The organism is Pleionea sediminis (assembly GCF_007570825.1).
GTDB lineage: Bacteria > Pseudomonadota > Gammaproteobacteria > Enterobacterales > Kangiellaceae > Pleionea > Pleionea sediminis.
The window spans coordinates 1-115343 of sequence record NZ_SUNB01000001.1 but is presented as its reverse complement, the minus strand read 5'-3'; the positions used below and the strand labels follow the sequence as shown (position 1 = coordinate 115343).

The 115343-nt window shown below is 41.9% G+C and carries 59 protein-coding genes (1 of these 59 running past the window's edge); 39 read left to right on the top strand and 20 right to left on the bottom strand.

Going from position 1 to position 115343, the window contains the following annotated elements; genetic code table 11:
- A protein-coding gene (locus FAX86_RS00295) for a DNA-3-methyladenine glycosylase I (protein ID WP_246128465.1) crosses the window boundary here: on the top strand, window positions 1-541 show its 3' portion. Its footprint begins 149 nt before the window's first position; the window shows 541 of its 690 coding nt (coding positions 150-690); the start codon falls outside the window, past its left edge; its stop codon occupies window positions 539-541.
- 10 nt (window positions 542-551) lie between these two features.
- On the opposite strand, the gene FAX86_RS00290 is transcribed toward FAX86_RS00295, so the two are convergent.
- Both FAX86_RS00290 and mltF read right to left on the bottom strand, forming a co-directional pair.
- Complete coding sequence (locus FAX86_RS00290; protein WP_144391344.1) at window positions 552-1109, bottom strand: cob(I)yrinic acid a,c-diamide adenosyltransferase; 558 nt, start codon at window positions 1107-1109, stop codon at window positions 552-554.
- A 125-nt stretch (window positions 1110-1234) separates the two neighbouring features.
- Window positions 1235-2752 (bottom strand): membrane-bound lytic murein transglycosylase MltF, encoded by a 1518-nt coding sequence (gene mltF / locus FAX86_RS00285; RefSeq protein WP_144391343.1) that lies wholly within the window; start codon window positions 2750-2752, stop codon window positions 1235-1237.
- A 251-nt stretch (window positions 2753-3003) separates the two neighbouring features.
- Between mltF and purL the strand changes: the two genes are divergently transcribed.
- Together purL and FAX86_RS00275 are read left to right on the top strand one after the other, a co-directional pair.
- A complete protein-coding gene (gene purL, locus FAX86_RS00280) occupies window positions 3004-6894 on the top strand; it encodes a phosphoribosylformylglycinamidine synthase (protein WP_144391342.1) in 3891 nt (1296 codons plus the stop codon).
- 115 nt (window positions 6895-7009) lie between these two features.
- Window positions 7010-7636 carry a hypothetical protein gene (locus FAX86_RS00275; RefSeq protein ID WP_144391341.1) on the top strand — a complete coding sequence of 209 codons (627 nt, stop codon included), beginning with the start codon at window positions 7010-7012 and terminating at the stop codon, window positions 7634-7636.
- A 6-nt stretch (window positions 7637-7642) separates the two neighbouring features.
- Here FAX86_RS00275 and FAX86_RS00270 read toward each other — a convergent pair whose 3' ends face one another.
- The gene (locus FAX86_RS00270) at window positions 7643-8299 is read right to left on the bottom strand and encodes a DUF2959 domain-containing protein (RefSeq protein WP_144391340.1); all 657 of its coding nucleotides are present in this window, start codon (window positions 8297-8299) and stop codon (window positions 7643-7645) included.
- 273 nt (window positions 8300-8572) lie between these two features.
- Between FAX86_RS00270 and FAX86_RS00265 the strand changes: the two genes are divergently transcribed.
- The 5 genes from FAX86_RS00265 to FAX86_RS00245 all read left to right on the top strand — a co-directional run bounded on the left by FAX86_RS00265 (window position 8573) and on the right by FAX86_RS00245 (window position 15357).
- On the top strand, window positions 8573-11002 hold the full coding sequence (locus tag FAX86_RS00265) for a bifunctional diguanylate cyclase/phosphodiesterase (protein WP_144391339.1): 2430 nt from the start codon (window positions 8573-8575) through the stop codon (window positions 11000-11002).
- Between the two features lie 99 nt (window positions 11003-11101).
- Window positions 11102-12670, top strand: a complete 1569-nt coding sequence (gshA, locus tag FAX86_RS00260) for a glutamate--cysteine ligase (protein WP_144391338.1) — start codon at window positions 11102-11104, stop codon at window positions 12668-12670.
- Window positions 12671-12690: 20 nt separating this feature from the next.
- A complete protein-coding gene (locus tag FAX86_RS00255; protein WP_144391337.1) occupies window positions 12691-13173 on the top strand; it encodes a GNAT family N-acetyltransferase in 483 nt (160 codons plus the stop codon).
- Window positions 13174-13247: 74 nt separating this feature from the next.
- Window positions 13248-14717, top strand: a complete 1470-nt coding sequence (locus FAX86_RS00250; RefSeq protein WP_144391336.1) for a hypothetical protein — start codon at window positions 13248-13250, stop codon at window positions 14715-14717.
- Between the two features lie 205 nt (window positions 14718-14922).
- Entirely contained in the window at window positions 14923-15357 is a 435-nt protein-coding gene (locus tag FAX86_RS00245; protein ID WP_144391335.1) for a PilZ domain-containing protein, read from the top strand.
- A 25-nt stretch (window positions 15358-15382) separates the two neighbouring features.
- Here the strand turns inward: FAX86_RS00245 and FAX86_RS00240 are convergent, their stop codons facing one another.
- The 4 genes from FAX86_RS00240 to FAX86_RS00225 are packed head-to-tail and all read right to left on the bottom strand — an operon-like array spanning window position 15383 to window position 22334.
- Window positions 15383-16882 carry a rhomboid family intramembrane serine protease gene (locus tag FAX86_RS00240; RefSeq protein WP_144391334.1) on the bottom strand — a complete coding sequence of 500 codons (1500 nt, stop codon included), beginning with the start codon at window positions 16880-16882 and terminating at the stop codon, window positions 15383-15385.
- 58 nt (window positions 16883-16940) lie between these two features.
- Window positions 16941-18542: a general secretion pathway protein GspF gene (locus tag FAX86_RS00235; protein WP_144391333.1), complete on the bottom strand. Its 1602-nt coding sequence runs from the start codon at window positions 18540-18542 to the stop codon at window positions 16941-16943.
- Between the two features lie 11 nt (window positions 18543-18553).
- Window positions 18554-21070 (bottom strand): LamG domain-containing protein, encoded by a 2517-nt coding sequence (locus FAX86_RS00230; RefSeq protein WP_246128464.1) that lies wholly within the window; start codon window positions 21068-21070, stop codon window positions 18554-18556.
- A 28-nt stretch (window positions 21071-21098) separates the two neighbouring features.
- Window positions 21099-22334, bottom strand: a complete 1236-nt coding sequence (locus tag FAX86_RS00225; RefSeq protein WP_246128463.1) for a hypothetical protein — start codon at window positions 22332-22334, stop codon at window positions 21099-21101.
- 236 nt (window positions 22335-22570) lie between these two features.
- On the opposite strand from FAX86_RS00225, the gene FAX86_RS00220 reads away from it, so the two are divergent.
- From FAX86_RS00220 to FAX86_RS00195, 6 genes are all read left to right on the top strand, one after another.
- Window positions 22571-25480, top strand: coding sequence for an HzsA-related protein (locus FAX86_RS00220; protein WP_144391332.1), 2910 nt, complete (start codon window positions 22571-22573; stop codon window positions 25478-25480).
- Between the two features lie 15 nt (window positions 25481-25495).
- Entirely contained in the window at window positions 25496-26359 is an 864-nt protein-coding gene (locus FAX86_RS00215; protein ID WP_144391331.1) for an SH3 domain-containing protein, read from the top strand.
- Window positions 26329-26991, top strand: coding sequence for an outer membrane beta-barrel domain-containing protein (locus tag FAX86_RS00210; RefSeq protein ID WP_144391330.1), 663 nt, complete (start codon window positions 26329-26331; stop codon window positions 26989-26991). Before FAX86_RS00215 ends, FAX86_RS00210 begins: the two co-directional genes overlap by 31 nt.
- A 16-nt stretch (window positions 26992-27007) precedes the next feature.
- On the top strand, window positions 27008-27502 hold the full coding sequence (locus FAX86_RS00205) for a TlpA family protein disulfide reductase (protein WP_144391329.1): 495 nt from the start codon (window positions 27008-27010) through the stop codon (window positions 27500-27502).
- 39 nt (window positions 27503-27541) lie between these two features.
- The gene (locus FAX86_RS22705; protein ID WP_144393150.1) at window positions 27542-27730 is read left to right on the top strand and encodes a DUF4266 domain-containing protein; all 189 of its coding nucleotides are present in this window, start codon (window positions 27542-27544) and stop codon (window positions 27728-27730) included.
- 79 nt (window positions 27731-27809) lie between these two features.
- A complete protein-coding gene (locus FAX86_RS00195) occupies window positions 27810-28913 on the top strand; it encodes a DUF3570 domain-containing protein (protein WP_246128461.1) in 1104 nt (367 codons plus the stop codon).
- Here the strand turns inward: FAX86_RS00195 and amrS are convergent.
- Window positions 28910-29998 (bottom strand): AmmeMemoRadiSam system radical SAM enzyme, encoded by a 1089-nt coding sequence (amrS, locus tag FAX86_RS00190; RefSeq protein ID WP_144391327.1) that lies wholly within the window; start codon window positions 29996-29998, stop codon window positions 28910-28912. The two genes, FAX86_RS00195 and amrS, sit on opposite strands and share 4 nt — an antisense overlap.
- 94 nt (window positions 29999-30092) lie before the next feature.
- Here amrS and amrB point away from each other — a divergent pair, with 94 nt between their 5' ends.
- From amrB to FAX86_RS00175, 3 genes are all read left to right on the top strand, one after another.
- The gene (gene amrB / locus FAX86_RS00185) at window positions 30093-30890 is read left to right on the top strand and encodes an AmmeMemoRadiSam system protein B (RefSeq protein ID WP_144391326.1); all 798 of its coding nucleotides are present in this window, start codon (window positions 30093-30095) and stop codon (window positions 30888-30890) included.
- Entirely contained in the window at window positions 30877-31449 is a 573-nt protein-coding gene (gene amrA / locus FAX86_RS00180; RefSeq protein WP_164503403.1) for an AmmeMemoRadiSam system protein A, read from the top strand. Before amrB ends, amrA begins: the two co-directional genes overlap by 14 nt.
- 137 nt (window positions 31450-31586) lie before the next feature.
- Window positions 31587-31877, top strand: coding sequence for an acylphosphatase (locus FAX86_RS00175; protein WP_144391324.1), 291 nt, complete (start codon window positions 31587-31589; stop codon window positions 31875-31877).
- Window positions 31878-31935: 58 nt separating this feature from the next.
- On the opposite strand, the gene FAX86_RS00170 is transcribed toward FAX86_RS00175, so the two are convergent.
- Both FAX86_RS00170 and gloB read right to left on the bottom strand, forming a co-directional pair.
- Window positions 31936-33573, bottom strand: a complete 1638-nt coding sequence (locus FAX86_RS00170; protein WP_144391323.1) for a LysM peptidoglycan-binding domain-containing protein — start codon at window positions 33571-33573, stop codon at window positions 31936-31938.
- 135 nt (window positions 33574-33708) lie between these two features.
- Window positions 33709-34491: a hydroxyacylglutathione hydrolase gene (gene gloB / locus FAX86_RS00165; protein ID WP_144391322.1), complete on the bottom strand. Its 783-nt coding sequence runs from the start codon at window positions 34489-34491 to the stop codon at window positions 33709-33711.
- A 39-nt stretch (window positions 34492-34530) separates the two neighbouring features.
- Between gloB and FAX86_RS00160 the strand changes: the two genes are divergently transcribed.
- From FAX86_RS00160 to dnaQ, 3 genes are all read left to right on the top strand, one after another.
- The gene (locus tag FAX86_RS00160) at window positions 34531-35277 is read left to right on the top strand and encodes a class I SAM-dependent methyltransferase (RefSeq protein ID WP_144391321.1); all 747 of its coding nucleotides are present in this window, start codon (window positions 34531-34533) and stop codon (window positions 35275-35277) included.
- Window positions 35278-35293: 16 nt separating this feature from the next.
- On the top strand, window positions 35294-35737 hold the full coding sequence (gene rnhA / locus FAX86_RS00155; RefSeq protein WP_205859072.1) for a ribonuclease HI: 444 nt from the start codon (window positions 35294-35296) through the stop codon (window positions 35735-35737).
- Between the two features lie 71 nt (window positions 35738-35808).
- On the top strand, window positions 35809-36537 hold the full coding sequence (dnaQ, locus tag FAX86_RS00150; protein ID WP_144391319.1) for a DNA polymerase III subunit epsilon: 729 nt from the start codon (window positions 35809-35811) through the stop codon (window positions 36535-36537).
- A gap of 68 nt (window positions 36538-36605) precedes the next feature.
- Here the strand turns inward: dnaQ and nhaB are convergent, their stop codons facing one another.
- The gene (gene nhaB / locus FAX86_RS00145) at window positions 36606-38252 is read right to left on the bottom strand and encodes a sodium/proton antiporter NhaB (protein WP_144391318.1); all 1647 of its coding nucleotides are present in this window, start codon (window positions 38250-38252) and stop codon (window positions 36606-36608) included.
- A 296-nt stretch (window positions 38253-38548) separates the two neighbouring features.
- On the opposite strand from nhaB, the gene fadR reads away from it, so the two are divergent.
- Window positions 38549-39310, top strand: coding sequence for a fatty acid metabolism transcriptional regulator FadR (gene fadR / locus FAX86_RS00140; RefSeq protein WP_246128460.1), 762 nt, complete (start codon window positions 38549-38551; stop codon window positions 39308-39310).
- A 19-nt stretch (window positions 39311-39329) separates the two neighbouring features.
- Here fadR and FAX86_RS00135 read toward each other — a convergent pair whose 3' ends face one another.
- The 3 genes from FAX86_RS00135 to FAX86_RS00125 are packed head-to-tail and all read right to left on the bottom strand — an operon-like array spanning window position 39330 to window position 44074.
- A complete protein-coding gene (locus FAX86_RS00135) occupies window positions 39330-40862 on the bottom strand; it encodes a SpoVR family protein (protein ID WP_144391317.1) in 1533 nt (510 codons plus the stop codon).
- Window positions 40859-42124 (bottom strand): YeaH/YhbH family protein, encoded by a 1266-nt coding sequence (locus tag FAX86_RS00130; protein ID WP_144391316.1) that lies wholly within the window; start codon window positions 42122-42124, stop codon window positions 40859-40861. Before FAX86_RS00130 ends, FAX86_RS00135 begins: the two co-directional genes overlap by 4 nt.
- Before the next feature lie 27 nt (window positions 42125-42151).
- A complete protein-coding gene (locus FAX86_RS00125; RefSeq protein ID WP_144391315.1) occupies window positions 42152-44074 on the bottom strand; it encodes a PrkA family serine protein kinase in 1923 nt (640 codons plus the stop codon).
- Between the two features lie 550 nt (window positions 44075-44624).
- On the opposite strand from FAX86_RS00125, the gene FAX86_RS00120 reads away from it, so the two are divergent.
- The 4 genes from FAX86_RS00120 to FAX86_RS00105 all read left to right on the top strand — a co-directional run bounded on the left by FAX86_RS00120 (window position 44625) and on the right by FAX86_RS00105 (window position 50665).
- Window positions 44625-46877, top strand: a complete 2253-nt coding sequence (locus FAX86_RS00120; protein ID WP_144391314.1) for a hypothetical protein — start codon at window positions 44625-44627, stop codon at window positions 46875-46877.
- Between the two features lie 82 nt (window positions 46878-46959).
- On the top strand, window positions 46960-48021 hold the full coding sequence (gene sohB, locus FAX86_RS00115) for a protease SohB (RefSeq protein WP_144391313.1): 1062 nt from the start codon (window positions 46960-46962) through the stop codon (window positions 48019-48021).
- Window positions 48022-48068: 47 nt separating this feature from the next.
- Complete coding sequence (gene tmpT, locus FAX86_RS00110) at window positions 48069-48722, top strand: thiopurine S-methyltransferase (protein ID WP_144391312.1); 654 nt, start codon at window positions 48069-48071, stop codon at window positions 48720-48722.
- A 5-nt stretch (window positions 48723-48727) separates the two neighbouring features.
- A complete protein-coding gene (locus tag FAX86_RS00105) occupies window positions 48728-50665 on the top strand; it encodes a S9 family peptidase (protein ID WP_144391311.1) in 1938 nt (645 codons plus the stop codon).
- Window positions 50666-50718: 53 nt separating this feature from the next.
- Here FAX86_RS00105 and FAX86_RS00100 read toward each other — a convergent pair whose 3' ends face one another.
- The 4 genes from FAX86_RS00100 to astB all read right to left on the bottom strand — a co-directional run bounded on the left by FAX86_RS00100 (window position 50719) and on the right by astB (window position 54836).
- Window positions 50719-51366, bottom strand: coding sequence for a TetR/AcrR family transcriptional regulator (locus FAX86_RS00100; protein ID WP_144391310.1), 648 nt, complete (start codon window positions 51364-51366; stop codon window positions 50719-50721).
- Window positions 51367-52668, bottom strand: coding sequence for a dicarboxylate/amino acid:cation symporter (locus FAX86_RS00095; RefSeq protein WP_205859071.1), 1302 nt, complete (start codon window positions 52666-52668; stop codon window positions 51367-51369). It lies immediately after the preceding gene.
- Between the two features lie 80 nt (window positions 52669-52748).
- Window positions 52749-53405: a UPF0149 family protein gene (locus FAX86_RS00090; RefSeq protein WP_144391309.1), complete on the bottom strand. Its 657-nt coding sequence runs from the start codon at window positions 53403-53405 to the stop codon at window positions 52749-52751.
- Between the two features lie 87 nt (window positions 53406-53492).
- The gene (gene astB / locus FAX86_RS00085) at window positions 53493-54836 is read right to left on the bottom strand and encodes an N-succinylarginine dihydrolase (RefSeq protein ID WP_144391308.1); all 1344 of its coding nucleotides are present in this window, start codon (window positions 54834-54836) and stop codon (window positions 53493-53495) included.
- Window positions 54837-55231: 395 nt separating this feature from the next.
- On the opposite strand from astB, the gene astE reads away from it, so the two are divergent.
- Genes astE through FAX86_RS00065 form a run of 4 tightly spaced genes read left to right on the top strand, consistent with a single transcriptional unit; the run spans window position 55232 to window position 58487 of the window.
- Complete coding sequence (astE, locus tag FAX86_RS00080) at window positions 55232-56251, top strand: succinylglutamate desuccinylase (RefSeq protein WP_144391307.1); 1020 nt, start codon at window positions 55232-55234, stop codon at window positions 56249-56251.
- Between the two features lie 37 nt (window positions 56252-56288).
- The gene (argC, locus tag FAX86_RS00075) at window positions 56289-57347 is read left to right on the top strand and encodes an N-acetyl-gamma-glutamyl-phosphate reductase (RefSeq protein WP_144391306.1); all 1059 of its coding nucleotides are present in this window, start codon (window positions 56289-56291) and stop codon (window positions 57345-57347) included.
- A gap of 18 nt (window positions 57348-57365) precedes the next feature.
- The gene (gene argB, locus FAX86_RS00070; protein ID WP_144391305.1) at window positions 57366-58205 is read left to right on the top strand and encodes an acetylglutamate kinase; all 840 of its coding nucleotides are present in this window, start codon (window positions 57366-57368) and stop codon (window positions 58203-58205) included.
- 15 nt (window positions 58206-58220) lie between these two features.
- On the top strand, window positions 58221-58487 hold the full coding sequence (locus FAX86_RS00065) for a GIY-YIG nuclease family protein (protein ID WP_144391304.1): 267 nt from the start codon (window positions 58221-58223) through the stop codon (window positions 58485-58487).
- Here FAX86_RS00065 and astA read toward each other — a convergent pair.
- Window positions 58484-59500 carry an arginine N-succinyltransferase gene (gene astA / locus FAX86_RS00060; protein ID WP_164503402.1) on the bottom strand — a complete coding sequence of 339 codons (1017 nt, stop codon included), beginning with the start codon at window positions 59498-59500 and terminating at the stop codon, window positions 58484-58486. The genes FAX86_RS00065 and astA overlap by 4 nt on opposite strands.
- A 422-nt stretch (window positions 59501-59922) precedes the next feature.
- Here astA and FAX86_RS00055 point away from each other — a divergent pair, with 422 nt between their 5' ends.
- Window positions 59923-61128, top strand: coding sequence for an aspartate aminotransferase family protein (locus FAX86_RS00055; RefSeq protein WP_144391302.1), 1206 nt, complete (start codon window positions 59923-59925; stop codon window positions 61126-61128).
- Window positions 61129-61184: 56 nt separating this feature from the next.
- On the opposite strand, the gene FAX86_RS00050 is transcribed toward FAX86_RS00055, so the two are convergent.
- Window positions 61185-61808, bottom strand: coding sequence for an arylesterase (locus FAX86_RS00050; RefSeq protein ID WP_144391301.1), 624 nt, complete (start codon window positions 61806-61808; stop codon window positions 61185-61187).
- A 45-nt stretch (window positions 61809-61853) separates the two neighbouring features.
- Between FAX86_RS00050 and FAX86_RS00045 the strand changes: the two genes are divergently transcribed.
- From FAX86_RS00045 to FAX86_RS22405, 9 genes are all read left to right on the top strand, one after another.
- Complete coding sequence (locus FAX86_RS00045; protein ID WP_144391300.1) at window positions 61854-62567, top strand: ABC transporter ATP-binding protein; 714 nt, start codon at window positions 61854-61856, stop codon at window positions 62565-62567.
- The gene (locus tag FAX86_RS00040) at window positions 62560-65043 is read left to right on the top strand and encodes an ABC transporter permease (RefSeq protein ID WP_144391299.1); all 2484 of its coding nucleotides are present in this window, start codon (window positions 62560-62562) and stop codon (window positions 65041-65043) included. Before FAX86_RS00045 ends, FAX86_RS00040 begins: the two co-directional genes overlap by 8 nt.
- Before the next feature lie 420 nt (window positions 65044-65463).
- Window positions 65464-68151: a type I DNA topoisomerase gene (topA, locus tag FAX86_RS00035; RefSeq protein WP_144391298.1), complete on the top strand. Its 2688-nt coding sequence runs from the start codon at window positions 65464-65466 to the stop codon at window positions 68149-68151.
- Between the two features lie 155 nt (window positions 68152-68306).
- The gene (locus tag FAX86_RS00030) at window positions 68307-68576 is read left to right on the top strand and encodes a TfoX/Sxy family DNA transformation protein (RefSeq protein WP_144391297.1); all 270 of its coding nucleotides are present in this window, start codon (window positions 68307-68309) and stop codon (window positions 68574-68576) included.
- A gap of 15 nt (window positions 68577-68591) precedes the next feature.
- Window positions 68592-69629, top strand: coding sequence for a quinone-dependent dihydroorotate dehydrogenase (gene pyrD, locus FAX86_RS00025; protein ID WP_144391296.1), 1038 nt, complete (start codon window positions 68592-68594; stop codon window positions 69627-69629).
- 348 nt (window positions 69630-69977) lie between these two features.
- Window positions 69978-111599 (top strand): Ig-like domain-containing protein, encoded by a 41622-nt coding sequence (locus tag FAX86_RS00020; protein WP_144391295.1) that lies wholly within the window; start codon window positions 69978-69980, stop codon window positions 111597-111599.
- A gap of 2 nt (window positions 111600-111601) precedes the next feature.
- Complete coding sequence (locus FAX86_RS00015) at window positions 111602-112474, top strand: peptidylprolyl isomerase (protein ID WP_144391294.1); 873 nt, start codon at window positions 111602-111604, stop codon at window positions 112472-112474.
- 7 nt (window positions 112475-112481) lie between these two features.
- Window positions 112482-113351 carry a peptidylprolyl isomerase gene (locus FAX86_RS00010; RefSeq protein WP_144391293.1) on the top strand — a complete coding sequence of 290 codons (870 nt, stop codon included), beginning with the start codon at window positions 112482-112484 and terminating at the stop codon, window positions 113349-113351.
- A 39-nt stretch (window positions 113352-113390) separates the two neighbouring features.
- The coding region (locus FAX86_RS22405) for a thrombospondin type 3 repeat-containing protein (protein ID WP_205859070.1) at window positions 113391-115343 on the top strand (1953 nt) is incomplete at its 3' end.

The following is a 115343-nucleotide window of genomic DNA, read 5'->3' as shown; positions in this document are numbered from 1 at the left end:
AAAAAAAGTATTCCAATCTGGTTTTGTGTGGCGTGTTGTAAGAAATAAGTGGCCGGAGTTTGAGGAGGTTTTCTTCGGTTTTGATATCGATAAGCTGTTAATGATGCCGCCTGACATGCTTGAAAGAAAAGCTTCTGATGAGCGTATTATTCGCAATTTGCGAAAAGTGAAGTCGATCCAAAATAACGCTCTAATGATAGATGACATTCGTCGAGAGCACGGTAGTATCGCGCAGTGGATTTCTGATTGGCCAGGCGAAAATATTGTTGGCTTATGGGAAGAACTTAAGAAGAAAGGTGATCGATTAGGTGGAAACACAGGACCCTACGCATTACGAGCGATAGGTAAAGATACCTTTTTATTATCCCGTGATGTTGAAGCTTACTTCAGGAATCATAAGTTGATTGATGGTGGACTTCGCACCAAAAAATCTTTAGCGACAATCCAATCGTGTTTCAATAATTGGCAAGATCAATCTGGCCGGTCTTTACAGGCAATTAGCCAGATTATCTCTTACGGAATAGGTGATAACTTTGTGTAACAAGGTTAGTTTAATCGCCTGTATTTCTCTTCGATGCCCACATCTCTTCTTTTACATTGGCGCTTTTTCCAAGTATGCGGCAGCAAACGAATAAGAAGTCAGATAAGCGATTTAAATATGTTTGTCCAAGGGTATTAATAGATTCTTCTCTTGCCAGGGTAACCAATCTTCGTTCAGCTCGACGGCAAATTGTCCTTGCTAGATGACAGCAAGCGGTTTGCATATCCCCTTTGGGAAGAATGAATTCTTTAAGCGGCGGTAATGTGTCGTTTAATTCCTCAAGCCAGGTTTCAAGAGTTGCCAAGTCATCTTCTTTGACGAGTTGATATTCAGGCATGGCTAATTCGCCACCGAGATTGAATAATATATGTTGTATAGGCTCTAATTTACTCGATATTTCGTTGGGAAGTTCGTGAGCTAAAATCATACCTATGGAAGAATTAAGTTCATCAACCGTGCCAATGGCTTCAATTCGAGCGGAATCTTTATCGACTCGTCGGTTCTGACCGATACCAGTCGTGCCATCATCGCCAGTTTTAGTCACAAGTTTAGAAAGTCGATTTCCCATGTGGTTTCCTGATAGTTACGTTTTGTAATTGGTATTCTAACGTTTTAGTTGGTCATAAAAAAAGAGAGCGGAGGCTCTCTTTCTTAACCGTTAATCAACGTTATTGAAAATGGTTTAATAAAAAATCAATCAACCGTAATGTTTTCATCTTCTGAAACAATAATTTGTCGACCTGCTTTGATTCTTTTCTGGCCAGGGTTTTCGTTGCTATCAGCCACCATTTCACCCTCATCCAGCAGATCAATATCTGTAGGTTTGTCTTCATCAAGCCAAACTAGAACGTCATAGTAGCGTCGGATGTTCGTAACATAGTCAACGGGTTCGTCTCCTCGAGCGTAACCGAAACGTGTCTTTTTATAGTATTTCTTCTGTTTTAGTAACGGGAGGCGCTCTTTGACGTCAACCCATTTATCGGGGTCGCCGCCTTGTTTATCGGTAATAACTCGAGCGTCTTCAAGATGTCCCCAGCCAATATTGTAGGCAGCAAGAGCAAGCCAGGTTCTATCGGGTTCCTGAATTCTTTCAGGTAATCGATCGCGCATTAGCTTAAAATATCTGGCTCCGCCTTCAATGCTTTGCTTGGGGTCGAGTCGGCTATCAATGCCGAGTTGTTTAGCGGTGTTTAATGTCAACATCATCAAACCTCGAACACCGGTATGAGACCGAGCTTTCGGATTCCAGTGAGATTCTTGATAGCCCATTGCAGCAAGGAGTCGCCAGTCAACACCCGATTCTGAGGCTTCTTCGAACATCGGACGGTATTTCTCAAGCTTGTTCTGAGCAGCTTTCATGAAGGTTCTGGCACCGACGTAATCGAAATCATCAACATGTCCATAATATTGGTCGACGAGCTGAGCGACTTTTCCCGTCTGTTGCATTTGTCCAAAGAATTTAACCATCTCGGAAAAAAGTGAGTGATCGCTATCTTTTGGCAAAGCCCAAGCGAGTTGCTGCGTGTCGCCTACAGTAAAGGCAATGGCAAGTTCGGTTTTAAAGCGGCGGTTTAAGTTGAGTTCAACAGAGTCGGTTATTGTATAATCGATTGTTTCGTCGAGAACCATATCCAGAAGCTCTTCAGCTGAGTGTTCTTGAGTTTCTCGCCAGCTGAGTCCTGGAAACTTATTTTTTACTTCCAGCAGCATTTGAGCGTGACTGGAGTTTGCAATAACTTTTAGGTCTCCATCGAGTTGACCAAAATGGCGTGGCCATTCTTTGCCCTGCTTGAATACCAGTTTCGCGGAGACTTCTTGGTAGGGTGGTCCGAAAAGGTAATTTTGCTTGCGCTCTGGAGTCGCTGAGAGTCCTGCTGCGGCAATGTCGGCGTCATGATTATCTAACGAGTGAAAAATGTCCGAGATAGTGTCTTCTGCAACAAAAACAGGTGTCACCCCTAAATACTCAGCAAATTGACTAGCCAGTTCGTACTCGATGCCAGCTGGACCATCTTTTTGGACATAGTAGGTGGTCGGGCTATTTCGCGTTGCAATACGCAAAATGCCTGACTTTTTCACCTGCTCCAACTTACTTAACTCAGGTTCTTTACAACCGTTTAAGACTAAAGTGGAGGCGAAAACAAAGAATAATAGTGCCAAATGTCTCAAATTTTCACCAAATAAGCTAAATTTCGCTCGATATCTCGTCATATTAAAATCCCTGTTTGAGATGTCTTCCAGATCGATTGTTAAATTATCGACTGGAATGTGACGTAGCGCAAGTTTTCTATGTGTGAAAAGTAAGCTAAATCGGATGAATGGAAGCTGAATATTGTGTGAGCATATGGATCTAATCCTTGTAAATGCTTATCAAACCAAGGGTTTTCAAGTAGAATTGGCCCAAAATTTGACCCTCAGATATATGATCGTTTTTAACCTACTGTCATAAGAGAATTCGTCGCATGCTAATCTTTCGTGGTGCCCCTGCTTTTTCCGAGTTTCGTATTAAGAAAATCAAACAGCAATGCCTGGAGAACGGGCTCAAGTTGGCTGATGTTTATGCCGAATACGTTCATTTTATTCAAGTCAAAGACGACTTATCGGAAAATGAAGAGCAGATCGTCAAGCGTTTATTGACTTACGGTCCGTCGATACCTGCACATGAACCGACAGGCAGTTTGCTTGTCGTTGTGCCTCGTCCCGGTACTATTTCGCCCTGGTCATCAAAAGCTACGGATATCGCCCACAATTGTGGCATCGAAAAAATCATGCGGATTGAACGAGGCATCGCTTTTTATTTGTTAGGCGAGAATGAATCGGAACTCGATGCCGATACCCAGAATTTAGCGATGTCGTTGATCCATGATCGAATGACTGAGTCAGTATTTACTCAGTTCGATAAAGCAGCAATCTTATTCAAAGAAGAATCCCCAAAACAGTTTACTCGAATTGATGTGATTTCTGGCGGTCGTCCTGCACTTGTTGACGCGAATCAGCAGTTAGGACTGGCTCTGGCTGATGATGAAATTGATTATTTGGTCGATCAATTTTCCGAGCTAAAACGCAATCCAACCGACGTTGAGTTAATGATGTTTGCCCAGGCAAACTCTGAGCATTGCCGCCACAAAATATTTAACGCCTCGTGGACTATTGATGGCGAAGAGCAATCGCATTCATTATTTAAAATGATCAAGAATACCTATGAGGTTGGTCATGAAGGCGTTTTATCGGCTTATCGAGATAATGCAGCTGTGATCGAGGGTTTTACTCAACCTCGGCTTTGGCCAGATGCGACTTCTCATGAGTATAAATACCACAATGAGCCGGTCCACATTTTGATGAAAGTCGAAACGCACAATCATCCGACTGCAATATCGCCTTATCCAGGTGCTGCTACAGGGTCTGGTGGGGAGATTAGAGATGAGGGTGCAACCGGTATTGGTGGTAAACCCAAAGTAGGGCTAACAGGTTTTTCTGTCTCTAATTTAAAAATCCCGCATTATGAGCAACCTTGGGAAATCGACTATGGCAAACCCGATAGAATAGTGTCTGCTCTCGATATTATGCTGGAGGGGCCGATTGGCGGCGCTGCTTTTAATAATGAATTTGGTCGTCCAAATGTTTGTGGTTATTTTCGAACGTATGAACAAGAGTCGACATTCAGCTATGGCAATGAAGTACGTGGTTATCATAAGCCCATTATGATCGCAGGCGGCTTAGGGAATATTCGAGAACAGCATGTAGAGAAAAAAGAAATTAAAGATGGCTACAAAGTCGTCGTACTCGGTGGCCCGGCAATGTTAATCGGGCTAGGTGGTGGTGCCGCATCTTCGATGGCTTCGGGTACCAGCCAGGAAGACTTGGACTTTGCATCGGTTCAGCGGGATAACCCAGAAATAGAAAGACGCTGTCAGGAAGTTATTGATACCTGCTGGTCGATGGATGAAAACCCGATAGCGTTTATTCATGACGTTGGTGCCGGTGGACTTTCAAACGCTATTCCTGAGTTGGTTCATGATGGTGAAAGGGGCGGTTCTTTTGAATTGAGACGTGTGCCGAATGATGAGCCTGGTATGAGTCCGGTGGAAATTTGGTGTAATGAAGCTCAAGAAAGATACGTTTTGGCAATCGCACCGGCAGACGTTGATAAATTTACTGCCATTTGTGAACGCGAACGATGTCCGTTTGCAATTGTTGGTGAAGCGACAGAAACGTTGCACTTAACGCTTCATGATGAACATTTTGAAAATAAACCAATTGATTTACCAATGGATGTGTTATTTGGAAAGGCTCCGAAAATGCATCGTGACGTAGCAAGTGCTACAACGAAAGCCAGTCCTGTCGAAATTAATGCAAGTATTGATGAAGCGTTAAATCGAGTTTTATCTCTTCCCGCCGTCGCGGACAAAACATTTTTAATTTCTATTGGTGACCGAACTGTTGGTGGCTTGGTTCATCGCGATCAAATGGTGGGTCCCTGGCAGGTACCCGTTGCAGACTGTGCGGTGACAGCTTCAACTTTGACATCTTACACCGGCGAAGCAATGGCGATGGGTGAACGTACTCCAGCAGCATTGCTTAATTACGGTGCGTCAGCTCGTATGGCGGTTGGAGAAGCACTGACGAATATAGCGGCATCAAGAATTGAGCGCTTATCAAATGTTCGTTTATCTGCGAACTGGATGTGTGCTGCGGGTTTTGAAGGAGAAGATGCCGGACTTTACGAAGCGGTTAAAGCCATTGGTATGGACTTGTGTCCTAAACTTGGAATTACGATTCCTGTTGGTAAAGACTCAATGTCAATGCGGACGCTCTGGGAAGATGATGGGCAGCAAAAGTCAGTTACCGCTCCGATGTCTTTAATTATTTCGGCTTTTGCGCCAGTGCTGGACATTCGAAAAAGTATGACTCCCCAGTTAAGAACAGACAAAGGCGAAACCCAATTATTATTGATTGATTTAGGTGAAGGCAAAAATCGCCTTGGCGCAACGGCATTGGCACAAGTTTATAATCAGCTTGGTGACGAGCCTGCAGATGTTGAAAGTGCGGAAAATTTAAAAAGTTTCTTTGAAGCAATACAAACACTAAATGAGCAAGATTTAATTCACTCGTATCACGATCGAAGTGATGGAGGATTGATAACGACACTTGTTGAAATGGCTTTCGCTGGAAACTGTGGCGTTCAATTAGATTTATCCAATCTTTCTGATGAACCGTTTTCTGTCCTGTTTAATGAAGAATTGGGGGCGGTTATACAGGTGAGTACCGAAGAGCTTGAACGAGTTAATAGTGTATTTAAAAATCATGGTCTTGAGTCATTAGTTTCTCCTTTGGGTATCGTAACTGAAGACAAAACAGTATTTGTTAAACACAGTGAAGCGATTTGGTTAAATCGGTTTGTTAAAGATTTGCGATCGATATGGTCTTCGACAACTCTTCATATGCAACAATTAAGAGATAACCCGGAATGCGCTGAGCAAGAATACGAAATAAAGTTGGATGAACTGAATCCAGGATTGCAGCCTAAATTAAGTTTCGATATCAATGATGACATTACTCGTCATCTAACTAATGATAATAAGCCGAAAGTCGCCATTTTAAGAGAGCAAGGTGTTAACAGTCATTTGGAAATGGCTGCGGCTTTTATGAAAGCAGGTTTCAATGCTGTTGATGTGCACATGAGCGATATACTTGAAGGACGAATTAGTCTTGAATCCTTTAAAGGTATCGTCGCCTGTGGTGGGTTTTCTTACGGTGACGTATTAGGTGCCGGTGAAGGTTGGGCTAAGTCAATTTTATTCAATCGCGTTGCGCGAGATCAGTTTGAGGCCTTTTTCAAACGCGATGATGCCTTTGCTTTAGGTATTTGTAACGGTTGCCAAATGCTGTCTAATTTAAAAGAACTCATTCCAGGAACCGAGCACTGGCCTCATTTCGTGCGTAACCAGTCTGAGCAATTCGAAGCCCGATTCTCGTTAGTTAAAGTTGAGCCTTCTCCGTCGATCTTTATGAAAGGTATGGAAGGTTCTTTAATTCCAATTGCGGTATCTCATGGTGAAGGTCGAGCTGAATATTCTTCTGAAGAGCAATTAGAGGTCGCTGATGACTCGGGCTTGGTTGTTGCTCGTTATGTTGATAACTACGGCAATGTAACTCAGAAATACCCTGCTAATCCGAATGGTTCGCCAAATGGGATTACGGCGCTGACTAATGCGGATGGTCGAGTGACAATTATGATGCCTCATCCAGAACGAGTTCAACGAAGTGTTCAAAACAGTTGGTGCCCAGATGATTGGAGTGAAGATGGCCCATGGGTAAGAATGTTTCGTAATGCCCGCGTATGGGTTGGGTAATTTACGACAAATACTATTCATAAAAAAGGCTCTAATGAGCCTTTTTTATTGGGTGTAAGAAATCTATCGAAATTGATACTAAAAGAATCGTGAGAGCCAGTTTAGGACGAGCCAAATGAAACAAATTAAACCCTTTGAAAGTTTACAAGAAGCTTTGGTTGAATTAGACAATGGAGGTCGGTTCTATAATATTTTTACACGTGCTAATGATGGCTCAATTACTGCCTCAGAATTAGCCAAAGTGGCGGGTGTGATAGGAGAGAAAAATAGAGCTTTTGTTTTCCTTAAGATGGTCTTGAGTTGTCTTGGTGATGATATTGAGCAAGTCTATTCTTCCTTAACTCCTGATTTGTATAATGATTTTCAGGAGCGGAAGCCCAAACATTACTCACCAACTGAAGCTTTAGAGCGAGGCGTAGCCGGTGAAAACGCCATCGTGCGTGGGGTACCCTATTTGGTTGACGATACAACAAAACTTCAAGGTTTCATTATGATTCCAATTATTGCTGGGAATGTGACGACGATGACAATGGTTCCTATTTTTCAGCAGTTTAACGTCTATGAGCTGCATGATGAATTGCTCAATAAAAAATTTATTATTGCTCATAGCATTAAAGATAATCCTTTACCTCAGAGATTATTAGACGTTGGTGGAATATTAAAAGAATTAAAGAAGAAAAAATCCGATAAGAAAGCGACAGAACTTTATTTGGATAGTTTTTATTACTCTCTGCTCGATTAGTAGACATTATTTCATTGATTGTATGAATTGATTTGCATCATCGATGGAAAGATTCATTTGTTGAATAAGACGAGAAACGTTATTTTCAATGGATGATATTTCACTTTTTAATGAGGCAATTGCTCGGGCATTCAAATTATGTTTTAAAAATAGGACCTGGTCTTTAAATACATTGAGCACCGGTTGCATTGATTTCTCGGCTCGATTCATACTTTTGATCATTTTGCGGTATTGAGACTTTGTTAAATTCAATTGTTCAGTGCTTTTTTGGCGCAGCGTCGGGCTCGTGTACTCTATGAGCTCCGCTTCCCACTCATTAAACAGAGCGTCAGACACGGACTGAACATCATCAATACGAGCGCGAATTTCTTCGGCAATAGAGACACTGGATTCATACTCGTCATTCAGTCGTTCGTAAATTTCTTCGAGTGCTTTTCCTTTGAAAAGCGTGACAGATTTAAACTCAGCCAGAGCAGATGCAAATTGTTTTTTTGCTTCTTGCTGGCTATTTCTTGTTTTTTCGACGCGACTGACGAGAACATCGCGTTTATGAATTCCCACCTTTTCCAAAGCGCCATAATAAGCGGATTGACAAGCTGTTACGAGCGTTAAGATTGTTACCGCAGAAAAAACTTTAAGCTGAAATAGATTCTGATGATGCATTTGTTTGGATATTGTGTGAAGTTTAAAATAGATTAAATGTCTCTTCTCAATTATTCAAGTAGTGCTTTGAAGATAGTTAAACTATAGAGTTCTATATTTAATTCAGGACAATTGTTCATGAAATATAATATAAGAAGATGTCAATATGAGGCTAATTATTGATGTATAAACTATAAATTGGTATGAATTAATAATTGAAAATTTAATTAAGTGTTTTGCTATGCTTAATTACAGGTTTGTAAGCTTAAATGTCTTTTTGGGTTGAGTAAGAATATGGGTAACAATGAGCAAGATGAACTCTCTAAGTTATTGAAAAGTGACACTTTTCAACCTAGCAAAGATTCTCTCGATGCACTTTCTCAATCTAATGCTTACCTAAAGGCTTTAATTCAATTCGTTACTTCTGTCATCCACTTTAATCGTCTAGACGATGTTTTATGGCACTTAACTGATGACATCATCGGAGAGCTTGGCTTCGAAGACTGCGTCGTTTATTTGTTGGATGAGCAAAGCGGGCATCTTATGCAAAGAGCTGCTTATGGCAATAAAAATCCTCAAGAAAAGCAGATATTGAATCCCATGTATTTGAAAGTTGGCGAAGGAATTGTTGGTCAATGTGCAGAGCAACAAACGCCAATAAAGGTCGATGATACACAACTCGATAAACGCTATGTTGTAGATGATTTGGCGCGTAGATCTGAGTTAGCGGTTCCTATTATATGCGACGGACAAACAATTGGTGTTATTGACTCTGAGCATTCACAACCGAATTTCTACAGTCAGCATCATTTAGATACATTAGTTGCATTGGCATCAGTTATTTCTACCAAGTATTCTAATTCAAAAGCGATCGGTGAATTGGAACACACGATAAGTGAACTAGAGCAAGTGAAGTCACTCCAGCTGGCTGTATTTAATATTGCTGAACTCGTTTTCACAACAGAATCACTTGATCAGTTTTATCGAGAACTGCATAAAGTATTATTTCGTTTGGTTGAAGCGGAATCCTTTTTTATTTGCCTTTATAACGAAGCACATGAGTGTTTAAATTTTCCTTACTGCTATGATGCCGAAATGGGGGGTGTTTTCGATTTTAAAATAACAAAAGAGCAATTTGAAAATAGTTTAACCGCGCAAGTTATTTTAACTGAGAAGCCAGCGAGGTTTTCAGAGCAAGAAATTTTAGAACTGGTTCAAAAAAAGCGTGTAATTGTCAAAGGTGTTATTCCTAAAAGTTGGTTAGGAGTACCGTTTGAAACCGCCGAAGGGAACCGAGGAGCTGTTGCTATTCAAAATATGAATTCGCATCGTAGTTTTGACAAGCGAGAGCAGGACCTACTCACTTATGTGTCTCATCAAATTAGTATCGCAATTAAAAGGAAAAGCGATGAAGCAATGCTTCATCATTTAGCATTACATGATGAACTGAGTGGTTTGCCAAATCGTACGTTATTTATTGATCGACTCTCTCATGCATTAAGCAGGGATCAACGTAACGGCAGATACGGCTCAGCCGTGATGTTTTTGGATCTTGATCGATTTAAATTAGTTAATGATTCTTATGGACACCATACCGGTGATGAGTTAATAAAGCAGGTCAGTCAAAGAATTTTATCCTGTTTGAGGAAATCGGATACTTTAGCTCGGCTTGGTGGCGATGAGTTTGGAATTTTGATCGAAGATATTTCTGAATCGCAATACTTAGAAGAGCTCGCGAAAAGAATATTGATGGTAGTCAGTCAGCCGGTTCATACTGAAGATGCTCGAATAATGACATCTGCTTCAATTGGAATTGTTCAGAGTAATGAGAGAACGCTAGAGCCCTCCGAAATGGTAAAAATGGCAGATAATGCGATGTATCAAGCTAAGTCACGAGGAAAGTCTTGCTATGTTTTTGCTGATTCAGACTTACAAAGTCAGGCATTAGATATACTGTCTATTGAACGAGAAATCGATAATGCGTTATTGAATAACGAGTTTGTGTTGTATTTGCAACCTGTTGTGGAGCTGAAGAACAAAGAGATCGTCGGTTTTGAAACATTGATTCGTTGGCAACATCCCGAAAAAGGTTTGATATTCCCTGATTATTTTTTAGAAATTGCCCAAAAATCAGGGCAGATTGCAAAAATTGACCAATATATTCTTGAGGTGTCAGCAGCGCTTTTACAACGTTGGCAAAATGAATTTTCTCTCTCCTACTATATTAACGTAAACATATCCGGAAGCTTTTTACCGACGGAGCTATTTTATCAATCAGTGAGTAAAGTAATGGAGCAATTCAAATTAAACGAAAACTCACTGAATATTGAAATAACTGAGCAAGCGCTTATTCATAATTTAAGTCACGCTCATAATATTTTGAAGCGAGTAAAACAGCTGGGGTTAAAAATTATACTTGATGATTTTGGTACAGGTTATTCTTCACTGAGTTATTTGCATCAATTACCTATCGATGTTGTTAAAATTGATCGTTCTTTCGTGATGTCTTTGGATGAATCCGATACAACGCAATCTGTTGTTAAAGCAATTATTTCGCTCTCACATTCATTAAATATGCAGGTCGTTGCAGAAGGTATTGAGCATGACACTCAATGTACGATTTTAAACCAGTTAAACGCTTGTTTCGGGCAAGGATATTTATTCAGCAAACCGCTACCTGTCAGTGAAATTGAGTCAAAACTTTTGTCGTTAGATAAAACTTAAACATGGCCCATGGTTCCCGTTGGCTTTACTGGGTTTAACTGGCAAGTCATTGGTCCTTGTGGCATAGTGACTGCACTTAATTGAAAAACTGATTTGCTTATGGCCATTAATTATTCGAGTAGCGACGAGAAGCGGTTTTGGGAGTCCTCGGCGTCTGAGTTTTTGCCTGGTATTATGCGTGGTATTGAGAAAGAAAGTTTAAGAATATCACCGGATGGATACATTTCTCAGCGGAGGCACCCTCCAGAACTTGGGTCAACTCTGACCAATCAATACATTACAACTGATTACTCTGAAGCGTTACTTGAGTTTATCACACCTGCATCTGATGGATTGACTGATGCCATTGATTGGTTGATGGACATCCACCAATTTGTTTACCAACATTTGGGTGATGAACTTCTTTGGGCAACGAGTATGCCTTGTGTAATGGGAAGAGAGTCAGATATCCCATTAGCCTATTACGGTGAATCTAATAGCGGTAAGATGAAAACGGTTTATCGAGAGGGGCTTGGTCATCGCTACGGTCGATTTATGCAAACAATTGCAGGGGTGCACTACAATCTGTCCTTTACCGATGCGATTTGGAAGCCTCTAAAAGATTTGGAGCCCGCTGAAAACTCAGATTTGCAAGATTATAAATCCTCTCGATACATGGGAGTAATAAGAAACTTCCAGCGTCATAGCTGGGTCATTCCCTACTTGTTTGGCGCTTCTCCTGCTATTTGTGAAAGTTTTTTACACGGTCGTCCATCTAATTTAGAAACATTGGTTCCTGGTACTCGGTACGGAAAGTTCGCAACTTCATTGAGAATGAGCGATCTGGGATACCAGAATAATGTGCAGTCGAGATTGAAGGTGTCGACGAACTATTTGAAACAGTACATCGCTGATCTTGAACACGCAATACGTACAGAAGATCCATATTATCGTTCGATAGGTGTTAAAGAGGACGGAAAATATCGACAGCTTAACGCAAACGTATTGCAAATTGAAAATGAATTTTACTCTAACATAAGACCGAAAAGAAATTCTCGTTCTGGTGAGCGTCCGACTAAAGCGTTAGCAAAGCGTGGCATTGAGTATATTGAAGTTCGTGCATTGGATATTAATCCATTTAGCCCCGTTGGAGTATCTCAAGAGCAATTGTACTTTCTTGATATTTTTATGTTGTATTGTTTGATGGAATCTTCAGGATTAATTACTGAGAGAGAAGAAGCTGAAACCAAGAAAAATTTTGCTCTAGTGGTTAAAAAAGGTCGAGATCCCGATTTACATTTATTAAGAAATAATCAGCAGGTAAGTATCAAAGTTTTGGCGCAAGAACTCTTTGATAACTTTAATACACCGGCCGAGTTATTGGATAAAGCCTACAGTACGACTGTTTTTTCCCAAACTCTGGCCAAGCTATCGAGTGTTATCGAAGATCCTGAGAGCTCTTTATCTGGAAAGATTATTGCAGAGGTGACAGCAAGTGGTCAGGGATTTTTCCCGTACGCGTTAGAGCTGTCAAATAAATACAAGTCTTACTTTAATCAACTGGACACAACATCTTCGAACGAGTCGCTACTGAAAGAGGAGGCGAAGCGTTCAATTCAAGCTCAAAAAGCCATAGAGCATGATGATGAGTTAACTTTTGAAGAATTTGTAGCTAAATACTTTGCCTAGCATAAGTGGGGAATGACTTTATGACTGTTGAAATCCGTAATGCAATGGAAAGTGATGTACCGTTGATTCTCTCTTTAATTCAGGGATTGGCGGAATATGAAAAGCTAAGTCATGAAGTCGTTGCCACAGAAAATTCATTGAAGAATTCATTATTTGGTACAGACCCAAAAGCGAAAGTTGTCATAGCGGAACTGGATGGAGTCGCCGCGGGATTCGCACTATACTTTTACAACTATTCAACGTTTTTAGCAAAACCGGGAATCTACCTTGAAGATTTGTTCGTTAAACCCGAGTTTCGTGGACAAAAAGTAGGTAAAACACTGTTAATTCATTTGGCAAAACTAGCGGTTAAAGAGGGATGCGGACGATTCGAATGGTCGGTATTGGACTGGAATGCGCCTGCCATCAAATTTTATCGTGCGATGGGAGCCGTGGGAATGGAAGAGTGGACGGTGCAGCGAGTTGAAGGAGATGCATTGGTTAGGTTAGCTCAAGAACACTGACAGACTCTCTAAACAATATTGGTTAATTAACAGATATAATATTGTGGCGAGCTATAGTTTAAGGCGAGTTTTCTATGGAATGTAAATACCATCCTGATACGAACGCATCCTGGTTTTGTGAACATTGTGATGTCGCTTTCTGTAATAGTTGCCTGTCTGATAAAACGGGAATGGGAACTCCAAAATGTATTTTGTGTCGTAGGCATGTTCATTCGCTAGGGATTAAGGACAGCATTACTCCATTTTGGTATAAGCTGGGGCACTTTTTTATTTTTCCAATGTCAACGTCGCTGTTTCTTTTAGCCATATTTTCCGCTTTACTATTTGGTTTTTTATTCGATCCATTTGCTCTTGTCAGCCGTTATGTGCGGAGTCCGATTAGTACACTGTTTTTCTTTGTTCCCATCTATTTTGTTTGGACTGCGTTTTTGACTAATATGTGTTTTTCAGTCATGGAATATACGTCTCACGGTAACTTAGATTCTCCGAGTTTTTCAAAATTAACATCACTCAGGAATGGAACTGCATTTTTAAAGTTAACTGGCGTATATATTTTTATGTTTCTCGCTCTTATGAAAGCGACAGCATTTCACCCCGTAATTTTCTTTGCATTACTCCTCTTTTTTATTGTTGCACTTCCTGCGATTAACATGATCTTATGCATGGACAAAAGTTTTTTTAGTGCTATTAACCCAGCAAGGATAGCGCGTGTAATGAGTGATATTGGTCCGGCATATATAATATTATTTGGGTTGCTTTTATTGTTTTATTTTAGTACTTGGTACGCAACGTCTTTCATGGTAGAGAATAGCTCGATACGTATCGGTTTTGCTTTGTCTCATTTTGTAAGTCTTTATATTCACTTTGCAATGTACCATATGTTTGGTTATGTGATTTATCAATATCATCATGAGCTGAATTACTCAGTGCATCGTCACACTTTGCAAAGCAATTTACAAAAACATGGTCGGGGAAATTCTCGTCAAAACACTTCTGCTAGTGGAAGTTCGGCACAAGGGTTAGTGGGGGAAGCGCAGGTTTTTATTCAGGAAGGAAGGTACGAGGAGGCTGAAGCTGCATTAATCGACGCGGTAAAACAGGATCCTTTTAATGAGCAGATTTATGAAATGCTTTATCGGTTGTATCAGATTCAGGGAAATAATGTTCGGTACATACAGTTATGCGAGAAGCATTTAAAGCATCTCTATGAACGTAAGTCTCACAATTTAATGCGTATGCACTATTTGAAAGCTCTAGAGATAAAACCTGACTTTGTTCCGAGTGAGCCAGAGATTATTCATTATTTAATTACTTCTCTGAATCGACAGTCGGATGTCAAACCAGCTTTGGTATTGTTGAATGCTCTACGCCGAAATTATATTGAGTATCCAGGGCTCGCAGAAGCTTGCTTTACGTTCGGCAAGACTTTAACTGAAAGATTAGGTAAGCGAGAAGATGCTGCAAAAATTATTCGCTGGGGATTGAATGTAGCGCATGGAGAGCTTAAAAATAGTATGCAAAGTTATTTAAATCATCTTGTTTAAAATCTATTTATCTAAAAAATTAATGCCATCACTTATGTTAGCGCTACACTATCAGTGTAGCGCTATATCATATTCGGAGTATTTTGAGACTCAGTTCATCAAATAGAAAGAAAGTTGATATTGATTAATCTCAAAACGAGACAGTTCGATTGATAAGCGCTATTAATTAAATATATAGAATAAGTTTGGTCAGAGGTTTTTTCAGATGACGATGAATTATGACATGGAGCGCTACGATAGAAGGGGATCTCCCCGTTACGATGTGGACCTTCCTGCAGAGGTAATTACTTCCGACGGACAGACGTTTGCTGTAAAAATCGTCAACTTGTCGATTTCTGGTTTACAGTTTGAAATTATCAATGAAAGCATTCCTCTATTAATGCCTAATGAAGATAGAGAGTTTAAAATAGATACCATTCCTTTACTCGTTAAGATCCTGTTACCCAAAGAAGCTTCGGAAGTCGTCATTAAGTTGGGTATCGTCTATTTTCGTCGTGTATCTATGTTTGATAGTGTGCTGGGGTGTCGCTTTGAAACATTTTATAGTCAAAGTGCGAGTGTGTTGGAACAATACATAAGAAAGCTCGATGGAAATAAGGAATTGATGGCCGATTCAATGAGTCCTATGTATTTGGTTTAAATTGATTTTGCTTGAAACAGATTACCTATTTGTTTTCGCTGCCCTTCCATTTTTCTAGATGAGTTTTGGCATTTTTCCCAAACTCTGTTTCTCCATAATAGTTAGCAAGGTAATTGAGTTCGATTGATGCAGCTCTAATTTGATTTCTTTTTGCTAGAGTGATGCTCCAGTGAAAGAGGAGTTCCGGTAATTTTGGATGTTGCGCAAAATCTTTTTTGGCGTTCTCTACTAAAGGTGTACTTTTTTGCAAACGATCATTACGAAGTAGCCCGTGTAACAATCCAAAAAAGGCATCGATATTAAGATCTTTAATGTTAATGTGTTTTCCGATAGAGCTCTCAACGATTTCTAAAACTAAAGAATCGATCTGTTGATTTATGAGATCGAAAGAAAGTACTTGATTAACAACCGATTTATAATGTTCCGATTTCGGGTTTACTTTTTCCAAATTATATAAGGATTTTATTGACTCTGCATGTTTCGGATTTAACTTAAGTGCCTGGTTTAAACATTTTCGAGCGTGTTCGATATTTAATTGACGAATGTGCTCTAAAGCTTCCTTGTAGTGCTTTTGGTAACCAAAGCTGTTTTGAAGCTTACTTTCTTGTTGAAGATTTTTTTTACCAGGTTTTAGCAGGAAACCTAAGAATCCACCAGTCATTAATCCACCTAAGTGGGCTAGATAAGCGACATTACTCTCAAGATCGGTAAGTTGATAAAAAAGCTCCTTTAAGATCCAATAACCTAAAATCGCTAGTGCCGGTAATTTAAAGTGATTGAAGTAGAATCCGAGCCACACTAAAAATTGAATACGTTGAGTCCCATAGTAAGCAATGTAAGCACCCATCAAACCAGAAATTGCTCCCGATGCGCCAACGAGTGGCATATAAGGTTTGCCTTCGAGAAGGGTAAATAGGACTGCTCCAAGTGCGCCGGAGACACAATAAATAATTAGCCACTTGGTTCGACCAAAAAGACGTTCTACACCCAGTCCAAAGAGCACCAGAAAAACCAGATTAAAAAATAAGTGTTCCACTCCACTATGCAGAAACATATGAGTGAATATACTGATATTGAAGCTTTCACTTACATAGGCGCCAAAGCGATAAGAAGGGATATCGTTTATTTTAGTCTTTAAATTCTGAGAGGAATAAAACCACTTTTGAATTTTTTCCTGAGCTTCAGAAGAGGATGGTTGCTCTGATTCGAGTTGTCGGCTTACAAACTTACGAAAGTTTTTATCAAAAATGCGGTAATAAATTTCAAGTGATTTGGCGTCTTCTTGAAGCGGACGTTCATTGTAATACTGCTTGGCAGTTGGTGTTTCCAAATAACGTTGGAATAAGTCACTCTCGTTTTCTTGGAGACCAGAAGAGTGATAGAAGTCGACTACCTTGTTAATTTTATCAGATTCATGTATTTGGAATGAAAAATAAATAAGGGCAATGATTAAGGCAACACCAATGGTTAACCAAGGCAAGTGTTTCTTATCAATTCCAATTTCTGTGGGAAATAAAAGCAGCATAAAAAAAGGGCATCGTTGTTGATGCCCTGTATTTTAGTGAATTGATAGGAAATAACAATCAGCGACTGATAGTTCCATTCACAATTGGCTCGAATGCCGTAAGGCTATCCAACATGGTTGAATTGCCTAAGCCGTGAGTTGGGAATAAGCCGGCAAATTGATTTTGCTCGCCGTGAAGAGCCATGTAGTTCAATATCACTGTTTCAACCAACAAATTAACGTTGTTGGCAGCAGGCGTTGATGATGTCTCTACTGAAGCATCTGGTCGCATATAGCCCAGCTGTTGATGAACGGCTTGAGCTTCTGGTGTAGCACCAATCAATTGGGCTCTACCATTCGGGTTATATACCAAGAAGAAAGAAGCGGCTGTTGACGAGTTGTCACCAGTCCAATTTCCTTTACCTCGACCATTTTCTGTGTCGTCAATGGTTCCATCACTGGCGAGAGAGCCATCACTGTAAACATAGAGCATTAGGGGTTTGTTCATTCGCGCGGCATATTCTAAGCAAGCACCCATGCATCGACCAGCTCGGAAGTCTCTTACTTCACCTGTGCGACGTCCACCACCATGATAGTCGTAACCGCCCATGGTTATGGTGCCTGCACCAGCGTATCCATTGATGACCATTTTCATAACCGACGCTGTTTTTTGGAATTCTCGGTCGTTATCGAATTCGTCTTGGGAGAAAATACCCGATGCTCCAACGATGTCAGTATCTAGTGTTGGGTCAAGAGTTGTTGGATCGCCAAAGCGATCGGCCAAGTCGGCGCTTTTCACATAACCGCAGTTAACCCAATCTTCAATATCTTGTTGTCGAGTAACATTAGATTCAGTTTGCGTCATTTTCATTTCAGAAATTCGCTGCATTGATTCCATAACTCTTACAGCGTCTTCTTGTGAGAGGACATTCAATAAATCACCCACGTCTACCAAGCCAGTAACGTCGCTAGGACGATCTACTTTTGTTGGCAAGGCTGCAGGAATTATCATTCCTGAAGGGGCCATCGAACGAGCACCTGATTGAGTATTTTGTGATCCAATCAAATCAAGTAGTGAGCCTCCGGCACCTGCTTTGTAAATACCGTACATAGGATTGTGAGGATTATTTGCTGTGTCGTTCTCTGATCGCGCTGGAATAACGGCACCGTTCACATTGGCTCGGTTTCCAACGGAGAACTTGTCTAAAATACCTCGCAAGAATGCGCTGTCACTGTGAAACGATAAGCCTAACTCGTTGTTGATGAAGTCTCTGGTTTCGGTATCTGGATTCACCAAATTAGGAACCATATCACCTGGTAGCCCCATTTTGCTGTAACCTTCGGTGGTTAAGAAATCGAGTTGGCCACCGCGGCCACCAACAAGCACATTAGAACCAGCCATGTTAGCGCCACCCGCCAGTTCAATCGCGATGAATGGAATTTTTCCTGCACCTTGCGCACTGAGCCCACAGAGGTTATCTCTCAAGTCGGCGATATCAGGTGAAAGTTCCGCATAAAGAGGGTTCGAAAGTACACCTAACAATGATGTGCCAACGAGAGTTCCTGTTCCGGCAAGCATGCCTTGCGCAATCATATCGCGACGTGTTACAGGCCGCTTATGACAGGCATGAAATAGAGGCTCGTCGGGGTGCGGCGTATAATTTTTTGGTTTCTTAGTCATAATCTATACCTCTATTGAACTGTCATGACTGCGCTACCAGCGGCAGCTGCACAAGTTGCTTTTGCGACTTTCAATGTTCTGCCTGCTTCGCAGGAACCGCCGCAGCTCGTTAAAGTATCAATCAGCGAATTAAGTTCTGCTGTTACTTCTGCATTGTTCGGCTGTGATGTCAGCCCAGTGCCCATAACGCGTTCTAGTAAATTACTGATCAAAATATTTCGCCCGTTAGCATCGAAAGATGACGTTACTGAACCCTCGAAGTCAAAACCAGGGAAGGTCGAGCTACGTAAAGTCGTATCTTCCATCAGGGCAGAACAGTACTCGATAGTTAGCTGAGTAATGCCCATTTGGTGGGAAGAAGAGAAGCTTTCAATATCTTCTTTTGCTGGCAATTGTTGCTTCACGGTTAAGTAGATGTCTCGAACTCTCGGATGATTCATGCTGACCCCCGTCATTTGCGACAAGGTTGCATAAATTTCATCGAAGTTTCTCACACCAATGTCCGGAGCGACTGGATTCGCATCCGCAGGAGTTGGTAATGGTAGTGGATCGGCATCCACTCGAACATTCGTTTGGTCAGCTAATTGCTCAAAGGTTAAGAAGAACTCATCGTTAGATGGACCTCTTTCCAAGCCAATGATTGTTCCCAATCTAGAAATTGCCTGTCCAGTGTCAACATCATATTCGGCGGTATCTAGCGTCATATCAACGTTGCGGAACGCTTGCCCAACACTGGGCTCTTTACCATTTATCCCGATGCTCATGCCTCGTAATGGAATATTTTCAGGCGTGAAGTCAGGATTCAAGCTGATGAAGAAGGGCGCATTGAATAGATAGCTGTAACTATCCCATTGAGCCACTTCAAACACGATGTAAGCTCGTGCAATATTCGACTGAGGGTCGCTGGAGTCGCGATCCGTCGGATTAATAATTTGCGAAATATTGAATAGTAAGTAGAAACGTTCTCCGACACCGGCTTCAAAGTTTTGCAAGACTTGCTCGGCAGTCAGAGCTCGGTTATGAATACTCAAAAACTTGATGACACCAGACCATAGAAAATCGTTGTTAGTCTCAGCACCTAGAACCAGTGCATAGGTATCGTTCCAGTCATTAAGAGTTCCTGGTTCAACGCCATCCATGTCGCCAGTATATTCACCGTTTACATAAATTCGTCTTCCGTTTACTGGATCGTATGTCACTGCAACATGCTGCAAGGTTGCTTGCAATCGCTCGTCGGCATTGGCTGTCGATAAAGCGGGTTCACCATTAGCATCACTGTTAGTGCTACGATTTAAGAAATTGTAGTTATAAAGTGTTTGCCCAAGCATGAAGTTCCGCGTGTCTGGGCCACCAGAATAACTGACGATTCGAGCCGGACCTTCCTGCGTTACATTGCCTGGTGCAACCCATCCTTCAATCGTGTATTCGTTCGTTGCTTTAATCAGGTCGTGAAGCTTCTTACTATTGCTGGTGCTACCGCGAGCGGAGCCGCCTTGCAGGTTGATACCCCAACCGCCGACCCATTCAAAGTTGCCATTTAACGTGAGGTTTAATGCAGGTTCCACACCACTGGTGTCAAAGGCTTCATTGCCAGTACCTGCCTTAAATTGCCAAGTTGCAATAGCGTCGACTTCGTAGCGTCCACCTGAACTTGCAGGAATACCATCGAGTAATGTCAGTGCCTTACTGTGCACCGCTTCTTCTGGCAATTCTGCGACTTCTATACCGTCAGAAAACTGCTGGATAGCGGCTTCCATAGCATTACTGTTGCTCGCACAGTCATCCCAGCAGTTATGGAATTCACTGCGTAACCGGACAACGAATCGTGAATCTGCTGGAGATTCTAGATTTATTTTACTTTGCGCTGCAGCGTAAGCTGTTGCAACATCACTGCTGCCAAAGAAAGGTGATATCGGATTAACAGGCGCAGATTCTGAGTGACATTCTGCACAATATTGAGTTAATAAAGGGTAAACCGTTGACTCAAATAAAGAAGGATCTTCTGGAAATGTTTTAGTTGCTCCAGGATCGTTTAAGTTGGGTGGGTCAGACAGTTCGATTTCTGTTGCTCCGCCACCGACATTTCCAGCCCAATTGCTGATGTAAGAGGTCATGGTATCGGCACACGCTTGATTGCTTGAAAGCCAGCAGTTGTGTCCACCGCCCACTTTAATAACGAGTCGAGAGTCTTCAGGTGAATCAAGATTGGCAACCGTGTTTGCTTCGGCGTAAGCCAAGTTGACATCATCGGTACGAGCAAATGTTGGGGATTGTCCGCCTTCATTATGGCAATCGCCACATTTGTCGATAATATTGTTCCAAAAATGCGTTTGGAAACGTTGAACATCATCGGTCGCTGGCGGTGGTCCGGAATAGTTACTTCCGTCGCCGTCGTTAGGTTGTTCATTAACTTGATCGTTTGCAGGGCCTCCGCCGGTACACGCATTTAGCAAGAGTACTGACAAGGCTATTGCCGAGCTTTTTCGAATTAAGTCGGCAAAAGAGTTTGGTTTCATTCGGTCATTCATTATTAACTCCAGTTCTCTTCAGTTCCGCTTAATTGCCTTTACAGTACAGTGCTGATTCGCCAAAAATGCGTTTCAGGTTGTACCCATTACTTTTAAAACTTTCGACCATCGAGTTCACTTGGGCTCTATCTGTAGCATCGCCTGGTGTCCGTAAACAAACAGCTTTAAAGACTTTCTTAACCTGGCATTGTGCAAAGCGTTCTGAGTAAGCTAACTCTTGTCCCATCGATTTGGCGCCACTGCCTTCGCCCGATAGAGACTCGCTCCATCCGAGATTGGCATTTTGACCTTCACGCCAATAATTGGACCAATTGTCGTTGGTGGTTATGAAGCCAAATTTGAAATTGCTGTTGTTGTTGAAGTATTTTGCTTGAACTCGCGTACCGGTAACTGGGTCTGTATCGCCTTCGCGGTTGTAAACCAGTTGGCCATTGTCTCCTTCAGGATCGGCATCAAAGTTGTAATCCCAGTTGTAGTAAGCGAAAGCTTGAGCCATGGGATCCATGCCAGAGTGACAACCCACACAACTGTTCAAAAAGATTCGGCTATCACCACCTGGACTTCGTGTCACATCCTGACGAATTCGATCCGGAACACGCGATGTATCTTTGAATGCTTCAAGGTCATCACACATGTGATTCATCAGTGTGAAGCGAAACATTGCTCGATTGGTTCCTGCAATGAAGAAGGATTTAGCTGCGGCACGCGAAGTAATGACTCCAGCCGTTGCATCTGAAGGAAGTCCGGTAACGGCTGACTGCGCACGTCGGACTAACGTATCTTTAAGGCTAACGTTATTATCTTCTAAGTAAACGTAATGCTCATTGTTCGACATGGAGTAGGCAGGAGCTCCTGTTCCCTCTGCGACATAAAGCACATCATCAAATAAAACTTTTCGAAAATCGTCTTCATCTCTTATCAATCCAATCACTGTCGCTGTATAGTCATTGAGTGGCGCAAAGACGGTTTGGTCTTCATTAGTCCATGGAGTAATGAAGTTCTTCAGCGTGACGTTGTAGAATGCATCGTTTTCCATTGCAATGTTGGCAGCAGCCATGTCGTTGCCAGCCTGGAGTTCCGTTTCCATAGCATCGAGAACCGCTTCGCTTGGGTGTGTGCCCGCCAAACGGTCATGAATGCGCTTCGCTTGTTCACGATCACCAGACCAAGCGTGCGTACTGACAAGCCCGGCTAAGAGCACGCAGCTCGACAAGGTCGAGAACCGCTTTAGCGAACTTGTTAGGGACCAGGTTGTTATTTTCATAGCCTGCCTCATCATTGAAAATTTATGTGTAATATGTATCTTGACTTGTATAGATTGTAGAGATAAAGCAGATTTCGTTTCGTGAATTACACCGCAGAATAAAAATAAATCTAAGTCATAATAGTAGTACAGTGCTCATATCGCATTTGGCGCTAGTATATAACTCGTTGATATACTTAGATAATTCAGACAGCCGGTATGATTTGGGCGATAAATGTATTAAGTGGGAAGGCAAAATGCAACCAATGCTGAGAAAATCAAAGTTTCTAACTTTGCCAACGTTTTTACTAAGCGCGTTAATCATTGCTGGTTGTACCAGCGATGATCCAATAGCTGACAGTTCTCAAGATCCTGATCCAACTGTCTCTGATTTTGCAGTGGCTTTTGTCGCTCGTCCGATACCTGCGGATGAAGACGGTAATCCGATAATGGACAATGTTAACGAGCCAGAAGCTTTCAATCCTGGTGCGGTTCTCATGTTGAAGGATCGAGCTCTACCCAGCGCACAGGCAAGAGATATATCCACTCGCGCTTTCATTGACCCTGAAAATCCCGATGTCACACCTTTATATGATGTAAAAGATTTGTCGGTTTCGCCTGACGGCTTGAAACTTGTGTTTGCGATGCGAGCACCAGAGGATCCCAATTTAGATGAAGAAGACCAGCCTAAATGGAACATTTGGCAGTATGAGCTAGAGACAGATACTTTAACCCGCGTTATTGCTTCTAATATTGTGGCAGAAGACGGTCACGATGTGATGCCTACTTATCTCCCTGATGGCAGAATTGCGTTTGCATCGACTCGGCAGCGTCAAGCTAAGGCCATTTTGTTGGATGAAGGCAAACCACAGTTTTCAGGTCTGGAAGAAGGTCTTGATACGCACGCTTTTGTTTTGCATGTGATGAGTGATGACGGTAGTAACCTCAAGCAAATTACTTTCAATCAAAGTCACGACTTCAATCCTACCTTGTTGGAGGACGGTCGACTTGCCTTTTTGCGACTTGATCAGATGGGCGGTTCCAATGCTCATTCTCTCTACACGGTTCATCCAGATGGAACGAATTTACAAAGGTTGTATGGTTATCACAGCCAAAATACCGGAAATGGTGGCGTAGAAGCCGTTTTTAGTGATCCTCAAATTATGCCTGATGGTCGCTTATTGGTTTTAAGTAAACCGGTAAGAAGTATTACTTATGGCGGCGATCCGGTGACTATTGATTTTGAAAATTTTATCGAGGCCGATCAGAGAACCGACGGTACTGAGGGGCAAGGACAAGAATCTATCGCTGCGGACGTAGTAAATACCGATAACACCCCATCTCCCGGGGGACTATTCCACAGTATTTCACCTTTGTGGGATGATTCGGGAGGCCGAATTATCATGAGTTGGTCGCCGTGTTTGTTGCGTGAGTTTGATGCGACAACTGAGGAGAGCACAATTCTTCCGTGTACCGATGAAAACATTCAATCTTTCGAAGATGGTGATTTGCTACCTGCGACGCCCTCCTATGGAATTTGGATTTGGAATCGTAGTGAAAATACGCAAACGCCAGTTGTTGTTGCTCAGGATGGTATGTGGATGACAGAACCGGTCATATTTCAGGAGCGATTCAATAGTTTGAGCAATATTCCAGATGGTGTTCCTGGTATCGATTTGGATCAGGATCTAGTGTCCGACAATGTTGGTGTGTTACACATTCGTAGTGTCTATGATATCGACGGGGTCGATTCAACACCGAATGGCATAGCACAGCTAGCAGATCCTGCGATAACGCCGCCGGGAGAAAATCCTGATGACTTTCAACGCGCGCGATTTTTGCGAATTGTGAAGGGCGTTGCCATACCTGATGATGAAGTTTACGATTTCGATCGCAGCGCATTTGGCCGTGCTGGAAACCAGCTGATGCGAGAGATTTTAGGTTATGTACCCATCGAGCCTGATGGTTCTGTAAAAGTAAAAATTCCGGCGAACGTTCCGTTTACTATTAGTTTACTTGACGAATACGGACAGCGAGTTTCTGGCCGCCATGAAAATTGGTTACAACTTCGTTTAGGTGAAGAGAGAGAATGTACTGGCTGTCATACGTCAAATAGTGAGCTTTCACATGGTCGTGCCGATGCCGACCCTGTCTCGGCTTATTCTGGTAGTTTAGGTAATTCAAACTTCCCTAATTCCAATCCAGCTATTTTTGCTGACGATGGCGAGACAATGGCGGAGGCTTACACGCGTATCAACGGCGTGCCTGAGCCTTCATTGGATGTTCAGTTTACCGATGTATGGACCGATCCTAATGTGGTGGCACCCGCTGAGGACATCAACTATTTGTATTCCGATTTACTGACTCCTGCTCCTATTTCTGATGCTTGTGCTTCATCCTGGTACGCAGGTTGTCGCATTACGATTCATTATGAAGAGCACATTCAACCCATTTTCGATTTGCCGCGCCAGGTTGTCGACGATATGGGCGATGTGGTTGAAGACAATACTTGTACTAATTGTCACAGTTTAGTGAATCCTGAAGATAATATGCCTCAGGTACCGGCGGGTCAGCTTGAGTTAACGAGCTTACCTTCCACAGATGAACCGCTACATATGCGTGGATTTAGAGAGTTGTTATTTCAAGATGATCAAGTTGAGCTAGTTGGAGGCGCGATTATCGATCGTCAGGTTCCGGTTCAAATTGATGGAAGCTTCTTGTATCAGACGATAGATCCCGATGGTTTGATCGTCTTTTTCCTCGATGCCGATGGTATGTTTATATTTGAGCAAGATCCTGATACACAATTACCAACTGTGTTATCGGACACCGATGGTTCACCGATCTTCCAAACAGATGCTCAAGGGCAGCCAGTGTTTGAAACGGATGAAAATGGTGAAATTGTACTCGATAATAATGGCGATCCCATTCCTCTCACTATTTTACTGCCTGTGCCCGAACCGGCCCCTGTGACCGATACTATAGCGGTTGATGGCAGCCCAATACTTCGCTCTGCAGGATCAACAGCGAGTGAACGGTTTTTTGAACTCTTTCGAACAGGATCCCATCAAGGACGTTTGTCGGATGCTGAGCTAAGATTAATAGCAGAGTGGCTTGATATTGGTGGACAATATTTCAATAATCCATTTTTAGCACCAGAAAATTAAAAATAGGAATCCAGTTTGATACATCATATTTGCCGGCTTTTTGAGGGCCGGCGTTTCATTGCAGAGAAAAAAGTGATTGCTGGTATTGGTCGACAGCTGTTGAGTGCTACTCTTTTAATAGCTTTTAGCACATCATTGTATTCTGCTGAGGGCCTGACTCGCGAAGAGTCACTGCTTAAAGAACAAGAGCTAAAAACTCGACTTGCTGAGTATCAACGGGTCGTGGTTGCCGAACCTTTTATCAATATTCATACAGGTGCCGGTCGGGGTTATCCCATTTTTCATATTGTTGAACAAAAAGAATCTTTGTGGATAGTCAGACGCAAATACAATTGGTTTCATGTAATTTCTAAAGAAGGCAAAGAAGGCTGGATAACGCTTGATGCGATTTTAAAGACCAAAAATCCAGACGGTACTGATGTTGAGTTCACAACTTATAATGAACGAGACTTTGCTGAGAGAGATTTAGAAATTGGATTTCGAGTCGGCGATTTCGGTGGTGCTAATGTTTTGGGAGTCAGTGGCGCATGGCAGTTTACGCAAAATCTTGCTGGTGAAATAGTCATCGGGCAAGGCATTGGTGACTTTTCAGAAGTGCGACAAACGACCGTTAATGTGACCAATAGCCCATTTCCTGAATGGAAATACAGTCCGTATTTTGGAATTGGCGGCGGTGTTGTTAAAGTTATACCGAGTGCGGCGATTGTTCAGGAAGTTGATAGAAGTGATGAAACCGTATTTGTTACGGGTGGATTAAAAAGCTACATTAGCGATAAGTTCTTATTTCGATTCGAATATCGAAATTACGCAATATTAACAACTCAAGAAACTAACGAAAGAATAGAAGAATGGACAATTGGATTCAGCGTATTTTTTTAAACATAGCTCTTATCGCTAGCATCGCAGTTTTTGGGTTTGTTCAGGCAGCTGAAGAAAAAGCGCCAGCAAACGAACCCAACAAGATTTACGATCCTGAGCTTGAGCGGCAACAGATCAATGAAGCATTGATCGATGATGAAGATTTTGAAGTGGGCGTGTTTTTTGGTTCGCTCGCGATTGAAGATTTTGGAGCGTCAGAGCTCTATGGGATTCGATTTAATTATTTTATAAATGAAGATTTCTTTTTGCAGGCTAGTGCTGGTTCTGCAAAAGCTGGCTTATCAAGTGCCGAAGAATTGTTCCCAGGGAATGCGGTAATTTCTAACGATAAAGATTTTCAGTATTACGATATTAATTTAGGCTGGAATATTTTACCGGGCGAAGCTTTCTGGCGCGATGATGTAGCGATTAATACATCTTTTTATTTTGTGATTGGTGCAGGAAATACTTCCTTTTTGGACAATAAAGAATTTACTTTTGTTTATGGCGCAGGATATCGCGCGTTAATAAACGACTGGCTGGCATTTTCAGTGGATACGCGCAATCATCAATTTAATACTGAGTATCCCGTTGGCGAAGTAAAAGCCACCCATAATTTAGAATTTAGTTTTTCACTTTCAGTATTCTTTTAACGAGTAGGTAAATGTTATGAAAATATTTAATCAACTGTTTGTTGCTTTAGCAATGGTCGTGTTGGCTGTAACGGTTAATGCGAAGGAACTTAATAAACCTGCGCCGGATTTTACTTTAAAAAGTATGACTGGCGAAAATGTAAAATTAAGTGAATTACGTGGTAATGTAGTCATGATCAACTTCTGGGCAAGTTGGTGCGGACCTTGTCGCCAGGAAATGCCTCTTTTAGACAAGTTCTATGACAAGTATAAAAATCTTGGATTTGTTTTACTTGGAGTTAACGTGGAAGAAGACTCCTCTAAAGCTGCCGGCTATTTAAAAGAAGTGCCAGTTTCTTTCCCTATCCTTTATGATAATACCAACAAAGTTAGTGAAATGTATGACGTTGATGCTATGCCAAGCACGGTTCTCGTTGATCGTGAAGGCAATATGCGATTTTTACATCGGGGTTACAAACCTGGCGATGAAAATGAATACAAGCGATTAATGAAAAAACTAATGCGAGAATAATTAGTGAATAAATTTAAATCACTTATTATATTTATCCCAATGTTCGGTCTCACGTCATGTGCGATCGAACCTTGGGTTAAGCCTTACGAACGTGATAATTTAGCTGATCCTATTATGAGCTTTAGCCGAGATGGGATAGCGGTCAATTATATGCACCATGTATTTCAGGCGCGTGAGGCTGCTCGTGGTGCGGAAGGTGGTTCCGGCGGTGGTTGTGGGTGTAACTAAGTTAGAAAGAGAAACTATGCCGTTTTTAACCCAGTTAAAATTTTTACTTCTTCTTCTCAGTGTTTGGGTATTCCCGAGCATGTCTGCTGTACTGCCAGAAGATCGAGCTGATGCGATGTATCACCGCTACGAAGGTGGTGGTATGGTCATTGATGGACCCTCTGTCTTAGTCCGCAAGTCATTTCTTGAAAAATTTTCTGCGTCTGCGAATTACTATATTGATAATGTAAGTGCTGCATCAATTGATGTTTTAGCAAATGCGAGTCCCTATCTTGAGCGGCGTAAAGAATTCAGTTTCGGACTGGATTACTTAACGAACAAAACAACCATTAGCACCGCATTTACACGAAGTAAAGAAAATGATTATCTGGCGAACACGGCATATTTAGGTGTGACGCAAGACTTTTTTGGTGATTTGTCGACACTATCAATTGGATATTCTCGAGGTTGGGACACGGTTATGAAAACCGGCGATCCGGACTTTGAGCGGAAGGCCGATCGTCAGAATTATAAACTTGATTGGACACAAGTATTAACCAAAAATTGGATAGCCAGCTTTGGTTTCGAGACAGTTACTGATCAAGGCTTTTTAAATAATCCTTATCGTGTTGTCCGATATTTGGATCCCGCTGAAGGGAGAGGATTTCGGTATCAATCAGAGGTGTATCCCGAAACACGGACTAGCTCTGCATTTTCGATTCGATCAATGTATTATCTGCCCTATCGTGCTTCATTTTCGGTGCAAGCCAGAGTGTTTTCGGACACATGGGACATCAGTGCGACTAACTATGAGATTGGTTATGTTCATCCTTATGGAGAGCATTGGATCTTTGAAGGGAAATATCGAGTTTATGATCAAACACAAGCTGAGTTTTATCGAGATTTGATCGATCCAACAAATCCAGCACAAAATACCGAGTTTGTCGCTCGGGACAAAGAAATGAGCTCTTTTTCTGACTTTTCTATCGGGGTGGGCGTGAGTTATGAAAGAGAATTTAAAGACAGCACAATGTTTAAAAAATTTAGTGTGAATTTATTTGTTGATTATTTTGAATTTGAATTTGATAATTTTAGAAACGTGTTAGTCCATGATACTAATCCGGGTGAGTTTGCTGTTGGTCAAGAGCCTTTGTTTGCTTATGACGCAACAGTGACGCGCTTATTCTTTTCGATCTGGTATTAGTGTTTGTTAAAATAGTTAAATAGAGGAATTCGGCGAGCGCCAAAAGTACCTGATTCATTTTTAAAATGTCCGGCAATTGCTGTTCCACAGTATTGGCAAGAACCTTTCTCAAGGTGCCACTCACCCAGCTCGTACCAATCTCTCTCTATAAGTTTTTTATTGCAAGATGGGCAGTAGGTACTGCTGCCCAAAGTATCATGCACATTCCCAGTATAAACGTAGTTAAGTCCGTTCTTAATCGCAATGTCTCGCGCTCGAGTTAGTGTTTCAGCCGGTGTGGCTGGAATATCTTTCATTTTCCAGTCGGGATGAAATGCAGAAAAGTGAAGAGGCACATCAGGGCCAAGATTTTTCATAATCCATTCTGAAAGCTCATTAATCTCCTTATTTGAATCATTTTTTTCTGGAATGAGTAATGTCGTTATTTCAAGCCAGCATTGGGTTTCGTGATAAATATAATTGAGCGTATCCAGTACATTGTTCAGGTGTGCACCGCATAACTTGAGATAAAACTCATCGGTGAAGGCTTTTAAATCGACGTTAACCGCATCCATGTACTGGAAAAATTCTTTTCTTGCCGGCTCTGTAATATAGCCTGCGGTGACCGCAACACTATTTATATTTTGCTCCTTACAAGCAATGGCCGTATCTCTGGCATACTCTAAAAAAATAACCGGGTCGTTATACGTGTAGGCAACTGAATTACAGTCGAAGTTTTTGGCAGCGCGCGCTATTTGCTCCGGACTGGCTGCGGAAGCTAAAGTATCCATTTCTCGAGATTTACTCATATCCCAGTTTTGGCAAAATTTGCATGCTAAATTGCAACCTGCTGTACCGAAAGAGAGAACAGAGGAACCTGGATAAAAGTGATTTAAAGGCTTCTTTTCTATAGGATCAATACAAAACCCGGACGAGCGTCCATAACTGAAAAGCTTGACCTGATCATCTTCTCGGCCTCTAACGTAACATAAGCCTCGTTGACCCTCGCTGAGTTGACAAAATCTCGGACACAGATCACATTGTATTTTTCCACGGTGTTTACCCGAGTCAATCGCGTGCCAATATTGAGTAGATACCGTTGTCATAGGAATACCTTTTTCTGTTGGCGAAGTCGAAAATATATAAACTTCGTCCTATAGTTATTAATAGTGATCATTTTGGCGATTTCAAGGAGACCGAATGAGAGCTCGTCATCCGGCTGTTGCTGGTATGTTTTATCCCGATCAGGCAGATTTACTTCGACAGGAAGTAAAAAAATTTCTTTCCTCCAACTCAGTCGAGACTGGAAAAAACCAATATGATAATTCGGTAAAAGCGATAATTGCTCCACATGCGGGTTACATTTACTCGGGTGCAGTCGCCGGTAAAGTTTATCGTTACCTTTATCAAAATCATGATTCCTTTAATCGCATTATTCTTTTAGGTCCAGCACATCGAGTACCATTTAAAGGAATTGTTCATGCGCAATGTCAATTTTTCGAAACGCCTTTGGGCAATATTAAAGTTGATATCGAAGCGCTGGAAAAATTGGAACAGCAAGGTTTGATTGAAGGTTCTTCATTTGCTCATCGTGATGAGCATTGCCTGGAGGTCCAATTACCTTTCATTCAAAATGTGTTGGGTGATGAAGTCGCCATTGTTCCACTGTTGGTTGGTGACGCCTCTCCTGAACAAGTGCGTCTCGTTCTTGATGCCTTGTGGCGGCCGGGTGACTTAATTGTTGTAAGCAGCGATTTAAGTCACTATTTACCCTATGACGAGGCGGTTGAAAAAGATCGTTTTACTAGCCAAAAAATTTGTGACATGAATGCTCAGCTCACAGGAAACGAAGCATGCGGTTGCCGACCAATAAGTGGACTTTTGTTATTTTCTCAGCAACAAGGTTGGCACGTCGATTGTGTTGAATTGAAAAATTCGGGAGATACTGCGGGCGACAAGTCGCGTGTTGTTGGTTATGGCGCTTATGTCTGTTATTAATCTCTCTGCTGATGATAAAAACAATTTGCTAAAGGTGGCCCGACAAAGCGTAGAATATTTTCTTAAGTTTGGTGATCAATTTAATGCTGAGCTGGATAATTACTCGAGCAATCTTCAGCAGCCTGCTGCTAGTTTTGTCACATTGTATCAGCAACAAAAATTAAGAGGGTGCATCGGACATCTGCAAGCGATTAATCCATTGGTGATTGACGTGTCAAAGAATGCTTACTCGGCAGCATTTCAAGACCCTCGATTTCCGAGCGTTGCAAATGAAGAGTTGAAGCAAATTCAATTTAGTATTTCAGTTTTATCAGAACCCATTGCCATTTCAGTCAGTGATGAAACTGAATTATTATCCCGATTAAAGCCAGGTGTTGACGGATTGACTCTAAAAGAAGGAGTACATCATGCTACATTTTTACCCAGTGTTTGGGAGTCTTTGGTAGAGCCTCGTGAATTTTTGTCTCAGTTAAAAGTAAAAGCTGGATTTCCTCCAACTTACTGGAGTGAAGGCATGAGTTTTGAAGTGTACCAAACTGATTCTTTTTCTGAGATGTAGTCACTCAGTAAAGTCATTATAAAAATATTTGTCAGGCTTAGCTGTCATTATTTAATAAAAATAGTTTAGACTGGTGGTTCAATGGCTTTTAAAATTGAATAAGAGATGAAAACCGAAATTAGAAGAGGGCTGACTTAATGACTGAACCTAATAAAAGAGTTCACGCTTATATTTCTGGCGTTGTACAAGGGGTTTGGTATCGCGCCAGCACTCAAGAAAAGGCAACACAACTTGGACTGAATGGTTGGGTAAGAAATTTGAGTGATGGAAGGGTAGAGTTAATTGCTGAAGGTGATGCAATGTTACTTCAGCAGTTGATGCAATGGTGTCAGCGAGGCCCTGAAAATGCAAGTGTCGAAGATATTAATGTCAGCTGGTGCGAATCAAAAGATGAGTTTGAATCTTTTGAAACACGCCCAACAGAATAGCTTAACTCAGTCTTGAGTGTTGCAGTACCATTAATAATTTAAGTTAATACAACAGTTTTTAATGTTGTCGAGTGATATCGACATACAAAGTTAGACGTTGACCCGGTTGCAAATATTTTTCTGGATTGATTCTATTCCAACGCACAACATCAGATACTCGAACACGAAATTTACCTGCAATACGAGCTATCGAGTCACCACGCCTTACTTTGTAGCGAATTTTACGAGTTTTATTTTTGATGCTTGCTTTGTCATGCGCTACGGTTGGACTTTCTGTCCAAACAACCAACTTTTGACCAATTTTGAGTGGATCCGTTGGAGCCATACTGTTCCAGGCAGCAAGTTCCCGAATGCCGACTTTGTATTCGCGAGATAATGACCAAAATGAATCGCCGCGTCGGACTCTAATGTCCTTCTTTTGCCCAGAGCGTTTTCGATTTTGCTTGGCCGTCAATCGATTGTTTTTGCTTTTAACGTAGCTTCCAGATTTATAAGAGGCTGTTGGTATTAGCAAGGCTTTGCCTGCTCGTATAACATTACCGCGAATATTGTTGGTACTTTTTAAAAGAGCAACGGTCGTGTTGAATTTTTTCGACAAGCTAAGCAGGCTATCGCCCGATTGTATTGTGTAACGTTTAAAAGCAATGCGTTGTTCAGCGGGAGTATTTTCAAGAGCTGTTTTAAAAATCTCTTTTTGACTCACCGGAACTAAAATATCGGTTGCCTGTTTAGGCTCCGTTGCCCAATGATTGAAGCCTGGATTTAATGTGTAGAACTCATCCATATCGATATCTGCGAGTTCTGCAGCAACAATTAAGTCGATTTGAGAGTCGACCGTTACTTTTGCAAAGTAGGGCGAGTTATCGATAGGAGTCCAGGTTAGTCCAAAAGTATCATTGCGTGCTAAAAGATCGGCCAACGCTAACAATTTTGGCACATAGGCTTCGGTTTCTCTGGGTAAATCTAATGACCAAAAATCGGTGGGTTTGTTACGACGTTTATTTTTTCGAATGGCTTTAATGACATTGCCTTCACCTGAATTATAGGCGGCAACGGCGTGCAACCAATCGCCATCAAACCGCTTATGTAAATATTCTAAGTAATCTAACGCAGCAATGGTTGAGTAATAAACATCTCGTCGACCGTCGTACCACCAGTTTTGATCAAGACCAAAACGTTTACCGGTTGCTGGGATAAATTGCCACATTCCTGAAGCTCGGCCGTGTGAATAAGCAAATGGATCAAAGGCACTTTCAACAATGGGAAGCAATGCGAGCTCCATTGGCATTTTTCGTGATTTGAGTTGTTCTACAATGTGATAAAGATAGGGTGTTGCTCGCTCAGTAACTCGTTCAATATATGAAGGATGTTTGGCGTACCAGTTTCTTTGCCAGATGAGTCTCTTTTTTTCGGGAGTCGGCAAGTTGAAGTCTTTACGAATTAACCACCATAAATTATTGGATTCGGCAACGTCACTTTGCAAATCATCTACCGACATTAATTCAACGTCTTGGTCGCTTATGCTTTTTTCTTCCAGCGTGAAATCGCTCAAAGGCTCGGTTTTAAGTGTCTGGTCTGCTAAAACACCTTCTTCCGATGATGTGTCGGAATGGTTGGTCCCACTGTGAGGAATCAGGGTTTTACAAGAAGTTAATAAAAAGCAAAAGAACGTAAGGTAAACAATGTGTTTAATCATAGACAACAGATATTCGATAGGTTTTGGGTAGTCGATTCTCGGTTTAAGAATAAAAGTCGACCGCCAATTTGGGTTAATATACTATTTTTATAAAAGATAAGTGTCAATCTCAAAACGGTTTATTCGCACCGTCCTTTAAAAATTGTCTTTCCATTGACGTACCGTTGCGAAGACTTCCACAGGAGTAGACAACGAATGACCGGAAAAAGTTTCCGCTGATTGTTTTATAGGTATTTCTTCTGCTCTTAAGAAAGGATTGGTTGCTTTTTCTAAAGCCATGTTACTTGGCACAGTCGGACGATCTTGACTGCGTAATTGATTTACTTCTTCAACACGTCGCATCAGCTGTTTATTAGTTGGCTCAACAGCTTGCGCAAACTTTAAGTTGGCCTGGGTATACTCGTGAGTGCAGTAAACCAGAGTTTCATCAGACAGGTTTCTCAACTTGGATAGAGAGTGCCACATTTGCTCTGGAGTGCCCTCAAACAGTCGTCCACAGCCAGCTGAAAATAACGTGTCGCCACAAAATACATGACCGCTGCCAATATAAGCAATGTGATCGAGCGTGTGCCCCGGGACTTCAATGATGTGGTATTGGCCCCCAAATTCGTTTAACTCGAGGGTGTCGCCTTCTTTCAGAACCGTGTCGATTCCGTTAATTTTGGGATTTTCGGGCCCATAGACATGACATTTGTGGTTCTTTTTGAGATCGATAATGCCTCCTGTATGATCAAAATGATGATGAGTGATCAAGATGGCTGAAAGACTTAACTTATTGGATTTTAAGAAGTTTTCTACCGGCTCAGCATCTCCGGGATCAACGACGATACACTCTGAGGCTCGATTATTTACTAAAGCCCATATATAGTTATCAGTGAAGGCTTTGATGGGTTTAATAGTGAACGACGAGTCTGACATGTAAGACGAACCTTAAATTACGTAGTTGAGAGCCGTTTAATGTACCAAGAGCAGAGCAGTCCAGACAACCTTAAACCAATCCCTCAAGATTGGTCTGAGCTATTTGGTGGTGAACGAGCTTGCTATCATGCGCAACGACAACTGAATACCCTATTACCGGAATTATTTGGTTATTATGGTGTGGCGCTAGGTCCGCTTTCGGCTTTTTTATCGGTCTCACGCAGTCCAGTAAAGCATTGGTTTAATATTGGTCCAGATAATGGGCCCGCCGATGTGCTTTCATCGTACGATGCTTTGCCTCTCGCTTCCGACTCGGTTGATATTGCATTGTGTGCTCATGTTCTTGAATTTATTAATGAACCTCACCAATTGTTACGTGAAATTGAACGTATCGTAATTCCTGACGGACATCTCATATTAACGGGTATTAATCCGCTCAGTTGGTATGGTGGTCGTCATTTAGGCTGTCGCATTATGAAGAAGTCCTGTCGCGAAAAGCGTTTGATAGGTCTTTCTCGTATTCGCGACTGGCTAATGTTGTTAGGGTTTTCTATCGAGTCATACATAGGACTCGGATTGAGACAATCCGGTGAAGATTCCTCACTTTATGAAAACGTCGCTTCTTTCTTTACCAGTCATTACTTTATAATTGCCAAAAAATGCGTTTCAACCATCACACCGGTTCGCCCATCATGGAATAATAACCGAAAACTTGTGCCAGCCAGATTTGCTGAGCCGAGCGTGCGACGTCTCGTTGAGCGTGAGTTGAAAAAAGTACAAAATTAAAGGCAAAGATATTTTCGTGGATACCGTAGAAATTTTTACTGACGGGGCCTGTAAGGGTAATCCTGGTCCTGGCGGATGGGGCGCTTTTTTGCGCATGGGAAAGCATGAGAAAGAGCTTTTTGGCGGTGAATTAGACACCACCAATAACCGAATGGAGTTAATGGCAGCCATTGAGGGGCTAAAGGCGCTTAATCGACGCTGTCGTGTAGATTTAACCACTGACTCGCAATACGTACGTAAAGGGATCACCGAGTGGATGGACGGTTGGAAAAAACGTGGCTGGAAAAACTCAGCAAAAAAGCCAGTTAAAAATGCGGATTTATGGAAAATGCTCGATGAGGTTGTCAAGCAACATGACGTCCATTGGCATTGGGTCAAAGGGCATAGCGGTCATCCGGAAAACGAATTAGCCGATGAACTTGCGAATCGAGGCGTGGAATCCGTTTTAGGCCATTCGTGAATCATTTCTGTGTAATGGTTAGCGACATTTCGAATTAAATAAATTTCATTCAAAAAAGCGAATAAAAAATTATGAGACAGGTTGTACTGGATACAGAAACCACCGGACTTGAACCTTCGCAAGGACATAAAATCATCGAAATTGGTTGTGTCGAATTGGTGGATCGCAAGCTTACCGGGCGACATTATCATCAGTATATTCAACCTGACCGTATTGTTGATGATGGCGCAATTCAAGTTCATGGAATTACCAACGAATATTTAGCGGATAAGCCTCGATTTTCTGAAATTGTCGATGACTTTATTAAATTTGTCGATGGTGCAGAACTTGTTATTCATAATGCGCCATTTGATATTGGTTTCCTTGACTGGGAATTAAAATGTTTAGATGACGGTCGTGGAAAAATGGAAGATTATTGTTCCGTACTGGACACGCTTGCTCTAGCGCGACAAATGTTTCCGGGACAAAAAAATAATCTAGATGCGCTCTGCCGACGTTATCATATCGATAATTCCCATCGAACGCTTCACGGAGCGTTACTCGATTCAGAAATTCTGGCCGATGTTTATCTTTTGATGACTGGGGGGCAAACGTCGTTGACTTTGTCTTCTCATCAAGACTTTTTAGACGAAGGTAAACGTGGCGCGGGAATTCGGCGTATTCGTAAAAGCCAGCCACTTAAAGTGATTCGTGCAAATCCTACCGAAGAACAGGCGCACCAAGAGCGGTTAGAGGCTATTCGCAAAGCTTCTGGTGGAAAGTTAATTTGGGATGAGAGTGAAGCTGTTTCGACTGAGTAATCATGAATTACGTAAATAAAAAAGGCCACTTTAGTGGCCTTTTTTATTTCTCATTTCTCATGTATTTCTTAATGGCCACCGCTTTTTTTACGAGTGTGTAAATTACAGTGTTCATTTTGCCATGTGCCTTGCATCGAGATGCAGAGGTCTTCTAAAGAGTGATGGTTAATTAGTTTTTCCTGGTACATTTTATCGGTCGAGGGTTGTAGTGTTACGTATACCATGACTAAACCAACAATGCTCATTGTAATGGTGTAGGGCAATGCCATGATAACCATTCGCCCGTATGACAATCGAATAAGAGGAGCGAGTGCTGATGTCAATAAGAATAAGAAAGCCGCTTGTCCATTGGGTGTCGCTACACTGGGAATATTGGTTCCTGTATTGATGGCGACGGCAAGCATATCGAAAGTATCTCGCGATATGGAACCTTCAAGTGCTGCCTTAGCAACTTCATTAATGTAGACAGTCGCCACGAAAACATTATCGCTGACCATCGATAAAACACCGTTGGCAACGTAGAACATGGCGACTTGATGTGGACCTTCCATTTGCAATACAACATTGATGATGGGAGCAAATAATTGATTCTCAGAAATCACTGCGACGATGGCAAAAAATACAGTTAACAACGCGGTGAAGGGAAGCGCTTCTTCGAAAGACTTTCCAATACTGTGTTCGTCAATTACACCGGTAAAGGTTGTGGCCAGTACAATAACCGATAAACCAATTAAGCCAACTTCAGCTAAGTGGAACATCAATGCGATAATCAACCAAATGGCAATCAGGCCTTGCATGACTAAAGCAACTTTAGCTTGTAATCCGCGCTTTGAATCTTCGTCTTTTGCAAAGTCTTCCATAATGGCTCGAACGTTTTCAGGAATGTTGTCGCCATAACCGAACCATTTTAATTTTTCTAGAAAATAGCAGGTGAGTAATCCGGTAATTAAAACTGGAATGGTTACGGGTGACATACGGATAAAAAACTCGCCAAATCCCCAGTTTGCACGTTCTGCGATCAATAAGTTTTGGGGTTCCCCAACAAGAGTACATACGCCACCTAACGCCGTACCGACTGCGGCATGCATTAACAAGCTGCGTAAAAATGAACGGAAGCGGTCGAGATCTTCTCGATGAAGTTCATGAACTTCATCATCTCCGCTATGATCGTGATCCTGATGGTATGCTTTTCCTGATGCCACTTTGTGATAAATACCGTAGAACCCGACACCAACAGAAATGACAACTGCAGTTACCGTAAGTGCATCTAAAAACGCCGAAAGCAATGCGGCAACCGAGCTAAAAAGTAGAGATAAGAGTGCTTTAGAGCGCACACCTAAAAGAATTTTGGTAAATGTAAACAATAGAAGTTGCTTCATGAAGTAAATACCGGCCACCATGAAGACTAATAGCAATATGACGGGCAAGTTAGATTCGACTTCGTGCATCACGGTTTCTGGACTCGTCAACCCCATAAACACGGCTTCTAAAGCGAGTAAACCACCTGGCTGAAGGGGGTAACATTTAAGCGCCATTGCAAGAGTAAATATAAATTCGAGTATGAGTGCCCATCCTGCGAGAGTGTTTCCTGCTTCTCCGGCACCAAAAAATATGAGCGGATTGATAACTAAAAATGCGATAATGGTTAATTTATACCAATCAGGAGCATGTCCCAAAAAGTTGCGGAGGAACGCCATTTGAATAGACTTAGGCATTGTTGCTTGATTCCTGTTCTAAAAAAGGGATTGTTGGGCTTAGAGGTTAAGCGGGTACGAATAAGGGCACATATTTTAATGGCTTTCCGTCGATTTTCCTAGTTCAGTTTTTTATTTGCCAGAAAATGTGGATCTGCAGCACAAGTCGTCCGAATCGGCGGGAAATTCTCAATAGGCTTCCAATAACTCATGTTAAGGTATATCCTTAGACTTCAGGTTGGAACTCAGACCAGTTCAATGAAATTTGCCGTCAAGCTTTTGTATTTTGCTTGGCGACATCACTGTAGATTATTGCAATGACCGATCATCAAAATAAAGTAACATACCACATGACGACGCCAATTAAGGCGAAAAGTCCGGCAGCTTTTGCTGAACAATACATCGTCGAGTCTATCTGGCGCGGTAAGTTTGCCGCAGGGACCATTTTACCGGCTGAGCGTGAGCTCTCGGACCTAATTGGTGTTACCCGAACGACGTTACGTGAGGTATTGCAACGGCTGGCTCGTGATGGCTGGTTAACGATACAGCATGGCAAACCGACCAAAGTGAATGATATTTGGGAGACTGCTGGTCTTAATATCTTAGATACCATCGTCCGTCTTGATGATGAAGGGTCATTAACCATTGCCGACCAATTACTCAACGCTCGCACTAATATGAGTGCAATTTATCTTCGACTTGCGGTGAAAAGTAATCCACAACAAGTAATAGAGCTACTCAAAGAGTTGGAAAACGTTGAAGATACCGCAACGGCCTATATTGATTTTGATTGGTCGTTTCATCACAAAGCAACTATCGCTGCGGGCAATCCTGTCTATACATTGATGCTCAATGGTTTTAAGACTATTTATTACCGAATCGGAGAATATTATTTTTCGAATGAGAAATCGCGTCAGGCAGCGAAGAGCTTTTACTCTGAGCTAACAGCAATTATTGAGTCGGGTGATATCGATAACTTGATTGATAAGTTATGGAAATACGGCCATGAATCTGGCGCTATCTGGCAAGAAATGCGTGAAAAATTAAATGCTCTCAGTGACTTAGAGGAAGACAACTAAAGCGCATTGATAGCAAGCGCTAGGCAGTCTTCCTTTTGTCTTTTTCATTAGGAGGCATCTGGTCGATGATGAAGGGTTGATCATCGTCATCGATTCCTTCCAGTTTCACCGCAAATCCCCACAATTGATGTAAGTGCTTCAATACTTCGCTTTGAGTATCAGCCAATGGAATTCTATTATGCGGCGTATGACGTAATGTCATACTACGATCTCCCCGGACATCCACATTAAAGACCTGAATATTAGGCTCGTTCATACTCAAATTGTATTGGTTTGAGAGGAGATGACGGATGTGTTTGTAACCCGACTCATTATGAATGGATTCAACGGAAAGTGTGTTTTCTTGATCATCGTCCAGAATGCTAAATAGTTTAAACTCGCGAATTAAGTTAGGTGATAAAAACTGTGCAATAAAACTTTCGTCTTTAAAGTTTTTCATTGCAAAGTTCAACGTTTCCAGCCAATCGGAACCGGCAAAATCAGGAAACCAGTATTTGTCTTCGTCGGTTGGATTTTCACAAATTCTTTTAATGTCTTGCATCATGGCATAGCCAAGAGCATAGGGATTAATACCCGAGAAGTAAGGGCTATCAAAATCCGGTTGGTAAACGACATTAGTGTGACTTTGCAAAAACTCCATCATAAAGCCATCAGATAGTAAGCCCTGGTCGTACATATCGTTGAGAAGGGTGTAGTGCCAAAAACAGGCCCAACCTTCATTCATGACCTGAGTCTGGCGCTGAGGATAAAAATATTGGCCTATCTTTCGAACGATACGAATAATTTCTCGCTGCCAGGGCTCCAACAAAGGGGCATGCTTTTCGATGAAGTATAATATGTTTTCCTGTGGTTCTTGTGGAAAACGTTTACGCGCCGCTTCAAGATCTTTGCGTTGTTTTTTGGGAATTGTACTCCACAATTCGTTCACTTGAGACTGCAGAAACGCTTCGCGTTCTTTCTGGCGCCGCTTTTCTTCGCGCATCGAAATTGGGTAGGGGCGTTTATAGCGGTCCACGCCGTAATTCATTAGCGCATGACATGAATCCAATAAATTCTCGACTTCGTCGATACCATAGCGCTGTTCGCAATCAGTTACGTATTTTTTGGCGAATAGTAAATAGTCGATAATGGCTTCAGCATCTGTCCAGGTACGAAATAGATAGTTGCCTTTAAAAAATGAGTTGTGACCAAAACTGGCGTGCGCCATAACAAGTGCTTGCATCATCATGGTGTTTTCTTCCATGAGATAGGCGATACAAGGGTTTGAATTAATCACTATTTCATACGCTAAGCCCATTCGGCCACGACGGTATTGTTGTTCGTTACTAATGAAATGTTTGCCAAATGACCAATGGTTGTAGCCAATTGGCATACCGACACTGGCATAGGCATCGAGCATTTGCTCAGCAGTGATTATTTCTATCTGATTGGGATAAGTATCGAGTTCGTATTTTGCAGCTGTCTTTTCAATGGCATCGTAGTATTCTTCGATGAGCTCGAAAGTCCAATCGGATCCAGTTGAAATAGGCTCTTTTTTCTTCTTTTTACTCATGCAGCTTGTTTCCTGAAGAACTCTCTAAATACGGGATAGATATCGCTCTGTTCTTTAATTTGTTGAATAGCAAAGTTGTCGAACTCAGACAGTAGTCGTTCGTACTGATGCCACAAACTTTGATGTTCTCGTTGTGTTATCTCAACGTAAGCGTAGTAGCGAATGGCGGGTAGAATATTTTGTCGCAATAATTTTCCACACAAAGGCGAATCGTCGTTCCAGTTATCGCCATCTGATGCTTGGGCTGCGTAAATATTCCATTGATCCAGTGGATAGCGTTCTTTGATGATTTTATCCATTAACTTTAAGGCGCTTGATACAATAGTTCCGCCAGTTTCTTGCGAGTAAAAGAATTCTTGCTCATCAACTTCTTTTGCTTGGGTGTGATGACGTATAAACACAACCTCCACGTCTTTATAACTGCGAGTTAAAAATAAATACAGTAAAATATAAAAACGTTTGGCCATATCTTTAGTTGCTTGATCCATCGAGCCAGAAACGTCCATTAAACAAAACATAACGGCTTGAGACGTTGGATCGGGACGTTGAGCGTAGTTATTAAACCGTAAATCAAAGGTATCAATGAAAGGAATTTTTTTCAGTCGCTCTTCCAGCGCTTCTATTTCCTTTTTGAGATCCATGATTTCTTGTTGAGGTCTGGGTTCTAGTTGTTCGAGTTGTGCTAACTTTTCTTCCAGTTCCTTTTTTTGTCTTCTGGGTTCAGAGCCCAGTGCAATGCGCCGCGCCATAGCTGAGCGCAACGAGCGCACAATACTTAAATTTGCAGGTACGCCATCCGTCGTAAATCCCGCTCTGACAGAACGAGTTTTGGTCATTTTTTTGAGTTGGTTTTTCTTTAAGTTGGGGAGCTCAAGGTCATCAAATAATAAGTCGAGGTATTCGTCTTTAGAGATCTCGAACATGAAGTCGTCTTCACCTTCACCTTGATCACTGGCTCGACGACCTCCTTGACCGGCACCTCCGGGAGGAGGGCGCTTAATTTTATCACCCGGCACAAACTCTTTATTCCCGGGGTAAATTCGCTCTTTAACACCGCCATCACCGTGCCGAAAAGTCGGTTCTTTGATATCTTTTGAGGGGATAGATACCTTTTCACCTTTTTCGAGATCGGTCACGCTGCGTTTGCCGATTTGATCGGCAATCGCACGTTTTATTTGCTTTTTGTATCGACGTAAAAACCTTTGGCGATTAACGGTACTTTTATTTTTTGCATTAGGTCTTCTATCAATCAATTGTGTCATGGTGCCTCCCCTAAAACTTGAGGTTTACTACGAAGATTTTCTGACACGCAAATACCATTCACACAATAATCGAACTTGCTTTTCGGTGTAACCTTTTTCGACCATTCGCTCAACAAAGTTTTCGTGCTTTTTCTTATCTTCTTGAGAGGCCTTTGCACTGAAAGAGATAACCGGCAATAAGTCCTCAGTATTTGAAAACATTTTCTTCTCAATAACCGTTCGTAATTTTTCGTAGCTAGTCCAGTTTGGATTGTTTCCTTCGTTATTGGCTCGTGCTCGAAGCACAAAGTTAACCACCTCATTTCGAAAATCTTTCGGGTTTGAAATTCCGGCGGGTTTTTCTATTTTCTCTAACTCTTCATTGAGTGATGCACGATCAAAGTTCTCACCGGTTTCAGGATCTCGGTACTCTTGATCTTGAATCCAGAAGTCTGCATAGGTGACGTAGCGGTCAAAAATGTTTTGGCCGTACTCAGAATAAGACTCGAGGTACGCGGTTTGAATTTCTTTGCCGATAAACTCAATGTAATTAGGAACAAGAAATCCTTTAATGTGCTCTAGGTATTTCTCGTAAATTTCTTGTGGAAATTGTTCTCTCGCAATCTGTTGCTCTAAAACATAGAGCAAGTGCACTGGGTTTGCCGCGACTTCAGTCGAATCAAAGTTAAAGACTCGAGATAATATTTTAAAGGCGAAGCGCGTGGATAATCCTGTCATGCCTTCATCGACACCTGCGTAATCTCGATATTCCTGATAGGACTTAGCTTTAGGATCGGTGTCTTTTAAACTTTCGCCATCATACACCCTCATTTTCGAATAAATACTCGAGTTTTCGGGTTCTTTCAGTCGAGAAAGGGCACTAAATTGCGCTAACATTTTCAAGGTGTTTGGAGAGCAAGGAGCCTCGGCGAGCGAACTGTTGAGTAATAACTTTTCATAAATTTTAATTTCTTCAGTAACACGTAAGCAATAAGGCACTTTCACAATGTATACACGATCGAGAAAAGCTTCATTGTTTTTGTTATTTCGAAAACTTTGCCACTCCGATTCATTGGAGTGAGCGAGAATTGTTCCTTCAAAAGGTAACGCTGAAAGTCCTTCAGTACTGTTATAGTTACCCTCTTGAGTCGCTGTTAATAGCGGATGCAAAACTTTGATGGGGGCTTTGAACATTTCGACGAATTCCATGACGCCTTGGTTGGCACGACAAAGCGAGCCGGAGTAACTGTAAGCATCAGGATCATTTTGGGCAAAACCTTCTAACTTTCGAATATCAACTTTACCGACTAGTGATGATATATCTTGATTGTTTTCATCGCCCGGTTCTGTTTTTGCAATCGCGATTTGATTCAGTATTGAGGGTTGCAATTTTACAACACTAAATTTTGAAATATCGCCTCCAAACTCATTCAAACGTTTAACAGCCCAAGGTGACATGATTTTGGTTAAGTAACGTCGTGCGATACCATATTCATCCAGTAAAATTTTTCCGTCTTCATCGGGATCAAATAAGCCTAAAGGTGACTCAAACACCGGCGAGCCTTTCAAGGCATAAATGGGATATTTTTCCATAAGTTTTTTCAACTTCTCAGCCAGAGAAGATTTACCACCACCAACAGGACCCAACAAATAAAGAATTTGTTTTTGTTCCTCGAGTCCTTGAGCGGCATGTTTGAAATAAGAAACGATTTGTTCAATCGACTCTTCCATGCCGTAGAACTCGGCAAAAGCGGGATAACGTGCGATAACTTTATTTGAAAATAATCGCGATAGTCTGGGATCTTGTGCTGTGTCTATTAGTTCTGGTTCGCCAATGGCTCTCAGCATTCTTTCTGCTGACGTGGCGTAGGCCATTGGATCATTTTTGCAGAGCTCTAGGAAGTCTTGCAGAGAGTATTCTTCTTGCTGATGATCTTCGTAGCGTTGCTGATAATTGTCGAAAATGCTCATTAGTCACCTCAATTCGTTTTTCAACCTGTCAGGCTGAAGACAAAGCGGTTAAAATCCTGATTCCTTCCTAGCCCAATTCGGGTTCAACTCAATGGTTTTGATAAGGAGCTATTGGGCGAAAAACTTTTTTGTTTTCTTATCTTTAAGCTTAGTTTATAAATCACAATTTGTTAGTTAATAAATTGTTTTTTGGAATAAAAAATTATTGAAAAATTTGGCAAAGAGATAAGCAATTTACAATTGGTTAAATTACAAACAGATTACGGGTTTTGTTTTCGGTTGAACAGAACCTTGCTGCGTTGCAATATTGCTTGAATGGCATTTGTTTAAATAAAAGCGATATATATCAATGAGTTACTATACACTTTAATTAAACTGGTCTGCCCACTTGCGTTGCTTTATAACTGTGGTTAGCATTGTGAGCGGACAATAATTTCAACTTAAGATTAATAAAACGAAAAAGGTGATTAACTGTCTGGGGTTGATTGTATATGATGGGCCAAATAGACGGGATTTACCGTACAGAAAATCACCAAACTGGGAGAGTTAGATGAAAAAATTCACGCTAGGAGTTTTAACTCTGGGGAGTTTAATTCTTGCGGGGTGTAGTGGTGACAATACTGCTGAGCCTGATGAGAATACAGCCAAGCGAACCGTTGCGGTTTTCAATCCTTCTGGGGGTAGTATCCCGGTGCCAAATGACTTGTTATTTCAAGGCACTCAGGACTTAACTCTGAACATCCCGGTAGCCGATGCTTCAGATTTTAGCGACCCTCAAAATGCGATCAATGCGCTAGACGGATGGTCGACAAGTGCACCGATTTCTTTACCTTTTTTAAATACCGATTCTTCGATTACTGTGGATGCGTCAACTTTAGTAGCGGGTTCGACAGTTCGGATGTTTGAGGTATTGGCAGATACTTCTTACGAGTTAGGATCGCCGAATTTGCCCACCTTTGCTCCTCTTCAAGTGGTGCGGGAGCTTACTGCTCAAGAGTTTGTTGTTGTTCTTTCCGGTAATACAGCGGGCGTTGTGCCGCTAAGACCGCTGGAGCAACGCACAACTTATATGATCATCATGACCGATGGCATTATGGATACACAGGGTTTACCGGTTTTATCGGATTATCCTTATGATTTGGTTAGCTCTGAAGATCCCATTGTTATCCCTGATGACTACGAGGGTGATGCAACTTACGAAGGATTAGCTGCGCTTCAAGGTCTCGTTAATCAAATTGAGAATGTGGCAGCAGCTGGCGGTGTTGAGAAAGATTCAATTATCAGTAGCTTTACCTTCACAACTCAGTCTGTGGGTACTGTTTTGGGTGCTGCAAAGTCTTTCTATGTCGACTTAGGCATTTCATTGTTTGATCCGACTGGAGGAACACCTGGATTGCCAACAACACCTCAATATCCAACAAGTACATTCAGTTCTTTGTTTACTGATACAGCACCATTTACTGGTAACGGCAATGCAGACCTCTATAAAGGTGAAGTTGAGCTTAGCTATTTATTAGAAACTCAAACGGCAGAGAATCCAACAGGACCAATTACTGGTTTTTGGAAAGGTGCTGCGATGGTGCCTAATAATGGTAATCCATTAGATATGGTGCCTAATCCTCTTGCTGGTGGATTTGTTACTTATTTGAATGCATTACCCGAGAAAAATTCCGACGAAACAATTCCTTTGTTGGTTTCTTTACCGAACGGTTGTGCAAAACCTGCTGAAGGATTTCCTGTCGTGATTTTCCAGCACGGTATCACTCGAAATCGTACCGATATGTTAGGTGTAGCCAATGGCTTAGCGGCACAGTGTAGAGCTGTAATTGCGATGGATCTACCACTTCACGGTATTGATGAAAATGATCCTGTGCACTTGGGATTACAGCAAGCATCGGGCGGATTAATTGGTATTTTCGAAGGATACACAGCTGGAGACGTGCGCGAACGTACTTTTGGTATTGATTTCTTGAACAATACGACTGGCGCAGCAGGTCCTGATGGAACTCCAGACAGCTCAGGTGCTCATTTCATTAATTTAAGAAGCTTACTGACTTCTCGAGACAATCTGCGTCAAGGTGTTCTTGATTTGTTGACCTTGAAATCAGCTATACCAGCAATGGATGTTGATGGTGATGGTATGCCCGACTTTAACGCTTCAGAAGTTGATTTTATCGGCCACTCTTTGGGCGCAATTATCGGTTCGAGTTTCGTTGCCTATTCAGATGAGACGACTCATTTCTCTGTTGACTCAATTGTAACTTCTCCACTAATTGATACTGCGACTCTTGGTATGCCTGGTGGCGGAATTGCTGGATTATTGAATGCTTCGGACACCTTCGGACCGCAAGTACGTGCGGGGGTTGCTGCAGGCGCGGGTGTCACAACAGACGATCCATCGTTCCCTGGAATTTTGCAGCAATTCTTATTTGCATCACAAACTGTGATCGACAGCGGCGATCCTATCAACACAGCGAGTTACGGTGTCATGAATGCGATACCAACCTTCTTGGTGCGAGTTGAAGGCGATACGGTGATTCCTAACAACTCTGCTGCAGCACCATTGTCTGGTACTGATCCGCTTGCTGCTTACTTAGGATTAACAACCGTTGCTGTTGATAATGCTGGAGATACTATGGTGGGTAATCGACTAGTATCGAGATTCAACTTAGGAACTCATGGCTCGATTATCAGCCCGGGTGACACTCCTCAGGTGACTCAGGAAATACAGACGCAATTTGGTACATTTATTGCGACTGACGGTGCTGGACTGGTGGTTTCTGATCCAACACTACTTGACTAAGCTCCGGTAAAGTTAGGTACAATGCCCTCGCCATGTTTGGCGGGGGTTTTTTATTTGTAAGGTTTGGTCTGGGAGATTGGCGTTGGAATTTTTATCGGAATATGGTCTTTTTTTAATCAAAACGGTGACGATTGTCGTGGCCATCATTGTCATTATCGGTGCAATGGTGAATTCGGGGATGAAAAACAAACAGCATCAGAAAGCTGGTCATGTCTTGATTACTAATTTGAGCGATGAGCTTCAGGAGCTCGAGGACGATATACGAAAAGAGACATTGTCCAAAGAAGATTACAAACATTACCAAAAGCAAAAAAAAGAAGAAGAGAAGGCGGAAGCTAAACTCAAGAAAAAGGCTGCCAAAAACGAGTCTTCAAACAGCGAAAAACAGCCACGCTTATTTGTGATTGATTTCGAAGGTGATATTCAAGCGTCTGGCGTCGAGAATTTGCGAGAAGAGATTACTGCAATTCTAAGTACGGCAGAAGAAAACGACGAGGTATTAGTGCGCTTAGAGAGTGCTGGTGGAATGGTGCATTCTTACGGATTGGCTGCGTCACAATTATCTCGAGTTCGTAATCATGGACTTAAGTTGCATGTCGCCGTTGATAAAGTTGCTGCAAGCGGTGGCTATATGATGGCTTGTGTTGCTGATAACGTGATTGCTGCGCCATTTGCTATTATCGGCTCCATCGGTGTCATTGGTCAGTTACCTAATTTTCATCGCTTACTAAAACATAACAAAGTAGATTTTGAGCAGCATACTGCTGGCGAGTTCAAGCGTACTTTAACCGTTTTTGGTGAAAACTCAGATAAAGCTCGTGAAAAGTTTAAAGAAGAATTAGAGCAAACCCATCAATTGTTTAAGCGATTTATTCATGAAAATCGAGCGTCGCTCGATGTTGATAAAGTTGCTACCGGTGAGCACTGGTACGGACTGGAAGCTAAAGAATTAGGGCTAGTGGATGACATTAAAACTAGCGACGATTTTGTCATTGAGCGCTGTAAAATTGGTGAGGCATTTAAGATCAAATACGAAATTAAGAAACCTTTGTCTGAACGCTTGCCGATATCCGTTATGAATTCTTTTCAAGCAACCATGACAGATTGGTTACATAAGATCGATTTTCATAAGATGTTTAAGTAAATAAAAAAAAGGGACTGTACAGTCCCTTTTTTAATTGTGTTTGTGACATGAATATTGAATTCTGGAAAGAGAGATGGGAAAGCGATCAAATCGGGTTTCATCTCGAACGAACTCATCCTCAATTGATAAAGTATTTTGATAGATGTTTTACCCGAAGTCCCATTTTTATTCCATTATGTGGTAAGTCATTAGATATTTTGTTTTTTCTTGAGCAAGGTTGCTCTGTCATCGGGTGTGAATTATCTGAAAAGGCGTTAGAGCAATTTGAACACGAGAACAACATTCCTCTAGAGCGTTCAGAGAGTCATGCTCTAACATGTTATCAAGCAATTCAATTGAAACTTTATTGCTGTGATTTTTTTGCTTTGAGTCGAACAGCATTACCTTATGTTAATCAAGTGTATGATCGCGCGGCGTTAATCGCTTTGCCAAAAGAAATGAGATCCGCGTATGTGAAGCATTTGTTAAATATTATACCCAGGCCACTCACTATTATGTTGGTCACTCTAGAGTATGAGCAAGCTGACATGGCAGGACCGCCATTCTCTGTGGACTATCAAGAGGTTTGTGACTTATACACTTCTGCATCGAATATTGAGCGGATACACTATAATTCTATTATAGATAAAGAACCGCACTTTAAAGCACTAGGTTTAAATGACCTTTTTGAGAGCGTTTACAAAATAATTGTTGAGAACTAATCCCTATGAAAGAAAAAGAGATAAAACCCTACGCCAGTTGGACTTCACCCATTACCGCTGAAATGGTTGCCGCAAAAGGAACTCGTTTAGGCCATGTTCAGGTATTTGATGGGAAAGTCTATTGGCTAGAATCTCGTCCTCACGAGTCTGGTCGCGGGGTTGTCGTTTTGTGGGATGGTCAAAGCTCTAAAGATGTTACGCCGCGGGATGTTAATGTTGGTTCAAAAGTACATGAATATGGCGGTGGAGATTTTTTAGTTCTTCAGGCGGGTTTGGTTTACAGTCAAGCGGATGACCAACGTGTTTATATTTTACGAGATGGCGAGTCGCCGGTTGCTTTAACTGATGAACCTGAAAAGAAAAAAGGATGGCGATACGCCGATTTTACCGCTTCACCGTCTGAAAAGTTCATCTACGCTGTGAGAGAAGATCATCACAGTGTTGTTGTTAAAAATGAACTGGTAATGATTGACGTTGAAAAGTCGGTCGTTACTGTCATTGCAGAAGGCTTTGATTTTTACAGTTTCCCAAGAGTTTCTCCTGATGGAGGTCGATTATGTTGGACTTGTTGGAATCATCCTCAAATGCCATGGGATGGTACTGAGTTATGGGTTGCAGACATTGCTAAAGATGGCAGTATTTCTGCTGAGCATAAGGCGTGCGGTGGAATGGATGAGTCGATCTATCAACCCGCATGGAGCCCTGATGGCGTTTTGCATTTTGTTTCTGATCGATCGGGTTGGTGGAATTTGTATTCGTTTCGTGATGGTGTTATGAATGCTTTAATGCCAACGGATAATGATTGTGGTATCGCACAGTGGAACTTCGGAACGTCGACTTATTGTTTTGGGTGCGATGATAATATTTATTTGTGTTATTTCGAAGAAGGGCAGCAAAGTCTGGCTCATCTAAACGTCGATACCGGGCATGTTGAACCAATGACATTACCCTTTCGAGAATATCCTGGGCAAATCCATATCGATAACAATAAATTGTATGTACTAGCCGGCGCTCCGGTAATTTCTCTCGATTTGTTTGAAATTGATTTAAGCAATGGTCATTACAAAACGATTAGAGAAAAGCACAGCTTACCTGTTTCTCACGACTTTATTTCATTAGCAAAACCCATTCAATTTACTTCATCCAATGGTTACCAGGCACATGGGTATTTTTATGAGCCTGCACACCCAAATTATCAAGCTGATGAGAGTGAAAAGCCGCCGTTAATTGTTATGTCACATTCTGGCCCAACATCAATTGCAACAACGACATTGAATTGGGCTGTTCAATTTTGGACGTCACGAGGTTTTGCGGTTGTTGATGTTAATTATGGTGGAAGTGTCGGGTATGGTCGAGCATATCGAAACTTGCTGCGTCATAACTGGGGTGTAAACGATGTTAATGATTGTGTTTATGCTGCACGTTTTTTGGTAGAAGATGAATTAGTAGATGGTAAACGATTGTTGATTCGTGGCGGCTCAGCGGGTGGCTTTACTACCCTCTGTGCGCTAACTTTTACTGACGATTTTGCCGCAGGTATGACCCGTTACGGTGTCGCTGATTTAGAAGCCTTAGTGTCTGATGGTCATAAATTTGAAGCTCGGTATTTAGACTCTTTAGTTGGACCTTATCCAGAAAGTAAGTCCGTTTATGTTGAGCGATCGCCGATTCATCATACCGATGATTTGTCATGTCCTATGCTGGTGTTACAAGGAGCTGAGGATAAAGTGGTGCCTCCACAACAGTCGCAACAATTAGTTAAAGCGCTTTCGGAGAAAGATATACCTCATGCTTACATTGAGTTTGAAGGAGAGGGGCACGGGTTTCGGCAAAAGGATAATATTATTCGAGCGTTAGAAGCCGAGCTTGTTTTTTATCGCCAAGTTTTATCGATTCAGAGTGAGGAAGTTTTGCCGGAGCTTGAGCTAACCGCATCAAGCTAAGCGTTGGATACTGTGACGTTCTATTTTAATTGTTATTAAGCGATTTGCGCTGGTTAATTGGCTAGCGCAAGCTTTAATCCTTTTTGGAATATTTCGCGTACTTCATCAAATGAAATTGAGTCTGTACTTAGCTCGTATTTAATTCTTAAAAACAATCCATGAACCACTTGAGAACGAACATCGCGATTGTCTAATTTCAATCGTTCTAAGAAGTGTTCAATGCTATCCAATTGTCTTTGTTCAATTGCACTTATTATCTCTGCTATCTTCTTATCGCGCAGTGCTTGTGTGCGGATGACTTGTTCTAGAATTCGCGAGTCTTTATCTTGGCTTTGCTGATAAAAATATTGGGTTGCAAATTCTGCGACTTTAGAAACAAGAAAGTTATGTTCGTATGTTTCTGACTCGCTTAAGTTTTCAAGCAGTTTGAATGACTCTGACTCGAACTCTCGAGCTTGCTGCATAACTTTTTCTGTGAAGTAAACAAACGCGTCGTGAATAAGATCGTAGATATCTGCAAAATAGTAGGTGGTGGCGGCAAGAGGTACCTCTGCTTTTTCTGCAACGGCTCTATGTCTTACAGCGCGCACACCGTCAGCAATAATTAGCTGTAGAGTGGCTTCCAATAAAGCTTCACGACGCGCTTTACCATCAGCTCGTGTCGGTATTCGACCACGATAATTAAATAAACTATTTTCCATCTATTTCACATCACTTGTTTCAAAATCTCGACCTGCGGCGGGATCATTAAACATGTCTTCGTTTAGATCTCCCTCCGACTTACTGACGATTGTTGCAACGGTCGCGTCGCCAGTGATATTCACTGCTGTACGCATCATATCTAAAATTCGGTCGATACCCAGTAACATACCAATCGCTTCAGATGGCAGGTTCACTTGAGTTAAAACTAAAGTGAGCATAACCAGGCCAACACTTGGAACGCCGGCGGTTCCAATGGATGCCAGAGTTGCCATCAAAATGACCGTCAGGTATTGGGTTATACTGAGATCGACGCCATACATTTGGGCAATAAACACAGTTGCTACACCCTGCATGATGGCGGTGCCGTCCATGTTAATGGTCGCTCCCAGTGGTAAAGTAAAGGATGATGTACTTTTACCAACGCCTAGCCGTTTACGAGCTAACTCCATAGTTACCGGTAGTGTCGCTGCACTCGAAGCCGTTGAAAAAGCGAATAACATGGCCGGGCGCATTTTCGTCAGAAGGATAAGCGGATTGAGTCGTCCAAACAGAGTCAGGAAGACTGGGTAAGTTATCGCACCATGCAGTAATAAAGTAAATGCAACGGTTCCAAAGTAGGCACCTAGCTTTTTAATATCTTCAAATCCGGACTCATAAATAACGGCAGTCATTATGCAAAAAACACCATAAGGCGCGATGTGCATAATGATGGTAACCAGTTTTAAAATTACTTCATTTAAGTTTTGAAAAAACGAAGCAACTTTTTTTCCGGGTTCGCCAGAACGTGAAATTGCCAAGCCAAAGAGAATGGCAAAAATAATAATTTGCAGCATTTGCCCTTGTGCCAACGATTTAAATGGATTGTCTGTTACCAAATTGGCGATGACTTCTTTGAGCTCTGGAGCTTGTTTGGGATCGAAAGGTATATCTTGCTTTTCTATTCCGAGGCCGGGGTCAACAATATTGGCGACAACTAAGGCAAGTGTTATTGCTGTCGCAGTGGTCATAAGATAGAGAGCAATGCTTTTGCCGCCTAAGGATCCCAGTTTTTTCGGGTCGCTTAATGAACAAGTACCACAAATTAAAGAAACCAGGACTAATGGTGCAACGACCATTTTTAGCGCATTGATGAAAAGCGTTTTAATAACGTCAAAAGAGGGTATTAAATAGCCTTGCCAAATTGAAGCCGTACCGGGAGCAACTTTCTCAATACCGGTTATGATTAATCCGAAGATTAGGCCAGAAAGAAGACCTGCAAAAATTTGCGCACTCAAGCTCAAGCTGCGGAACTTGGCAATCATGATGTAACCCTTTTTCTTTTATTTGAGGGTTAGACTATCAGGATTTGGGGGTTTGGAAAAGCGGGATTAATGGGCTTGACTTAATGAGCGCCGCAACATCGTTTGTATTTTTTGCCACTGCCACAGTTACATAACTCATTTCTTCCTAGCTTGTCTTTGCGAATAAATGGTGATGGCTTTTCGAAAACAGGGCGAGTACTTGACCAAAAAGTGTATATTTCTCGTACATTTTCTGGAATTGCTTGTTTCCAGCTCAAAATTTGCTTGCGGTCGGCGGATTGGCGAATGGGCTTTCCTGCTGAGCCGCCAAATAAAATAACAGGGTACAGACGAGATTGCATGAACTCGTTATTGGTATCCCATTGGTTGCGACAGAGAGCGATGCCTTTAACGTAGCCCCGGCACCAGTTTTCAACAATGAGGTCCACGCTATCGTGCAAGTCTCTCTCCAGAAACAGTGGTGTGAATCTCTCGGGAGCGCGTGCCAGGATCGATTCTATTCCATTGAAATGTCGAACCAAAAGACGATAGGTATGCTCCATTAATTCCGATGTTTCTTGCCATTGCGACTTATCGAAGATCACACTAAGCCAGTCTTCTGGGCTAGTCAGCGCGGGAGCCGACACTAAAGCGGTAAATAAGCCATCAATCGTTGAAATATCGAGACCATCCAGCTGATTGAGGTTGGCTGAGAGTCGGTCGATTTCATCAGAGTTTAGGGGAGTTACAAGTTCCATGATTTAGACTTACTGCGTCAAAAGGTTCAGTGTAACAGAATAGCACCGAAAGGTAGAGCTGGAAAAGCTGCACTTCGGTGCTTGGTTTTACGACTCAAATTGAAATGGATAGACAGAGCCTAAGTTTAATAATTGAGTAAGTTCGTCCAAGGCTGTTCGAGATTCCGTTAAAAGCTGTGGATCGGACAGGTCTTTCTCTTCTAGGCGGTCGCGATAATGCTTATCTACCCATTGGTTGAGAGATGCGAAGAGTTCATCAGACATAAATACTTTTTGATTGGTGGCGATTATTTCTTGCTCATTTAACACCACACGTTGTCTTAAACACGCTGGACCACCACCATTTCTCATGCTTTGTTTGACGTCATAAATTTTGACTTGTTTAATTGGAGTGTCTTGAGTGATAAGTTCATCAAGGAAGCTTTTCACTCTCGTGTTTTCTTCACACTCTCCGGGAGCTATGATCGCCATGTTTCCGTCTCCCAAAGTAACTAATTGACTATTAAACAAGTAAGTTCGTACCGCATCGTCGACCGATACTTGCGACCGTGGAACTTTCACAAAGTAAAAGGGGTTATCGCCATAGGCCTTTCGAATATTGTTAAAAACCTCGTCAGTATTTAAAAAAGCATCTTCGTGGTAAAACAAAACATTGCCATTGCCAACGGAAATAACATCGTTGTGGAAAACTCCTTGATCAATCACCTCGGGATTTTGCTGAGCAAAAACTGTTTTTTCGGGATTGAGTTGATGGAGGCGAGCTATCGCTTGCGAGGCTTCAAACGTTTGCCGTGCTGGAAATTTTGTGGGGGCTGGTTTGGTGTTATCGAAGGCATACTTACCATAAACAAAAAATTCGACACCTGCCTGACCATAATCATCGCAGAAACGAGTATGGTTCGCTGCACCTTCGTCACCAAAATGGTCACCTAGCGGTAAAGGTTCATGGTGCGAGAAGTGGTGTTCATCATTAAATATGCTGGCTAAAATTCGCGATGTTGTTGGTGACTCGATTGAGCGATGAAATTTGTTGGCCAGGTTCGCTGCTGTAAAGTGGACTTTTTTGTCTTGAGTGTCCGCACTTGGAGAAACTGTACAAGCATTGGCTGTCCACATGCTCGATGCTGAGCAAACTGCAACAAATACTTGAGGCGCTTGTTTCGCTGCTTTTTGTAATACTTCTGCGTCGCTACCGGTAAATCCTAATTTTCTTAAAGTAAAAACATCAGGTCTTTCTAAAGGTGGCAACAAAGCCTGTTTCAATCCCATATCATGCAGCGCTTTCATCTTTTGCAATCCCTGCTTGGCACCTTCTTTGGGATTCGATGCTTGCGCTGCATTACTGAGTGAGGCGACGTTTCCTACTGATAACCCAGCGTAGTTATGAGTCGGTCCTACCAGACCATCAAAGTTGACTTCGTAAGATTTCATACAACTTTTCCTGTGTATTGGAATGTTTGGCTAAGCGCTTTATATTTGATTGGCTCGACACGGTTTGTCGACCAATGCTGCTGATAGTTGAATACTGTAACGGTTGAGTGATTTCACAACGTTAATAAATATGGCACAAAGACCTTATTTATTCTTTAATAAGGTAATTAATGTTTAAGCTGTTGGCAAAGATTAGCAGGAATGTGTGAAAAACAAAAGCTTTTGCCCTGGAACAACGAAAAGACTTTATTTCTTTATGTTTTCTTAAGGCAAAAAGTTTATTTATTAATTCTTTGTGAGGTTTAAATCGTGTTGGTGTTTCATTGCGAGCCTGAGTCGGTATAATAGATTGATAGTCTTCAAATCCCCCGAAATTAAAGGGGTTGAGAATAAATATGCAACGAACAATGAATAAATTCCTGATTGAAAAAGGTTTGCTTGAATTGACTCGAGCCAATGAATCGGGCTTTGAGCAACAAGAGCCGATAAAAACAAAAGAAAACCTGACAATACAACTGTTAGATACCGGAGTTTTGGTGGTCGAACCTGATACTCCCAATGATTCCGATTTAATCATTTCTTCCGGTGTTCATGGCAACGAAACGGCGCCAATTGAAATGGTTGATGAGCTGGTTAAAAAAATTATTAATGGCTCATTGAAAGTTAGAGCGAGGACTTTATTTATTATTGGTAATGCCGTTGCGATGAATCAGTCCGAGCGCTTTGTCATCGAAAATATGAATCGTTTATTCAACGGTAAACATCAAGGTAAAGATCATCACGAAGCTGAGCGTGCGAAAAAGTTAGAAAACTATGTTACTGATTTTTTTAATAAGCGTTCTGATGCACGACGATTTCATTATGATCTCCACACGGCTATACGAGGTTCGAAATATAAAAAGTTTGCTATTTATCCTTTTCCTGATGGTCGAGATTGGGATAAACATCAACTTGAATTTTTTTTAGCATCGGGTGTGAATACTGTGTTATTGGGACACCAGCCTTCGGGAACATTTTCTTACTTTTCGAGCCATCAGTTTTCAGCGCATGCTTTTACCGTTGAGCTTGGTAAAGTTAAGCCTTTTGGAGAGAATAACATGCAAGAGTTTTCGGCCATGATGCAAAACTTGGAGCGATTGATTCAGGGCGAGACAATTCCAACTCAACCTTTCAACAATAGCGATTTTAATCTATTTCAGGTAAAAGATGAGCTGGTAAAGCAATCGGACAACTTTAAGTTAAACATCGCAGATGATGTTGAAAACTTTACCGACTTTGAAGAAGGCTTTGTTCTTACCGAAGATATTGATGGTGGCTATACAGTTCAAAAAACGGGAGAAGCAATTGTTTTTCCAAATGCAAAAATTCCTAACGGTCAGCGCGCTGGTTTAGTGGTTGAAAAAACACAACTGTGAGTGAGTTGGCGAAACCGAATTAGTAATAGGAGATATCATGAGTAAAATTAAAGTTTCGATTATTGGTGGTGCTGGTTATGGTTCCGCGGAAATCCTTCGTCACTTGTTAGTTCGAGATGATGTCGAACTCTTAAGAGTGTCGAGCAAAGATTACATTGGAGAACCAATTAGCAAAGTACATCGAGCATTGGTCGGTTATGATGATGTGGTGTTGGAAGATATCTCTCCAAAAGAGTGCGCGGAAGGAGCTGATATTGTCTTTCTGGCGATGCCACATATTATTACAGCAAAAGTGGCAATGGAATTGTTTGATTTGGATGTTCGTATCATCGACCTAAGTGGTGATTTTCGCTTGAGTAATCTTGACGATTATTTAAGAGATTATGCGCCAGAGCATCCTTGTCCTGATCGTTTAGGTACCTTTGTGTATGGAATGCCAGAATTAAATGAGAAACAAATTAAATCTGCGCAGCACGTTGCAAGTCCTGGTTGCTTTGCGACGGGAATTGCTATGGGGTTATTGCCATTGGCGAATGCTGGGCTGTTAAAGAATGTCAATGTTCGAAACGTTTCTATGACAGGATCATCAGGTTCCGGTGTAAAACCGCAAGCGGGAACTCATCATGCAATCCGAGTCAATAATCTGAAGACTTACAAAACATTACACCATCAACATCGTTCGGAAATTATTCAAACATTAAAAACAGCCGGTGGTGATAGTATTGCGCTCGATTTTGTACCGGTTTCTGCACCTTTGGTCCGAGGAATATTAGCGGTATCGCAATTAGATTTGCCGGATGGTCACAGCGCGGAATCGATTCAAAAAATCTATGAAGAGTACTATCAAGATCATAAGTTGGTTACAGTGATGCCGATTGGAGTTTCGCCTGAAGTGGTTGCAGTTGCTGGAACTGCTCGAGTTGAAATAGGGATCACCGTTCGCATTGATGAAGAGACAGGTGTTAAAACGCTATGTTGTACCTCTGCGATTGATAATCTCATCAAAGGTGGTGCCGGCCAGGCAATTCAAAGTTTTAATATTATGACGGGTAAACCAATGCACTTTGGATTAGATAATCCAGGAATGTGGCCATAGATTAATGGGAGTGAATGAATGGGCGAACAATCGAGTCCGTTAGCAGTGATCAAGGTGGGTGGAGATGTGCTACTCGACCCAGCTGAAAAACAAGGTTTGGCCAGTAATGTAAAGTCATTACAAGAGCATGGTTGGCAAGTTGTTTTACTTCATGGTGGCGGACCACAAACCAATCGACTGCAAGAACAGCTGGGAATGACACCGGTTAAAGTTGCCGGTCGTCGCGTTACCAGTGAGGATGATCTTACCGTCGTTAAGCAAGCCATTGCAGGCGAAGTTAACGTGGATTTAACATCGTTATTGCAAAGCGTTGGTGTTAATGCTTTTGGTTTTCATGGCGCATCTGGGCGTTTGGTTGAAGCGGTAAAACGACCGCCTCGAGTTATGTCTGGTGCGGGTCCCGATCCTGTTGACTTTGGTGAAGTCGGTGATGTGACTTCGATAAATGGTGCTTTACTCAGTGGGATTTTATCTTTGGGCATTGTACCTGTTATTGCAACTTTGGGGATGGAATCCTCGGGACGGATTTTTAATATTAATGCCGATACAACCGTGGTCCAAATTGCTAAAGCACTTAAAGCCGACTTGTTATTGCTCACTACCCAAGTGGGTGCGGTATTTGAAGACCTGGCAAAACCCGAGACGAGAATTGAGTCAATTACTCCAAAAAGTGCGTCGTCTCTTATTGAGTCGGGAATTATTCAAGGTGGCATGATTCCTAAAGTGGAAGAAGCGATAACTCTTTTGGATGAAGGCGTTGGCTCAATTGCTATTGTTTCTGGTAGAGAGCCTGGTGCTTTTATGTCGGTGGTACAACATCAAGGCAAATACGGAACGGTTATTCACAAAGATAACTGAGTTTTTAAAGTTAAAATGCAATCTTGGTTTGTTTATATAATACGTTGTGATGATGATTCGCTTTACACTGGAGTCACAACCGATGTTACGCGCAGGTTTAAACAACACCAAACAAAGAAAGGGGCGAAGTATTTTTTTAGTCGTTCGCCTTGTTCTGTTGTTTATCAAGAGGAGGTGGCTGATCGTAGCTTGGCTCTCAAAAGAGAAATTACGATCAAACGCCTTTCAAAGAAGGAAAAGGAGATTTTAGTCGCAAACCAAAATTCTTTGGATGCTTTTTAACTGAGTTTTGTTGCTAGAACTCTGTCTCCCAGATTCAAACCTAAAGCATCGACCGAAGTCTTCTCCAGCGCTATTTTTTTATCTTTAATGCTAACTTTCGCGAGAACGCATCGGTAATTGGTTGATTGAGTGTTTGCAACCAGATATAAGTCGTCAGCTTTTATATCGGATATCGCCGATAGCTCGTAATCTGCTGAGCGTTTAATGGTGTCAATGTTCTCTGGTTTTGTTTCAATCGTTGGACCAGCATCAAAAATATCAACATACCCGCGATAGCGAAAGCCTTCTTTTTTTAGTAAGTCGAGAGCTGGCTCGGTATCTGGATGAACTTTGCCAATGACTTTTTGAGCTTCTTCCGAAAGTAAAGGTACATACACGGGATATTTAGGCATCAGCTCTGCAATAAATTCATTGGTTTCTTCGCCACTAATGGTGTCGGCGTCATCAAAGTCCATATCAAAAAAGTGGCGTCCTAAACTTTCCCAAAAAGGTGATACACCATCGTCATTCGAATAGCCACGCATTTCGGCAATAACTTTTTTTGCAAATCTTTCCTGGTGAGTCGCCATAAATAAAAATCGGCCTTTCGATAAAAGCTTTCCTGCACCACCTCCGCGATGTTTCGGCGATAAAAACAATGTACAGATTTCTGTTGTTCCGGTGTAATCGTGACCGAGAATTAAAGTAGGAATCGTTTTATGGATGCCGAGTTTGGGGCTGGCATGAACTGTTGTCCCAACTTTGTAAGTATAAAATGGTTGCTCCAGGCCGACTGCTGCAGCAAGTCCTGAAGTCCCCATAATTTCTTTTGTTTCGGTATTTTCAAGAACAAACAAATAGTATTCTGGACCTGGGTGATCAACGGATTTATTAAAGGATTGAATGGACAAGTCAATTTTCTCTTTCACTTTATCCAAATCTTTAGGGAGTGTAGTCAGACCGGTTCCCGTAAGTTGAGCCAAGTCGGCAATTTGTTGTGCATCACTCTGCGCGACGGGTCGAAAAACCATCATTACTGGCATTACTCCTATGCAAATATCCGAGCTTTATCAAAAAATCCGAGTCAAAATAGTGTTTAACCGACTGTACATTATAAATACACAAGGTTAATGTTGGTATTGCGCCTTCGGACACCTAACTTCTTGTAATTCATGATTATTTTTTTGGAAAGTTTGGGTTCCAAAAAGGCATAAAACTTCGGCTTTAAATCGTAGAGTGAGACATTATAGACAAAAATAAAGACGTTCGTTAAGTGCTTATTTTTATTGAATAATTATACGTCAAAGAGTGAATAAATATTTTTCTGGAAAAAGGGTGGAAATCTCGTTTTAAAACCGCGAACATAATCAGTTATTAAGGCTATTATTAAGCTGGATACAGTCAATTTATTGGGCTCATGATTTCGGGCCACAAATTAATGAACAGGTAAAACAAAATGAGTAATATTTCTCGCGAAACATTCGACCAAGTTATGGTTCCTAATTATTCTCCAATGCAAATGATCCCGGAAAAAGGTGAAGGCAGTAAGCTTTGGGATACAGAGGGAAAAGAATACATCGACATGGCGGGTGGTATTGCGGTTAATGCGTTAGGACATTGTCATCCGGCAATGGTGAGTGCGCTTAATGAGCAAGCGCAAAAACTTTGGCACATGAGTAATGTTTTTACGAATAAGCCCGCGTTAGAATTGGCGCAAAAATTAATAGACTCGACTTTTGCAGAAAAAGTATTTTTTGCTAATTCTGGTGGAGAGGCCAATGAAGCTGCGTTTAAGCTTGCTCGAAAATATGCGAAAGATAATTTTGGCGAAGAGAAAAACGAAATCATTGCCTTTTACCAAGGTTTTCATGGTCGAACATTATTTACCGTGAGTGTTGGTGGGCAAGAAAAATATACGAAAGGATTTGAGCCATTACCAGGCGGCATAAAACACGTAGAATACAATAACCTTGAAGCGTTAAAAGAAGTTATTTCTGACAAAACCTGTGCTGTCGTTATGGAACCATTGCAAGGTGAGGGTGGCATTATCGTACCCGATAATGAATTCGTACAAGGCGTTAGAGATTTATGTGATAAGCATAATGCACTGTTGGTTTTTGATGAAGTGCAAACGGGTATGGGACGTACCGGTAAACTCTACGCGTATATGCACACCAGTGTGACGCCTGATATTTTATCCTCTGCTAAAGCTTTAGGTGGCGGTTTTCCAATAGGCGCGATGTTAACTACGGATAAAGTTGCGAAAAGTTTTGTTGTTGGGACTCATGGTAGTACCTACGGAGGAAACCCTTTGGGCTGTGCTGTAGCGAGCAAAGTATTTGATGTGATTAATACTCCTGAAGTTCTTGACGGTGTCGTTGAGCGTCACGAAAAATTTAAGGCTCGTTTGAATCAAATTAATGATAAATACAATTGTTTCTCTGAAATTCGTGGTCGAGGATTGTTAATCGGTGCTGCGTTAAATGAAAGTTTCCAAGGTCGTGCTCGAGACTTTATGAATGCGACCTTGGCGGAAGGTGCACTGATATTAATGGCGGGACCTAATGTCTTACGTATGGCACCATCTTTATTGATTACCGACGATGAGATGGAGCAAGGCCTGGCTGCGTTAGAGCGTGGTGTTGCACAAGTCGTTGCTTGATCAATTATTGGATTTCAATTTAAAAAAGCCAGCGTTTGCTGGCTTTTTTCTTTCGCTTAATTTGTTTGTTGCTCGATGGCTTTTTTAATATAGGGCCACATATTTTCTAAGACCTTTGGTTGCGCCTCAGCTGTTGGGTGAACACCATCGGCTTGCATCAACTCAGGATTGTCGCCGACCCCTTTTAAAATAAATGGGACGAATATCGTTTCGTGTTTTTCTGCCAATTCTTTGTAAGCTTTGTAAAAAATTTGCGTGTATGCTGGACCATAATTCGGAGGTATATGAATGCCCGTTAAAACAACAGTAGCACCCTGATTTTTTGCCATGGAAATCATTTGGTTGAGATTGTCTTTAATGCTGGGTAGCTGAAAACCTCTCAAGCCATCATTTCCACCCAATTCTATGACGACAATTTCAGGTTGATGTTTATCCAAAATGTCAGGTAGTCTTTTTAGTGCATTACCGGTCGTTTCGCCGCTAATACTCGCATTGACGACAGAGATTCCTGGGTATTTTTCATGGATTCGCTTTTCTAACAGTGGAACCCAGCCTTTTTCCAATGGGATATTGTAGGATGCACTCAAACTGTCACCCACAATTAAAAGGGTCTGACTGGCACCTGCGAGCGTATACAGTGACATAAGCATTAACAAAATGTGACTCAACGCTTTTTTCATTTTCATGTACCCTTATAACTAAGTAATCGGTTTCTAGAGATAATTATGCTATCAGTGACACAATTAACAAAACAAGTAGCAACTCACTCTGGTGAGCTTACCATATTAAACGACATTGAGTTCCAAGTGGATTCTGGAGAGTCCGTTGCCATTGTTGGCGCTTCTGGCTCAGGAAAGTCGACGTTATTGAGTTTGATGGCAGGATTGGATGCGCCGACGTCTGGTTCGGTCATTCTTTCTGGTCAAGACATCACACAATTGGATGAAGACGCTCGAGCTCAATTTCGAGCGCAGAATGTCGGCTTTGTTTTCCAATCTTTTCATTTATTAACAACTTTAACGGCTCTCGAGAACGTTGCTTTACCACTTGAGATTAAAAATGGGAAAGGTGCTTATGACGAAGCGAAGAAACTACTGGAGCGGGTTGGACTGGGCGACCGAGTCGATCATTATCCCAATCAAATGAGTGGTGGCGAGCAACAACGTGTTGCGATTGCTCGAGCATTTGCCGCAGAGCCATCGATACTGTTTGCCGATGAACCGACGGGCAACTTAGATACGAAAACGGGTCAAAATATTATTGAGTTATTGTTCGAATTGAATCAATCAAAAGGAACCACTCTTGTACTGGTAACACACGATCTTAAGCTGGCGGACCGATGTGACCGTCAACTTGAGTTGTCAGCGGGGCAATTGATTCGCGATTCGTTACGTGATTCAGAGAACGATAAGAAAGCATCGGAGGCGACCGATGCTTAGTTTTTCATTGGCCTGGAAATTATTTTGGCGTGATTGGAAAAGCGGCGAATTACGGATTTTAATCTTTGCTCTTTGGGTGGCGATTGGTGGATTGACTGCGGTCACCTTATTGGTGGATCGAATCGATCGTGGCATGACCAAAGAAGCGTCTCAAGTTTTAGGTGCTGATTTAGTTATCTCGGGCCCTAGGCCGATTAAAGAGTCGATTAAAGCGAAAGCCGAATCCCTCGGGCTACAAACATCGGATTTGCTTTGGTTTTCAAGTGTTGTGGTTTCTGGTGATAAATTCCAGCTGTCATCAGTGCGAGCAGTTGATAATGCATTTCCTCTCGCGGGTGATTTAAAAATTTCAGATCGACCTTTTACTGAGGGCGAAGAGACCAAAGGCGCCCCCAAGCCGGGAACCGTTTGGTTATCTCCCCGACTATTAAATTTATTGTCGGTTGAAGTTGGCGGTCAAATTCAGTTGGGTGTTAGTCAGTTTACTGTTGCAGGGGTCATTATTACCGAGCCAGGTGGTTCTAGTTTTTTTAATTTTTCTCCAACCATTATGATGAATCGCAATGATGTTGCTGCGACTAAAGTTGTTCAACCGGGTAGCCGATTAAATTATCGACTAGCGCTGTCGGGTGATGAATCGGATTTGAAAGCGTTTGATAGTTGGGTTGGTGACGAACTCAACACGTCGCAAAGAAAACTTGGTGCAATGTCGGGAGCTCCTCAGTTAGGCTCAGCACTGGGGCGGGCTAAAAATTACCTTAATTTGTCGGGTGTGTTAGGTCTTCTCTTGGGCGGTATCGCAATTGCTATTGCTGCTAACCGATATGCTAATCGTCACTTTGATCACAGTGCTTTGTTGCGATGTATGGGACTCAAAAAAAATCAGGTGTTAACGGTTTTTTGTCTGGTTTTATTGATGAGTGGTTTCACTGGCGCCTTAATCGGGAGTGTAACCGGTTATTTTATCAATGAAGGCTTAATTGTCTCCCTTGCCGACTTGCTGCCGGAGCAAGTTCCTCCACCGCGAACTACGACATTTTTGATTTCTATTGTGACCGGTTTAACCGTGTTGATTGGTTTTGCATTACCGGCCTTAATACGTATTCGTTCGGTGCAACCGATGCGCATTTTACGACGAGATTTAGAACCGTTAAAAGTGAGTAACTGGGTGTCGATCGGTTTTGCGATAGTGGCTTTGGCATTGGTGTTGTACTGGTATGCGCAAAATCTGAAACTGGTCGTTTCTGTTATTGTCGGTGGCGGAGTTTTGGTCATGCTATGTTTAGCTGCTGCCAATGGATTGTTAAAAGTTGCTCGACGGTGGTCTAAGTCGCGCAGCATTGCGGTTAAGTTTGGTATTGAGCATTTGGACCGTCACAAGAGTGCTTCTCTTATTCAAATTTCAGCATTTGGTTTAACACTAACCCTTATTTTGACGATTTTGTTATTGCGCAATGAATTGATTGAAGACTGGAAAGCACAGTTGCCGCAAGATGCGCCTAATCATTTCTTGGTCAATATTCAAGCTGAAGAAGTAAAGCCGCTGCAAACATTCTTTGAAGAGCAGCAAATCAAAGCATCCGATGTTTATCCAATGGTTCGCGGTCGCGTCACTCAAATTAACGAGAAAGATCCAAAGGAAATGATTCCTGAAGGAGAGAGAGGGCACAATTCTTTACGTCGCGAGCTTAATCTTACTTGGTCATCTGAATTCCCTGAAGCCAACCAATTAATCGAGGGTGAGTGGGATATGGGGCCGCAGGCAAAGCCGGTTATCTCGGTTGAAGATCGAATGGCGAGCGCCTTGGGGTTATCATTGGGAGATTCTTTAACATTCACTGTCGGTAGTGATGCAATAACGGCAGAAATCACTTCGATACGAGAAATTGAGTGGGACTCTTTTCAGCCTAACTTTTACGTCATCTTTAACGAGGGTGCGCTGGACAGTTTGCCGAGCACATATATAACCAGCTTTTATATGGCACCTGAGCAAAAACTTTTGCTCAACGACTTAGTTGAACAATTTCCAACACAATCTGTAATTGAATTGGATGTCATTTTAAATGAAGTGAGAAAGGTTCTCGACAAAGCCTCATTGGCGGTGGAAGTTGTTTTGGTATTCGTTATTTTAGCCGGTCTTGCTGTTTTATTTGCAACGACTCGCGCCACACTAGATGAAAAATTGTACGAGTCTGCCATATTGAAAACTTTGGGTGCGGGTCGATCGTTTGTTCGCAAGACAACCCTTGTTGAATACTGGGTGTTAGGTATTTTGTCTGGTGGACTGGCGGCAGTGGCGACGGAAGGATTGGCTTTTGTCTTGTACCATTTTATTTTTAAAATGCCACCAGAGTTTCATTGGTGGATATGGGTTGGCGCGCCGTTAGCGGGTTTATTAATGGTGGTACCAGCTGGCAGTGTTGGTAATCGAAAGGTTTTATCATTACCTCCGATCGCAGTACTCAATGAAAGTTAACAAGATGTTGAGCTGATTAAAAACCATACGTATTTAACGGTATGGCTGTATTTTAGTTTAATTTGACGGCGACAATTATGACGTCGTCACGCAAATGAATAAAAATAAATTTTGCACTTGCTAAGTGTTTGATAATCATAAGTTTATGATTGCTTACAGCATCTTAAAAGTGGATCGTTGAAAAAAAATGATTTGATTTCATGAGAATTTTGACTCAAAAATAAATAAGCGACAGACTTGATTAAGTGAGAAAACGAATTACACTGCGTTTCACTGTCAAGGTTAGATGGCCATTAAATTGGATATCGTTTAATTTATCGTCAACCTCTAGAGCACTGGGCATTTAATCTCCATTGTTTATGCAAGAAGGTTTCTGGGTTGAAGATTTCAAACAAAGATTTTGGAGCGAATTGATCGCACATGGGAAAATCACTAGTTATTGTAGAGTCTCCTGCAAAAGCGAAAACGATCAACAAATACTTAGGTAAAGACTTTATTGTTAAGTCGAGTGTTGGCCATGTTCGCGACTTACCAACGGGCGGCGGATCGAAAAGTGCGGTTGATCCGAAAGAGCGCGCGCGTCAGGCAGCGATTACTCGCAAGCTTCCTCCGGAAGAAAAGGCGAAACATAAAGCAAAAAAAGCGAAAGAGCAGCTTTTTAAACGAATGGGCATTAATCCAGAAGAAAATTGGGAAGCCCATTACGAAGTTTTGCCGGGCAAAGAAAAAGTTATTAAAGAGTTAAAAACACAAGCCGAAAAAGTTGATCACATTTATCTCGCAACGGATTTGGATAGAGAAGGTGAGGCCATTGCTTGGCACCTCCGTGAAATTATTGGTGGCGAGGGCGATAAATATCAGCGAGTTGTGTTTAACGAAATTACCAAAAAGGCCATTCAGGCTGCTTTTGCTAAACCGTCTCATCTAGATATGAATTACGTTAATGCGCAACAGGCTCGACGTTTCCTTGATCGAGTTGTTGGCTTTATGGTTTCTCCTTTATTGTGGAAAAAAATTACTCGAGGCTTATCGGCCGGGCGAGTACAATCCGTTGCCGTTAAACTGATTGTTGAACGTGAAAGAGAAATCAGAGCCTTCATTCCCGAAGAGTACTGGGAAGTTCAAGCAGACGTAAAAGCAAAAAAAGATATCTTGCGAATGCAAGTTGCTACAAAAGATGGCAAAAAATTTCGACCAACTTCCGAAGAGGAGGTAAAAGAAGATCTTAGCGCGATTGAAAAAGCGGATATGAGCATTGTTTCGCGGGAAGATCGACCATCACGTAGTAAGCCAGGCGCTCCTTATATAACATCAACTTTGCAACAAGCATCGAGCACTCGTTTAAAGTTTTCTGTGAAGAAAACGATGATGATGGCGCAGCGTTTGTATGAAGCAGGCTACATTACTTATATGCGTACCGACTCAACGTTTTTGAGTGACGATGCATTAAATATGTGCCGTGATCATGTTCAGTCGACTTATGGTGATAAGTATTTAACAAAAGAAGTTGTGAAATACGCCAATAAAGATGGCGCACAAGAAGCGCATGAAGCGATTCGCCCCTCGGACGTTAATGTTAAAACTAGCGATCTAATGGGAATGGAACCGGATGCAGTAAAATTATACGACATGATTTGGCGTCAATTTGTTGCTTGTCAGATGACGCAAGCAGAATACGATGTGACTACATTAACTGCACAAGCTAATCAATATGAATTGAAAGCTAAAGGTCGCGTTATGCGTTTCGATGGTTGGACTAAAGTTCAGCCGCCAATGAAAAAGAATGATGATGACGTAACATTACCTGATTTGAAAAAAGGTGATGTCGTCAAGTTGAAAGAATTATTGCCGAAACAACATTTTACTAAGCCTTCGCCAAGATACAGTGAGGCGGCACTGGTTAAAGAGTTGGAGAAAAGAGGAATCGGTCGACCTTCCACTTATGCTTCAATTATTTCAACGATTCAAGATCGCGGTTATGTCAGTTTAAGAAGTCGCCGGTTTTATGCGGAGAAAATGGGTGAGATTGTTACCGATCGATTAAGCGAAAACTTTACTGATTTATTAGATTATTCTTTCACTGCAAATATGGAAGAAAATCTTGATGAAGTAGCTTCCGGTAAGAAAGATTGGAAACATTTGCTCGATAATTTTTATGATGACTTCAGTAAAAAGTTAGAAGACGCAGAAAAACCTCCAGAAGAAGGAGGAATGAAAAATAATAAGACGGTTGAGACCGATATTATTTGTCCTAAATGTAATAAACATCCCCTTGCTATTCGAATGGCAACAACCGGAGTCTTTTTAGGTTGTACAGGATTTTCGTTGCCGAAAGATGAGCAATGTAAAAATACGGTCAATTTAATTCCAGGTGAAGAGGCGGAAGATGTTGAAAAAGATGATGAAGCTGAATCACGCAGTTTGCGATTGAAGCGACGTTGTCCTAAATGTAAAACCGCAATGGATTCGTATTTGGTTGATGAGAATCGTAAGTTACATATCTGCGGCAATTCACCCAATTGTGATGGCTATGAGATTGAAAAAGGAACCTTTAAGATTAAAGGTTACGATGGGCCAATAATTGAGTGCGACAAATGCGGTTCTGATATGGAGTTAAAATCAGGCCGATTTGGAAAATATTTTGGCTGTACTAATGAAGAGTGTAAAAATACTCGGAAGTTATTACGCAATGGTGAACCTGCGCCACCTAAGGCAGATCCGATTCCGATGCCACATTTACAATGCCAAAAAGTTGAAGACACTTATGTGTTGCGAGATGGCGCATCGGGTATATTTTTGGCGGCTAGTCAATTTCCAAAGAATAGAGAGACTCGTCCACCATTGGTTGAAGAGTTATTATCGGTAAAAGAACAGCTGGATCCAAAGTTTGAGTATTTAACCAAAGCACCAGTTAAAGATAAAGAAGGTAACAAAGCGGTTATTCGTTATTCTCGTAAAAATAAAGAACAATACGTGATGAGCGAGAAAGACGGAAAGGCTACCGGTTGGACTGCGCATTATCAAGATGGAAAATGGGTCCAATCAGAAAAGAAAAGTAAAGCTAAGGCAACAACGAAAAAAACTGCGAAGAAAAGTACTGCGAGTTAAAGTCTGACTTTTTAGTCGTAGAATCTCTGACAAACCCCACTTTCATGTGGGGTTTGTTGTATTCGTACAATTCAAAAGCGTTTCTGCGTTATGCGTTAAATAGAACAGTTTTAATGAATTGATCGACAAATGATAACGAACTGAATGTACTAATTATGGATGCAAAGATTACTGAACTCAAAAATTTGGGGCCTAAGTCAGCAAAACTCTTGCGAGGAGTCGGCATTAATTCTCGCTCTGAGCTTGAGTCGTTGGGCTGTATTGCGGCTTATAAATTATTGCAGGCGGCAGAGGAGAAGATCAGTTTAAACTTGCTATACGCAATGTATGGTGCGTTACATGATATTCATTGGGCTCAGTTGCCTGAGTCGGTTAAACATGATTTAATCGCAGCCGTTCAGTCATCAGAGTCTCCTTTTAAATAATACAACTGGCTAATTATGCATTTTTTATATCCTGTAATACGAAAGCTTCTCTTTTCCATGGAGCCTGAAAAATCTCATGATTGGTCTTTAGGTTTTATGAAAAAACTAGAAGACTCTCCCTTTCGTTTTTTACTCAATCAAACACGAGTTGATGATCCTTGTGAGTTGTGGGGGTTAACTTTTCCTAATCGTGTCGGTTTAGCGGCTGGTTTAGATAAAGATGCCGCGTATATTGATGCGCTTGGAGCACTCGGGTTTGGGTTTATTGAGGTGGGGACGGTGACGCCCAAACCCCAGCCTGGAAATCCTAAACCTCGTTTATTTCGTCTTGAAAAGTCCGAAGCCATTATTAATCGAATGGGCTTTAATAATCTGGGCGTTGATAATTTGGTGGAAAACGTAAAGCGTTCAAATTTTGATGGCGTACTCGGTATCAATTTAGGCAAAAATAAAGACACGCCTGAAGAGCGAGCGGCGGAAGATTATATAATTGGCATGGAAAAGGTCTTCCCGCATTCTGATTACATCACGATCAATATTTCCTCTCCTAACACACCTGGGCTTCGTGATATGCAATTTGGCGAGGTGCTCAATGAATTACTTCGTTCAATCAAGCAAAAGCAGTCAGAGTTACAGAACAAGTACACTAAACAAGTCCCTGTTCTGGTTAAAATAGCGCCAGACTTAAGTGATGCTGAAATAGAGCAAGTGTCAGACAGTTTTTTGACACATAAAATTGATGGGATCATTGCAACGAATACAACGGTTTCACGTGATGCTATAGCGGGCGAGCCCTTAGCAAAAGAGGCGGGTGGCTTAAGTGGGCGCCCACTGGAAGCGTTTAGCACCGAAGTTTTAAGCAAAATGAATCAAGCCTTGTCTGGTCGAATTCCGCTCATTGGTGTCGGTGGAATCTATGATAAAGAGACCGCGATCGGTAAATTTGCTGCCGGAGCCAGTTTGGTGCAATTGTATAGTGGATTTATTTTCAAAGGGCCTCGTTTGATAGAGGACGTTGCAAAAGCAGCCCAAATTCATTTCAAAAGGCGATAAATCGCAATTCAGTTTTTACAGGGCTTGATTCGTAGAATCTTAGCCATTAAATTGCCGGCTGCGATTTTGCTGGTATAAATACACTGTCGATGCAGTAGAGCAAAAAATTGAATATAGGGAATTCTTATCAACTGGAATTGACCTGCTATAGTTTTAGTCATCTCATAAATTTCCACGTCAGGTTGTTTTATGAACTAGAATATATCTCTACGATACTGTAGTATCTCGCATCCTTATATTCTTGGGGCAGATCATTATTAGCTCCTTTTGTTTTATCTGAATTTGAAATATGAGTCTTCTGATTCAAGTAGGAATGGGTTAACTACTTGAAATAAAAAGGATAAATGAATGCGTTTTTATAGAGTAGGTGCGCTCTTTGCGCTCTTCAGTCTCTCTTTGTCTCCATTGGCTTTAGCTGAAGTTGATGTTGATTTTCGAGCTAATCAGAAAATTTCCGTCGATTCTTTAAAGAATTCTTATGTATTGACGCTAAGTGATTGCCAACTGGTTAGTAAAATTGACTATCATGCGGCAAATGGGAGCTATTCGTTATCTTCCAACGATTCTGTGGTATCACCATCTCAACCCAATGGTTGCCAGTTTGTTATTGAAGACTCCAGCGCATCTAAGCTTTCTCCCAGTGCAACCATCCACTTTACTGATGGAACGACTCAAACTCACACCGAATCCTTTCAACAAGACACTCAAAACCCGACACTTGACTTTAAAAGCGCATCGATTGCAAATAGTGGTGATAATCAACTGCTTACGATAGAAGTTGAAGCTCAGGACAATCAAGACATTCGCTATCTCGGGTTTTCTGTAACCGGCATACGGGCTTCAGCACTTCGCCAAGCGGGTGGTGTTGTTGAGCAAGCAAAACAAAGTGCATTTGCTAGATCCCAGGGGGTTGAGCGTGTTTACCCCGGTGTTGAAGGTCAGTCTATTTATCGATTAAGTATTCCGGTGAATAGTGCATTAACTGCTGACGCGATAGCTCGTGACTCGATTGTTTTGTCGGATATTTATGCTGTTGACGCCTTTGGCAATCAAGCTTCAATTTCCAAGATCGCATTCACCGGCAGCGAGATAAGCGACAATGTGGTCTCAATATCAACAATACCCAATGATATTATTTTTACTAATGCGCTCGAAAAAGCAACCATCGTTCCTTCGGTGGTTTTTGAATTTCGAGGTGAAACTCCCCTTCCTGGGCCGGGAACCGGTGTAACCTATTCTTCAACCAACGAAGATTATGTCAAAGTATCTGCTGCAGGCGTGGTATATCCTGTTCAAGAAACCAATGGTACGGATGTCGCTGTCGAGGTTCGATATCCGGGCGTTGCGCCCGTGCTTATTCCTGTAGAAGTGGATTATACGAAAACATTATCTTCCATCCGGTTAAAAGATTTCGCTTCGGGTGACAATTTTGAAATTCCCGCCTTGAATAAACCCGTTTCTTTACCGTCGGTTGTTGGGGTGTTTGATGACGGATCCGAAGCTGAAATTGGTACTCAATTTGATATTCGATACAGTCTTCCTGATTTAGCCGAGGGAATTTTGGTTTTATCGAGCGATAAAACTATCGAAGCGAAGGCACGAATTCCGGGCACTTCGCCGATCACCATGACAATTTCACTCATTGGTTTATCCAATTTAAACGTCGCTTTACCTGTCGTAGCGCGCGATGCATTGCCAAATATCGAACTTGATCTTCCTTCTCAGATTTCTCCGGGAGCCACATTAAAACTCAAAGCAAAAACCAGTGATGATGTTGGCATCGAATCGGTCACTTACAAAGTTGATGGCTCAACCATTGGTATTCGAAAGCAAACTCCTTTCGAAATTTTATTTCCAATTACTGAGGATATGCTGGGACGACAACTGTCTTTTTCAGCTATCGCTAAAGATACTTTAGGTCAAACTAATTTATCACAAGAGAAATCAGTTAGAGTTGTTTCAGAGAATAATACTGTATTTCCCGATTATTCTTTTGAGCTACCCGTTGATAATCAGCGATATGTTGAGAACAGCCCTATTTTGTACCAAGTAGCTTTTAATCTCGGTGATCTAAGCAAGCCAGAAGAATTAATAAAGCGCTCAGGAATTACCTACGTCGAATATTTCTGGGACGGTGATAAAGTCGGTGATTCTTTGTTTGCGACTTACGATATTCGCGAACAACGACAAGCCGATGGTTCAGTCGTTGAATATTTGTATGAAGTTTGGCGATTTAATGGTCAAGCACCCAACATTTCGACCAATGAAACTTCAGCCTCTGTTTATGCGCGTGTGCATGTTGGCGGTGCAACTGAAAATGCGCCCGCTAAATTAGTTCGTGTTATAAAAAACCAATTTCCCAGTATTACAGTGTCCTCTCCTCAAGAGGGCGCCATAGCAACGATAGGTCAAACGTTTAATGTTCGTTTGACGGCGGCAGACGATACTTTAGCCGCGGGGACACGCATTCAATTGATGCAGAATGGTACAGTTATCGCGACGCGTGAGCATTCAGATTCTGAACAAATAGCCGAAGGCAATTTTGATGTTCGTTCAGTCACCAAACAATTCTCTGTCCCTATTATTGAAGAATACTTAGGAGAGTCTTTAGTTTTTCAAGGTCGTGTTGTCGACTTTCATGGTCTCGTTTCTGAATCTGAGCCGGTTTCTGTTCCCGTAAAAGCCGATCAAAAACCAACCATTGCATTAAGTCACCCTGTTGAAGGTTCGAGTTGGGTTTCGGGCTTGCCTATCGAATTACGAGCCGAAGCTTCTGATGATATTGGTGTTAAGCAAGTTCAGTTTTATGTTAATGAAAGATTAATCGGCACTGATTATCGTGCGCCTTATTCTGTTGTCTATGAAACGGAGACTTTGTCATCAACAGAACAGCGGTTAAGCATGCATGCCGTCGTAACCGATACAAAAGAGCAAACTGCGCTTAGTCAGGTCACTACGGTAACTTTGGGTAAAGATGAAGATAAACCCGTTCTTAATATTGTTTCACCTGAGCTCAGTGATTTGAGCGGGAGTAATAACTTAAGCCAAGTGGTAGAAAACAGTGAAGTTGTAATTAAAGCGGCAGGTTACGATAATGTTGGTGCTGCAAGAATCGAATTAACCGGTGTACGAAAAGTAGGAAATGATTATCTGTTAACAGGAAATGTTAACGATGTTATCACTGGCGATGATTTCAAGCTGCAGTCGATTCCCGGAGGAATTAATGCTTTTTCTGCGATTCGCTTGTTGACCGCTCCTTCATTTTCCAACCTTGCTAATACGGAATACGATTCCTATCCGATATCCGTCACTGTTTATGATGAAGTTGGTAATTTCTCAAAAGAAGAACGTATTATTGCAGTCGTTGCCGATCAACGACCCGTTGTTGAAGAGTTAAAGTTTAATCGTTCAAGTTATTACACAAAGGATGAATTAACTCTAAATATATTCGCTACTGATGACCGTGGTGTGGAGAGTGTGGCCGTTGAATTTTACATCGGAGATGCTACTTCTCCCTTGCGGACTTTGACAAAAGACACGAGCACGGGATTACTCGTTTCTCCCACTTTAAGTGCGCAATTTAATCTTGATTTGGCTTCACTCAATTTAGCGAATGAAGTATCTAACATTCGCGCGGTTGTTCGAGTGTCCGATACCAATGCTCAAGTTTCAAATGATGAAGAAACTTCGGCAAGCTTGGCGATGGATAATGATGCGCCTTATGCGGAGATCAATAATCCATTACCTTCCACTTTGCTTTATTCGGGGCGTGAATACAGTTTTTCATGGTTAGCAAGAGACAATTCCGATTTACAAACCGTTCGAATTTCGACGGGAGGTTCCAATCTAGTTAATTTGAATCCGTCTGAGAGAAATGAGACGGGACTATTTGAGCTGACTATTCCTCAAAATGTAGAGCAAATTGATTTTGAGCTTTTTACTTTGGACTCTTTTGGCAATACAGAAACACGAACCGTCAGTTACGATGTCGCAAGTGAAGTTGGCCCTACGGTCTCAATCCGTTCACCGGCCGATGGCTCGAGGCTATATGAAGGAGAGCAATTTACTGTAGTTGCTCTTGCAACTGATGATTCAGCCGTGAATTCAATGAAGTTTTTCATCCGTAGTGATATTGCTGGTGAAATCTATTCACACACGTTAAATAGTAATCAATTAAGAGCTGGCGATTATGTGTCTCATGGCATGGTGGTACCCAGCCGCGACGCAAATGGCACTATAGAGATTGGCGTGGAAGCGATCGATGATTCAGGATTAGGTAGCGAGGCGATTGTAGATATTGAAATACTGGACGATCAAGAAAGTCCTAACGTTGTGATGTTAACACCAGAACAAGATTTTTCTTTATTGCCGGGCAAATTATTTAAAGTTACTGGAGAGGCTAATGATAACTTAATCATTGATGAAATTCGTCCAGTCTTAGAGAAGGAAGACGGCACAGTTATTGATTTAAATTGGGAAACTTTGATTCGTGACGATCGAGAAGAATCGGTCACGGTTCCGGACCCTGTTACTATTGGAGAAGTTGTTGTTGCAACTCGTTTTTACACCGATTTTGAAGGTCAAATTAAACTACCAAAAAGTTTAATTAGTAATGCTGGCGAAAGTTTTGAGCTTAAAGTTATTGCTACCGATAAGGGAGTTAACTCAACAGATTCTAACTCAGTAACTTTGACTATTCTTGAAGATAAAGAAAAGCCAGAAATTATTGTTAAGTCACCAAAAAAGGATGTTGTTGAAAGACAGGTGCTTTCTGTTTCGATTGACCTAAAAGATAATATGGGTATTGGAAGTTACGCTGTCTTTGTAAACTCAGATTCAGAAACACCACTAGTCAGTGATTCAGGATTAAATGATGAGTTGGTTTCTATTAATCAGACCACGATAGGACAACCTATCACAATAGACCTCAATGATTACCATCCAATACCTGAAGAGGGTATGGACTTGCCACTCATTATTAAAGCAACGGACACAAGCGGTAATCAAAATATTTTGTCTTGGGTGATCCATATAGAACGTGATCAACCACCAAAAGTCTCTGTAATTAATTTATTGCCAGAAGATCAAGTTGTAAATGGAGGTATCGCTTATCAAGCATTTTCTGTAACCGATGATTATGCAGGGACTGAGCCTGAAGAACGAGTTCGCTTTTACCCTGTATATAATTCCTTTATTGATTCTACGGCAGGTGTAAGTCGTCAACCCACTATGGTTCGTGTCGAACACGAAAGCGGGCTCACTTCTCATTACGCTACGGAATGGAATTATCCTGAGAGTGTTGGTGTAAACGGTGCTTTGAAATTAAATGATGAAGATTACATTGCTTTTAATGATGGTAATCTGACGGTTAACCCTCAGCCTAGTATTGATATAGATAATCTTCATTTTAACTTTGATGATGGTACTAACGTTACTTATCGCATCAAATATTATAGTGACAATCAATGTACTGCCTTACTTAAAGAGGAGCGCATCGGGTCACTCACTGGAGTCATGCTCAATAGTTTGTTTAGTGGCAAAACGGTGGCAATTGATATTATTCCTGAATTTACGGGTGGCTCAACACCAAAGGACTTTATTAAAGGTGTACGTATATTTGCCAAGAACCAAAATGAAATAAAGTCGTACAAACAGGGTAACTCTAGTCAGGCTGTTTATCAGTCTAAGTATAAAATTTACTTGATGCTCGCTGATCAAAATAATAATGGGCAGACGGCATTTTTATTTGCAGAGAACGAACGTTATTTTAGTGCTAAAGATGAGCTTGAACTGCAATTAGGTTATTTATCCCCCGTACCTTTTATTGGTAATTCAACAAAGCTTTCAATATATCCTGTTGTCTCCGATCGATTTACTCAAGAACGTGGTGAACTCTCTATCGCAAAAATTAATCAAAGACTTATTGCTTTAGATGAAGAGCCTCCTGTTCTTGAAGTTAGAGCACCTTCGGCAGATGTTAGTGTGGTTGCCGCACAGCGGATTAATATTACTGGAACAATCTCTGATAACAGTCGACGAGTTGAATCTCTAAAGCTTTTGATTAATGGTGAGTTAGTTCGTGAGTTGGGTGGGCTATATGAACAAGATGAATTTAAAATTGTTCATGATTTACCTGATTATCTGCGTGGGGGCGCAACGGTTGATTTTACAATAGTGGCAACGGACGCCAGTGGTAATTCAACTTCGTCATCCGTTGAGGTACCTGTTGATAATAATGACGCACCAATTTTAACTCTGAAAAGTTTTCAGTCTGACCGTTTAATTACCGATTTGGAGCGACTCAATTATGGTGAATTTTGGGTTCGTTCGGGTGGTAATTTTATTGTCTCCTCGGAGCTTGCCGACGACGCGGAAATTTCGAGTTTTAATATTTATCAAATTAATTCGGATGGATCTAAAACGGCCGTTATTGAGCGAACTTATGGAACCAGCTGCCCAGAGTCACCACTCCTTCGTGAGACGGATACTTCAAGTATTCAATTTAATGAAGTAAACAGTACTTTGTATGAGATGGAGTTAACCGATAATACCGGACAAATCACTCGTCGAGAATTTATTGTTCATCCTTTAGCAAATGTTGTTCCTGCGGTGCGTTTTACGGTTCCATCTGATGGCCAGTTTATTGTTGGCGGTACTTTTAGAATTAAAGTGGCTGTTGCTGCAGCGGATGACCGAGAACTCAACCCAAGAAATATTAGCTTTTACTTGAACGGCTATGAAGTTGGAAGAGAAGAATCGAATTCAGGAGCTGGCGGTGAAGATGTTATCGAGCAAGCTTTTAACGATATCTACGATGAGTTTGAGAAAAAATATGGTGTTCAGGTTGCAGATCAATATGGGTTAAGCTCCAGTCCTTATGCCAAAGTTAAGGAGTGGGTTTTAGAATTTCCTTCTTCTTTAATTGAAGAGAATCAAACATATACTTTAAGTGCCAAAGTAATAGATCGTGATAATGCTGAAGGTTTTGATGAAATCAATATCATTGGAGCCGTCGATAATATTATTCCTGATTTATTAATTACAGATCCCGATGCTGGCTTCGGAGCCGTTGAAGGCAGTGATTTTACTGTCCAGTTTAGAGCTTTCGATAATGTGAAAGTCGACCGGTTGGAGCTTTATCAATCTTATGGGGTGCGAGTTTCTGACACTGTTTACGAACAGTTAGACTACGACTTGCCCGTTAGAAATATCGATCAAATTCCGGCGAAAGATTTTCTGAGTATTTCAACTGAGAATATCGATACGCCACTGTATGATCAGCTGGTTAATGTTCCAAAAATATCGGAATTGATTAATACATTCTCAACGTTAAATTTATCAGGTGATGAACGTTTTGATGTTTGGTTTAAATTAGTTGCAACGGATGCCAATGGCAATCAAAAAGACGTTGAAATAAGTTTCCCAATTCGTGCCGATGAAAAGCCGGTAATCGATATTAAGCAACCTGTAGATGGTGAGCGAGTGGTTGAGTCAACTCAACTACCTATTTCGGTAACTGCATTTGATGATGTGGGCATCCAACAAGTTCGTTTAATAGCGACTTATGGCGATGAGAATGTAGAAATTGCCAATCGATTGCTACGTCAACCTCCTTATAATTTTATAATTGATGTTCCTGGTTTCGATGCAAATAATTTAGGAAATAATCGATTACATCTTTATGTTGAAGCGATTGATACCTATGGTGTTGAGTCGGGCGATCCCGATCAGCATCGAGCTATAGAAGAAATAGACTTAGAAATTGTCGAAGACTTACCACCAACCGTAGCCATTGGTTTACCTGCCGATCAATCCTCTCATTTAGAAGGTTCTAATGTATTGGTTCAAATTAATGCGATTGATGATGTTGGCATTGAACATGTGGTTCTCAATGTTGAAGGTTTGATTGATGGTTCGCGCTCATTAACCGATAGTCGTGCGCCTTTTGAATTTTTATTACCTATTCCATACGGTCAAGCGGGCAATGACATTGTCTTATCCGCGACTGCCACAGAATTTAGAACGAATGGCGAAGCGAGAACGGTATCAACGACGCGTTCGGTTGTGCTTCATATCGAAGAAGATAATGAAGCGCCCGTAGTTGTTATTCAGCAACCCGACAGTGATGGAACTCAAGTTGTAGAAAGAGGGACATTACCGTTTGTAGCCTCCATAACGGATACTGTGCGCGTTCAAAGTGCGACAGCGTTACTGGGTATTGATGCCAACGGTGATAACAGCTTGTCTGATGATGAAATTTATGAACAAAGTTTCATGATGAGTCCTCCTTACAGCGGAAGTCTGCCTTTAAAAACGATCAATGAATATTTGGGTGATGAAAATTCGAATGCTCAGACATTGCAAATGTTATTTGTTATCAAAGCAAATGATGGTGCTGGTAATGTTGGTGACGACAAGTTAATTGTTCAATTAAACCGAAATTCTAAACCGCAAGTCGATCGGATCCAAATGCTCGATCCACAAGGTACATTACTCGGTAATGTTCAAGAGGTGACAGAACAAAGAGAATTTGTCATTAATGTTATTGCATCGGATCCGGAAGTGGGTGTCGACCGCGTTCAGCTTTTCAAAGCCATTAATCCTGAGACTGATGATGATTACGAGTTGGTTGATCAAGATAGTGCTGCGCCATTTGAATTTAATGAGAATGCACGTCAATTATCGGTTGGTGATGTCATTAGCTATAAAGCGAAAGCGATAGATTTGGATGGTTATGAGTCTGAATTATCAACTGCTAGAAACTTTACCGTTATCGCCGATGAACCTCCCACGGTGCAAATTGTTAAACCTTACAATGACGAATCTGTGATTATAAAAGGTGAATCGATAGAAATATTCGCCGAAGTCAGTGATGATTTAGGCGCTAATGGCATTGATCGGGTTGTTTTCTACCTGAATGATACGCCAGTTTATACCGCTTACGAATCATACGGTGATACGTCAGGCAGTTATTCACTTGAAAGAATATATCGCGCTGTGATTACTCCGCCAGAGGGTGTTGAAGGTGTCGTGATTCAAGCCGTGGCTTACGATGTCGCAGGACACAGTGCGGATTCTAATGTTGTTCGAGTGGGTGTTATTGAAGATACCGTTGAGCCAAAACTTGGTGTATTGCAACCTTTCAACCATCAAATTATTACGGCAGCGCAAACCGTTAGAGCTGTGGTGAGTATTGAAGATATTGGTTCTGAGATGGAGCGCGAAGTTTATCAAACGTGGATTCGGGAATATCAAGATGCTGCGGGTAATTGGAATACATTAGCCGAGCGAACTATTCAACTTTTCCGTAACGATGAAAGAGCTGAGGGTGATTCGACACCAGTGAGTGATCCCGATAATTTCTATTACATTTATTGGGCCGATCTTTCCGATGGTAATATTCTATTCCGTGGCAGCGGCAAAAATGAACGTTTACGTGTTGAAACTCGTGTCGATACCGCCGTTCATCAAGTGACACAAGAAACGGTTCACGAAGTAGGGCTCAATATTAGCGAACGTCGATATTGGTTACCTGCCGATCCAACAAGCCAGCCATTGGCTCAAAGTTCTGCTTCTGTGCATCAATCGTCGAAAAGCGTTTACTATTCGGCGCTTGCGCAATACCAAAGTAATGTGCGAGATGGCGCAGTGGTTGGGGCTTGGTCCAATCAAAGTCCGACGGCCGTGGAATATGGCTTTAGCACATTATCGACCTATTCTGAGATGGGTAGTCGAGAGGGTGCTTGGACAGGTATATTCTTAGCGGATGCGGTTGATGAATCGGAGCCAACAGAAAACGGTGAGCGCTTTATTTATTCTAGTTTATTAAATGGTGCTGCTGAAATATTTAACGGGACCATTACTGATCTACACACCGATGATGCGTTTATTCTGGCTTCAAAAGCCGGTGTTATGAACTGCATCAAACAGTGTGATTTTGCTAGTGCTCCGAAATTTGTGAAACTGTTAGCGCATGAAATTGAACAGTTTGCAGACACAGGTGAGATCTATTCGGAAAATGATTCCGGTGAGTTACTTGTTTTCAATACACGAAATGGTGATGAACAATTCGGACTGCCTTATTTATTAACTGGGCGTGTCGACATGCCATACAAAGATGTTTACGGAATAGCGCGAAAAGATAATATTGCGCTGGTGGCTAATGGATTTGGTGGTGTTCAAGTTGTTGACTTAAGTGACCTGAATGCGCCATACCACATTGGTTATATCAAACCAAATGGATTTACTCGTGATGTTAAAATTTCAGGACATTTTGCGTTTATCGCGGCTTCTTATGAGGGTGTCGTTGTAGCTGATTTAACGCAGCCTAGCTTACCGATTGTGGCAACTCTTGATACGCTAGGTGTGGCGAATCGAATTGAAATTTTCGGTAATAAATTATTTGTGACTAATATGTCGGGTGATGGGCAAGTATCACAATTGAATATTGTTGATATCGCAGATCCATACAACCCAATATTGACGAAGACTATCGATATTCAAGCCTCACGAGAAGATTTCCGTTCTGATGGTGTTTATGATGTGGCAGTTGTCGGTAATTTTGCTTATGTGAGCGTTTATCATTCGGATCAAGAAGACAATCCATCAGAAGGTATTGTCGAAATTATTGATTTGGGAAGCATAAATGATGCAACGTCCGATAATACTAAACCGGTAATCACTCATCCGCTTCCAACCGATGAAAATCCTGGAGCTCGCAACATGATTGTTGCGCGAGGCGCATTACAGATTTCTGGTGGTAAAGAAGGGATTTTGTCTGTAGAAATGCCGGCGTTGACGGTGTTGCGTCATACGCCTGAGCAAGATGCATTAAATGTAGCGACCGACATTGATAGCATTGTTGTTGAGTTATCGTCAGTATTACCGCCGCAAACGCCGCTCCTGAATTACGTTCAAGTCATTAAAGATAATCCGTCCATTGGCGCCGATGTGACTGGGCAATTTACGGTTTCCTTTAAACAGCGAAATAATGAACCGGCTTATCGCTTTATTGAAATTAAACCTCAAGCGGGTCAAGAGTTGGCTCCGGGAACGCATTATTATGTTCGCATCAAAGCCGGATTGAGTCCGTTAACCGGCTTTGCTTTGTCGTCCGATTACCTGATGCACTTTGCGACTTCCTCTGCGGGTAGTGACAGCGAACCCCGCTTCCATTCCATTTTCCCTGATCAAGGGGACATCTCGGGTGGAACACCGATTGTTATTCGAGGTGTTAATTTGGGCGAGCAGCCAAAGATCGAGTTAGGTGGTCAACGTTTATCAATCGAAAAAATTGAAGCGGCAACGCAGGAGGATCCCTACGAGAAGATTTTTGCGACGACGGTGCCCAATTATGCAGGACCTGCTGCCGTTACCATTACGAACGATAATAATTTATCGACAACGGTGTTGGGTGCATTTAAGTACGTTGATCAATTGCGTTTATCTTTTGTTTCTCCGGCTGTTGTTAATATCAGTCAGGCTGGTGAGAATGATAAAGTGGATATAGTGGGTTATGGATTTAATACCAAACTAACGCTTAGAGCTTTCCGCTCTGGTGATCCAGACAATGCAATTGTCGATACCGTCGATCAAGATCGACTGACCTTATACAGTGCCGAGCGAATGGAATGGGTGGTTCCTGATTTTGGCGACGACTTTAGAGGTTTTGTTGATATTGAGGTAACCGATGATCGTGGCCGAAAAGCCTATTTAGCGCGAGCCCTTTTCTTCGGTCGATTAACAGCGAATCGTATTTTACAAACGGAGAGAGCTTTCACTCGACAAGATATTATTCGATATGAAACCGATGAAGATATCTACGTGCCCGATCCCGGTAAGTTGCCGCCGGGAATCGTCGTTGATTTAGCATCTGATAGCGAATTGAATTTGGTTTACGCATTAGGTAAAGGGCTATTGAATGCGTCCAAACGACCCGCAGATGTTTTCGACATTGGCGAAGTCGAGCGTTTTTACGGGCCGGGCTGGATTTCTTTAATTCATTATGAAGAAGGTGATTTAGAAAATGCCGCACCGATGCTGAATCTTGGGTATGCGAATCTGCCGAGTGATCTTGTACCGGTTAAACTTCTAGTTTCAAAAGAGCATTTGTATGTGTCGGCGATGGGTTACCATTTCCCGAATATTGAGACGCCGAATGAAGGTATGTCGTTGTTATTGGTTTACGATCGAGTTCTTACATTACCAGGAGACGCTGACGAGCCAGAAGATCGCAGTCTTATTAATACCGTGAATTTACCGTTTGATTATCCGGTTCAATATATGGCGGAGCAAGATGATTTATTGGTTGTTGCGAGTCGCTTTGATGGTATTGCGTTATTGAATGCGAGTAACCCCGTTAAACCGGTAGTGATGCGCACGATTAAAACCGCCGTCGCGGACGGGCATTCCATTCGTTTTGAAACGGATGGTCTTGAAATCAACCAAGGTCGGTTATTTGTCAATGCCACTTATAAAATTCCGGGGGCAAAATATCCGTCGTCATCGAAGTTTGTATTTGACTTAACCCTGCCAACAACGCCACAAATAGCAACGCACGATACGACTCAACTTATGTCATTTGTGAAAGACTCGTCACTCATTGTAGGGATGGATAGGGGAAATAATTTTCAGTTAGACGATGTTTCTAATATACGTTATCCATTACCGGTATCGACTTATGATCCCAGGGGCTTTTCGATACCAGGCGTAACACAATCTCTAGAATCGTCAAGCTCCTTAGCTTCGTCTATTTCATATTCGGCTAGCCGATTTAGAAATGGAGCGGATTGTAAAGTTTACTTATCAATTTTCGATATCAGTCAGAAAGATAATCTTAATTTATTTGACGCGATGCGCTTTTTATCGTGCCAAGAGTCGGGAGTCAAAGTTGTTCAAAACGGAACGCTGTCGGACAGCTTACCTGTTGATGCGCAGGGCGTTACTCAATCTCAAATGATGACGCATTCCGATGATGGTTTTGTTATTATGGGAGTTGAGCATACGGTACCTAATGACATCAGTAAAATTTATCTGGTTGACCATTACGCACTTGAGGTGATAGACAGTCTTCCTCGTAACTTCGAACGTGGAACGCCCACGGATACCGCACTGTGGGTGAAGTTTAACCGAGCAATTGAGATCCCGTCGGGTGAAGTTGAAAGTGCTTATTTGTCCCGTTATTTATCGTTAATCAAAGACGATGGCAGTGCTTCTGGTCAAATAATCAATACGAGTCTAGCGATCGATACCCAAGATCCGTCCAAAGTTGTTATTCAAGTAGCGCAGAATCTTGATAATAACGCACAGTATAAAATTGAAATAAAATCTGAAATAGCCAGCCGACGGTCTGTTGGCTTAGTGAATCACACGATCGAGTTTGCCACCGGTTCTGCCCCAGGTGAGCGTGTGAGCATAGAAAACATCACGCCGCGCTCTATTCCTGTGACAGGCGGACAAATCTCTGTCTCGCTCAACGATGCAACATCGCCAACGTTTTATATTGCGGACAAAGTGGCTTCGATAGTCAGTAATTCAACAACGGATGGCTTAACGGAATATTTATTAAATGCTCCAGAAAATCTTGCCGGACCAGCGACACTGAAAGTTATTGAAAGTAACGGTTATCAAATTGAACGTATAGGCGCTCTTGAGTATGTGGAGCCTTTAACGATTAAAACGATTTCACCCAGTAGTGGAAATGTGAATGGCGGAACGCGTGTTCGTATTAACGGTTTAGGCTTTCGAGCGGTTAATGACTTGGAAATTCGTTTTGGTGGTATTCCAGTGGGTTCTGATAACATTTCCATTATTGACACTGAAACAATGGATGTGATTACACCCGCCGGAAACTTGGGTGTGGTAGACGTTACTGTCGAATTGGGGCAAATATCGATCACACTACCGAATGCCTATGAATTTTTACAACCCGCTCAATCGAATATTGTTAACTCAGGGCGCATTTACGACATGGTATTGGATCCAACCAATACTTACCTCTTTGCTGCGATGAGTAACAAAGTTGCGATTTATAATGTCGACGCTTCTACTTACACCGGTGGTGATGGTGCGACTTACAATCGAGACGATTTAGTTCGTGTGATTGATGAAGATGGTGATGGCAAAGACGATCGCATCCTAACGCAAGTGGAATTGCCAGGTAATTATCGAGCCATTGCTATTGATTCTTATTTTGAGCGATTTAATGATCGAGTTTTTGTCACCGCAGTTGAGTTAAATGGTGATGGTGAGCCGAAAGATAACTCGTCACGATTATTTATTATTTCTTTTGATAGCAGCGACATTAGCAATACGACATTTGTTGCCAATATGTCGTTGCCGGGAAGCTATTCTCGAAGTGTTGATGTGACCAATAACCGAGTTCTTTTGCCTCTGGGGGATAAAGGCTTTGGCATTGTCGACTCTTTCTTACATACCAAGTTATATCTGGCAGAACAATTTTTAATGCCGGATCAACAAATTGTTAATGATGTTATTGAAGTGCCAACGGCCGCAGGCGAAGCGCCCATCTTCGCGGTCGGGTCTGGAACCTTTAGTTTTGCATCGAATAACCTGGTCTCGCGTGATAATGGTTATGTGTCTCTAGTACAAAAACGGTCAAGCGATCAATTGGTGAGTTTGGGTCGTGTCAATATCCCTGCTTCGAAATTAATAGTCCATGGAAATTATTTATTTGCAGCGTCGGGTGATTATGGATTAACGGTAATCGACATTTCAGATAAAACAAATCCAAGAGTGGTCAACCGAATAACCGATGTTGGTTCGATTTATGATATCGATATTACCTTTAATACGCTTTATGTCGCTCGAGGTGAGCAAGGTATTTTATCGTTTGATATTTCACAACCTGCGCAACCGTCATCAACGGGCGGCATGTCAGTTCAAGGTCGTGCCCGATTCGAGCGTGTCTTAGCAACGTCGTATGCTGCGATCGGTGGTGGGGTTGATCTAACTGTCGATAATGAAAGTCGAAGCGTGATACAGGTTTTCCCTGATGTGCTTCTCAAATTAAGCAGCATTGATCCCGCATCCGGTATTATCGATCAAAATGCCACGGGCGAAACCAAAGTTCGTTTACGCTTTAACAAAGCAATTGATGGTTGGTCCGATAACCTTAACTATTTCAAATTAATGAATGCGGCAGGTGAAACACTGCCGACCGCCATATCGATTACAAATAATGACGCCATTATTCAGTTGGAAAATACCGATCAGTTGACTGAAGGCGAACAGCTTCGCTTGATGGTCTACAAAGGATTATCGGCAGTTAAATTATTAGAAAATGGGAACTCGATTGTTCTTTATCGACTCAAAAACGATCAGAGCATTCCGCTAACTTACCGTGGCACACGTGGTGATTCCATCGAAATTTTTGATGTGGTACCGCGTCGTTTACGGATTGATACACAAAATACCATTACAGTCAGCGCTTTAGGTGTCCCGACCAATGATTTAACTCAGGTAAACCTTTACTTGGGTGAACATGCTCTAACTATCGAGTCTGCTGAACAAAGTACCGATAATGCAAGAGTATCGATACTTCGCGCTACTGTTCCTCCGATACAAAATGCTGGCTTTTATGATTTAACGATCCGTGCTTTAAAACAGGGTGTTTATGAAGAACACACGTTATACGGCGCTGTTGCGATTGATAATTCAATTTTCCTTGAAAAAGTAACACCGCAATGGGGCCCCGTTTCTGGTGGATTTGAAGTGTCCGTTTCAGGACGCGGTTTTGAGCCTGGTAACACGGTGATGGATGGTATTCGTGTGTTTGTAGGCTCCACACCAGCGCTTAAAGTGACGGTTCCCTCAACTGAATTAATGACAGTGGTTGTGCCAAGAGGTACGCCAGGATTACACACCATTAGAGCAATTAATCGTTACGGCGATGAGTTTGAGTTAAGTGCCAATAAGGGTGTCGGCTACGGTTTGAAATTGATGTCGAATGTGAAACCTTCACTGGTATTCCCAACCGATGTTGTTGTCGATCAAGAATCCGGAGTTGCCATAACCTCTGGTGGTTATTTTAAAGATGGTAATGGACTACAAATATTCCAAGGGATTCCGCTGCCCGAGAACACTCGTGCCGCCACCTTTGATATTCAAGATCCTTATAATCCTTTACTCGTAGGTGGTTCACCAACTTTACCCAGTGGTCCGCAAGCGGAAGAGCAATTAGGGCAATTGGTTTTACGCTTGTCATTAGAAGCGAAAAAAGAACAAGCGGTGCTTGATGGTGGACCTGGCTTAACGCCCGAAGAAGAAGACATTTTAGAAAACTTAGCGATAGAGCCATTACCGCTCAGTTTGGACTCCTTAAACATCCAGGTCGTTAAGGAAGTGGAAGACGGTGTTGAACGCAAACGTTTGTATGTCGCGAGCGGTAACGGCGGTATGGCGCGTTTAAATCTCGACGATCAAAACGGCGTGCAGCTCTTGAGTTCTGTCTTCAACAATGACGGCCAGGCAGTTAATTTGGCGAAAGTTGATAACTCTGCTTTCGCCAGTATCGGATTTCCGTCGTCAACTGAGCTGAATGATGAATGTTCACACGCGACTGTTGTTGGGGAAACTAAAGGAAGTGTTCGTTCGGCCAGTATGATTGAGCCCAATGATCCTGTCATTGTCGACTCGCCAAGAATTGAAGCGGTGTATGGATTGCACGTGAACGACGGTTGGATATTTGGTGGTGGCTTGTATACCAACCATCAGTGGCAACCGGGTGGTCCCTGTTTGATGTATATGGAATTTACAGCAGACCGGGCGAGTTCTTTGGGAGCGGGTCGCAATAGTCCATCGACAGTTGAAGTTCAAGCCAGAGATTTGTTCGATTCTGAACTAACTCGAGAATATCAATTTGAAAATAATGTGCTCGACATTGTTTCGTACGGTGATTATTTAATTGTTGCTATAAAAGAATCTGGTGTAGCAATTCTTCACAAAGAGCGTCCGGAATTTAAATGGTATTTGAATGCGGACGAAACGATTCAAACGGTACCAGCGGAAGCCGTTAAGTTAAAAATATTTGGAAGCGCTTTATTCGTTTCTGGTTCTAATGGTGGTTTTAATGTTTACGATTTGGCAAACATTCAGGCACCGAAATTAATCTCTGCGGGTAACATTGAAAATGTTGAAGCGGTGGATGTATACAAAGATCGTTTGGTTGTTGGAGGCGGTAAATCTGGATTGACTCTACTTGAGTTACCAGGCGCTTTTGTGACCGAAGTGAGTGTGGCTCCTGAACAGGTCGTTGCACAAAACGAGACCATTGACTTCCGTTTTAATGAAGTCATGGATATTGCTGAGTTTACGAATCTAGATACTATTTCCGTGACACGTGTCAGCGATAACCAATCAGTGAGCTTCAGTTGGACGGCGACTAATGATGTTGATGGATTTAGTGACCAATTCGAATTGAGCTTTGCGAAAGACGCAGGTGAAAATTATCGAATCGAAATCAGTGATGGTCGTAATAAGCGAGGGGGAGCCCTATGGATTCCGTTTGAGCGTGTTATTCAGACCTCAACATCAAGCATGACAAAACCCGACATTCTTAATGTCGACAACAGCGTGTTCCACAAAGGAACCAATCAAGTTATTTCTATAGTGGGTTCTGGTTTTGATGCGGGCGCGCAAGTCTTCGTCAATCAATATCCGATTTCAAGTACCTGGATCAGCAGCAATGAAATTCAGGTCGATACTTCTGCCATTAATTTATTACCACTGGATGCCGGTCAGCATCATCTACGTGTTGTTCAATCGGATATGCGTGATGATTATCTGGGTGCGATTATTCTTGGTGACGATATTTCGGTATCGAGTTTAACGTTAGAAAAACAATCCGGACCTATGTCGGGTGGTTCCTTTAATACAATTAGTAGTCGAAATAAAGTCATTCTTCCGGGCGCTAAAGTATTGCTTCGCTCGTTAGGTGGTGAAGAAATTTATACTGAATTGGCTGACGAAGGTACTTACATTAATAACTTGGCGGACGACGTAGTCAATTTGAGTTCTTTCCGCTTCCGTATGCCAGGTGTGATTACGCCCGAAGTTTATGACATTTATTTAGTGATGAATGGCACTGAATATCATGCCGGTCGATATTCTTATTTGGCGGATCAAGGGCGATCCATTGAATTACCAAATTATCCTCCGATGGTCATTGGTGATTCAAAAGAACGGAATAACTTACTGTATGTCGGCGTTCGAGATGGAGCAAGTCCTACCGCGGATAACCGATTCTTAATGCAGTACGGATTCGAGATTTACGATATTGGTATCTGGGACAATCCAATTAGACGTTCACAATTACGTTTATCACAGCCTGTCACTGGTGTTGAATTACTCGATAACTTGGCTTTCTTAGCCGCGGGAACGAATGGCCTCACGGTTGTTGATATTCGCGATACTTCGACGCCTTATGTTATCAGCGAAAATCGATTGAGTGGCTACCGTGCAAATGATGTGGCTTTGAATCGAAGTAATTCTGTTATCGCTGTCGCAGCGAGTTCTGATTTAGGTGATGGATTTGTTCGCTTCTTCAATGTGATTGATGAAGAGCTTGAACAACCCGCAGACTACTCAACCATTGTCTTCAATTCAGGTGATTTGGAAGGACAACCGTTAAAAGCGCAGTGGCTTAATCAAGAGCTTTACGTTCTATTTGAACGTGGTAATCAATTGTATCTTGCAATCTTCAGTGACTTCGGTGCCAACCTGACCTATCGAGTTCAAGCGATTGATCGTGGAACCATGGGCGACAATTGGATGGCGGTTGATCTCTTTGTTCAATGGGGACAAATTTCAATTACCACAGGTAACGAATACTTGGTTCTTGAAGAAAATGCGAATGGATTATTTGAAACCGTTTATTGGCAGCAAACTGATGAGTCCGGTGGTGCTATTTCCTCAAATAATGGCGGTATCTTTGTCAGTAACTCCAACGGTTTGACCGTCGTTCCATCACCGAATTTAGTGGTGAGTTCTTACACTCCACCACAAGGTACTGATTTGGCAAATGGTGAAACAGTAAGAGTCTTATTTAACAAACAAATTAATACCACACCAGATGAAATTAATGCCGCCGTTAATGTAACGGATGGCAATGGTGATGCCGTCAGTAGTGATGCGGTTGCAATCAATGCTATCAATACGTTATCCGGCGCTTACATTGATGTTGAATTTGTCGACACGACAGCTTTGGCTACGAGTGATGTAACCATCGAGATTTCAAACGGAATCACTTCTTTAGGTGGCCAATCATTGCATCGAGCGGTAGCGCTTCAATACTCTGTTGCAGCGGTTAATCGCCCGATGATTGGATCCATTTTACGATTAGTTGGTGGCGAACCAAAGAATCATTATTTCCACGCCGATGGTTCCGAAGCGGTACGTATTACGGGCGCGAACTTTGGAAACGTTGCGGATAATCTAATTGTTACTATCGGTAGCACGGTCATCCCATCCGAAAATATCACTCAGCTTTCTGATACGGTGATAGAGTTTGTCATGCCAGAGATGTTCTTTGGTAATGATACTTTGGCTCTTGCTCTTCAAGTCGAGCGAGAGGGTATTCAAACCATGATGGCGGGCGCTGTTATCGTCATGCCAAAAATTGGTATTCAAGATCTGCGACCCATATCTGGCCCACCGCAAGGTGGCAATCAGGTTGATATTTTTGGCTTTGGATTTAATCCGAGCACTCAAGTTTATTTTGGTGCTAACTTGGCCAATGGCATCGAGGTTATTGCGAACTATCATTTACGGGTGCGAGCACCTTCGGGTGATTTCGGTTACACCGCTGTAACGGCAATGAATCCACAGTTTGATAATGAGGTCGTCACTGCTCCGATTGATTATTTCTATGCGGGTAAAGAAACCGGCTCTGTTGACCTATCGAAAGACGAAGAGTCGCCTGTTATTGCTATCGAAAAGTTCGGGCAACTACTTTACGTTGTTACTGGCGGCGGTTACGAAGTATTTAATACCAACGGTACTGTTGTTGCGAATCCCAAAACACGATCGGCTCAATTAGTAGTAGCTGATATTGCGGATCCTGTTGCCCCTGTAATTATCGAAAAAGAAATCTCGGAACAGTCAAAACCATATCATCTTAAAACAACTATCAATCCGAGTGGTTTTATTGACCTGTCGATTGATGGAAGAAATCTTTTTGTGCTAGGTACTGATCGATTACTGCAATTTGATTTATCGCTACCAGCAGAACCTAATTTGATCAGGGAAATCAAAGAGGTTGATACTAATAAAAACCGCGATAAATTTCATGCATTAGCAGTGTCACAAAATGTTGTGTATGTCAGCTCTGATACAGGTATTAGAATTTATAAAGTTGCAGATGACCAATCTATACGACAACTCGATACCATCAGTGGAGCCCTTGTTGGTGGCCTTGCCAAACGATTAAAAGTGGTTGGTTCACATTTATGGGCAATGATTCCCGAGCGCAATGAAATATTGAAAATTGATTTGAGAGCTGGGGATTACTTGGTTGAAAAACGCTTTATCATGCAAGACAGAGCAGAGCGTCGATTACCACTGAGCGACTTTATTGTTCTGAAAGATAAATTGTTTGTCTCGACAGCTGAGCGTGCAACCGTCGAAGTCTTTGAAACCAGTGCCGATGAAGGAGCGCGCCATGTTGCTTCGTTAAGACTGTCTTATTTATTGCGTAATGGCAATATTTCAGCGGGTCAAATGATGTTACATGGACAAACGCTTTATGTTGCTTCTGGCCACGGTGACCTACAGTTATTTAATGTGACACCTTGGTTGCGAAATGCGTTCCGTCAACCGGTTGAAATGCAACATTACTTTGCATTGAATGGTGCGGTTAATTCTATGGCCTTTGCCAGTGACGCTATTTATGCCGGTACGTCTTTCATTTATGACGCCGCAGGTGAACCGACTGAAAGTCCAATCGCTGCCGGTGACTCTTTCACCGGTCTTGGTGGTCGACTCAATACCATTGTTAATGATCTCTTTATGGTTACTGAAACCATTCCTTTCTCTGAAGGATTGTTGCCTGATGGACAGGCGATTGAAATTCAGATGAATCAGATTGTCGATAATCAACAGTTTGCTCAATTAGCAGACGAACTGATCGAAGTGACTTTAGACGGAGCGAAAGTGGCTGGCTTCGTTTCTCGCCAAACCAATAATGAAGGAACGCGCATAATTTTCCGTCCGGTGTCGAATTTTGAATCGGGTAAACGCTATGTGGTGACTGTTTCTGGTGCGTTAAGAGATCTCAATAATGTTGAGCTTGGTGACGACTACACGTTCCGATTTATTGCCTCTGATCGCGAGCAACCAACCATTGATTCCATCGAGCCCGATAAAGGCAGTTGGCGCGGTGGTGAGATGATTATTATTCGTGGTGATGGATTCGATACTAATACGATGGTTATGATTGGTGATCAGCTCGTCCAATCTGAAAGGGTTGAACTGCTGAATGATAATGAATTGCGGGTTTCTGTTCCTGCATTACCTGAAGCTCCTGAAGAAAATCAGTTAGTGGGTGTCACGGTTAGTAATGGAGAACTCACTGCATTTGAAGCGGCTGCGTTTACTTACATTGCCGATCCTCGAATTGACGTTATCGGTGAATTCGATGTTTATACAGGAGAGATCCAAGCCGCAGATCCGCGCTTTATTAGTGAAATAGATGTTTATACAGGAGAGATCCAAGCCGCGGATCAGCGCTTTATCTTTAACTCGGGCGCTTATATTGGCATTGAGGGCGCGGGAATTAGTACGCTTACACAGGTTACTGTTAATGGTAATCCAGTGACTAATGTTCAGGTTATTGGGCCCAGAACATTAATTTTCCGGTTACCTGCTAATACAATAGGCCAGTTAACGGTGGCTTTATCAAACCGAGAAACTGGCGTTGATGAAACCATTAACGAAGAACTGATTGTTGAGTTTGATAAATCGCGACAACTGAGTGGCATGTCTCAATCAACGCGAGACAATGATTACCTGTTTGCCAAGAGAGCAAATTTAATTGAGTTGTATGAAACGGGTTCGAGTGATATTCCAACATTGCTGAGCAGTTTTGAGTTTGATGGTTCAATGGTTGATATGTCAGCTAATAATGGGCACTTGTCTATTCTTGAATCTTCAGGCGACATTTGGATCTTCGACTATACCAACCCATATTCGATAACTCTGGTTAATCGAGTATCGAGCGGTGAAAACAGGAACTACACATCTATCTCCATTGATAAAGGAATTTTACTCGTTAACTCTGCGGAACGTATTTATGTGGGGAATATTTTTGGTGCTGAATTATCTGACATTGAAGTCGCCGCTAAAGCAACGACACTCATTGATAACCATTTAGTGATACTTACTAGTTCACAAATTCAAGTTCGTGATTTGCAAGATTTAACGACAATAAAATCGTCTATTGCCCATAATGTTTCCTCGCTTATCGATTGGGATATTTCTTTCAATCGTATCGCTGTTTATTCAAATGTTGCGATTTCATTATTGGAGTTACAGAACTACAACAACTATGAATTGTCGATGTTGGGTAGTGCCTCATTTGATTTTACAAGCGATCCGATTCGTGGTTTAGCACTGAATGGTGAATTAATTGGTTTACAGACGCAAAAGCAGTTGTCGATTTATGATTTGAATTTAGCGACAGCTTCTGGATCTCTTGATTTATCTTTTGTTGGTAATTTAGCGCTCGATACTGTTTATACGTCAAATATTAATTCGTTGAGCTTTGAAGAAGCGTTACTTGAATGGAATCAGTCGGGCAACTACTACAATGGTTCAATTCCACTGGCGAATATTAGCGAACTGTCACCGTCAGTGATTGCTTCTGAAACAAATCCGTTAACGCTAAATGTGACTGGCGAGCTGGATACCTGGGCGGCTGTTTCTTTGGATGTTGTACCCGCGACAAGTAATGAGCCTCTTGCTGGATTTACTGATACGGTGGGCGATCAGATTGCATTCCAAATCAGTGGTGATGTCTATCAGTTGGGTGAAACTTACTCGATTCGATTGTTTAATCAACCGAACCAAACGATTGATGGAGGTCAAGTTGAATTTGACTTACCCATTAACGTCGGAACGACTTCATTGTTTGGCCTTGCTGATGTTGAACTTTCACGCTTAATGCCGGGTAATACCATTACAGGTCGTTCGACAAATTTTGTATTAGAAGGAACTGGCTTAACGGCAATCGATTCTCTCACTATTGCCGGACAGACGTTTGATGAAACTCAATTCAGTGTTAATCAAGCGGGTACACAAATTTCATTGACAACACAAATTGATACGGCGGGCATTTATAACCTTATCGCTACACAAGAAGCTCAGAACTATGTCTTAATGGCCGGCGTCTTAGTTGCGGAGGCGGTTGCGATTGATTCGTTGCAGTCTAATAACTCACAAGGGGCTCTGCTCATTAGTGATAGCGGTAACGATCGAGTAACGATTAGCGGTGCTGGTTTTGAAGGGAATTTATCGGTTCACTTAGTGGAAGTGGGTGATGCAATTGTTCCAAATGCGAGTAACAAAGTTGCCTCTAGAACAGAAAATAGTGGGCAGATTGTATTTACGACTCCGCCAGTGCGTAAAGAAACAACGTATCGAGTCGTGGTAATTCGAGAAGCGACCAATGAAGAAGTTTGGTCAACTCAAGTTTTAACGACGGTTGATGATACAAAACCTCTGCTGCAAAGTGTTGAACGGTTCAATAGCGTCGCTCCGCTTCGTGCGTATTTTGATGAAGCGATGATTGCGGGCAATTACTCGGTCACTAAAATCTTTAAAGACTACTCGGGTAATGCGAATGTTGATGTGACCGATCGTTTTGAACTGAGCGTGAATAATGATGAAGTAACGCTCAACTTACGAGCCGGTTACAACATTGAGAAAAACGCATATTATCGATTATCCGTTTCTGGATTGAATGATTTATACGGCAATATGCCGGTCAATGCGTTAACAAAACATTATGAGTTAACCAGTGGTGAATTAATTCAGCTTTACAAAGCACAAGACATTCTTGCGCCACGTGACATTAATTTATTGAGAACCGCCGATGATGTTACCGTCACGCCGGCGATGACGCTGACTCGCGGACGTACCTATCGATTTAATGCGACGGCAGTCGACAATTATGACGGCAAAATTAAGTATGAATACCGTTTGTCGTTTGACGGCGGTTTAACATTTGGTCCGTATGACGATCTGTTGAGCTCTGGCTTTACGGTAGCTATTCAAGAATACCATCAAAATCTTTCGGTCATTGTGAAAGCTACCGATGACAAAGGGAACTTTGCGACACAACGATTTGATGCCACCGTTGTTGATCCGCAAATTGATATTTCAAATGTTTACACGAATCCAACAGACGTTGAAGAGATCACCCGAAGTGATGTGCTCTTTAATATTACGGGGGACTCCGATCTGGTTCATAATGTTTATATGCAGATTGACGGTCGTTGGAGTGATGCTGAGTATACCTTGGTGAGCCGTTCAGAGGGTATTGCACAGCTTTCTTATCTGAATCCTCGATTATCCGATATTACTCCTGACGAATTTGTTGAAGTGACTATTCGTGTCGATTATGGCTTTGGCGCAGTGAAAACGTTCACTGACACTTATCCGTTGTTATTAGACGCAACGCCGCCAACGGTATCGATTGTTTCACCCAGAAATGGCGACAGTATCAACTTAAATGAGCCAGTGGATATTCTGGTTCAATCGTTTGATAAATACGGAATCGATAAAGTCGAAGTGACTTTAGATTCCGGCACGACTTGGCAAGAGCTGGCGCAAATTAATCGATTTGAATTTACGCCAACGACGTTAGATGAAGTTACTCTGCAAATGAGAGCAACGGATCTTAATGGATTAATTGGTTTGTCCGATGTGTTAACTCTAAAACCTGTCGATGCCAACGAAGGTGATGCTCAGCTGGATATCACGTCGCCCAAAGGTGGAGAAACTTTCCGTGAAGGTCAGTTGGTTGAGTTTGACTTTGTGATGGAAGGTGTCACCGAAGCCCAATTATTCTTTGATGTGGGTGGTGATGAAACGGACTCCAGAAATCCACAGCCTGTAACGATTAATCGAGCGGAGAATGATCCTATTCGATTCTCTCGAATTATTGAATTACCAAGAACCAATGAAGATGTGGTTCTGATGACACGCTTCGAGTCCGGTGATGGCTTAACGTCGAGAATATTCTTGAATGTTTTACAAGATAATGGCATCGATGAAGAACCGAAAGTCACATTGTTACCGGCTGCCAGAGTCTTGTCTGGAACAGGCATATGGATCAATTCTGATAAGCCGGAAGCCATGGAAGATTATTCGGATCTATCCGACATCCTATTAACTGACGCTACAGCCGACAGCGTTGCTTATCCAATGACTCACTTAAGTCAGTTTGTGGATATTTCATCGGCTCAGGGAGCAGTGACTATCGATGCCAACTTACGTGACTTGTCGCAAAATGTTGTCACCGAATCAAGTAGCATCAGTAAAACGGACTTCTTAAGTCTTACTTTTGAAACGGTTTTCGAGACCAGCAATGAAAACTGGTATGTCTTTGACATGGCTGTTGTACCTGGTGTCGACAGCGATCGACATGTGGTTGCAAGCAATCAATTGCAAGGTGGTTATCGAATTGAGTTCGCCGGCCAAGTCGTTGCGGAAAGTGACGTGGGGCGGATAACGCGATTTGAATATTCAGGTACCCATTTAATTGCTCAAATTGATAATCAGGGTAATCATCAAGTACATGCTTGGAAAATAATTAATGGTGCGTGGACGCAAGTTATTACTCAACCACTATCGGGGGATATCGTTGGTGTTTATGGTGACATCATCTTTGTTCAGTTTGGTCAGCTAATATCTGGCTATCAAATTGCTGAACAGTCGCTAGTTGGCATCATAGGTCACACTGTCACCGATACGATTTTGCAAGTCGAGAACATTAATAATCGAATATTTGTTGCTACTTTGTCTGGCATAGAGATGCTGGAATTAAATAGTGAGCGGTCATCACTAAACGTAGCGGCATCTTATCCTCAGTTAACTGTCGAATCCTTTGCTGTCGGTCAAAATCATTTGATAATAAATCACGGAGACAGCACGAACGTTTATGAGCTACTTAATGATTTAAGCATTGTTCAAGTGAATCAATTGAACGTCGATGTTGAATTTGTTGATTCTTACCTTGATGGCTCATTAACTTGGGTGAAAGTTAATTCCTATAAACTGGGTCGCGTCTGGCTCGGATTCGATGGTAATGAATTAGTCGCAACGATCAATCGTGGTAATCAAAAATTAAGGTCTGATCGAGAAGGCTATTTGTGGATTGGTGCGAACGAAGTTGCACGTCAAAGACATACCGTTTCAACTGAAACGTTTGAGCTTAATGCGACCATTACACCAACGACTTTTGGTTGGACGATTTCAAACTTACCGGCGTTGACTCAAAGTTCGGCCTTAAAGGCTTTTGTAACCGATGAGAACAATAATCTTATCGGAGCCTTAAGAAGCGATAGAAATTCTATATCGTTGCAGATTCCTCGTCGTGAAGTCTCGAGTTCGAATGCAACTTTGCATGTGGTTTCGGAGAACAATGTTCGCATGAGTCAAGCGATTGTGTTAGATACTGCGACTTTGACTCAAGTTGATGCGATATTGCCAGTTGTTAGCCAGAGCTTAACGAAGAATGCGGTTGTTCCATTTTCTATTCGATTTGATTCCAGTGCTCGAGTTAATAGTTCTTCTGTAACCCTTGACACTGCGACTATCGAGTTAACGCAGGGTGATACATCATCTCGCGGCTGGGTGAATACTGGTGATGACAATGCACTCGCTTTAGATTGGATCGTTAATGATGTCGTTGAGCGATCGGATACATTCAATTTGGTGGATAATTCAGTCGATCAGTCAACAACAACCATTATTTCACCCATTAATAATCAGCAATTTATTGAAGGTGATGAAATGCTGGTTAAATATCTTATCGAGAATTTTGGCGCTGATGAATTTAAGTTTGCTGAAGTTTCATTGCTCGACTTCAACCAAAATGTCGTTGCCCGTCAGCGTACCGACTCTCTATCGGGCGAATTAACACTTCGATTAGCAGCATTGAGTCAGCAAGATAATTATACCTTGCGTATTCGTGGTTACTTCTCTGACAGTTATTACTTCAGTGAGCAGACTGTCGGAATCCGTGTTATTCCAAGTTATGAACAATTGACTCTAACGTTGGAAGGCTTAGGCAACCAAGTTATCGAGAATAGTTTGGTAAAACTGAGTATTAGTTCTGAAGTACCTGCTTCGGGAACCAGCTCGATAGAAGTGTCCGATGAACAAGGCAACCTAATAACCTCGGGCAATATTTATGCCGAGTTTACCGTACCGGATGTTGAGCAAATTGTCGTTAATGCAACGGTTGCCGATGGTTATGGTAATGAAAGAACCCTTGTTAAACGCGCGAAAGTCGTTAAACCATTTTCGTTGTCAGAAGTGTCTGGTGTTGATTCGTACACTCAAGCACTTGTCTCTCGTGAAGGCGTACTTTTAGCACGTAACGATCGTTTGTATACCGCAGAAGGTGCCGAGTTACATCAGTTTGGCGGTCGCATTACTGCAATGACTTATGTGCATGATCGACTATTAGTTGCATTACAAGACATTGGAATTCAATTTATTGATCTAGAAGATTATTCGGTGCTGGCGACTTCGCCAACGAATCATTCGATTGATAACTTGGTTTTCTCAAATAACCGATTGTTAGCACGTACAGACAGCGGAAGGTTGTTGGGTTACGAGGTGACAGGTAATGAGCTTGTATTAATTCGCAACTGGCGAGAAAGTTCAGCGCTGACGGAAATATCGGTACAAAATGAAAACTTTGTAGTCACGCTTTCAGACAGGATTAAGTATTACTCTGGTTCTTTCGAACAATCCGGCATTTTTGAAAACTTGATTCCAACATTATCAACGGTTGTTGTTGGTGATACTCAATATGTTGCAAATGAACAAGGGCAATTATTATCCATTGAGAATAATCAAATCTTCACCACGGATGTTGGCGTTAACATCAATCGAATGGTTCATCTGAGCGGATATCTGGTGGGATTAAGTGTCGATACGCAATCTGTATTCATTATCGATGTGAGAAATCGCAGAAAGCCTCAAGTGATTGGTAACTTTGAGTTTGCAGTTGGTAGCGATTTGAATCATGTGATCATGACGCAAGGTCAATTGTGGCTGACTAATGGAACAGTTATTAATATTGAACCATCTGCAGATCGATTTGAGACTCTCTATCAACAATCTCAAACCAGCGTTCGTGGTTTGAGTGCAAGTGTGAGCTTGAATAATGGTATCGCAACCAGTGCTTTTGAAAGCTTCGGTAGCTTAGTTTTTGATCTTCAAGATTCACCGGTGTCATCACAGGTTTATCCAGCGCCGGGTTACACCGCCAGTATTTCAAAAGTTGAGGTAAAAGATGATTGGATTTATTTACTCAACGAAAACTTCCGAAAAATTGAGCGTGTTAAATTTGATAATTTCAGACAGCGAAAAGATTTATTAAAAGAGCAGTTATTTAGTGATTTTGTCGTTGGTAATGATCGCTTGATTGCATCATTTGGCGATCGCTTGTTTGTTTACGATCTTAATACTAATCAAATGAGTGACCTGGCTGTTGCTCAAGGCGATGAAATTTCCGCAATAGCGCTGTGGAACGATTGGATATACGTCGCGACATCCAGTGGCGATCTTTACAAGGTTGTCACTGGTGAACTGCCTGTTGATCCGGTAACACTCGTTATTGAACGTGTATTCCAAGGCAGTGAACGCATCGAACACATGAACACTTTGGGTGATTATTTAATCTTTGCTTCGGATACTGTTTTAACTCGATATAATCTTTCAACTTTTGTTGCCGATAGTATTGCCGTTGATAGCGGCGATGTTTCTGCGATGGATGCACAAGGAAACAATGTTTTCTACGCGACAGGCAATCAAATTTTCCGAGTTGGTTTAACGGACTGGCAGCAGTCGGTACTTTTCTATGAAGCAGACACCAACATTGCCGATATTTCCGTGGAGTTTGATCGTGTCTTCTTGGCTAAAGGATCGCGCGGTGTTGAATTACTGCAAATGCCTTCGAACCTAACGTCGACTGAGATGAGTCTATCGAGTCCATCAATTGGTAAATTGTATCAGCAAGGTGAAATGATTCGCGCAGCAGTTACCGAGCCTGCCGGATTAGCGTTAGTCGAATACCGTATAAACGGAGAGGTTGTTTCAAGGCAAGAACAACATCCATTCAGTACCGAAATTATTATTCCAGCGGAGCTTAAAAATGGAACGGCATTTAGTTTTGATGCGAGAATAATCGACGCTTTTGGCAATGAAGTGATCACCACCGATAAGCGACTGTTCTTGCAAAGTGAAGATCAGCCAGGTAATCCATTTACTATTGAATTGGATGTGACGAATATTTCTTATGAACCTCGTCCGCTAGAAATGGAAGCATTTGTAAAAGGGTCCACTCAACCAGTACAACAAGTTGAGTTTTATATTGGCTCTGATGTGAATGGTCCCTTTAGTTTAATCAAGAAACATTACGGTCCAATCTATACGGCATCCTATCCGATGACGGCGAGTGACAATGGTAGTTACATTAAAGCTCGAGCAGTCGATATTTATGGCAACTGGACTGAAGTCGTTTCGGAACGAATTACTCGTATTTCCGATGCTTTCCGTCCTAGTGCTTCCATTAGCATTGAAGGTAATTCGATCGGAACCAATATTTATCCAGCAAAACGTCCTTATGTCGTTAATGTTGAATTATCGGACACGGGTAGTGGAATAGACTACGCATTATTAAGTCGAGACGGTAAGTTAATTTCGGCAGTCGTCGAAGAAGAGCTTATTCAGTTTACTGAACGTTTACCGCAAAACGGTGACTCCTACCAATATGAAGTGACTGCGTTTGACAAAGCGGGGAATGAAATTTCGACCGCATTAAATGTGAGCATTAGTGAAGATGAAGGTCCACAAATTGTTGAGGTGAACTACCCTGATTCAATTCAAGAACAAAGCACTTTCAATGTGGAAGTAACCGTTACTGATGATATTCAACCACAGCAAATTCGTGTGGATTGGCAAGGTCAACATCAAGTTTTTTATATTTCATCGCAAACAAAATCTTTTACTCGTAACTTTAGAGTTATCGATCGTCGTGACAATCGATTAACGGATACCGAGCAAGGTCAACTTACTGTGTCGGTCACCGATGACTTTAATCAAACAGAAACACAGCAGTTTGATCTGTCAGTACTGGTTGATCAGGTGCCTGACGTTAATAACCTCGTTGTTGATGCACCGAGCCGTGCTTTCTACAGAAAGAGTGCTCGAGTTTCCGTATCTAATATTTCTGCTGCGGACGATGGTGAATTAAACGAGCTGACTCTTGATTTAGTGTCTTCTTCGGGAAGTAACGCAAACGTTTATACAGTATGTCAGCCGAATTATTCTTGGCGACAATGTGATGATCGAAGAACATTCACTCGGTCTATGCCTCGTTCGACGGTGATTAATGATGAGGTTTCTTATGAGTTCCGAGTGACAGATCGACTTGGTCAATCTTCAACAGGTAATGAGTTTACGATCGGTTTGTCTGATTTACCGAACGAAGTTCTTTTTGATAATCAGAATGATGAATCACTGAATCGACGCTTGGTTGATCTTTCCAATTTGGGTGATTACCAAGTGAAACTGGTCGATCGGTCGGGACGTCCGGTTTCTAATCAGCAAATTTCCTGGAAAGCGATTGGCGCAGAAACCTCCGTTGAAATGGGTAGTTCAACGACCGATGAATCAGGCTTAGCGCAAATAACTTGGAACAATTATACGATTCCTGGTCCAGCAATACTTGAAGTGAATTATGTTCCTAGTCAAGGAATGCCAACTAGTTTGCTTCCAGCGACGATGGATGTTGAGTTAACTCCTGGCTCGGCAATTTATGCGGATATTGATTATATCGCACCTGTTAAAGCGGCGGAAAATACAGAGCTACACATTGCGTTGAAAGATGAATTTAATAATCTGTCTATCAATGATAATGAACAGGTGATTGAACTTTCCGTATTGGATACTGGTTTCCATTTTGGCTTCGCATCTAACCAACAAGTTGAAACTTTGTATGACGCATCCGGTCAGTTGATTGGCGAAAAAGCGTCTGTCACTGTGATTAATGGTCAAGCGACGGTTGCCTTGTCTGCCAGCACAAAATCGGGCGTTTATCCTGTTGTTGTGAGTTATCCGTCAACAGGTAATACACTCACGACACGTTACGATCACGATAATAATGTTGAAACAACTTTGGTTGATGTTACCGAGGTTCCGGTCACTGTGGTCGCTAACGATCCATATGGTTTCGCTTTTGAGACTCAACAAATTTCAAATCACGCTTTAGGACGTGATGATGTTCTTGAAACGGATGAAGTAGCAACCGTAAGCATGTCGATGGTTGACTTCTATTACAACCGCGTAGAGCAGTACACGAATGGTGAAGGCAATTTAGTGGATGCAAATGCTCAGGTCACCTTAGGTGTTACAGGTAGTGCAACCATTGATGGGCAAGGTGGCTTAAATACGGTTTCTATGGTTCAAGGTGAAGCAATATTCGATGTTAGTAACACGGTTGTTGAGGATATTAATATTGATATTCAGTTAATGGATCCAGCAACGTCGTTGCCGACCACTGAAACTCATACTTTATCATTTGCGAAACGATTACCTGCGATCAGTAATGTAGAGTTTGTTGAAGTTCATGACACGACATTGTTCCCAATGTCGATGAATTTCAACGAGCCTGTTGCACAAACCGGTAGTGAGTCACGCTCAATTATCATTCGTCGTAACGGTGAAAGAGTCGTGGGCGATGTTTACTTAGAATCATCACAAGTATTAAGGTTCACACCAGAAAGTGCATTTGAACTGAATGCCTGTTATGACATTGATGTTTCAGAATCGAATTTACGGGGTGTTGCAGAATCGGATCGATTACTTGAACAGTCACTATCCGCATGTACGCCGGTTGTTTCAATTCCAGAACAAGCGTCGGATTATGTGCTTGAGAACACGACAGCGACATTATCGATTAATGTTGCTGACGGAATTGATCGCACGGGTATATCGAGTGGTGAAATTCATATCTCTGATAAGTCAACGGCCTTTAATTTTGAAACGGGTCAGTTCATCGTTCCTTCGTTTGCCGATGCAAATCTTGTCGATGGCGAGCAAGTAACGGTATCACTGACAGGTGTTCTTTCTGAAAACGCGCTTGATGTCGCGAATACAATTTCACTTGGAATTTTATCAACTGATGGTGATTTTGATGGCGATGGCATACCTAACCGAATTGAATTTGATATTGGTTTGGATCCAACCTCTGGCGACAGTGATGGAAACGGTATTGCTGATGGACAAGAAGATCACGATGGTGATGGGTTATCAAATGCTATTGAAGTGACATTAGGTACCGATCTAAATAATGCGGACACCGATGGTGATGGGTTAACGGACGGTGAAGAAGTCAATCAATACTTCAGTGATCCAACGCTAGCTGATACGGATGGTGATGGATTGTCGGACTTCTTGGAAGTTCAGTTCGGCTCTGATCCTGTTAACGAGAACAGCTATACCTTGGATGAAACCGCAGTCGTGAGCATTAATATTGTTGAAGACAACATTCTTTACGATTCGAATAATGACACAGGCTTAGTCGTACCAACGGTGATTGCTGAAGTTGTTGTTGACAGCCAGTCTTACAGTGTCAATGTGAGTGATGCAACACGATTTGCGATTCAGTATCAAAGTAATAATTTAGCGGTGGCTGAGCCATTAGCGACGGGCTTCCAGGTGAATGCTCAGGGACTCGCAGAGCTGAGAGTTGATTTTGCGAATACTGCCGATGTCGTTACTCTCGAAGTCACTGGTGCAACAACACTGGGTGATGTGGTTTGGATGGAGGAGAATCTAACCTACACCGGTGATGTTATTGCAAATAGTGTTGAAGCTATCAATACTCTATTTGAAACTGACGGTGTATTCCGAATCAAAACCAATCTTGTTATTTCGAGTAACACGGTTATCAGAGCTCGTAAAGTGATTGTCGAAGGCAACTTGCAAATTACTGATGGCGCTGAGTTCCACACAATTGAAGACGTGGAAGTATTAGGTAATGTCGTTATTGCCGGTGGAGTAAACTTATTCTCTGATTTAAATGTTGGTGGAAATATGGATGTCATCGATGGTGCAACCATTACTTCTGCTCCTTGTGTGGCTGATTGTGATTACGAAGAGTTAAGTATTTCAGTTGGCGGTAAGCTAATTATCTCAGATGGATCGAGTATCGATGTAAATCAAAGAAGTGAGTTTGATTTTGGTGCGCCATTTGGATTGGAAAATAATGAATCATGTCATGGTGGTGCTGTATATAGGCCCAAAAATGGTAGTCCTGGCAATCCAGAATATGACGATGCTAATCAGCCTTCAGACTGTATATATGGTAACTATCAACGTGCTCGTTATTCTGGCTCAGCTGGCTCTCAGGACGGAGGCGGTTTTGTAGAATTAATAGCAGGAGAAATTGAGTTACATGGTTCGATTACTGCGAATGGAGCGATAGGTCCTAGTAGTTGGCGCGAAGATCTGGTCCTTGGTGGTGCTGGTGGTGGTATCCACATTGAATCACCTATTTTAACGGGTAGCGGTTTAATTGAGGCGCAGGGAGGTATTGGTGATTTTTGGTCTGGTCTAGTATCTGGCGGTGGTGGAAGAATCAGTCTTTACATTGACGATAAAGCAAACTTTACAGGTGAGTTGAGAGTAGCGCCAGAGAGTTTTGGTGACGGTGACACTAATTTTATAAGTCGCGTTTCTGGAGCGGGTACTGTATTCATCAAGCCTCTTAATGATCAGTTTGGTAACCTCATTATTGATAATAATGGCTCTATTGATACGAGAGGTTTAACGCCAATACCCGGTGTTGGTTTACGCACGATTTCAAGTGTAACTGATTTAGGAAATAATCAATGGATGATTTATCCAGAATTGCCATCGGTAGTGTTTGATAAAGTCGATATAGAAGAGTCGGGACAACTTGGAACCTCCGATTCAAATCAAGTGATTTATCATCAGTTTACTGTTGAGGAAGAGCATCGAATTGAAATAGATGCATCAGCTGAAGGTTTTGTTCCCTTTGTTTACTTATTTGAGCATGACGGTGATGGTGTTCTTAGTGAAGGCGGATTTGTTGATGCGGGTCACGAGGTCAATGGTCCGCCTATTGACGACTGTATTGGCGAGGAGTGTGATTTCGATCCTTGTTGGGAATTAGAACTTTGTGATGGTCCTTTCCCTCCTACCGAGAGGAAATCTAAGTCTAAACCTTCTTTAATGAGCATTGAATTGTGGCCCGGAGATTATGTGATTGCAGTAGCGGCGAACGATATAAGTCTTAGTGATGTAATAGCTGGTGTTGATCCTAATGCAGTTGCTAGTGGTATTTATTCATTGACGGTTAAAAGTAATCTTGCCAAACACGGATGGGAGCCGAAGTCGTTAGAAGGATTACATGTAGACTTAGATGCCACGGATCAAGTGTCTGATTCCATTCGAGTAATATCCAATACCGATGATGCGTTAATTGTTGAGTCGGATGTTTCTCTTGCCGGTATTGAAGGGCAAACATTGGTAGGTGTCCACATTTTCGAATCCTTGAATATTATCAATGGCGGCTATGCCGACTTTGGTGATGATCGTGTTATCGTTAACGATTTAGAAAACTCTACCATTGATGAAAACAGCCAAATTAATTTATCGGAAAGTTCTGTCGAATTAATCGATTACTTTATGCAAAATCAAGATGGCTTTACTTTTAACGGAGTGACTCATTTCAACGCTGTTACTCTTACGGGCAGTGAAACTCAAACAATTAGCGGTGAGAATGTTCGTATTAAGGGCAATCTATCACTCGACACCGACGCTCAGTTAACGTTTGAAGTGCCAGGTGAAATTCACGTCGATGGCCATGTATCAATTCTGGATAACTCATCGATTTCGATAAGTCCAGCTCAAGAGTTATACGATCATTTGGAATATGTTGTTGAAGTTGTTAGTTATGCATTGAATTTCAATGTTTCTGGTAACTTTACTCTTGGCCCAAATGCTCAGTTGGATTTAGCGGATAAAAGTGATAGTTCCGGATACTTTAGTGACTACTCTCATGCAGGAGTTTCAGGTAATGCAAGTTCTGCGATTGGAAACTATTTTCATGCAAAATATCCTGGCAAGGCAGGTGGTGGTGGCGTATTTAGCCTTGTCGCTGATAATGCGATCATCGATGGAAATATCAACGCAACTGCTTCTTATAGTGCTGGCGGCGGCAGTATTCATATCAATGTTAATTCGTTGAGCGGATCTGGATCATTGCTGGTGAACAGTCAGAGAGGCGGCGGTGGCCGAATTAGTATTTACAGTGATACGAATACATTTAATGGTAACTTTATTACTTCGGGAAGTTCGTTCACCAGTAATCCTTATGGTGCAGGTACTGTTTACTTTAAACAAAATGCAGATAGTTATGGTTCTTTGGTTATTGATAATGGTGGCAATGAGTTAAATAGTGATGCACTTACACCGATTCGCCAAGTTGGTGAGCACCGTATTACTCAGGCGCAACCAATCGCGGGTACCAGTCGCTGGGAGATCTTTGTTAACAATGCAAATTGGAGAAATAGCGAGTTTGAAATTAATGACCGTGACTTAGAGGGTGTTTTAGTAAGTCTTAATGCAGAAGATCCAAATGCGTCGTTATACGAAATCATTTCGAGTACCAACAACTCGATTGTTGTTGAGTCCCAACTCGACTTATCGAGTGTCGTCGGTAATTCACTCATCGGCGTGCATATTTTTGATGGATTGAAAATAAGAAATGGTGCTTACGCTGATTTTGGTGATGACATCGTAATTGTTAATCAATTGAGTGAGTTTGAATTAACGACTGATAGTGGAATTAATTTATCGCCACGCTCAGAAGAGTTAATGGCTTACATTAACAATATCGGCTCTGGAATTATTGTTAATGGTATGCGCTACGTGCCTTATCTTCAATTTGATAATGGAACCAGTACGGTTGAAAGCCACATAGGACTTTATGTTGTCGGTGATCTTCTTGTCGGGCAATCCACGCCAGTTACTTTGAATATTGAAAACGATATTGTCGTTGCCGGTAATATTCAGGTGATTGATTCATCGACTCTGACGCTCAATATTGGCGGCACAGTTCAAGTTAAAGGTGATTTAGACTTATTGGTTAACAGTACTTTGACGACCAGTAATGAAAAGCTTGAGTTGAATGTTGATGGTGAAGTGACGATTGATGCAGACTCAAAAATTGATTTGAAAGGTAAGGTCAGCAGTTACCACAACAACAATAGTTTATATCGAAGCTGTCATGGAGGTATTTATCCAGATTCCGTGAGTTTGAGTGTTCCATGCGCTTATGGCGATTACAAGAAAGTAACCACTTTTGGTTCACGAGGTCAGTACTCGAGTATTCGTGGCGGAGGATATTTGTCTCTTAAAGCAAATAGTATTGTTTTCGATGGTGTCATTGATGTTGATGGTAATCCTTCTAATAGTACAACTCGTACAGGTGGTGCTGGCGGTGGCGTTCATCTCGAATCCCCTGTTCTTTCTGGAGCAGGGCGTATCTTAGCTCGAGGTGCCGGAGGAAATACGAGTTACAGCTCCAATAACAATGCGGGTGGCGGACGTATCAGTTTACACGTCGATGATCTTAGTGGATTCAATGTGAATACTATTGATACAGCCAGTGAGTATTCTTCCGGCTCTAATAAGCCTTCGGGAGCTGGAACCATTTATTATCAGTCGATAAACGCTCAAGCAGGACATTTTGTTGCGGATAATAAAGGTCAAATTACTGATTACCCATCAACTTACGTTACAAGCGTTGGTGAAGTCGTTATTACTTCAGTAGATCAAGATGAGTTAAACGGAAACATTTGGCGAATTGGTGCACTAGATGCGAATTGGCAGACAGATGCACTCGTCGGAATGACCGTGAGCCTCGATGCTGCTGATGAGACTGCTCCCTTATACACAGTAACGAGCAATTCAGGGAAACAAATAGTTGTTGAGACGATTGATGACTTAAGTGCTGTTGCTGGTAATTCTCTGATAGGGGTGCATACTTTTGAAACATTAACGATTACCGGCGGCGCTTATGTCGATTTTGGTACCGACAGAGTTATCGTTAATGATTTACCAAACTCAACAATTGAGAACGCTGGTATATTTTTATCCACTTCATCTGAAGCTTTGATCAATTACATTAATTCAAACTCGCAAAATATTATCTTGAATGGTATTCGGTACTTGAGTTCTCAAACGTTTAATGATGGTGGTACGCATGAGTTAATTGGAGATTCATTACTGATTCAAGGTGACTTAACAGTAACTCAAGGAACCACTTTGATTAACAGAGTTACTGGAAGAATAGAAGTTACTGGAAAAGTAACGATTGATGCAACTTCAAAATTTGATCTTAAAGGACTGAATGAAGAGCTCTCTTACTATGGTGATGGTGGGCACGGTGGCGAACGATTTAATTATCGAAGCACGTATGAATCACACGGCCATTATTTGCGAGCTGAGCTTCCAGGCGCAAAAAGCTTTTCTGCTGGCGGTGGTGGGTATCTCTGGCTTTCGGCTAATGAAATTGAGTTACAAGGCATCATTGATGCTGATGGTGCCTCTGCTCAAACGTATGGTTTAGGTGGTGCTGGTGGTGGCGTCCATTTGGAAGCATCCTCCAGAATTTTTGGTACTGGCAGTATCTTTGCGAGAGGTGGTGGTGTTGATAATCCAGACGGCTCTAGTATAGAAATTGCGGGAGGAGGACGAATCAGCATTTACTCGCCTGACACAACCGGGTTAAACATTAGCCTCGAAACTGGCAGTGTTTACGAGCCACCAACAGTTGATGGTGTTCGGCAAGTAGCTGGTGCCGGAACTGCTTATATCTCGAGTTCTGAATCTGTTCCAGGTCATTTAGTAATTGACAATAATGGTTGGCTTGATAGACGAGGTTTCACTCGGGTCAAAGAAATCGGCGAGCTTGTCATTGAGTCCGTTTCACATGATGAAGTGTCAGATGAGTGGACAATTACGGTCGATGCAAAAACTGGCTGGGGTGGCTGGGGATTGGCGACAGGTCGCTTGGGTTGGAATAAAGGTATTAAAGGGTTGACTGTTAAGTTAGATGCTGATGATCCAGATGGTCCTTTATATATTGTCGATCGAAACTTAGATAATACTCGAATGGTAATAAAAACCACCGATGATTTATCTACCCTCAATTTGGTAGGTAAAAAACTGATTGGTGTTCATCAGTTAGAGACGATTCGTATTACTGGTGGAGCTTATGTTGATTTTGGTGAAGATATTGTCATCGTGAATGATCTTGCAAATTCTGTAATCGATGAAAATAGCGGAATTATTGCTTCGGAGCGTTCAGTAGAACTGCTCAGCTACTTCCGTTCAAACGATCAAATCATGTTAAATGATACGCTTTACTTACCTGCTCAATCGGTAAATGATTTATCCTCGCGTATTTTTGAAGCTCGTAATATTCATGTTCGCGGAGTTATTTCATCTAATGGGGCTGGCTCTAATCTTTCATTAAATGCTTTTGAAGGAAGAGTTTCGGTTGATGAAGCCATAGATGTGAACAATGGCGCAGAACTCACGATTATTTCGGAGGGACGAGCATCAGATTACGGCGTAACCGAAATCATCGGAGATCTGGATGTCGATGGTGCTGTAAATGTATCGAATGGCTCCACACTCGTGTTAGGTGTCAATGGCAATGTCACAACACAAGGTGATATTCGAGTTTTAAATGGAAGTAGATTGACTGTAGTCGAGCCAGTATCAGACTTTAGCCTCGAGTATCAATATCCTATTTATAAAGATTATCCGGTCCGTTTAAATGCGCTTGGAACAATTGAAATTGACGAAACGTCGCAGATTGCGTTGACTAATAAAGGAAATAAACGGCCAGTTGTTACTGACGCTTTTTCTTGTCACGCAGGAAATACGGGAGACAGTCGAGCTTCGGGTTTCGATTGTGTCTATGGAATTTACTCCAATGCATTGTTTGGCGGATCTGGTCGAAACGAATATTTTGGTGGTGGTTACGTTAGCATTAATGCCAATGAGTTCATTTTAAGTGGTGAAATTAATGCCGACGGTGGTGAATCGAATGATAGTAATCAACCCGGTGGCTCGGGAGGTGGAGTCCGAGTGGTAGCTCCTGTTATTTCGGGCAGTGGAACGATTAATGTTCGAGGTGCCGGTTATAATCTTGCACAATCAGATAACAAGGTAGCAGGTGGCGGACGAGTGAGTGTTGATGCACAAGACTCGCAACTCTGGAATGTAACGGTTAACACGGCTAGTGAGTACGTCGCAAATAGCGCCCAAGTTGGTGGCGCTGGAACTTATTTTATTTCCCGTGAATCAGAGTCAGCAGGCGATTTGATAATAGATAACGCTGGGCATATTTCTGATCAGCCATCCACAGTCATAAGAAGTGTTGGCGAACATTTGATACTCGATGTACAGAGCTCATATCTTGAAAACCAGTGGCAAGTGAATGTATCTCGAATAGATGGAAGTTGTCCATGGCGAAGAAATTATGGACACGGTTCAAGCATTACAGGAGCAATGGTTAGTCTTGATGCCGATACGCCAAGTTCTCCGCTTTATCGAATTATAGATAATGCTGAATGTTCATTTACTGTTGAGTCAGAATCTCAACCTTCTTATGGTTCCAGACTAATCGGTGTTCATCGTTTGGATTCTCTGAAAATATTGGGAGGCGCTTATGTCGATTTTGGTGAAGATCGAGTTGAAGTGAATAACTTGGCTGAAGTAGAAATTGAAAACAATACGGGAATCAATTTGTCGCCAAGCTCTCAAACATTAATCGAATATATACAAAGTCAATTTAGCGGTATAACCGTTAATGGCGCGAAATATTACTCGGCGCTAAGTTTTAATAGCGGTAATTCAGAGTCTATGGTCGCTGCAGGAGGCGCTTATATTCAAGGTGACTTTACCATTTCAAATGCAACTCAGTTAAATTTGGTTGCCGATGGTGATTTAGTCGTAGATGGAACTTTGACGATTGAAGCCGGCTCTGTTTTTGAGTCAGGAGTAACTGGTCAGATTCAAGTTAACGGGGATTTAATGATTACCGGTGGTTCAACGTTAACGACAAAAGTTTCTGATGGCCAAGTGATTTATCCTCTGAATTTAAACGTAAGTGGCGAAGTTTATATCGATAGTTCACCGTCATTTATCGATTTAAGTGGAAAAGGGTATTTATCATCGGGTCCCGAAAATATCGATCAAAGGGGGTGCCATGGTGGCCTGAACTCTGTTGCCAGGTTGAATAATTTAGACTGTATTTATGGTACTTACTTTAATGTTGATACAGCAGGTTCGGGCTTTGACGCTGCGGGTGGTGGATTAATTCAATTAGCAGCAAACTCATTGATTATCGATGGTGCCATTATGTCTAATGGTGCAGAAGCAACGTCTAGTTCGCTGTATGGTGGTGCTGGTGGTGGTATTAATATTACGGTTAATCAAATCAGTGGTGTTGGAAATATTGAAGCTAATGGAGCTGGTTACGATATCGATGCAGTCGATAATAAACCTTCGGCGGGTGGTAGAGTCAGTGTCGAAATTCAATCTAATTACGCATTTACTGGAAGTATGTCCGCTGATTCGCCGTATGCTTCAACTTCAGATGATTTAGCAGGAGCGGGTACAGTCTTCGTTCGCAAACCATCCCAAGTTCATGGCGAACTTTTTGTTAGTCGTTCTAGCGGTCAAGACACTTACGGCCTTACTCAATTTAATAAAGTAGGCAGCCGAACAGCGACTTCTGTTACTTCGCTCGGCAATAACTTGTGGCAAGTATCGTCCGTAGAGTTTGGTTCGTTTATTGAGATAAATGAGTCTCGAAATATTGCAGCGAGTGGTGAAGATTCTGTTCAGTACCATTACTTCAATGTGGCAACTGAGCAGCAGTTAATTATGGAAGTTACCTCCGGATCTTTTGATACAGTTATCCATTTATTTAGAGACGATGGGCAATTAACTCAGGATGACTTTGTGGCTTCTGATGATGATGGAGGAGCCGGAAGACTCTCAAAAATCACTCGCAGCTTAAGCGCAGGAGATTATGTTCTTGCCGTTGGTCAGTATAGTTTTTCTTCTTCCGAAGCTGTTTCTGGCTCGAACTCAGGTAGTAATGGAAATTATGTCATGAATATTAAGGGCGATACGCCACAGCCTATTGCCATTTGGGAGTCTAATGAACTCACTGGCTTGAATATTTCTTTTGTGCCCGGAGTTGAGGATTCCGACTACTTTACAATAGTATCTAATACTCCTTACGAACTTGTTGTTCAATCAGATACTGATTTGAGTTCTTTTGAAGGAATGGAATACTCAGGTCTACATATTTTTGACGCTATTTCCATAACCAACGGTGCAAACGTAGACTTTGGAGAAGACTTCGTTCGGGTCTTAAATCCAGATGCATCTGTAATTGACGACAGTAGTAATGTAATCGCGGCTGGTATTACAACTGGCGTTCCCAATACTTTGTTTGTTGAATTCAATAAATATCGCACCGACAAATTGCTTAAACCTGATATTCCTCAGCCTGGATTACCCGTTCCTGATGATGAACCTGAGCGAGATATTCTGGCAACACTAAACAGCTATAATCGTAAAAGATTGATGGTCTTCGGATAATTATGATTAATCGTTTAAATAGCAGTGTGAAAGCTGCATTAAAAGAAAGAGAGAGTCCTATGAAAGTATTTACAAAAGCTTTAGTGGTCACCACTGTTCTTTCAACATTATTCGCCTGTAGCGATAAAGAATCGATAGCCAAAGTGGGTAGTGAGTCGGTATCGAAAAACGAGTTTGAAACTTACATGGATTTTAAACGGATTGATAAGTCCAATGAAAAACTGCGCGACAGTTATTTGAACGATTATTTAGAACGTAAAGCGTTAACGCAAGCCATTCAAAAAACGGAACAGTTGGATCAAGCGAAAATTAATGCAGAGCTTGAGGAATTTAAAAAGCAGATGATCATTTCACGCTATTTTGATTCTTATCTGGATGAAAAAATATCGGAACAAGCCATTCGAAATTATTACGCTTCAAATAGTAATAAATATGAAAGTAAAAAAGCTCAAGTTGCTCACATATTAGTGCGCACAAACAGCTCAATGTCAGAAGAAGAGCGTCAAGCTAAGTATACGCAGATTCACCAGGTTTACAGTCAGCTGAATGCAGGTAAGTCATTTGATGAACTCGCAGAAAAGTTTTCTGAAGATACTATCTCTTCCAAAAAAGGTGGTGTTATTGGTTGGATTAATCAAGGAGCCATTGATCCAGTGTTTTCGAAAAAAGTTTTCGAAGAAATGGAGAGTGGAGCTGTTTCAGAGCCCTTCCAAAGCTCCTTTGGTTTTCATATTGTTAAGTTAATAGAAGGACCTTCGGTTGTTAAGCAACCTTTGGAACGTGTTAAAGGCGATATTCGCCATCAATTACGTAAAGAAGCGAAGAAAGTAGAGTTAGAGCGACTGTTAAGTACCGTTGAAATTAAGAAAGGGTAATTGGCAAATGAAATTATTCGCAAAGACTTCGTTAGTGTTTTTAGTCAGTTTATTTGTAGCATGTTCTGACACTTCGAATAAAACTGAAGACTCTAGTTCAACGAATCAAGACTGGCTTGTCAAAGTGAACGGCGACGTGATTTCTTCTGAAGATTTAGAAAGTGCTATTGAGCGAACTGTCGGTGAGCTTGCGGCATTTCAACTCGATGAGTCGGGTCGCCAAAAAGTTTTGGAAAGTCTGGTGTTAAGCAGAGCAATGGCAGACAAACAGTTAAGTTTAATGACAGAAGAAGAAGTCGCTTCCATTGATAGCCAAGTAAAAGCCTATCGTGAAGAGCTATTAGCGAAGTTGTATCTGAAAAACAATTTAACGCCAATACCCGTTACCGAAGAAATGGTTAAAGAGTATTACGAAAATAATCCCGATAAATTTGGTGGGAAAACAGTTCGTAGTTACGAAGTGGTTAAAGCGAACAGCAAAGTTTCTGGTGAAGCTCGCAAGAAAATTATGAGTTCATTAAGTGACATCGCCAAAGAGCCGCAGTGGCAAGATAAGGTGCAGCAGTTAAAGCAGCAAGGGTTTGGTGTGAGTTATGCTAAGGGTGCTGTGACACAAGGTGTTTTGAATTCGAAAGTTGATTCGATAATACAAGGTTTGCCATTGCAAGAAGCATCGTCAGTTCACTTTGTTGATGGTATCCCAATGATTCTTCGAGTGGTTAAAGAGCAGAAGGTTAGTCCGAAACCGCTTGCCGAAGTAAGAAATGATATTCGTAAGTCATTGGCGCCAATACAGCTGCGTAAAGCGGTTAAAAAAGCTTCCAAGGAAATTCTCGCTGAAGCGAAAGTTGTTTATCACAATGATGTTGATAATTAAAAAAATAATGGAATGTAAAACGTATTTAAGGTTATGAGTGTGGTTTTATTTCGATTTCTTAAAATGTGCAGCACTGCAAACTTCGGTCGTTGTGGAGTAGCGTTACTAATTGGTTTATTAACGCTTTCTGGTTGTAGTAATGAGGTTGCAGAAGAAAACGTTACAAATAAAGAAATGTTACTCGACGGCCCGTGGGTTTTTGAGCGACAACGAGGTAAGCCCATCTCAGAGAATCGCAACTTTCAAAGCACTGCAGGTCGAGCGGGCGTTGTTAAAATATTTAATGGTCGGAATGCTGAAGGTGATTACATTGGGCCACACGCAACCGCGGCGGCCGTTTATCTTAATGGCGAGTTAATTGAAGATGGCAGTCAAATTAATAAGAACCGAGATCTCATAACCATTCCAGTAACTTTTGAAGAATCAAACGAGCTGGTTGTTCGAATGGCGGGAAAACCAGGCGGCACTATTGCGATTTATGCTTATGTCCTGGATTTAGAAGCACCAAATATTTTGGCTCGTTTGGTTTACGACGACAACGAAGTTTTAATTAATGAAGAATCGAATCAAGGAACTTACGGTTGGTTTAACTCTGATGTATCAATAACGTTTGAATGTACAGATGAAGGCAGCGGAGTTCAACTGTGTCCATCATCACAAACATTATCTTTTGAGGGAGCTAACCAAACCGTTTTTGTTGAAGCATTTGATAATGCAGGCAATAGAGGAACATTAAAGTTTGATGTTTCCATCGATAAAACGGGACCTGAAATAGATGCGACGATCACAGGCCAACGAAGCGCAAACGGTTGGTATTTAGAACCTGTTGACGCGACATTCAGTTGTTCTGATAGTATCAGTGGTGTTAAATTTTGTGAGCCACCGGTATCGATTAATACCGCAGGTGAAAACCAGGAGGTCTTTGGTTTAGCGGTTGATAATGCTGACAACAAAACAGGATTTTCAGAGCGAGTCAACATCGACTTGGTGGCACCAGCATTTAACGTTATTTCTCCTCAGTTTGGTCAGGGCATTAATGAAGAAAGAGTTATTTTTGTCTTTGAATATTTCGATGATAATCCACTGCCAATTGAAAACATTTATTTTTGGGTTAATCGTCAAGCCTATAACAATGTTCCTTGTACTCAAATTGCTGACAATCGAATGTCGTGTGAAATCACAGAAGGATTAAAAGCGGGCGACAATCATATGTCCGTTCGTGCCGTTGACGTTGCAGGTCGAGAAGGTAAGAGCCGTGGAATACTGGTTGTTTTGGGTAATGTCGATAGTGATGGTGATGGCTATCCTGATGATCAAGACGCCTTTCCCAATGACCCCAATGAATGGTCCGATTTAGATGGTGATGGCATTGGTGACAATTCCGATCCCGATCGCGATGGTGATGGTGTTGATAATTCAAACGATGTTTTTCCTAATGATCCAAACGAATGGTCCGACATTGATGGTGATGGTATCGGTGATAATGCCGATCCTGATCGCGATGGTGATGGTGTTGACAACGACCTCGATGTTTTTCCTAATGATCCTACTGAAGCATTCGATTTAGATGGCGATGGTATTGGTGATAACTCGGATCCCGATCGCGATGGTGACGGTGTTAATAATGAGCAAGATGCCTTTCCTAATAATCCGAATGAATGGTCTGATATAGACGGTGACGGTATTGGTGATAATGCCGATCCCGATCGCGATGGTGATGGTGTTAATAATGATCAAGACGCTTTCCCGAATGATCCCAATGAAACCTCTGATTTAGACGGCGATGGTATTGGTGACAATTCCGATCCCGATCGCGATGGCGACGGTGTTGCAAACGATCAAGATGCTTTCCCGAATGATCCGAATGAATCGTCCGATATTGATAGTGATGGCATTGGTGATAATGCGGATCCTGATCGCGACGGTGATGGCGTTGACAATGATCAAGACGCTTTCCCGAATGATCCCAATGAAACCTCTGATTTAGACGGC

What these genes read in the sequence shown, in the direction of transcription:
- FAX86_RS00290 (WP_144391344.1), bottom strand. Translation starts at nt 1,109, where the DNA reads ATGGGAAATCGACTTTCTAAACTTGTGACTAAAACTGGCGATGATGGC.
- mltF (WP_144391343.1), bottom strand. Translation starts at nt 2,752, where the DNA reads ATGACGAGATATCGAGCGAAATTTAGCTTATTTGGTGAAAATTTGAGA.
- purL (WP_144391342.1), top strand. Translation starts at nt 3,004, where the DNA reads ATGCTAATCTTTCGTGGTGCCCCTGCTTTTTCCGAGTTTCGTATTAAG.
- FAX86_RS00275 (WP_144391341.1), top strand. Translation starts at nt 7,010, where the DNA reads ATGAAACAAATTAAACCCTTTGAAAGTTTACAAGAAGCTTTGGTTGAA.
- FAX86_RS00270 (WP_144391340.1), bottom strand. Translation starts at nt 8,299, where the DNA reads ATGCATCATCAGAATCTATTTCAGCTTAAAGTTTTTTCTGCGGTAACA.
- FAX86_RS00265 (WP_144391339.1), top strand. Translation starts at nt 8,573, where the DNA reads ATGGGTAACAATGAGCAAGATGAACTCTCTAAGTTATTGAAAAGTGAC.
- gshA (WP_144391338.1), top strand. Translation starts at nt 11,102, where the DNA reads ATGGCCATTAATTATTCGAGTAGCGACGAGAAGCGGTTTTGGGAGTCC.
- FAX86_RS00255 (WP_144391337.1), top strand. Translation starts at nt 12,691, where the DNA reads ATGACTGTTGAAATCCGTAATGCAATGGAAAGTGATGTACCGTTGATT.
- FAX86_RS00250 (WP_144391336.1), top strand. Translation starts at nt 13,248, where the DNA reads ATGGAATGTAAATACCATCCTGATACGAACGCATCCTGGTTTTGTGAA.
- FAX86_RS00245 (WP_144391335.1), top strand. Translation starts at nt 14,923, where the DNA reads ATGACGATGAATTATGACATGGAGCGCTACGATAGAAGGGGATCTCCC.
- FAX86_RS00240 (WP_144391334.1), bottom strand. Translation starts at nt 16,882, where the DNA reads ATGCTGCTTTTATTTCCCACAGAAATTGGAATTGATAAGAAACACTTG.
- FAX86_RS00235 (WP_144391333.1), bottom strand. Translation starts at nt 18,542, where the DNA reads ATGACTAAGAAACCAAAAAATTATACGCCGCACCCCGACGAGCCTCTA.
- FAX86_RS00230 (WP_246128464.1), bottom strand. Translation starts at nt 21,070, where the DNA reads ATGAATGACCGAATGAAACCAAACTCTTTTGCCGACTTAATTCGAAAA.
- FAX86_RS00225 (WP_246128463.1), bottom strand. Translation starts at nt 22,334, where the DNA reads ATGAAAATAACAACCTGGTCCCTAACAAGTTCGCTAAAGCGGTTCTCG.
- FAX86_RS00220 (WP_144391332.1), top strand. Translation starts at nt 22,571, where the DNA reads ATGCAACCAATGCTGAGAAAATCAAAGTTTCTAACTTTGCCAACGTTT.
- FAX86_RS00210 (WP_144391330.1), top strand. Translation starts at nt 26,329, where the DNA reads ATGGACAATTGGATTCAGCGTATTTTTTTAAACATAGCTCTTATCGCT.
- FAX86_RS00205 (WP_144391329.1), top strand. Translation starts at nt 27,008, where the DNA reads ATGAAAATATTTAATCAACTGTTTGTTGCTTTAGCAATGGTCGTGTTG.
- FAX86_RS22705 (WP_144393150.1), top strand. Translation starts at nt 27,542, where the DNA reads ATGTTCGGTCTCACGTCATGTGCGATCGAACCTTGGGTTAAGCCTTAC.
- FAX86_RS00195 (WP_246128461.1), top strand. Translation starts at nt 27,810, where the DNA reads ATGTCTGCTGTACTGCCAGAAGATCGAGCTGATGCGATGTATCACCGC.
- amrS (WP_144391327.1), bottom strand. Translation starts at nt 29,998, where the DNA reads ATGACAACGGTATCTACTCAATATTGGCACGCGATTGACTCGGGTAAA.
- amrB (WP_144391326.1), top strand. Translation starts at nt 30,093, where the DNA reads ATGAGAGCTCGTCATCCGGCTGTTGCTGGTATGTTTTATCCCGATCAG.
- amrA (WP_164503403.1), top strand. Translation starts at nt 30,877, where the DNA reads ATGTCTGTTATTAATCTCTCTGCTGATGATAAAAACAATTTGCTAAAG.
- FAX86_RS00175 (WP_144391324.1), top strand. Translation starts at nt 31,587, where the DNA reads ATGACTGAACCTAATAAAAGAGTTCACGCTTATATTTCTGGCGTTGTA.
- FAX86_RS00170 (WP_144391323.1), bottom strand. Translation starts at nt 33,573, where the DNA reads ATGATTAAACACATTGTTTACCTTACGTTCTTTTGCTTTTTATTAACT.
- gloB (WP_144391322.1), bottom strand. Translation starts at nt 34,491, where the DNA reads ATGTCAGACTCGTCGTTCACTATTAAACCCATCAAAGCCTTCACTGAT.
- FAX86_RS00160 (WP_144391321.1), top strand. Translation starts at nt 34,531, where the DNA reads ATGTACCAAGAGCAGAGCAGTCCAGACAACCTTAAACCAATCCCTCAA.
- dnaQ (WP_144391319.1), top strand. Translation starts at nt 35,809, where the DNA reads ATGAGACAGGTTGTACTGGATACAGAAACCACCGGACTTGAACCTTCG.
- nhaB (WP_144391318.1), bottom strand. Translation starts at nt 38,252, where the DNA reads ATGCCTAAGTCTATTCAAATGGCGTTCCTCCGCAACTTTTTGGGACAT.
- fadR (WP_246128460.1), top strand. Translation starts at nt 38,549, where the DNA reads ATGACCGATCATCAAAATAAAGTAACATACCACATGACGACGCCAATT.
- FAX86_RS00135 (WP_144391317.1), bottom strand. Translation starts at nt 40,862, where the DNA reads ATGAGTAAAAAGAAGAAAAAAGAGCCTATTTCAACTGGATCCGATTGG.
- FAX86_RS00130 (WP_144391316.1), bottom strand. Translation starts at nt 42,124, where the DNA reads ATGACACAATTGATTGATAGAAGACCTAATGCAAAAAATAAAAGTACC.
- FAX86_RS00125 (WP_144391315.1), bottom strand. Translation starts at nt 44,074, where the DNA reads ATGAGCATTTTCGACAATTATCAGCAACGCTACGAAGATCATCAGCAA.
- FAX86_RS00120 (WP_144391314.1), top strand. Translation starts at nt 44,625, where the DNA reads ATGAAAAAATTCACGCTAGGAGTTTTAACTCTGGGGAGTTTAATTCTT.
- tmpT (WP_144391312.1), top strand. Translation starts at nt 48,069, where the DNA reads ATGAATATTGAATTCTGGAAAGAGAGATGGGAAAGCGATCAAATCGGG.
- FAX86_RS00105 (WP_144391311.1), top strand. Translation starts at nt 48,728, where the DNA reads ATGAAAGAAAAAGAGATAAAACCCTACGCCAGTTGGACTTCACCCATT.
- FAX86_RS00100 (WP_144391310.1), bottom strand. Translation starts at nt 51,366, where the DNA reads ATGGAAAATAGTTTATTTAATTATCGTGGTCGAATACCGACACGAGCT.
- FAX86_RS00095 (WP_205859071.1), bottom strand. Translation starts at nt 52,668, where the DNA reads ATGATTGCCAAGTTCCGCAGCTTGAGCTTGAGTGCGCAAATTTTTGCA.
- FAX86_RS00090 (WP_144391309.1), bottom strand. Translation starts at nt 53,405, where the DNA reads ATGGAACTTGTAACTCCCCTAAACTCTGATGAAATCGACCGACTCTCA.
- astB (WP_144391308.1), bottom strand. Translation starts at nt 54,836, where the DNA reads ATGAAATCTTACGAAGTCAACTTTGATGGTCTGGTAGGACCGACTCAT.
- astE (WP_144391307.1), top strand. Translation starts at nt 55,232, where the DNA reads ATGCAACGAACAATGAATAAATTCCTGATTGAAAAAGGTTTGCTTGAA.
- argC (WP_144391306.1), top strand. Translation starts at nt 56,289, where the DNA reads ATGAGTAAAATTAAAGTTTCGATTATTGGTGGTGCTGGTTATGGTTCC.
- argB (WP_144391305.1), top strand. Translation starts at nt 57,366, where the DNA reads ATGGGCGAACAATCGAGTCCGTTAGCAGTGATCAAGGTGGGTGGAGAT.
- FAX86_RS00065 (WP_144391304.1), top strand. Translation starts at nt 58,221, where the DNA reads ATGCAATCTTGGTTTGTTTATATAATACGTTGTGATGATGATTCGCTT.
- astA (WP_164503402.1), bottom strand. Translation starts at nt 59,500, where the DNA reads ATGATGGTTTTTCGACCCGTCGCGCAGAGTGATGCACAACAAATTGCC.
- FAX86_RS00055 (WP_144391302.1), top strand. Translation starts at nt 59,923, where the DNA reads ATGAGTAATATTTCTCGCGAAACATTCGACCAAGTTATGGTTCCTAAT.
- FAX86_RS00050 (WP_144391301.1), bottom strand. Translation starts at nt 61,808, where the DNA reads ATGAAAAAAGCGTTGAGTCACATTTTGTTAATGCTTATGTCACTGTAT.
- FAX86_RS00045 (WP_144391300.1), top strand. Translation starts at nt 61,854, where the DNA reads ATGCTATCAGTGACACAATTAACAAAACAAGTAGCAACTCACTCTGGT.
- FAX86_RS00040 (WP_144391299.1), top strand. Translation starts at nt 62,560, where the DNA reads ATGCTTAGTTTTTCATTGGCCTGGAAATTATTTTGGCGTGATTGGAAA.
- topA (WP_144391298.1), top strand. Translation starts at nt 65,464, where the DNA reads ATGGGAAAATCACTAGTTATTGTAGAGTCTCCTGCAAAAGCGAAAACG.
- FAX86_RS00030 (WP_144391297.1), top strand. Translation starts at nt 68,307, where the DNA reads ATGGATGCAAAGATTACTGAACTCAAAAATTTGGGGCCTAAGTCAGCA.
- pyrD (WP_144391296.1), top strand. Translation starts at nt 68,592, where the DNA reads ATGCATTTTTTATATCCTGTAATACGAAAGCTTCTCTTTTCCATGGAG.
- FAX86_RS00020 (WP_144391295.1), top strand. Translation starts at nt 69,978, where the DNA reads ATGCGTTTTTATAGAGTAGGTGCGCTCTTTGCGCTCTTCAGTCTCTCT.
- FAX86_RS00015 (WP_144391294.1), top strand. Translation starts at nt 111,602, where the DNA reads ATGATTAATCGTTTAAATAGCAGTGTGAAAGCTGCATTAAAAGAAAGA.
- FAX86_RS00010 (WP_144391293.1), top strand. Translation starts at nt 112,482, where the DNA reads ATGAAATTATTCGCAAAGACTTCGTTAGTGTTTTTAGTCAGTTTATTT.